The following is an 82130-nucleotide window of genomic DNA, read 5'->3' as shown; positions in this document are numbered from 1 at the left end:
GAATTTGGACCCCCTGGCGACGGGGCGTCGGTTTTCAGCCGTCGCCAACACCCGGGAGTAGATCTTCCCCGTGATCAAAGTCGCCGCTCGGCCATCCACACAGCCAGCACGCGACTTCGATCACCGCTGCAACAGCACAAGCGGCGGCGCAGACTCCGCAAAAACGGCAAAGCTGCACCCCGGACGTGCCGGCCAGGCGTTGCGGGCTATCCGACGCCACAGATCCACCCGTGCGGTGAACTCAGCACTGCCGCTGTCCGGAGAGACGCCCCTTGCGCGCTTGCCCCGCCCCAGGAGTCGATCCTCCCTGTGATCGAAGTCGCGTCCGGGCCATTCACGCAGCCAGCACGCGACTTCGATCACCGCCGCAGTAGCACAGGCCAAGGAACAGAACCGGCAAAGCCGGTAAAAGAACATCGCGTAGCGTCATGGTGAGACCGAGCGCCACAAGATCTCGATCTGCGCGCGACAACCACGTCTTCCTGGGGACCCCAGCCAGGTCGGACGCACCGGGCCAGGTGCCGCTGGCCGGCCCGACGCCACAGGCCCACCGGGGGCGGCGAACCTAGCGCTGCCGCCGTCCGGATAGGCGCCTTCGCGCGCTTACTCCGCCCTGGAGTCGATCTTCCCGGTGATCAACGCCGCGTCTGGGCCGTCCGCGCAGCCAGCGCGCGACTTCGATCACCGGCGAGGTGGCGCAGGCAGCAGGGCGGGCCCGACAAAGCAGACAAAACCGTGCTCCTACGCGCCCGCACCGGGCCGTGGGAACGCAAGCTCCTCGACGTCGTCGTCTCCTGGGGCGGGCTGGCCGGTTCGGATGCGCCGGGGTGCGATTTGGACCGCTCCGGCTCAACGTTGCCGCGGCGGTGATCCGCTTCTGGAGCTGGGCGCGCACGAGCGAACCGGCGACGCCAGGCCTGAGGGCGGCGCGGTCGTAGCAGGTGTCCGCCGGGGGATGAGATGGGGGGTGGGGACAAGCCGGGCGGATGTCCACAGCGAGATGTCCCCAGCTGTGGATAACGACGCCGAAACCTGTGGATGAGCGCGGAGACCCCTGTGGATAACCACGTGGAGTACGCCCGGGATCCACCTGCGTGTTGCCTGGTTGTCACGCAAACGGTGGGGACGGGGGTCGATCCGTGAGCGGATGGGGGTGGCGCTGCCCACAGGTGTTACCCACAGCCTGTGGATAACTGTTAGTCGGTGAAAAGGGTGGCGGCCAGGCGGGGGTCGATGTTGCCGCCGCTGACGACGGCGACGGTGCGGCCGGCGGGGAGTTCGTCGCGGTGGTGCAGGACTGCGGCGGTGGTGACGGCGCCGCTCGGCTCGGTGATGAGGCGGCCGCGGCGGGCGAGGACCTTCACCGCGTCGAGGATCTCGTCCTCGGCGACGGTGATGATCGCGTCGAGGTGGGCGCTGAGGTGCGCGAGGGTCAGCTCCGACAGCGGGGTCCGCAGACCGTCGGCGATGGTGCTGAGCATGCGCTGCTCGGGCCAGATGCGCACGACGCCGGCGGCGAGGCTCTCCGCGGCGTCGGCGGCGACGGCCGGTTCGACGCCGATCACGGCGACGTGCGGGGCGAGGGCCTTGATCGCGGTCGCCACGCCGGAGGAGAGGCCGCCGCCGCCGACGGGGACGACGACGACGTCGACGTTGGAGAGGTCCTCGAAGATCTCCAGGCCGACGGTGCCCTGGCCGGCGATGATGTCGGGGTGGTCGTAGGGCGGGATCAGGGTCATGCCCCGGTCGGTGACGAACTGCTTGGCCACCGTCTCGCGGGAGGCCTGCGGGACGAGGATGACCTCGGCGCCGTAGCCTCGGGTCGCCTCGATCTTCAGCGGGGTGGACACGTCGGGCATGACGACGGTGACGGGGATGCCGAGGGCGCGGCCGGCGTAGGCGAGGGCCTGGCCGTGGTTGCCCGAGGAGTGGGTGACCACGCCGGCGCGGCGGTGGTCGAGGTCGAGGCGGTGCAGGGCGTTCGTCGCGCCGCGGAGCTTGAACGCGCCGATCGGTTGGAGGCTCTCGGGCTTCAGCCACAGTTCGTCGGCCCAGGGGCACGGCAGCAGCGGGGTGCGGACCACGAGGCCGGAGATCCGCGCGGCGGCGTCGCGGATGTCGTCCAGACGAACGAGGTCTTGCTGAGTGGCGGTCACGGGGTCATCTTGACAGTCCACGGGCATGATCACCCTCCTCGCATCCGGCGAATGAGAGATCCATAACGTCAGGTCAGCCGGAGCTGTAGAACCTTGCGGCTCCGGGGTGCAGCGGCACCGGATCGGTGCCCGAAGCATCCGCTTTGTAGTAGTTGGCGCCTTCGGGGTGTACGCGGCTCAGCTCGACCTGGTAGTCGAACAGGACCTTCGTCAGGTCGTAGGCCAGCTGTTCGGGCATGTCCGGCGACACCAGCAGCAGGTTGCCGATCACGATCGTGTCGATGTCGGTGGCGGTCTGGTAGGCCGACTTGGGCAGCTTGCCGGCGGCGTAGACGGCGCCGTACCGGAACGTGAGCGGCTTGAGCAGCTCGTCGAGCGGCAGCAGGGAGTACTGCCCGGGGGCGCTCGCCAGCAGGTCGGCGATGCCCGGGGTGGGCAGGCCGCCGGTGAAGACGAGCGCGTCGAGGGTGCCGGCCTGCATGGCCTTGGTCGTCTCGGGCAGGGACAGCCGCTGCCGGACGATGTCGGTGTCGGGGTTGATCCCGCCGGCGAAGAGCAGCCGGCCGGCGAAGACGTCGGCGCCCGAGCCGGCGGACCCGGTGGAGATCCGCTTGCCGCGCAGGTCGGCGAACTTCGTGATGTGCGCGCTGTTGCGGATCACGACCTGGGCGTAGCTGCGGTACAGGCGGGCGAGGGCCACGACCTTCTGCGGCTTGTTCTCGAAGGCGCCCTTGCCGGCCACGGCGTCCGCCGCGGTGTCGGCGATGCTGAAGGCGACGTCCATGTCACCGGTCGCGACGCGCTGGATGTTCTCGCCGGAGGCGCCGGTCGCCTCGGCGTGCGCCTCGTAGCCGGACACGTGCTTGGTGACCAGGTCGGCGTACCCGCCGCCGAACTGGTAGTAGACGCCGGTGGTGTTGCCCGTGGCGATGTAGAGCCGGCCCCCGTGCCACAGGTCGGCGCCGGCCCGTGGCGTCGCGGTCGGAGCGCAGCCGCCGGTGGCCAGCAGGGCGAGCGCCACCAGTACACCCGCCAAACGCCTCACCGCAGCATCGCATCGCGAGGCAGCGGGTCGAGGGCGTCCGCGACCCGGTGGACGAGCATGGCCGTCTCGTAGCCGACCTGGCCGAGGTCGCAGCCGGGGGCGGCGAGGACGCCGAGCAGGGCGCGGTCACCCACCGACATGACGATCATGACGCCGCCGTCCATGTCGACGATGGTCTGGCGCACCTGGCCGGCCTGCATGACGCGGGCCGCGCCGAAGGTGAGGCTGGCCAGGCCGCTGATGACGGCGGAGAGGTGGTCGGCCTGGTCCACCGGCAGGTCGGCGGAGCAGGCAAGGCGCAGCCCGTCGCCGGAGACGGTGATCGCGTGCGCGACATCGGGCACCTGCCGGGCGAAGCTCGCCATGAGCCAGTCGAGCTGGCCGGCGCCGGTCGGGTTCTGAGCGTCTGGCATCGCCATCACTGGTCCTTCTGTCCGGAGGCTGTGCTGTTCGTGCGGCGCGCGGCGGCCGACACGCCCTCCGCGAACGCGGACAGTCGGGACCGGACGACGTCCGGGTCGACCGCGTTACTGCGGGTGGGCTGCGGCTGCGGTTCGGTGACTCCGGGTGCGAGCTGCGCTCCGGGGCGGCGGCGGGGTAGGTCGCCCTGCTCGTTCATCGAGCCACCTCCGACACTGGACAGGACCCCGGGCCGTGGCGGCCAGGCACCGGGGGCGGGCGGCGCCGACGGGACACGGGCGGGCGGCGTGGGTGGGACACGGACGGGCGGCGTGGGGGTGTCGCCACCGCTGCTGAGGTACGGGCGGAACCAGGGTGCCGGTGGCCCGGACGGAATTGGCTGCTGCGGCACGCGGGGCCGCCCCAGCGGCGCGCCGACGGTCGACGGCACGACCACCGGCGGCGGCCCGAACCCGGGCGAGGCGGACACGGGAACCGCGGAGATCGGCGCCGAGGACACGGGCATGGACGACACGGGCGACGAGGACACTGGCGCGGACGACACGGGCGCCGAAGCGAGCTGGGCGGCGGCGGGGGTCCCGACCGGCAGGGCGCTGACGCGTTCCAGGGCCCGGTGCGGCAGCGCCACGTACGCGACCGTGCCGCTGCCGGTGGCGTGCAGCGCGACCCGGATCCGGTGCCGGGCGGCGAGGTGGGAGACCACGTGCAGCCCCATCGTGCCGGCCGCGGCGCTGCTCAGCGTCGTCGGCGTGGCCAGCCGCGAGTTGATCTCCGCGAGCCGCCGGGGCGCGATGCCGATCCCGCTGTCGTGGACGCGGATGATGGCGCCGTCGACCGTGGGCCGGGCGTCGACGCGGACCTGTTGTGTCGGGGGCGAGAAGGTCGTCGCGTTCTCCAGGAGCTCGGCCAGCAGGTGCACGAGGTCACCCACGACCGGTCCGGTGATCGCCAGCTCGCCGGCCTGGACCTCGACCCGCTGGAAGTCCTCGATCTCCGACGCGGCGGCGGTGATGACCGCGCCGATGCCCACGGCCTGGGTCGCCGGCCGGCCCGGCTCGCCGCCGGAGAGGACCAGCAGGTTCTCCCCGTTGCGGCGCAGGCGGGCCGCGATGTGGTCGAGCGCGAACAGGCGGGCCAGCACGTCGGGGTCGGTCTCGTCGCGCTCGAACTCGTCCAGGAGCCGCAGCTGCCGGGTGATGAGGGTACGGATCCGCCGGGCGAGCACCTCGGCCATGCGCGACACGTCGACGCGCAGCTCGGCCTGCTCACCGGCGAGCCGCAGCGCGGTGCGGTGCACCGTGGCGAAGGCGTCGGCGACCTGGCCGATCTCATCGTTGGTCGCGGCGATGCTGCGGGTGGCCGCCGCGGCGGACGTGCCGGTCGGGATCGGCGCGCCGGTGGTCACGGAGTGGATGACATCGGGCAGTTCCTGCCGGGCGACGGTGAGGGCCGCGGCGCGCAGCCGGCGCAGCCGTCGGGCGGTGCGCACGGCGAGCGTGATCGCGATGGCGAGCGCGGCCAGACCGATCACGGCAGTGCCGATGAGGGTCGCCCAGGCGCGCCGCTGCGCGGTGACCGCGATCTGCTCGGCGCGGGCGTCGAGCCGGTCGGACAGTTCCAGGCTGACGATGTTGAGCCGGCGGATGAGGCCGGACTGGGCCACGAACCAGGTGTCGGCGTCGACCTTCAGGCCGGCCGGCTCCTTCTCCGCGTTGCGGGCTGCGGCGCTGAGCTTGTCGGCCTTGTCGACGTCGAGGCCGCGGATCTCGTCGCCGTACACGGTGCGCTCGGGGCCGGTCGCGGCCCGCTGGAACTCCGCGACCCGCTGGTCGCGGGCGCCCCGCAGCTCCGACATCGCGCCGAGGTCGCCGGGTTCGACGGCGCCCCGGGAGAAGACGGCGCGCAGCAGGTCGCGTTCCAGCGCGGCGAAGTGCTCGACCGCGGCGACGGCGGCGACCGCGCGGGCCGCGTTGGCGAGCTCGATGTCGGCGATCTGGGCCGGCACCGCGTCGGCGATGGCCAGCAGCGCCTCGGCGAGCGGTCGGTACACGGGGTCCGCCATCAGGGAGACCGTGGCGTTGTTGTCGGCGGCCTCGCGGGTCGCGCCGAGCCGGCTGTAGATGTCACTGACGGTCCGGACGGCCCGTTCGAGCGCCGGCACGGCCTCGACCGCGGCCCGGCTGTCCGCGAGGTACCGGCGGGCGGCCGCGTCGGTGCGCTCCCGCTGGGCCACCATGAGCGACACGCCGGACTTGCCACCACGTTGCCGCAGCGCGGCGGTCTCGGCGACCTCGCGCTCGAGCTCGTGGACGAAGCTGACCGCGCTCGTCGCGGTCGACGCGAGGGTCCGGGCCCGGACCGCGTCCTGCGCGGCGGACGTGGCGGTCGTGGCCTGCGCGGTGCTCAGCACGGCGAGGCCGACCATGGCGACGATGATCGGGGCGAGCAGCTGGGTGCGGACAGACCGCAGCCGGCTGGGCCGGGCGGCGCCGCCGCGCCGGTGACCGGCGACCGACGTGTCAGGCGCGCCCGACCGGCGCTGCCGACCGCCGCCGCCGATCGCACGGGGCGAGTCGGCACCGGTCGCTCGGGACGAGCTGCTGCCTGCCAACCGTCATCCCCTACCCGTCACAGAGGACACGCAATGTCCGCACGCACGTGCGGAGAGTGAAGACGAGAGTGCTCCATCGACCCGCTGTAGCGGGAAAGGTCGTTAAGGAGCACGAAAGGGCACGCTACTGGAAAGGCGCTTCTCCGATAAGACTTCATTCGCCGAACGGCGCCCGGCACAAGCCAAACGGCCCGCGAAATCCGACTATGCGTGACGACGGCGTCGCAGTACGAAGAAAGCGACCGCTCCGGCGACCGCGAGGACCACGCCGAGCCCGATCCACCCCGTCGACCGGCGGCTGGTCCCGGTCTTCGCGGCGGGGCTCGGGCTTGAGGTTGCGTTAACGCTCGGCTCGGCCGGCGCGGCGCTCGCCGACGGCGCGATCGACCGGCCGGACGGCTCCCGCACCGACGGCAGGTGGCTCAGTGGCGGCAGGGTCGACGGCGGCGCGCCGGGCTCGACGATGGCCGGCGGCCCCGGCAGCGGCGGCCCGGGCGGCGGCGACGGTTTGCCGGTCGCCCCGGCCAGCAGCGCGACCAGCAACACCCCGCCCGCAGTGAACGCCTTCACACCGGACAAAACGGCACCGAACCGGCGTTCCTGAGAACTTTCCGGAACACCGCTACGTAGCCGCAACGCCGCTACGCAGCCACAACACCGCTACGCAGCCACAACGCCGTTACGCAGCCGGAACACCGCTACGTAGGCTGCACGAACACCGATACGGTCCGGGCCGGGACGGTGAACGTGCCGCTCGCGCCGTCGAACGTCGCCTGCCGCGCCAGCGGGTCCGCCGACGCCGCCTGCACCGGATGGAGGGCGAACCTCGCGCCGGCGTAGCCGCTGACCGTCTGCGTGGCGGCGGTCGATCCGGCGTTGAAGACCACGACGACGGTGCGGTACCGCGGATCGAGGCCACGCGCGTCCAGCGTCATCGTGATCACCCCGGGCGTCGCCGACGGGCCCGACAGCGGGAACGCCATCCGCTGCTGGACCTGGGCGGCGGTGCCCAGGGCGAACACCGGCGAGCTCGCCCGGATCCGCAGCAGCTCCTGGAAGCGCGCCGCGGCCAGGTCGATCGCGGCGCAGTCGGGCACCAGGGCCGGGTCGGCCAGGAGCGGCTGCGCGTAGGACCACTTGTCCTGGTTGTCGGCGGCCGGTGGCAGGCCCGCGCCGAAGCCGTTGCCGCCGGCGCAGTTCCACCGGATCTGGTTGAACCAGTCACCGGAGTTGAACGAGTTGCGGTCCAGGGACTTCGAGCGCAGCCGGTCGGAGCCGGTGGTGACGAACCCGGTCCCCTGCCCGAACACCGTCGTGGACAGGGCGAGCACCTGCAGCCTCGCCCGCTGCTCGGCGGTCGTGCCGGCCGGCAGCTTGTAGGCGAGGGCGTCGTAGAGGATCTCGTTGTCGTGCGCGTCGACGTAGGTGACGCCCTCGGCGGGCAGCCTGGTGTATCCGGCGGGCGAGCCGTTGTAGTCGACCTGCGCGCCGGTGACCCGGTGGCCGGTGGAGTCGACGAACTCGTAGGCGGCGAGGTTGCCGGTGAGCCCGACCTGGATCAGGTCCTGGTAGTGCAGGAGCCTGGCCCGCTGCTCGGCGGTCGTGCCGTTGGCCGGGTCGCCGTTGGGCGCGGTGTACAGGCCCGAGGCGAACCCCTGGATGCGCGGGTCGCCGTCGAAGGGGCCGCCGCCGCGGACCGCGTCGCGGAGCCGGTCGTTGAAGGTGCCGATGCCGGTGCCGGCCATGTTGGTCTGGGTGGCCTGGACGAAGCGAGCGTCGTTGGCCACCTCGCCGAAGTTCCAGCCCTCGCCGTAGATCATGATCTTCTTGCCGTCGACGCCGTCCTTGCCGACCGTCAGCTGGTCCAGCGCGGCCCGCACGGCCAGGATGTTGGCCTTCGGGTGGTGGCCCATGAGGTCGAAGCGGAAGCCGTCGACCTTGTACTGCTTGGCCCACAGCACCACCGAGTCGACGACCAGCTTGCCCATCATCGCGTTCTCCGGCGCGGTGTTGGCGCAGCAGGTCGAGTTGGCCACGGTGCCGTCGTCGAGCAGCCGGTGGTAGTAGCCGGGCACGATCTGGTCGAGGACCGAGTGCGGGTCGGTGCCGGCGGCGGTCGTGTGGTTGTAGACCACGTCGACGACGACCCGCAGGCCGGCGCCGTTGAGCCCGGCGACCATCTGGCGGTACTGGTTGATCCGCGGAGTGCCCTGCGGGTCGGTGGCGTAGGAGCCTTCCGGGGTCGAGTAGTGGAACGGGTCGTAGCCCCAGTTGTAGCCGTCCTGCGCCGCGATCTGGGCGACGCAGTCCTGCTGCTGGCCGGAGTCGGGCGGCAGCGCGGCAAGGTCGCACGGCGGCTGCAGCTGGTCGGCGCGGCGCTCGGGGATCGTGGAGATGTCGAAGGTCGGCAGCAGGTGCACGTAGGACGTGCCGGCCTGGGCCAGTTCCCGCAGGTGCGTCATGCCCGCCGACTGCGCCTGGGTGAACGCGAGATACGTGCCGCGCTGCTCCGCGGGCACCGTCGTGTCGGCGATGGAGAAGTCACGGACGTGCAGCTCCTGGATCTGCGGCCGGGTGGGCACCGGCGGCTTCCTGAGCGCGGACCAGCCGGTGGGCTGCAGGGCGGCGTCGGCCAGGTCGACGATCTGGCTGTGGGTGGAGTTGGCCGCGAGGGACACCGAGTACGGGTCGGTCACCGACGCGGTCGTCACCCCCCGGACCGCGGGCTGCCAGGCGGTGACCCGGAACCGGTAGTACCGGCCTTTCCAGCTCCGGTCGCCGGTGACGCTCCATACCCCGGTGTGCTCGTCGCGCCGCATCGGTGTCAGCACCGGCTGCGCCGCCGGGTTGTCGAAGAGTTCCAGCACGACGTTCTGCGCGGTCGGCGCCCAGACGTTGAGCGTCACCCGGCCGCCGCTGAACTGCGGGCCGAACTTCACACCGACCGCCCCGACGTAGAGGTCGTCCAGCGCGCCGGCGATCTGCACGGCGCTGGCCTCGGTGACGGTGCCGGCGGCGTCGCGCTCGACCACGACGACCTGCCCGCGCAGCGCCGTGGCCAGCGCCGCCCGGTCGCCGGTGACGTGGAACGCCTGATACGCCCACAGGTGCGGGAACTTCGCCCGCTGCGGCTCGGTCAGGCCGCCGGTCGCCCGCACGGCGAGGGCCGTCGCGGTGCCGACCACCTGGCCGTCGACCACCGACAGCCCGCCGGCGGGCGCGGACAGCAGCTCGTAGGTGTGCCCGTCGGTCGGGCCGGCCCGCCAGGCGATGGTGTCGCGGTCGACCCAGACCGCCTTGGCCTTGGTCAGGTCCGTGTCGGGCGTGCCCTGCGGCGGGATCGGCAGCAGGTACCGCTCCCGGCCGGACAGGATCCAGACCTCGTGCCCGACCGTGACCAGGTCGAGGGCCTGATCGCTCGGCAGGTCCTTGGCGTCGCCGTTGTGCACGATGTAGTTGAGCGTGGTCGCGTTGTCGGCGAGGGGTACGCGGAATCTGGCGCCGAACGCGTCGAATCCCTCGGGTGCTAGCGGGCTGGCCCATTCCGTCGGCGTGGCGGCACCGGTCCAGACGTGCAGTCCCCATCCGGTGTAGTCGCCGGCCGGGCGGCGGTAGTGCAGCACCGCGGTGTGCTCGGCGGCGGCGCGGGTCGGATGGACCGTCGCCTCACCGGAGCGGATCCACGCCTCGGCCTGCTGGCTCGGCAGAACGGACTGGTCGGCGCCGGGGTCCTTCACGTCGCCCTTGTGGACGATGAAGTTGACCGGCTTGCCCGGGTCGGTCACCGGCACGTGCCAGAAGGCGCCGTACGCGTCCGTGCCGTCGGGCTGGCGCGGCGCGGTCCAGTCGGTGCCGGTGCCGGGCGCGAGCCCGTCGCCCCACAGGTGCAGACCCCATCCGGTGTAGTCGCCGTCGGGTCGCCCGTAGTGCACGGCGACGGTGCCGGTGGCCGCGGCCTGCGAGGTGTAGATGGTCGCGTCTCCTTGCTTGAGCCAGATCTCGGGGTGCTTCGTCGGGTCGAGCGAGCGGTCGACGGCGACGTCCTTCACCCCGCCGGAGTCGACCACGAGGAAGCCGACATTCGCCGCCCCCGGTTTCAGCTTGACCCATGCGAAGCGCCCGAACGAGTCCTCGCCGGCGAACGGGGCACCGACCGGCCACGTCATCGGCGTCTCGACGTCGCCCCACGCGTAGAGGCTCCACGGCTCATAACCGCCGGTCGGGCGCTGGTAGTGCACGATCGCGTAGTCGGGCGCGACGGCGCTCGGCGGCGTGCCGACCTTCGCCGTGATCCTCGTCTCGGCGACCCGGCCGGACCCGTCCCGCACCACCGCCTTGTACTCCAGCGACGTGCCGGCCGGCAGCCCGTCGAGGTCGTGGTAGACGCTGTACGGCGCGGCGTTGTCGGTGCCGAGCAGCTTCCACGGGCCGTTGCCGACCTTCGCGGCGAACGTGACCGCGGCGAGGGGGTCGCCGGTGACCTCGGCCCTGACCTCGGCCTTGAACCCGGCACCGCCCGGGACGGGCTGCCCGGCGGCGGGCGCGACAAGCTTGACGGTCGGTTTGGCGGCCGGCTTGGCGATCGCGCCGCGGGCCTTGAACACCACCGTGCTCAGCGGCGGCACGTGCAGCTCCAACCCGCCGTCGCCGGCGGACGCGGCGATCCCGCCGGTGGCCGGGTAGATCCGGTCGAACGTGGTGCTCGCCATGTACGTCGGCACGGTCACGGTCTGCGTCGTGGTGGCGTTGTTGGTCGCGACCAGGTACTCGACCCGCTGCTTCGGGTCGATCCGGGAGAACGCGAAGACGCCCGCGCCCTGCGCCGCGTAGCGGGTGACCTGGACGCCCTGCTTGAGCGCCGGGTGCGCCTGCCGCAGCCGGGCCAGGTCGGCGATGGTGCGGTAGATCGGGTGGTTCTGGTCGTAGTGCGCGGTGGCATGGGTCGTGTCGGTGCCGAGCAGGTCGTCGTCGAGGTAGTCGGGCGAGACGCTCGGGAACATGTCCTGCCTGGCGTCCTTGTCGCCGCCGGCGCCGGTGAAGCCCTGCTCGTCGCCGGAGTAGACGACCGGCTGCCCGCGGGTGAGGAACATCAGCTCGTGGCCGAGCTGGTCGCGGCGCAGGTGGCTGGCCGGGTCGGTGCCGCCGCCGGCGACGAACATGCCGATGCGGCCCATGTCGTGGTTGCCGAGGAAGGTCGGCAGCGTGCCCGCGGTCGTGCCGGCCGAGGTGTACAGGTCGTCCTTGGCGTACACACCGGCGAGCCCGGCGGCGGAGCCACCCCTCGCCACGTAGTCGGTCGCGGCCTGCTGGAACGGGAAGTCCAGGGTCGCCGGGAGCCGGCCCTTGCGCACGTAGATCGAGTCGACCTCGGGGTCGGCGTCGTACACCTCGCCGAACATGAAGAAGTCCGGCTTGGCGACCTTGTCGATGCCGTCGACGAACTGCGGCCAGAAGTCCAGGTTGACGTGTTTGGTGGTGTCGATGCGGTACCCGTCGATGCCGGTGTCCTTGACCCAGTCGGCGTAGATCTTCGTCATGCCGCGGACCACCTCGGGACGCTCGGTCCACAGGTCGTCGAGGCCGAAGAAGTCGCCGTATTCGCTGTTCTCGCCGCTGAACGTGGAGTCGCCGCGGTTGTGGTACATCAGCGGGTCGTTGAGCCAGGCCGGCTTCTTGGCCGTCTTGTCCGCCTCATTGGCGAACACCGGGGTGTAGGGGAAGGACTGCGTGTTCACGGGCGGGAACCCATGCCGCCCGTCGGCGAACGCGCGGTCGTCGAACTTGTTGCCGGACGCGTCTTTGTACGGGTAGTCGGTCTTGTTCCGGTACGAGTACTGGTCCTGCGCGTAGCGGATCACGTCGGCGGTGTGGTTGGTGATGACGTCGAGGTAGACCTTGATGCCCCGCCCGTGCGCGAGCCGGACCAGCCGCTGCAGGTCGTCCTTCGTGCCGAAGTGCGGGTCGATCTGGGTGAAGTCCGTGGTCCAGTAGCCGTGGTAGCCGGCCGAGATGTCGGCGCCGCTGCCCTGCACCGGCCGGTTCTTCAGCACCGGCGCGAGCCAGATCGCGGTCGTGCCGAGGTTCTCGATGTAGTCGAGCCGGTCGATGACGCCCTTGAGGTCGCCGCCGTGGTAGAAGCCCTTGTCGGCCGGGTCGTAGCCGGTGCTCAACCGGTCCCCGGGCAGCCCGCCGGTGTTGTTGGCCGGGTCGCCGTCGGCGAAGCGGTCCGGGAGCACGAAGTAGAACTGCTCGGCGTGCTGCTGGGTGTCGCCGGCGAGGAGGCTCGCGATCGACGGCTCGCCCTCCCACTGGGGCACGCCGTCGGCGTAGCCGCTGGGCGCCTTCGCCTGATCCGGAAGCGCCGGGACACTGCCCGGCACCGCGGCCAGCATGGCCACGGCGATGCCCGCGGCGGCGACGGTTTGCGTGAGTTTCAGACGCTTCATGGCGGGCCTCATCATCTCGCGGCAGGCCGTGAACGTATCGACACAGAATGATCGACACAAGGCTTGCCGGGACCCGCCGGGTTACTTGAGGGAGGTGGTGATGGCCTCGCAGATCTTGCGAAGTTGTTCGATCTGCTCGGGAGTGAGCGGGTCGAACAGGTGGGTCCGCACCGCCTCGACGTGCCCCGGCGCGGCGGCCTCCAACGCGGCGAACCCGACCTCGGTCAGGTCGGCGAACTGGCCGCGCTTGTCGTCGTCGCAGTCGCGCCGGCGCACCCAGCCGCGGGCCTCGAGCTTGGTGACGGCGTGGCTGAGCCGGCTGCGGGAGGAGCGGGTCAGCTCGGCGAGCTCACTCATCCGGCGGGTGCGTCCCGGCGACTCCGACAGCACGACGAGGATCTCGTAGTAGGCGTGCGGCATCCCCGCGTCGTGCTGCAGCTCGCGGTCGAGCCGATCGATGAGCTGCGTCGCGGCGGTGTAGAAAGCACGCCAGGCGAGTTGCTCGTCGGGGTCGAGCCAGCGCGTCGGTGGGCTCACGTCGCTCCCTCCAGGATTTGCCTGCCTGCGCGAAAAGTCTTACTGATCATGCTGGAGAGTGCCAGCTTTTCCGGACGGGGGCGCCATGAACACCTACGATGGCCAGGTCAACGACTATCTCCGCGCGGTCGAGCAGGCATTGGTCGGCGTGCCCGCCGGCCGTCGCGACGAGCTGCTCGCCGATCTCAGCGACCACATCGCCGCCAAGCTCGCCGAGACCCGGACCGAGCACGGTCCGGCCGCTCACGCGTCCGGGCCCGAGGCGCATTCCATCCTCGACCTGTTCGGCGATCCGGCCGAGCTGGCAGCCGAACTCTCCGCGGCCGAACGCTCGGCGGCCGCCGCCCCGATCGAGATCGAGATCGATCCCGGCCGTAAGGCGGGTGCGCTCCTCTGGGTGCTCATCACGATCGCCATGGTGTCGCTGCTGTGTGTCGGCGTCGTCCTGGCCGGCGTGTTCGTCTTCTTCACCGGCCGCTGACCTGCCGGCCCCCTGCTGCCGGTTCCCTTTTCGGAGCGACCTGCCGGTTTCCCGCGGAGCGCACGCCTCGGGACGTCGACACTCCGGGCGCCTTTGACCGAAGGATCGACAGACCCACGGATCACGGTTGCCGCGATGACGGACGGCCGCGGAGTCCGGCGAGACCCCGCGACCGTAGCTCGTCACCGACGCCGCCGGGCGGAACGCGCACTGCTGCGCATCCGCCCGGCGACCGCCCGTCCGCGTCGCCCCGTGGTCCCCCATTGACGCGGACGTGCCGCTGGCTTCGGCCGGAGCCGATCGATGCACGGCCATGCATCGTCGTCTCCGAACACCCCCCGTTGAAGCCGTCTGGCTGGCGGGTCCAGATCAGCGTATCTAGACGTCTAGGTTCGCGCAATTGTTGATTTGAGGAACGGTGGTCTAGATTTGCCGGGTGCGTGGCCGGCTCTTTCCAGTCGCCGATGGCTGGTATGAATGGCGCCAGGAGCCGCCCCTGGCGCAGACCGTCCAGGTGCGGGTCGGCGTCGCGCCCGGCGGCCGGCTGGTGCTCACCGGACTGCACATCGACGGCAGCCCCAGCGCGGACCTGCTGCGCTCCATTCCCGTCGGGCGCATCGAGGCCGCCGCCAACGCACAGCTCGCGGTCGTCCACGAGTCGATCGACACGCCACCGGTGCTCAACCCGCGCCGCCGGCCGGTCGCGCCGCCGGTCGCCGTCGACGCCGGCTGGGAGATGGTCGAGCCGACCCTGGCCGTGGCCCGCGCCGCCGGCACCGACGGCGGCAGGTCACGCGGGCGACCCGACGTCTTCTACCGCGAGGTCGCCGACGTCTACCTCGACTACGCCCAGGACTCGCCGCGTCCCGCCTGCGACCTCGCCGACCGGCACGGCGTGCCGGTCAGCACCGCGCACCGGTGGGTGAAGGAGGCCCGGCGGCGCGGGTTCCTGCCACCGGGCCGGCCCGGAAAGAGCGGCTGAGCGCCGATGCGTTCATTCGATAAGGTGTACAGAGTGTCGATCGACGCCGCCGTGCGCACCCGAGTGCACCGCCTGCTCACCGACTATCTCGGCGGGCAGCCGGTCCCTGCCGACCTGAGCGAGACCCCCGCCGCGATCCGCAGCGGCACCGCAGTGGTCTACCTGCGCCTGGTCGCCAACGACCCGCCGTTCGTGCGGGTCTTCTCGCCGCTGCTGCGCCGGCTGGAGTGCTCGCCGAGGCTGCTGACCGAGCTCAACGAGCTCAACAGCCGGCTCAACTTCGTCCGGCTGTTCTGGCGCGACGACTCCGTCATCGCCTCCTACGAGCTGATGGCCGAGACGCTCGACGCGACCGAGCTGGGCAACGCCTGCGACTGGATCGCCGACGCCGCCGACTACTACGACGTCCGGCTGCACGACCAGTTCGGCGGCGAGCTGGCGTTCGCACCACCACCCACGTCGCAGCACCCGGCGGACACGCCGCACGGCAAGATGGGGTAATGACCCGTTCCCTCGTCTCCACCGTCGGCGGCAGATCCGTCGACGCGCAGGGCGTAGCCCGTTTCGTCTCGACCGACCCGGCCCACCTCGACCAGGTCGTCGCCGAGGTCGCCCTGGCCGACGCCGACACGTTCGTCGCCGCCTGCCGGTCCGCCCGCCGCGCCCAGCGCGACTGGGCCGACGTGCCGGCACCGGTGCGCGGCCGGGTGATTGCCAACCTGGGCCGCCTGGTCGAGGCCAACTTCGAGGCCCTGGCGGCGCTGGTGACGCGGGAGGTCGGCAAGACGATCGCCGAGGCCCGCGGCGAGGTGCAGGAGATCGTCGACACCTGCGACTTCTTCCTCGGCGAGGGCCGCCGCCTCTACGGGCAGACCGTGCCGAGCGAGATGCCGGACAAGCAGCTCTTCACGTTCCGCGTGCCGGTCGGGGTCACCGCGATCATCACGGCCGGCAACTTCCCGGTGGCGGTGCCCAGCTGGTACCTGGTGCCGGCGCTGCTGTGCGGCAACGCCGTGGTGTGGAAGCCGGCCGAGTACTCCGCCGCCTGCGCCGACGCGTTCGCCCAGCTCATCAGGCGCGCCGGGGTGCCCGACGGGGTGTTCGACGTGGTGTTCGCCGACGGTGCGACCACGTTCGCCGGGCTGGAGCGGGCGCTGGACGCCGGCCTGGTCGACAAGGTCGGGTTCACCGGCTCCTCGGAGGTCGGCGCGCGCATCGGCGAGCTCGCCGGCCGGCACCTGCAGAGCGCCTGCCTGGAGCTCGGCGGGAAGAACCCGATGATCGTCACCGAGGACGCCGACCTGGACCTGGCCGTGCACGGCGCGCTGTTCGCCGGGTTCGGCACCGCCGGCCAGCGCTGCACCTCGCTCGGCACGCTGATCGTGCACCGGGACGTCCTCGCCGACTTCACGGCGCGCCTGGAGGATGCGGTGCGGAGCGCGCCGATCGGCGACCCCACCGACCCGTCGGTGCTCTACGGCCCGCTGATGACGGAGCGGTTCGCCGCCCGGTTCGACGAGTACCTCGGCTGGATCGAGGACCATCACCGGGTGCCGGGCCCGACCGGCAGGATCGGCGCCGCCAGCCCGCGGGAGGGTTTCGTCGGAGACCCCGGGTCCGGCCTGTTCTACCACCCGGTGCTGGTCCATGGGGTGCGCCCCGAGGACAAGATCTTCCAGCAGGAGACCTTCGGCCCGCTGGTCGGGGTGACCGGCTACGGCACCCTCGACGAGGCGATCGAGCTGGCCGACGCCCCGGGCTACGGGCTGTCCGCGGCGATCTACACGACCGACCCACGCAAGGCGTTCACGTTTCGGCGCCGCACCCGGGCCGGGATGGTCAGCGTCAACAACTCGACCTCCGGCGCGGAGGCGCACCTGCCGTTCGGCGGCAACGGCAAGTCGGGCAACGGCAGCCGCCAGTCGGGCGTGTGGGTGCTCGACCAGTTCACCCGCTGGCAGTCGATGAACTGGGACTACTCGGGCCGGCTACAGCGCGCGCAGATGGACACCCTGGAGATCAGTCCCGACCTGGATTATCGGCTCAGTCAATAACGAATCGGATATTTGACGTAAATTCCCCTATAGGGTCGTCCGCGCTGTCAATCGGGCGGCCCTCTACGGGGGGACCATGCAGCTCGGAAATCGCACCATCCGCTGGGTCGCGGTAGCGGCGATCGCCACCTTCGGCGCCGTCGCAACACCACAGACAGCCTTCGCCGCTGGGAAGCCGGAGAAGCCGGGGGCTTCCAGTCATGCGGCCGGCAAACACGCCAAGGACGGCAGCTCCGCCAAGGACGGCAGCTCCGCCAAGGACGCCAAGGACGCCAAGGACGCCAAGGACGCCCGGAAGCCCAAGGCCGCGAAGCCCGTGCCGACTGGAAAGGCCGGCAAACCCGGCAAGGCCCGCACGGCTGGAAAGGTCAAGCACAGCAAGAGCGGCAAGAGCGCCGACCGGGTCGACTTCGCCCGGCCGCTGACCGTCGCCGCGACACCGGGCGCAACGGACCGGCCGAGGATCGCCAGCTGCGTGGAGACCAGCAACATCACGGCCACCGGTGTGTGGTCGGTCAGCACCATCGAGGATCACGACGAGACCACCCTCGACGTGACGCTCACCAGGCCGGACGACTGCGGCGACGCGACCGGCCTCGGCTACGTGATCGAGCTGCCGACCGGCACCTACCGCGCGTACGGCAGCGTGCTGAACAACTGCACCGCCAACGTCAGCGGCGGCGGCGTCGGCTCGACCACCTTCACCGTCACCGGGGCGACGATCGCCGACACCTTCACCAGCTGCACGATCCAGTTTCCGGTCACCAGCGGCACGTCCGGGCAGTACATCTTCGACACGGCGCAGTTCACCAGCGTGACCGACGTGGTGCGGAGCCAGACGCCGCAGACGCTGACCGTCCTCACCGCGCCGCCGCGGGTGGGCGCCATTTTCAACCCGACCACCATCGAGGCGTTCACCACCTCGACCCTGACGGTCGGGCTGGCCCGGACCGACGAGAACTCCGCCGCCGTCACCAGCGGGCTCGGCTATCGCCTCGATCTGCCGTCCGGGCTCGTCGTCGCCGCCGGCGCCCCGACCAACGATTGCGGCGGCATCCTGACCGTGGTCAACGGCGCCACCTACGTGACCCTGAGCGGCGCGCAGATGACGGGGTTCCCGTCGCTCTGCGAGGCCAGCTTCAAGGTCACCGCCGCGGCGGCCGGTGCGTACTCACTCGAGAACTCCGCGATCAGCACCGCCGTCGGCGTGCGGGCCAACCTGGACAGCAACTGCGCCGAGAGCGGCCGCACCGAGGGTGGGTGCCAGCCCGAGCTGCGGGTGAACAAGGTGGGACAGTCGATCACGTTCCCTCAGCCGGCGAATGTGGCGGTCTCCCAGCACACCGTGCAACTGACCGCGGCGGCGTCGTCGGGCCTGGTGGTGTCGTTCACCAGCACCACCGGGGCCGTGTGCTCGGTCAGCGGCAGCACCGTCACCCTGCTGACGCCCGGCACCTGCACGATCACCGCCGACCAGGGTGGCAGCGGCGGGTATGGGCCCGCCGCGCAGTCGACGCGCTCGTTCACCGTCGGCCAGCCGACGCCCGCCCCCACTCCGACGCCCACGCCCGCTCCGGCCCCTGCGCCGGCCCCCGGTCAGGTGGTCGCGACGGCAGGGGTGGCGCAGCTCAGCGTCCAGTGGCAGGCACCGGCCGACACGTCGGCGGTCACGGGATACATCGCGACGGCATCCCCCGGCGAGGCGGTCTGCTCGACCGGTTCGGCGTCCGACACGTCCTGCGTGATGGGCGGGGTCGCGGGCGTCACGTACACGGTCACGGTCGTCGCGAAAGGCACGGGCGCCAACTCCGCGCCGGCCGGACCGTCCAACGCGGTGACCCCGACTGCACCGCCGATCAGCACGACGGTGCCGGACACGAGCCTGACGCTCACCACGGACAAGGGCATCATTACCACCGCCGTGCCGAGCCAGGACATCGTGGTCATCGGCACGGGCTTCATGCCGTACTCGACCGCGACGATCGTCATCTACTCGCAGCCGATCAACCTGGGCAGCGCGACCACTGACGGCGCCGGCAACTTCAGCAAGCCGGTCAGGGTGCCGGCGGATCTGGTGGTCGGCGGGCACTCGCTGGTCGCGGCGGGGGTCGACCCGGCCGGCCTGCCGCACAGCCTGAAGATGGCGATCCGGGTCGCGGCGAGCCCGGCCGGCACCGGACGGTCGGGCTCCGGCTCGCTCGCGGTGACCGGCGCCCCGATCGCGGCGATGCTGCAGCTCGGCCTGGCGCTGACGTTCGCGGGCGGCGGGCTGCTGCTCTCGGGCCGGACCCGCCGCCGCACCGGCTGACCATCACCGCGACACACCGGAGACGCCGGCCGATCCACGGCCGGCGTCTCCGTCCGTCCAGCCGGCTTCAGGCGGCCGCCACCGCGACCGGGGCCGGCACCACGATGCCCCGCCGGGTGCGGAAGAGCAGCAGCGACAGCGCCGCCGCCGAGACGGACAGGCCGCCCGCGATGTACCAGGCCAGGTCGTAGTTGCCGAGCCGGTCCCGCAGCAGGCCGGTCGTGGTCGCCGCGATCGCCGCGCCGAACTGGTGCGACGCGAACACCCAGCCGAACACCACCGGGCCGCTGGCGCCGAAGTACTCCCGGCACAGCGCGACGGTCGGCGGCACCGTCGCCACCCAGTCGAGGCCGTAGAACAGGATGAAGACCACCATGCTCGGGCGGACGGTCGCGGCGAACAGCACCGGCAGCACCAGCAGCGACGCGCCGCGCAGCGCGTAGTACCAACCGAGCAGGATCCGGCTGTCCATGCGGTCGGTGAGCCAGCCGGACGCGATCGTCCCGACGATGTCGAACAGGCCGATGAGCGCGAGCAGCGACGCCGCCACCGGCTCGGTCATGCCGTGGTCGTGCGCGGCGGGGATGAAGTGGGTGCCGATGAGCCCGTTGGTCGTCGCCCCGCAGATCGCGAACCCGCCGGCGAGCAGCCAGAACGCGGGCACCCGCGAGGCGCTGCGCAGCGCGCCGATCGCTCGCCGGGCCGCACCGCCGGACGGCACCGGCGGCGGCGAGGCGTCCTCCTCGCTCGCGCCGTAGGCGGTCACGCCCAGCTCGGACGGGTGGTCCCGGAGCCGCCACAGGACGAGCGGCACCACCAGCAGCGCCGCTCCGGCGACCGTCAGCGCGGCCGCACGCCAGCCGCGGGCGTCGACCAGCAGCGCCAGCAGCGGCAGGAACACCAGCTGCCCGGCCGCGCCACCGGCGGTCAGGACGCCGGTGATCAGGCCACGGCGCTTGACGAACCAGCGACCCGTGATGGTGGCGACGAACGCCAGCGCCATCGAGCCGGTGCCGAGACCTACCAGCACCCCCCACAGCGCGATGAGCTCCCAGCTGTGCCGCATGAACACGGTCAGCCCGCTGCCGGCGGAGACCAGGAGCAGCGCGTACGCCACCACCCGCCGGATCCCGAAGCGTTCCATGAGCGCGGCGGCGAAGGGCGCGGTGAGCCCGAACAGCAGCAGGTTGATCGACACGGCCAGGGAGATGGTCCCCAGCGACCAGCCGAACTCCTCGTGCAGCGGGTGCAGCATCACGCCGGGCGTCGCACGGAACCCGGCCGCGCCGACCAGCGCCACGAAGGCGACGACGGCAACGGTCCAAGCAGGGTGGATACGTTTCACAGAACAATAATCTTGGGTTTGGTACGGGTGGACGAGTGGCCCGACAGCCATAGTGCGCAAGAATCGGGCCATGGCTTCTCATCTCGTGGCCGTGATCGCGCTCGACGGTGTCGTCGCGTTCGACCTCGGTACGCCGTCGCAGATCTTCGGGGCCGCCCGCGGCGACGACGGGCACCGGCTGTACCGCATCCAGGTCTGCAGCCCGGGGGCACTGCCGGTGCGCAGTGCGGCCGGATTCCAGGTGCTGCCGGAGCACGGGTTGGAGATCACCGAGGTGGCCGACACGGTGATCGTGGCGGGCATCCACCGTGGCGGGCCCGTCGAGGACGCGACCGTCGATCCTTCGGTGGCCGGGGTGCTCCGCGATGCGCTGGCCCGCGGCGCCCGGGTCATGTCGATCTGCACCGGGGCGTTCGTGCTCGCCGCCGCCGGACTGCTCGACGACCGCCCGGCGACCACGCACTGGGGCTGGGCCGACCAGTTCCGCGCCCTGTACCCGCAGGTCAAGCTCGACCCGGACGTGCTGTTCATCGACGACGGCGACGTGCTCACCTCGGCCGGCGTCGGCGCCGGGATCGACCTGTGCCTGCACGTGGTGCGCACCGACTTCGGCAGCGAGGTCGCCAACCGGGCCGCCCGCCGCAGCGTCGTGCCGCCGTGGCGGGAGGGTGGCCAGGCGCAGTACATCGAGCGGCCCCTGCCCCGCGCCACCGACACGACCACCGCGCCGACCCGCGCGTGGGCGTTGCAGCGGCTGGGTGAGCCGTTGACGCTGCAGGACATGGCCGCGTACGCCACGATGAGTGTGCGCACGTTCACCCGCCGTTTCCGCGAGGAGACCGGGGTGAGTCCGGCCCGCTGGCTGCTGCAACAGCGGGTCGATCACGCCCGCGGCCTGCTGGAGAGCACGGACCTGGCGGTGGAGCAGATCGCCCGCCGGTCCGGGCTCGGCACCGCCGCGTCGCTGCGCCAGCACCTGCAGACCACGATCGGTGTCGCCCCGAGCGCGTACCGTCGCACGTTCCGGGTTGTGCCGGGCGCGCCGGGACGGTAGGCAAGAGGAGCGATCACCGTCGATCCTCCGGGAGGCACCGTGCGTAGGCTCGTCCCGCTTGTGCTTGTTCCTCTGCTCCTCGTGCCCTGGCTCGCTCCGGCTTCTGCGTCCGCCGCTGCTGCGTCCACTGCTTCCGGGTCGGCCGCTTCGGGGTCTGCCGCTTCCGGGCCTACGGCTTCCGGTTATGGCGGAGCCGTGAGCTCAGTCGATCCGACGGCCACCGCGGTCGGCCTGGAGGTGTTGCGCCGGGGCGGCAACGCGGTCGACGCCGCCGTCGCGGTCGCGGCGACCCTCGGCGTGACCGAGCCGTTCTCCGCGGGCATCGGCGGCGGCGGGTTCTTCGTCTACTACGACGCCCGCAGCGGCAAGGTGTCCACACTGGACGGCCGGGAGACCGCGCCGCGGTCGATGACCTCGACGGCGTTCGTGAACCCGGCGACCGGCCTGCCGTACGCGTTTCAGGAGGCCCGGGTCAGCGGCATCTCCGCCGGTGTGCCGGGCACCCTGGCGACCTGGGACACCGCGCTGCACCGGTGGGGCAAGCGGTCCCTCGCGACCAACCTGCGCCCGGCCGCCGACGTGGCCCGGCGCGGGTTCACCGTGGACCAGACGTTCGCGACCCAGGTCAGCGACAACGCGGCGGCGTTCTCCCAGTTCACACCCACGGCCGCGCTGTTCCTGCCCGGCGGTCAGCCACCGGCGGTCGGCAGCACGCTGCGCAACCCCGACCTCGCCGCGACCTACGACCTGGTGGCCCGCCGCGGCATCGACGCCTTCTACGGCGGCGAGGTGGGCCGCGACATCGTCCAGGCCGTCCAGCACCCGCCGGTCGCCGCGAGCCCGGCGCTGCCGTGGCAGTACGAGATCCGCCCCGGCGGCATGACCCTGGCCGACCTGCGCGCCTACGAGGTCCGCCGGCCCGCGCCGACCCACATGGTCTACCGCGGCTACGACGTCTACGGCATGGCCACCCCGTCCTCGGGCGGCTCAACGGTCGGCGAGGCGCTCAACATCCTCGAACACTCCAACCTGGGCACCCTCGACCGCACCCAGGCGCTGCACCGCTACCTGGAGGCCAGCGCCCTCGCGTTCGCCGACCGCAACCGCTACGTCGGCGACTACACGCCCCGGCCCCTGCTCGACGCACTGTTGACCGACGGGTTCGCGGCCGAGCGGGCCTGCCAGATCGACCCGCTGCACGCCGCCACGAAACCGGTCCTGCCAGGCGTGCCCGACGGCCGCTACGACGCCTGCGCCACCGCGACCGGCGGCGCGTCGACCGACTTCGGCAAGTCGACGACCAACCTGACCGTCGCCGACAAGTGGGGCAACGTCGTCGAGTACACGCTCACCATCGAGCAGATCGGCGGCAACGGCATCGTGGTGCCCGGCCGCGGCTTCCTGCTCAACAACGAGCTGACCGACTTCAACTTCACCAACACCCAGGGCACCGCCGACGACCCGAACCTGCCCGGCCCCGGCAAGCGGCCGCGCAGCTCGATGGCCCCGACGATCGTCCTGCAGGACGGGCGGCCGTTCCTCGCGCTCGGCTCCCCCGGCGGCTCGACGATCGTCACCACCGTGCTGCAGATCCTGGTCAACCGGATCGACCTCGGCATGACCCTGCCGGAGGCGCTCGCCGCGCCCCGGGCCACCCAGCGCAACACCGCGGCCGTGGTCGCGGAGCCGGCCTTCATCGCCGGGCCGGGCACGGCGCTGGGCGCGCTCGGGCACACGTTCACGCCGATGGCGGAGATCGGGGCGGCGACGGCGATCGAGTTCCTGCCGCGCGGGAAGCTGCTGGCCTGCGCTGAACCAGTCCGTCGCGGCACCGGATCCGCCGGGACGGTGCACGGAGGGTCCCGGTGACGGCGACCTGTTCCTTGTCAACCGTAGCAACGACCACCTAATCGATCTTAGAAGTCGTCACCCTCCAGTAACGGAACGTCGCCTCGGGCCGGAACGTCGAGGTCACGCCTTGTCGAGTTCGAGCTTTGGCGACCTGCAGAAGTTTACAGCGACCCATGGAGAGGCGCGCCGGCCCCACGCGGGGCCGGCGCGTTTCGGCTGACCCGGGCTCGTCCTCTCGGCTGGGCGGGCTCGTCCACTGTCCAGTTGGGGTGCTTTTGTCACGCCTCGCTGCACCGCGAACCCGTCGCGCTGCACCGCGAACTCGTCGCGCTGCACCATGAAACCGCTGTGCTGCACCGCGAGACCGCCGAGGTCCACCACGAGGCCGCCGCGCTGCACCGCGAGACCGTTGCGCCGCACCGCGAACCCGCCGTGCCGCACCGCGAGACCGCCGAGGTCCACCGCTGGGACTGTCGAGGTCGCACGCCGAGACCAGGTCGTTCCGGTGATCGAAGTCGCCGCGTGGTCACCCGCGCAGCCAGCCGCGACTTCGATCACCGGCGGCCCGCGTCGGCGCGTCGGCCCGCGCCCGGCGCGGTATGCCCGGTGACCAGGTACAAGCGCGGCGTGGGATCGTTGCATTTCGTGAGGGCCGAAGTCGAGAACGAGTTGCGCCGGCTCGCGCCGCAGGTGCTCGGGGTGCTGATTCGCCGGTACGGGCAGTTCGACGCCTGTGAGGACGCTGTTCAGGAGGCGTTGCTCGCGGCGGCGGTGCAGTGGCCGGCCGAGGGCGTGCCGGACAATCCACGCGGCTGGCTGATCACGGTCGCCGCGCGGCGCCTGATGGACCAGTTCCGCAGTGACGACGCCCGCCGGCGGCGGGAAATCGCGGTCCATGTTTCACATGAAACATCAGACATTGTGGACATTCCCGATAAAGACGACACGTTGCTGCTGCTGTTTCTGTGCTGTCATCCGTCCCTGTCGAGCGCGTCGCAGCTGGCGCTCACCCTGCGGGCCGTGGGTGGCCTGACCACCGCGCAGATCGCGCACGCGTTCCTGGTGCCGGAGAGCACTCTCGCGCAACGCGTCAGCCGGGCCAAACAGAAGATCAAGTCGGCGGGCGCGAGCTTCAGCCTGCCGCCGCCCGCGGAGCGTGCAGGCCGGTTGCAGGTCGTCCTGCAGGTGCTGTACCTGATCTTCAACGAGGGGTACACCGCGTCGTCCGGCGAGGAGCTGCACCGGCCCGAGCTGACCGTTGAGGCGACCCGCCTGGCCCGGGAGGTGCACCGGCTCGTCGACGACGGTGAGGTTGCCGGGTTGCTCGCGTTGATGCTGCTGACCGACGCCCGCCGGCCGGCCCGCACCAGGCCCGACGGCACGCTGGTCCCGCTCGCCGACCAGGATCGCACGCTGTGGAACCCGTCGATGATCGCCGAGGGCGTGGACCTGATCACCAGGACGCTGCCGACGGGCCCGCCGGGGTCGTACCAGTTGCAGGCCGCGATCGCGGCGATCCACTGCGAGGCGGCCTCGGCCGAGGACACCGACTGGCCGCAGATCCTGGCCCTGTATCAGCTGCTGGAGCGGGTCGCCCCGAATCCGATGGTGACGTTGAACCAGGCGGTGGCGGTGGCGATGGTGCAGGGTCCGGCGGCCGGCCTGCGGGTCCTCGAGGCGCTGGACGCCGACGAGCGGCTGGCCCGCCATCACCGGCTCGCCGCGGTCCGCGCCCATCTGCTGGAGATGTCGGGCGACGTCGCGGCGGCCCGGGCGGCCTACGAGCTCGCGGCCCGCCGCACGACCAGCATCCCCGAGCAGCGGTACCTGCTGTCGAAGGCGGCGTTACTGCACCGGTAGCGGCCGGGCCTGGTCGGTGGCCAGGCGGACCGCGATCAGGCCGAGCAGCGTGCCTGTCACGTACCGCTGGATCCGCAGCCAGGTCGGGCGTTTCGCGAGGAAGACCGCGATCGACCCGGCGGCCAGGACGATGCCGGTGTTGACCAGCATGCTGATCGCGATCTGCACCCCGCCGAGCAGGAAGCCCTGCGTCATCAGGTGCCCCGCGTGGGGGTCGATGAACTGCGGGATCAGCGACGCGTACATGATGGCGGCCTTCGGGTTGAGCAGGTTGGTCATCAGGCCCATCGTGAGCAGTCGCCGGGTGGAGTCCGCCGGCAGGTCCTGGTGGGTGAACACGGACGTGCCGCCGGGGCGGACCGCCTGCCAGGCGAGGTAGGCGAGGTAGGCCGCGCCGGCGAGTTTCACGGTGAGGTACAGCGCGGGCACGGTCGCGAAGACCACCGACAGTCCGGCCGAGGCGAGGGTCAGGTAGACGAGGAACCCGGCGGCGACCCCGCCGAGGGAGATCATGCCGGCCCGGCGTCCCTGGGAGATGCTGCGCGAGACGAGGTACATCATGTTCGGCCCGGGCGTGAGCACCATCCCCAACGCCACGAGCGCGACGCCTGCCGCCGCTCCCATTGTGATCATGATGTCGACGCTGCCAGTTCGTGGGCTGCGGGTCGAGGGCCAATCGGAGGTCAGAGGCTCTTGACCCAGCGCCGCCAGTCGTCCTGCGGGGTGTAGCCGGCGGCGGCCCAGGCGTGGTGGGCGAGGGTGTTGTCGGCCAGGACCATGGCGTCGGCGCGGCGGCCACCGAATGCGCGGAAGCGTTCCTCGGCGGCCTGCAGCAGTTGCGCGCCGATCCCCTGCCGCCGCCGGTCGGGGTGCACGGCGAAGCGGTACAGGTGGCATCGCCAGCCGTCGAATCCGGCGATGAGCGACCCGACGATCTCGCCGTCCAGCACCGCGAGTTGCAGTGCCGATGGGTCGCGGGTGATCAGTGCCTGGACAGCCGCGGAGTCATCGCCGCCGCGGTTGGTGTCCTCGGCGGCGATCTTCCAGAAGGCGAGGACGGCCGGGACGTCGTCCGGGGTGGCGGCGCGCAGGATCATGACGGTGACCGTACGACACCGGGAGTAGCCGGGTTTACCACGCTCGGCGGGCGACGCGGCCACGCTGATCCGGCAGGCTGGGCGCCATGAAGTTCACCCCGAAATGGCGCAAGGCGATCCTGACCCTGCACGTGATCACGGCGGTGGGCTGGCTCGGCGCCGACATGGTGCTGTTGACGCTCGGCGTCGCCGGGCTCACCGGTGGCGTCGGCAAGGACGTGGCATATCCGGCGATGAGCCTCGTCGGCGCGTTCCTGTTCGTGCCGCTGACGTACCTGGTGTGGGTGATCGGGGTGGTCAATGCGGTCGGTACCCCGTGGGGGCTGCTGCGCTGGTGGTGGGTCGCGGTGAAACTGGTGATCGTCACGGTGATGCTGTTCCTGGTGACGTTCCTGCTGTACCCGGGCCTGGTGCACGCCGGCGAGTTGAAGGACGCGTTGCCGCGCCGGGACCAGATCAACCTGGTGGTCGCGCCGAGTGTGTCGTCGACGCTGCTGGTCATCGCGACGGTGTTGTCGACGTACAAGCCGTGGGGGCGGCGAGTAAAGCCTGAGGATTCGCCTTCGCGGGCGGTGGTCGGCGCATAGGGTCGGATCGACGGGTCTCTTCCATCGATCGCGACTAGGGAGTTTGCGATGACCTCTCGGCTCAACCCGTACCTGAGCTTCCGTGGTAACGCCCGGCAGGCGATGGAGTTCTACCAGGGCGTGTTCGGGGGCACGCTGCGGCTCAACACGTTCGGCGAGTTCAACCCGGAGGCCGGCCCGATCGCCGACCAGATCATGCACGGCATGCTGGAGACGCCCAGCGGTTACACCATCATGGGCTCCGACACGCCGCCGGAGATGGCCCACAACCCTGGTGACAACATCACGGTCAGCCTGAGCGGCGACGACAGCACGGAGTTGCACGGGTACTGGGACAAGTTGTCGGCGGGTGGGAGGGTCAACGTCCCGTTGGAGAAGCAGATGTGGGGCGACGAGTTCGGCGCCTGCGTCGACCGGTTCGGCATCCCGTGGATGGTCAACATCGGTCAGACGGGCTGACGCGCACCGCTCCGCGAGCGGCGGGATCCGGCACTCGGATCCCGCCGCTTTTGCATGCCCGCCCCGCCGCAACGATGACGGCAGTTTTACGCAACAAACCGACAAGCCGACGACAATTCCGGTTCCAACGTTGCGTAAATATTTCGCAGGACCTTGTGGAGCACGGGACGAGGGTCCTAATGTCACCTCACCCTCATCCTCATGGCGCCGCCCCGCCGTAGAGCGTCTCGGGCGTCCGCCCCCCTCCCGAGAGAATCGAGTCATCGATGTCACGGAGCACAGGACCTTTAGCGCGGTGGTCCAGCGGGCCGCCGCGGTGGGCCGCGGCGGCGACGGCCGCAGCCGTCGGTCTCGGCGTCGTGGTCACCGGCGCCGGCCCGGCCACCGCGGCCGGAACCGCACCAGTGGTGACCCGCGCCGCGATCGACCCGGCGCTGACCGCCGGCCGTGGTGCCAGCGTCGCCTTCGTCGAGCAGGAAGCCGAGAAGGCCAAGACGAACGGCACCGTCATCGGTCCGGACCGCACGGCCTACACGCTGCCCGCCGAGGCCTCGGGCCGCAGCGCGGTGAAGCTGACCCCCGGGCAGTACGTGGAGTTCACGCTGCCGAAGTCGGCCAACGCGATCAACGTCCGTTACAGCATTCCCGACGCGCCCAACGGCGGTGGCATCACCTCGCCGCTGGATGTGTCGGTCAACGGCGGCAAGAAGTCCACGATGACGCTCACGTCGCAGTACTCGTGGCTCTACAACCAGTACCCGTTCTCGAACGACCCGAACGCGGGCCTGCTGCACCCCGACTGGTGGATCACCGAGTGCGCCTGCGTGCCGGCCGCCACCACGCCCACGCCGACGATCACCACCCCGTTCCGGCCCAACCACTTCTACGACGAGCAGCGCCTGCTGCTGGGCAAGACGTACAAGGCCGGCGACAAGGTGCGGCTGACCGCGCCGGGCAACAGCGCCGCGTGGACGGTCATCGACCTGCTCGACTCCGAGCTGGTCGGCGCCCCGAAGATCAGCATCATCGCGGCCAACGTGCTGCTGTTCGGCGCGGACCCGACGGGCCGGCGTGACTCGGCCGACGCGATCGACAAGGCCATCGCGTTCGCCAAGAAGACGCACCTGAAGGTGTACATCCCGCCGGGCACGTACCAGGTGAACCGCCACATCATCGTCGACAACGTCACGATCGAGGGTGCCGGCTCCTGGTACACGATCATCAAGGGCAAAGAGGTCGCCCTCAGCACGCCCGCCCCGGACAACTCGATCCACACCGGGGTCGGGTTCTACGGCAAGTACTCGCAGGACGGTGGCAGCAGCAACGTCCACCTGTCCGGCTTCTCGATCATCGGTGACGTGCGCGAGCGCATCGACACCGACCAGGTCAACGGCATCGGCGGCGCGCTGAGCAACTCGACCGTCGACGGCCTGTACATCCAGCACACCAAGGTCGGCCTGTGGTTCGACGGCCCGATGACCAACACCAAGATCACCAACAATGTCATCGTGGACCAGATCGCCGACGGCCTCAACTTCCACACCGGCGTGACGAACTCGAGCGTGTCCAACAACTTCGTCCGCAACTCGGGCGACGACGGCCTCGCGATGTGGGCTGAGAAGACCACCAACGCGGGCAACACGTTCGACCACAACACGGTGCAGACCCCGGTCCTCGCCAACGGCATCGCGATCTACGGCGGCAAGGACACCACGGTGTCCAACAACCTCGTCGCGGACCCGATCCGTGAGGGCAGCGCGATCCACATCGGCTCCCGCTTCGGCGCCGAGCCGTTCACCGGCTTCGTGAAGGTCACGGACAACACCACGGTCCGCGCCGGCACGTACGAGCTGAACTGGAACATCGGCCTCGGTGCCATCTGGTTCCTCGCGCTGGAGAAGAACATCGACGCGGACATCCAGGTGACCGGGGACCACTTCCTCGACAACACCTACAACGCGATCATGCTGGTCGCCGACTGGCCGGTGAAGGACCTGTACTCCATCACCAACGTCAAGTTCAAGGACATCCGGGTCGACGGCACGGGCACCTCGGTGCTCAGCGCCCGCGCCGCGGGCTCCGCCTCGTTCGAGAACGTGGACGCCCGCAACGTCGGCGCCGTCGGCATCAACAACTGCGGCACGTTCCACTTCACCCCGGCCGGCTCCGAGTTCTCGGTCGTCGACCTGGGCGGCAACGACGGCGGTGGCACCACGGGCCCGTGGCTCGCGCCGTGGGAGCTGCCGAACACCATCACCTGCGACGACCGCCCGCCGGTCGTCGTGCCGCCGGCGCCCGCGCCGTGGTGATGAAACCCGTCAGATGAAAACCCGTTAGCGGGAAGGGCGGGCGCCTCGGGGGCGCCCGCCCTTCCTTTTTGTCATTCGGTACGCCCATCTGTCATTCGGTACGCCCAGGGCAAGGCCTCAGTGCTGGCGCAGCGCCTGCGGGCGGAACCGGTCCGGCGGTGGCGGCAGGAACAGCAGGCGGTCGTTGAACGCGGCGGTGACGTCGGGGCCCACCGCGCACCGGACCGTCAGGTCCAGCATCGAGGTGAACGGGCCGCGCTGGGCCCGCTCGGCGATGATGCGGCGGGCCACGTCGCGGCGCATGCCGAGGACCTTGAAGATCACCTTCTCGGGCACGGCGTTGACGTCGATGAGCCCGCCGTCGTTGTGGGTCCGCACCAGATCGGGCCGGCCGATCGCGAGGGCGAACCTGGCGACCGGGTTGGTGACCAGGATCTGGCGGGCCTGCACGCGCCGCTCGATCGGGCCGTTGCGGCGGCGCCGCCACACGTGCCGCAGGTGCTCGTTGAGCAGCAGCACGTGCACCGGGACGCCGACCGAGACGATGACGACGATCGGGATCGTGATCGGGTCGGCCCAGGAGGAACCGTCGTCCTCGACCGTCGCGAGCATGAGCACCCAGAACAGCAGCGCCAGGCCGAAGTAGCCGAACGCGGCGGCGAAGAGCCACCCGCTGCGCCGGCGGGTCGCGTGGTACATGATCGGCACCCAGGCGAGCAGGCAGAGTGAGCACGCGCCGGCGATGACGCCGAGCACCGACTCGACCCAGGTGATCCACGGTTGCCGGTTGAACTCGGTGCCGAAGAACGGGTCGACGCCGAGGGCGTACGGCGGCCAGCGCTGCGCACCCGCCGGTGCCCGCATGAGCGCGTGGTCCTGCGGGAACGGCACCGGCGGCGACAGGGGCGGCAGCGGTGACAGCGGTGACAGCGATGGCTGCGGCGGCTTCGGCGGGGCGACGAGGAACGGCGCGGGGCTCACCGGTGCGGTGGCCCCCGACTCCATGGGCGCCGGGCTGACCGGGTTCCACGCCGCCGCGGACGAGACCGGCGCCGGCGCGGTCATCGCCGCCGGCGCGCCCGCCGCGATCGGCAGCGTCGACGGATACGCCAGCGCCGGGTCCGAGCGCAGGATCCGGCGCTGCAGGTCCTGCAGCTCCTCGCCCGGCTCGATGCCGTGCTCCTCGTCGAGGAGCGTCCGCAGCTCCCGAAACGTCTGCAGCGCGTCGGTGGGGCGCCCGCTGCGGTGCAGCGACAGCATCAGCAGCAGCCGGAGCCGCTCGTGCAGCGGAAACTCCTCGACCAGCGCGGCCAGGTCGGCGATGAGCTCGCGGTGGTCGCCGCGGCGCAGCCGGATCTCGGCGAGCGCCTCGGAGGCCGACACGCGCCGCTCCCCGAGCCGCACCCGCACCGCCTCGAACACCGGCCCGCCGAGCCCGGCGAACGGCTCGCCCTTCCACAGCCGCAGCCCGGCCCGGAACCCGTCGGCGGCCTCGTCGTCCCGCCCGGCGGCGTGCGCGGTCGTGGCCGCGTCGACGGCGGCCTCGAACTCGGTCACGTCGACGGCGAACGGGTCGATCGCCAGCCGGTACCCGGCCTCGCTGAGCGTCAGCAGCCGCGACGGGGTCCGCGGCGACCGGTCCGGCTCCAGCAGCCGCCGCAGCGCGGCGACGTACTTCTGCAGCACGTTGGTCGCGTTCTCGGGCAGGTCGTGCGGCCAGACCGCGTCGATGATCTGTGTGGTCGGCACCGGTCGCCCCGGCTGCAGGAGCAGCACCCCGAGGACGGCGCGCTGCTTCGCGGGCCCGAGGTCCAACGGTCGATCACCGGCCCAGGCGCGTTGCGGCCCGAGGATCTCGAAGCGGAAGCCCCCGTCCATCCCATTCCTCTAGCTGCGGTGCGGCGATAGGTGCTGGTCAGCCGCCTAGACGGTCGGACGGCAGCATATCGGCAGCGACACGGCAGTGGGAACCGGCAGCATTTCGCCAGTCAGAACGAGCCGGCGACTCAACGGGGGGTCGCCGTCCCGGTCGGACAGCCATTCAGCTCGCCGAGGCGCGGGCCAGACGGTCGTGGACGGCGAGCCAGTCGTCGCCGGCCGGCGGGGTCTGCGCGAGGATCGTCGCCACGCCGGCGTCATCGAGACGGTGCAGGGCTGCATACAGGTCGGCGGCGTATTCAAGCGGATCCGCGGACAGCAGCTCAACCTGCACCCCTCGGGGCGCCGTCGAGCGGTGGGTGAGGATGCCGATGGTGCCGGCCTCGGCATCCTCCGCCCACGCTGCCAGCTCCGCCGGGTCGTCCACGAGGTGCAGGCTGGCCCGGGGCGCGTAGTGGCGGTGGGCGAGACCAGGCGACCGGACGGGCGACTGGACGCCGTCCGACGGCACCGGTGACGCGTCGGGCAGCTGCAGCTCGCCGACGACCTCGCGGATCGCGCGGAGGCTCAACGCGCCGGGGCGCAGCAGCCGCGGCGGTGAGACGGTCACGTCGACGACCGTGGACTCGATGCCGAGGCGGCACGGGCCGCCGTCGAGGACCAGCGGCACGTCGGGCAGGCTGCGGATCACGTGCTCGGCGGTCGTCGGGGAGATGCTCTCGGACCGGTTCGCGCTCGGCGCCGCGAGGGGCAGCCCGCACTCCTCGAGCAGCGCGAGGGCGACGGGATGGGCCGGGACCCGGATCGCGACCGTCGGCGGGCCACCGTTGGCCGGCAGGTGGTGGGCCCGCTCGACGACGAGGCTGAGCGGGCCGGGCCAGAACCGGGCCGCCAGGAGCCGCGCCGCCTCCGGCCACTCGTGTGCGAGGGCCCGCGCGTCCCGCGTGGACGCGACGTGCACGATCAGCGGGTTCCAGGAGGGTCGCTGCTTCAGCCGGTACACCTCGGCGACGGCCTTGGCGGAGAAGGCGTGCGCGCCGAGCCCGTACACCGTCTCGGTCGGGAACGCGCAGACGGACTCCTGGCGCAGCAGCTCGGCGGCGCGGCGGAGTCCGGCCGCGTCGGCGGCGACCACCCCGTCAGTCATGAGCGCAAGACTAGAGGGTCGCGCAGGTCGACCCCGTTGAGCATCGCCGCGGGGCCGCCCCCGAACGACGTCAGTTTCCGCTGTAGGAAGCGGGGCAGCCGGGGCAGCAGGCGCATCGCCTGGGCCGTCGTCCAGACCTGCAGGTCGCTGCGCGGGATCAGGGTGGCCAGGACCGACGGTCCGATCGTCCGGCTGGCGGCGACCGCATCGGCCAGGGCACGTTCGTACGCCGGGAACGCCACCGAGACATCGTCGCCTGCGGCCGCCAGCTCGGAGGCGAGGACATAGGCGCCGACGATCGCGAGGCTGCTGCCGCCGCCGACCGCGGGCCCGGGCCCGTAGCCCGCGTCGCCGGCGAGGGTGATCCGGCCGCGGCGCTCAGCCGGCGATCCGCACCAGCCACTCATCGAGCAGGCCACGCTCCGCGGCGCTCAGGACCGTGACCTCCGGCAGCGACGCCCGCAGCAGCCCTGCGGCGCCCGCCAAGCCATCACCACCGCCAACACCACCACCAACGCCACCACCAACGCCATCGGCGCCATCGGCGGCAGCGCCCGGCCGGTGTGGCACGGTCACGGCGGCGATGACCGACTCGCGGGCCAGGACCGACAGCGCCGGGTCCCGCCCCGCGGGCGGCAGCGCGATGAGCGTGAGCGTCATGCCGCAGCCCGCGGCGTGGACCAATTGCGCGGCACGCTCCTCGCCGACCCGCAGCCGGCCGGCCGCCGCGATCCGCCGCACCTGCCCGGCCAGCACGTCGGCGGCGGCGCGGGCCGCGGGGGACTCGACGCCGGGGCGGGGCTCGCCGTAGATGAGGGTGTAGATGGCGGGGTGGGCCAGCCCGAACGCGACGTGCAGGTCCCATCCGCGCCGCAGGTCCTCGACCGGGTCGGCGGTGTGCTCCAGGGCCGTCTTGCCGGCGAGGTACGACCCGAACCCGTGGCTCGCGACCGCGTCCAGCAGGCCCTGCTTGTCGCCGAAGATCCGGTAGATGGTCGGCGCCTGCACCCCCGCGGCGGCGCTGACCGCCCGCGTCGAGATCGCCTCGCGGCCGCCCTCGTCCAGCAGGGTCGCGGCGGCTTCGACGATCTTCTGGCGGGTAGTGGTCACGGTAGCAACGCTAACACTTGCACGTTAGCGATCAGGTGATAGCGTGAATTTGTTAGCATCGTTAACACCGTAGGAGATGCTCATGAGCAGGGTTGCCGTTGTCACCGGTGGATCGCGCGGGATCGGCCGGGCCGTCGCGCTGCGGCTGGCGGCGGACGGGCAGGCGGTGGTCATCGCCTTCGGCCACTCGTCCGCCCCCGCCGACGCCGTGGTGGCCGAGATCGCCGGCAAGGGCGGGCAGGCCGCGGCCGTGCGCGCCGACGTCGCGGACGAGGCCGCCGTCGCCGGGCTCTTCGACGTCGCGGAGCAGCGCTTCGGCGGGGTCGACGTGGTCGTCAACGCGGCCGGCGTCATGCACCTTTCACCCGTCGCGGAGCTCGACCTCGACGAGCTGGACCGCATGCACCGCACCAACATCCGCGGCACGTTCGTCGTCGGCCGCGAGGCCGTCCGGCGGATCCGGCGCGGCGGCGCGATCGTCAACTTCTCCACCTCGATCACCCGGCTGTCGTTGCCGACCTACGCCGCGTACGCCGCGAGCAAGGCCGCCGTCGAGGCGATCAGCCCGATCCTCGCCAAGGAACTGCGCGGCCGCGACGTCACCGTCAACGCCGTCGCCCCCGGGCCGACCGCCACCGAGCTCTACTTCGACGGCAAGGACGACGCCACGATCGAGCGGGCGGCGAAGATGAACCCGATGGAGCGACTCGGCACCCCGGAGGACATCGCCGAGGTCGTCGCGTCCCTCGCCGGGCCCGCTCGCTGGGTGAACGGGCAGACGATCTACGTCAACGGCGGCGTCGCCTGAAGCGGGATGTGACCGGAAAGACAGTGTCTTCGGACGTTTGTCTCATCGCCGGCAGACGACACCTGCGGAGGGGATGTACCGTGTCGGGCACGAGGATGAATTCAAGTTGTCACGACGCCGGGCGCGGCACTGCCACCGCCCCTCGGCGCACGGGAAACGGGGAGCCGACATGGGACGTGGACGGGCCAAGGCCAAGCAGACGCGGATCGCCCGGGAGCTGAAGTACTTCACCCCGCCGACCGACCTCACCGCCCTCCAGCACGAGCTCGCCGGCGTGCACCTTCCCGAGCACGACGACGCGGACCCGACGGACCAGATCCCGGACCGCGACGACCGCACGCCTCGCTAGCACCGCTGCAGCGGCGGCGCCCAGAGCCAGGACGCCAAAGGCGCCGAGCGCCAGCGGCGCCGAGGCGCCGAGCGAGCACAAAGCCGAACACCAGCGAGCTGGCCGGAAGCGGTCAGCTCGCGGTGGTCTGCCGCAACGCCGCCAGCACGATCCGGGAGAACTCCTCGGGCGCGGAGAGCATCGGGAAGTGATCACCCTCGGCAATGACGCTGAGGGTGGCATCGGGCGCCTGCTCCGCGAGCCGCTGCGCCCACAGCCGGGTGCCCTCGAAGTCGTGGCCGCCCACGACGACGCTGATCGGCGTGGTGAGCTCCCGGAAGCGGGTCTTCACCGGCGGGTCGAGCTCATAGCCGAGCGACTCCTCCAGCAGCATCCAGTAGGAGTTGGCGACCTGCAGGCCGACCATCAGTCGCCGGTCGTCCGGGCCGAGCGCCGGGCCCCACCCGCCGATGTCGAGCGCCGCCGCCGCGTGCACGCCCTCGTCGGCCTTGACCTGCTCCAGCCGGGCGAAGTGGTCCAGCATCACCTGCCGCGCGGCGGACTCCTCCGGGCTCGGATCGGGGACCTCGCCGAACGCGCCGCACACCGCGACGACCCGGCGGACCCGCTGCGGGTGCCGGTGCGCGAACGCGAGCGCGCGCCGTGCCCCGTCGGACACCCCGACCAGCAGCGCGGCGTCGACGCCGGCGGCGTCCAGCACGGCCTCGATGTCGTCGAGCTCGCTGTAGGGCTCGGTCGCCCGCGACGACAGGCCCATGTCGCGGTAGTCGAAGGTGGTGACCCGCGCGACCTGGCCGAGCCACGCGACGGTCGACTCCCACATCCGCAGGTCCGAGGCGCCGGCGTTGAGCAGGACCACGTCGGGTCCCTGACCGTGGGTGCGGCTGTGCAGGTAACCGCCGGGCACGTCGATGAAGATCTCTTCCCCCATGCCGGGGATCGTGCTCGCCCGGCATGGGGGAAGTCAACCGCTATGCGAGGAGCTGCAGCTCAGCGAGCTGGGTCTCGGCGGCGCCGTGGTTGGCGGTGATCTGCAGCCGGTACCGGCTGTAGGCGGTGCTGCTCGAGACGGTGAACGCCCGCGTCTGTCGACGGTCGGCAAAGTCGACGTTGCTGCGGGCGTCCACCGTCGTCCAGGTGACCCCGTCGTTGGAGCCCTGCACCGTCCAGCTGCGAGGGTCGCGGCCGGGCAGGTCGTTGGCGGAGGTCAGGGTGTACTGCTTGACCGCCACGCCGGCGGACAGCTGGCAGGTGATGGTCGCGGTGTTGGCGACCGTCAGCCACTTCGTCTGCGACGTGTCGTCGACGAGCATGGCGCGGCCCTCGCCGGTGCCGTTCTCGCCGCTGACGGTGACGGTGCTGCCGGTCGCCTTGTCGACCAGCTGCTTCGGCACCGCGGTGCCGGCCGTGATCGAACCCGGGATGTCGGACGCGCCGGTGCCCCACGAGGACGGGTTCTGGCCCATCACGAAGCTCAGCGTGCCGCCGGCCAGCAGGTCGGCGTGGGTCAGGTAGTTCTTCGTGTAGGTGACGCCGTTGAGGGTGGCGCTCTGGATGTACCGATTGGTGTCGCTGACCCCGGGCGCGGTGACGACGAACGTCCGGCCGTTCTCCAGGGCCATCGTCGCCTTGGCGTGCAGCGGCGCGCCGATGGTGTAGTCGGTCGAGCCCATCCGCGCCGGGTAGAAGCCCATGGCACTGAAGATGTACCAGGCGGACATCTCCCCGTTGTCCTCGTCGCCGAGGTAGCCGTTGCCGGTGCCGACGCCGGAGCTGTAGTACCGGGTCAGCGTGGTCCGCACCGCGTTCTGCGTCTTCGCCGGGGTGCCGGCGTAGTTGTACATGTACAGCTGGTGGTGCGTCTGCTCGTTGGCGTGCGCGTACTGGCCCATGTCGGCGTCGTAGATCTCGCGCATCTCGTGGATCGTGCCGCCGTAGCACCCGGGCAGGTAGTCCCGGGGCGCGGCGAGCATGGCGTCGAGCTTCGCCGCGAGCTGGGCCCGGCCGCCGTAGAGGTTGGCCATGCCCTGCGGGTCCTGCGGCGCCGGGGTGGAGTAGTGCCAGGGCGCGCCCTCGACGAACTCGCAGCCCCACAGGTTGGGTTTGAAGTCGGCGTCGCTGGTACGCCACGTGCCGTTGCTCTGTTTTCCGCGGAAGAAGCCCACCGACTGGGAGAACAGGTTCACGTAGTCGAGGGCCCGGTTGCGGAAGTACGCCGCGTCGTCGGTGTAGCCGAGCGCCTGCGCCATCTGGGCGATGCCGAAGTCGCTGGTGGCGTCCTCGAGCGTCCATGACGCCGAGTCACCGCGGACGTCGGAGGGCAGGTACCCCTTGAACGTCGACACGTCCAGCCCCATGCGGCCGTTGATCGCCGGGGAGTACACCGTGGCGTTCTTGACCATGGAGGCGTAGGCGGCCTGGTAGTCGAAGTTGCGCACGCCCTTGATGTAGGCGTCGGCGAGCGCGAGGTCCTGGTTGGTGCCGGGCATCGCGGCCCGGTTCCACGGCCCCGACCAGCTCGGTGTCCAGCCGGACGTCTTGTACGCGTTGACGAAGCCGTCCAGCATCTCGCCGGTGCGCCCCGGTTCGAGCAGCGTCAGCAGCGGCCACTCGGCCCGGGCGGTGTCCCAGAAGCCGTTGTTCACGTACATCTGACCGTCGTGCAGCTGGCTGTCGTACGGGCTGAAGTACCTGCGCACGCCGCCGACCATCTCGCTGCGGTTGTTCGGGTACATGAAGGTGCGGTACAGGTTCGAGTAGAACGTGATCAGCTGGTCGCTGGACGCGCCCTCGATGCGGACCTTGCCCAGGGTCGCGTCCCACTGCGCCTGCGCCTCGTCCCGCACCGTGTCCAGGCTCTTGGTCCCGACCTCCTGGGTGCGGTTGGCCGCGGCCTGCGCGACGCTGATCCACGACGTGCCGACGCGCATCGTGACCTGCTGGTTCGCGGTGGTGGCGAACCGGACCCAGCCGGTGCCGCCCGCGCCGGACGCGGTGATCGCCGCGTCGACGGTGGCGGAGAAGTACAGCTTCCCGCCGCGGTGGTCGGCGTACCCGGAGATCGTCCGGCCGGCGGTGTCGACGGTGAACGAGCCGGTGGCGCTGTCCACGACGTCGAACAGGATCGTCGAGTCCGACGCGGCCGGGAACGTGAACCGCATGACGCCGGCGTGATCGGTCGGCGCGATCTCGGTGGTGATGCCGTACGTGTCGAGCCGGGTCTTGTAGTAGTGCGCCTTCGCGACCTCGTTGGCGTGGCTGAACGTCGACTTGCGCGCGTCGGGGGTCGTTTTCAGGGCGCCGGTCATCGGCATGAACTGCAGCTGCCCGTAGTCACCGATCCACGGGCTGGGCTGGTGACTGATCGCGAAGCCCTGCACGGTGGTGGCGTTGTACTGGTACAGCCACCCGTCCTGGTTGCCGTTGGTCACCGGGGTCCAGAAGTTGAACCCGTGCGGGACCGTGGCACCGGGGAACGTGTTGCCGCGCGAATAGCCCGAGTCGGAGTTCGAGCCGCGGCGGGTGTCGACGAGGTCGGAGAGCCGGCCGGCCGCGCCGGCGCTGATCTGGATGTCGTCGAAGTAGCCGCGGAACGTGCCGGTGCCCTCGGGCTTGTCGTAGCCGACCAGGACCCGGTCGATCGTCTTGCCGGCGACGGTGCTGCCGATGGTCGAGGTGACGTAGTTCCACGTGTCGAAGTTCAGGACCCAGCCGGTGCCCTGGTCGTGTGGGGTGAGCCGGACCCCGTGCTGGTCGACCGCGCCGGAGTTGCGCAGGTAGGTGCCGTCGGTGAACGCCAGGTCGACGGCCACGTCGAGGTTGCCGCCGGACTGCGGGAACACCCAGTACGACAGTGTGGTCGACGTGCCGACGGCGATGTCGACGTCGAAGACCCGGTTGTAGGCGTAGCTGGTGGTGGCGCTCGTGTCCGAGCCGGAATACATCAGCGCGGCGGTGCCGGTGTGCGCCGCCTCGGTGCGGGTGCCGCTCTCCATGCCGGTGAGGCCGCAGCAGTACCCGCCGACGCCGGCGCTGCTCTCCGCCGTGTTGCTCCAGGTGGGCTGCGGCTGCCCGGACTCGAATCCGGAGCTGAACTCGGTGACGGCGGCCCGGGCCGGGGCCGGGACGGCCACCGCGAGGCTGCTGGTGAGCAGGGCGACCGCCCAGATCTTGCGCTTCATGAGAACACCCGCAGCTCGTAGATCCGGGTGGCGACCTCGGTCGTCTGCGTCGGCGTGCCGACGTTGAGCCGCACGTATCGGCCGGAGACCCCGCTGACGGTGTGGGTGGTGGTCGCCGCGGTGTTGGCGGTGACGTTCACGGCCTGGGTCCAGGTCGTGCCGTCGTTGGACACCGAGATCGTGAACGCCTTCGTGTTCATGCTCGCGGCCTCACCGCCCGCCTGGGCGTGCGCCAGCTCGAACCGGCTGATGCTTCTGGTGCTGCCGAGGTCGACCTGCAGCCACGCGCCGGCGACCGACGAGCAGAACTTGTCGGAGTTGCCGCCGCTCACGCTGCCGTTGACGGCCTTCTCCGGCCCCTCCGACGCCGCGCAGGCCGCGCTGCCGGTCGCGGGCCGGCCCTGCGCCACGTTGACCCCGGCGCCGACCGGCGCCCCGACCACCACGTTGTCGAAGGTGGCGGCCGCGTTGAAGACCCGCACCCCGTCACTGCCGGCGGCGAAGGTGCCGTCCGTGACGCTGATCTTCGGGTTGGTCAGGTCGTCCACGTACACCTTGATCGACGATCCGATCGCGGTGACCCGCAGGTGGTAGCTGGTGCCGGCGGTGACGGTCAGGTTCGCGGTGCCCAGAGAAGCCCAGTTGTTCGCGGCGCGGCCCAGGACGACCCGGCCGGCCGGGCTGATCCCCGCGTAGTAGCCGTTGTAGCTGTCGGTGCCGCTGGCGGCGTTGCTGACGCGGAACGTGAGGCCCGCGTCGCCGCCGCCGCTCGTCACCGTGACGTCGGCGTCGTAGGAGAAGTCACCGAAGTTGGTGTCCAGCTGCGCCTTGCCGCCCAGCGAGTTGCCGGCCACGTACCTGCCACCCGAGGTGCTCCAGGCGCCGCCGTACGTCTTCCAGCCCAGCGCGTTGTTGTCGGCGAAGTTGTCCTTCACCCGCATCGTGATCCGCTGGATCGTGCCGTCGGCGTTGAACGTCATCCGGTCGTAGGCGAGCTGCCGGTGGTTGCCGTCCGTCTCCGCGAGGGGTCGCCGGTGGTAGAGGATGTACCAGGTGTCGGTGCCCGGCACGTTGATCACCGAGTTGTGCCCCGAGCCCTTGGCGACCGTCGGGTCCTGCGTGAGCACCTTGTCGAGCTTGGTGAACGGCCCGGTCGGCGAGTTCGACATCGCGTAGGACACCGAGTAGTCCGGGCCGGTCCAGCCTCCCTCGGACCACATCAGGTAGTACTTGCCGTTGCGCTTGAACATCTGCGGGCCTTCGACGTATCCCGACGGCGTGATCTCCTTGAACGTGCTGCCGTCGCTGAACGTCCCCAGGCTGGTCATGTCCGCGTTGAGCTTGGCCACGTTCGCGTGGCTCCAGCCGCCGTAGTAGATGTACGCCTGACCGTCGTCGTCGATGAAGACGTCCTGGTCGATCGGCTGCGCACCGTTGTAGAACTGCCCGATCAGCGGCCGGCCGATCGCGTCCCGGTAGGGTCCCGCCGGGTTGTCGGCGACGGCGACCCCGATCCCGCCGAGCGCGGAGTTGTTCTGGATGTCGTTGGCGGCGAAGTACAGGTAGTACCTGCCGTTGCGCTGGATCGGCGCCGGCGCCCACATCGCGGAGCTGGCCCAGGACACGTTCGCCTTGGTCAGCACGTTGGGATGCCTGGTCCAGTTGACCAGGTCCGTCGAGGAGAACGCGTCCAGGTAGGTCTGCTCCGAGTACCCCTTCGACGTCGTCGGGTAGACCCAGAACGTGTTGTTGTACACGGCCACGTCGGGGTCGGCGTACCACCCGTCGACGATCGGGTTGCCTGCCTCGGCGGTGGTGTAGTCCGGGATGGCGGCGGTTGCGGCACCGGGCGCGAGCACGCTGCCGAGGAGCGCGGCGGCGGCTACGGCGGCAAGGCGTCTGGCTGCAGTGGACATCGGTGGCGGCTCCGATGGTGACGCGCTGGCGGGCGCGATGACGGATCGTGCGCCGGCAGCAGGGGCGGCACCGGATCGCACATGTTCCGTAAATATTGAACAGAACGTGCGAGAGGCGTCAAGCTTCAAGCCCCATCGATGCCCGAAATGGCACAGAGATCCGCTCGCGTTGCCACAATTTCAAACTTTTTCTGTCAAGCCTTCGCAGAACACCCGGCCGCCGCGGGGCATTCACCAGCGCTTGTGCACGACCACGATGTCCCGGTCCGGGTACTCCGCCTTGAGCTGCGCGGCCGGCTCCTCCATCGACGTCGAGGTGGTGACCAGCCGGATCCTGCCGGTGGTCCCCCGGATCATGGCCTCGGCCTGAGCCTGGCTCGTGAAGTCGTGCCGCCCGTAGAGGCCGAAGGCGGTCTGTCCGGCGGTGCCGGCCAGGGTCGAGCCGAACACGGTCAGCAGGTAGCCGCGGTAGGGCTCCTCGTCCATGAAGTACGTGGGCACCGCACGGTCGGCCGGATCAGTCCCCACCCCGTGCAGGATGTCCTTGGCGACCTGGTCGCGGCGCCCGTCGCTGTGCACCCAGGCACGGATGTATGTGCTGTTGCCCCGCGTGACCACGGGCGAGTCCCCGGCGACCAGGCCGACCGCGGCCAGCACGGCAACGGCGGCGCCCGCGCCGGCGATGGTGCCCGGCAGGCCCTGCCGGAATGGCTGCCGTCGCCGACCGGCGGCCGGCCGGGCCAGGACGCGGGTCGCCACGCCGCAACCGACGATGAGCAGGACCACGAGCAGGTGCAGGGTCTTCGTCGCGTAGTACGCGCCCCCGCCCAGGTTGTCGTCCGGTTGGACCGCGTGGGTGGTGAACAGCCCGATGCTCAGCACGCCGACGGAGGCGACGCAGAGCGCGAACATCTGCCAGACCGGGCTGCGCCAGCCACGGGAGGCGATGAGCCCACCGGCCACGACGGCGAACAGGGCGATGCCGACGTCGATGCTCGGCATGACCCCACCGCCCAGTCCGAGCGCGGCGCCCTGCTTCGCCACGAGCAGGCCCAGGACGGTCGGCAGCGGGGCCAGCACCGCGGTGCACAGGCCGACGACAAGGAGCGTCATCGGCCGGCGGCGGATCCGGCGGCGGGCGCGCACCAGCCAGAACGCGGTGGCCAGGCCGGCTGCCGGCAGGAACAGGTAGTAGGTGAAGCCGAGCGCGACCAGCAGGCTGCCGACCAGGAGCAGTTGCTGTCCGGTGCGCTGGGTCGGCCGGGCCAGCACGGCGACGAGCAGCAGGATCAGGCAGAGCCCGGCGACCTCGCTGGTGTGCCCGGTGATGAAGGCTTCCATCAGGTCGGTCGTGGTGCTCATCGCGACGATGAACGCGGTGAGCGCGAGGCGGCGACCGAGCGTCAGGCTGGACGCGCCGATCCACTGGGCCGACCAACTGGCGATCAGCACGAAGAGGGCGTACCACCCGACGGTGAAGGCCCAGAAGTGGTTGATCGTGGCCATGCCGACGGTCGCCGTCGTGTCCGACCGCAGGAAGTTGTCGAGCAGCGCGTCCAGGAAGTGGCTGCCCTGCGGGTAGAGGATCATGCCTTCGTAGACCTGCTGGGCCGCGGCGTCCCAGCGCGTGAAGAGGTAGCCGCCGGTGATGTCGATGGCGTTGTACAGGTTCGCGTGCCGGGCGAAGTCCTCGCCCCAGGTCGCGGTGGCCAGCCGGCGCACCTCACCGTCGCGCACCAGCGGGTAGAACAGGACCGCGCCGACGGCGGCCCCGCCCAACAGCGGGACGAGGTCACTCAGGGCCGGCCGGGGCAGGTTCGGCCGGCGCCCGCTGACGGCCGCGGCGGCGATCAGGGCAGTCAGGCAGGTGCCGGCGACGGCGACCGGGTGCAGCCCGAACGGCCAGTACGACAGCACCAGGCCACCGGCGCAGGTCAGACCGAACAGCAGGCCCAGGGTGATCATCAGCCGGTCGAGCAGGGTGCGCCCGCCGCGCACCAGGCTCGCCGTGGCGAACAGGATGACCAGCGGCAGCAGGACGGCTACGTGGAGCAGGTAGGCGGCGACGGGCACCAGCCAGGCGCCGGCGGTCAGCGCCGCCAACCCGGCCCACGGCCGCCCGATGCGCTCGGCCGGCTCGGCCTCGCGGACCGTACGTAGTGATTGCATGGTCGACATCGACGACGTCCTCCTGCTGAGCCATCCGTCATCCCGAACTGGATCGGGTCGCAGGTGTGCGACTCGCCCGCTTTTGGGCGTGATGTGGTGATGGGAACGGCCACCGCTGGATCCTTCGGAACGACGAAGTAACGAAGGAGAGATCAAGCGATGGCCGCATCTCTGAGTGTGGACGGCGCTCTGTTCCCGCGTGGGCAACTCGGGTCCCCATCACCCGATCCGTTGGGTGCGAGGGTGAGGACATTCGCCGGAGCGCTCGTATCCGCGCAGGTCGAAGCGTTTCGCAACCGGCTGCCGGACGCGGGGCATGTACCCGTTCGGGTGAGTGCGTCTGTCATATGAACGTTTGTCATACAAACGCAGAAGCGCCCCGGGATACCCCGCGGCGCTTCTGCGTTTCCGGTCGGTGGGTCAGCGATCCGGTGGGACCGCGTACACGACCTCGACCTTGTCCGGGTACTTCTTCTTGAGGAACTCGGCGGCCTCGATGTTCGTCATCGCCCCGGCCTCACCGTAGGACGGGCCCCGCACGTCGGGTTGGATCCGCAGCTCAGGGTGCTCCTTGTGGATCACCAGGAAGGACGCGGCCGGGTCGAACACATACAGGCGAACCTTGACCGGGCTCTTCTTGACCATGTCCTCGAAGTCTTCGATGGTCCAGCCGTCGGTCTGCGGCACGCCGTGCCACAGGTACCAGTCGTGGCCATACCGGTAGTTGCGCTGCATCGTCGAGGCGTAGACGGTGGCATACCAGTTGCGGAACGGCGTGCTCATGAGGTCGACGTTGATCGCCCCGCCCGCGTCGGGATACATCCTGGTCATCAGGATCGCGTCCCGTGCGCCGTCCGGTGAGCCCTTGTACCACCCGAGTGCCAGCCGCAGCCCGGGGCTGTGGAACTTGATCGTGTGGTGCTTACCGCCGGCGACGCCGATGAACATGATCAGCGGCAGGATGACCGCGACGCCCGCCACGGCCTGACGCAGGAACGGGTGCTGGGGTTTGCCGCGGGGAAGCAGCCGCGCCAGCCCGCCGAGCGAGACCAACCCGACGATCAGCAGCAGGTGCAGCGTCTTCTCGAAGTAGTAGATGACGCCGCCGAGCGTGGCGATCTGATAGGTCCCGAGGACGACGACGATCCCCAGCGCGGTGCCGAGCGCGATCGCGTTCGCCCGGCGAGCGGGTGACCGCAGCCCCCGCCGGCCGGCGACGATCGCGATCACCGCCAACACGAAGATCACGAAGGCGGCCGGCCGGTCGTTCACCTCCGCGGTGCCGGGACGGGTCAGCTGATAACCGGTCGTGGCGTAGAGGTTCAGGAACGGCGTGACGGCGAGCGGGCCGGCCATGAGCGCGGCGGCCAGGTAGCCCAGCGGGTTGCGCCACAGCTTCACCCGCCAGGCCCAGAACGCGGCGATCGTCAAGGCGTAGGGCAGGTACAGGTGATAGTTGAACGAGATCCCGACCAGCAGGAGCGCGACGGCCACGATCTGCTCGACCCGATGGGTCAACGGGCGGGCGACGATACCGGTCAGGATCGCGCAGAGCGCGATGCCCATCAGCTGGTTCGGAAAGCCTCGCACGAAGATGGTGATCGGGTCACCGAAGTAGACCCACGCGCCGACCAGACCGAGGACGGGCAGCAGCTGCACCGGGCTCACGCCGGCCCCGGCGATCCGCCGCGCGGTCCACAGCATCGCGAGCCCGAAGAAGGCGAACATCGCGATGTGCAACCACACCAGCACGTTGATCATCGTCACGCCGTCCGCGTTGTGGTCCGCGGATCGGATGAACCGGTCGAGAACGGCGTAGATGAAGTGCGCGCCCTGCGGGTAGTTGCGGATGCCCACGTCGAGCTGGTCGGGCATGAAGCGAGCGGTGTCGTTCGGGAACATGAAGGCGTAGCCGCCGAGGGCGCCGATCATGTCGAAGATCAGGTAGTGGCGCGAGAAGTCCTCGCCCGGCATGAAGACACCGAGCCTGCCGCCGAGGTCACGGATGACGAACGGCTCATAGGTGAGCACCACCACCACGCCGAACACCAGCGCCAGCACGGAGTCGCGGCTGCGCCAGCGCCTCGGCAGCGTCGGTCGGCGGCCGGTGGCCGCGGCGATCGCGACGAGCAGGGTGAGCGCGAAGCCACCCATCGCGACCGGGTGCAGGTGCCAGGGCCAGACCGAGAACAACAGGCCGGCGACGCAGACCGCACCGATGAGCTGCGCGATGCTCATGACCAGCCGGTCGAAGAACCCAGATGCACCTCGCTGGAGGCTCATGACGCCGACGACGACGAGGACTGGGACCACGAAGGCGACGCCGATGAGGTACGAGACGAGGGGGATGACCCAGGCCAGGGCGAAGGCCCCAACCCAGGAGAGCACGGGCGGACGACGAGGTGCCGACCTCGAGGGGGGTACCTTCGCGTCCGTGTTGACAACGGTGGTCAAGTGGATCTCCACGGAAGAAAACCGACGCAGCCGCGTGGCAGACCGGTTCGACGTTCGAGCTCGGGTCTATTGGGATGCTACACAGGTCGGAATTTTCGGGCTGCCCTGGCGGATCAATCCACGCAGTTCAGGCACGGATCAGCGCAAGCAGTAGGACCATGCCGGCACGGGCGAGATAGATCGACGCCTTGACCGGCGAGTTGCTCGGAGTGCCTGCCATGCGTGGCCGCATGGCCACCGGAATCTGAGTGATCTTGTACTTCATCCGGGCCGTCCGCACCAGGACTTCGATGGTGTCCCCGAGGTACTCGGCCGGATACCAGTTGGCGAACAGCTCGATGAGCCGGCGGTTGCAGGCGCGGTGCCCCGACGTGGTGTCGGTGAGCCGGGTGCGGGCCAGCCGGGAAATCACCCGCGACAGCAGCTTCATCGCCCATTTCCGGGGGCCCTTGACCGCATACCCGCCCTCGCCGGCGAACCGGGCGCCGATGACGAGGTCGTGGTCGTCGAGCGCGTCCACGAGCTTCGGGATGTACCGCGGGTCGTGCTGGCCGTCGGCGTCCACCTGGATCGCCACGTCGAAACCGTGGTCACGGGCGTAGCGGTAGCCGGTGCGCATCGCGCCGCCGACGCCGAGGTTGTAGGGCAGCCGCGCGACGATCGCACCGGCGTCCGCGGCCCGCATCGAGGTGTCGTCGGTGGAGCCGTCGTCGACGACGATCACCGAGACGCCCGGCAGCTCGCCCCTGACCTCGGCGACAACATCCGCGATCGAGCCCGACTCGTTCCAGGCCGGGATGATGATGAGCACGCGCTTACCGTTGATCATTGCTGCGCTCCCGCTCGGCCCGAAGCAGCGCCATGTCTTCCGCGAGCGTCCTGGTCTCCTCCTCGAGACGGCTGACTTCCCAGCTCAGGTGCACGCACACGAGCAGCAGGAAGACGATGCCGAGGAAGAGCACCAGGCTGACGCCGGACGCGATACCGATGGACTTCACCACCGAGTCAGCGAGCGTCGGGAAGAACCCGAGCGGCAGCACCACGAAACTGACGCCGAGCCAGAGAATCGCGTACTTCTCCTGGAGCTGACGTCTTCGCAACAGTTCGATCATGAAGCCGAGTGCCGCGAGCGCGGTCAACCCGGTGACGATGGTCAGTTTCATGCCGGTCCCCTTCTAAGGCCGGAGTTGCCCCGATTCGGCAGCGCTGCGGTCAGCATCCCATGCCGTTCTCACACCGGGAAAATCCGGCCGAGGACCGCGCTGCACTCACTCCTGGCGGTAGATTGTCCGGATTGCCGGAATTGATCAGCTCGCCCACCGTAATGACACGCTGGCGCGTCTGGCACCGCCGGCGACAAGGGCTCCCACGAGGTGGGGAGTCTAGAGCACGTACCTGAGCTGACCCGCCCCCGCTCGACCACACTCCGGCATCACCCGCCCCGGCGGGACCGTCATCCGGGCAGCCGATACGCTCAGTAATCACCCGGTGGGTCTGCGCAGGTGGACCGAACCCTGCTCACGTACTACTCTTCCTGAGCGGAACGCCTCACCCTGCTTCATCCGGCGGGTGAATTCGCACACTTGCTACGGGTGAAGCAACGGCCTGACAGGGGGACGCGGTGAGTGAGTCCGTGAAGGCATCCGGAGGCACGACCGATGGCGTCGACTACACGGACCGCCTGCAGCGCCTGAGCGACGCGGGGTGGAAGCGGGCACTGAACGTGCAGGCCCCCTACCGGTGGAACATCCGCCGGCTCGACCTCGGTTTCACCCTCGACGTCGGCTGCGGCATCGGCCGCAACCTCGCGCACCTCGACGGCAACGGCGTGGGCGTGGACCACAACGCGACCTCGATCACCGCCTGCCGGGCGGCCGGGCTCACCGCGTTCACCATCGAGGACTTCTTCAAGTCCGAATACGCCACCCCTGGGCGCTTCGACGCGATCCTCGGCGCGCACCTGATCGAGCACGTCGAGGAAGAGCAGGCCAAGGAGATCATCTCCTCCTACCTGCCGTTCCTGCGCTCGGGTGGGCGGGCGGTCTTCATCACGCCGCAGGAGCGCGGCTACGCCAGCGACGCCACCCACGTCCGGTTCTCCGGCTTCGACGAGGTCGGCAAGATCTGCACCGATCTCGGGCTCACGCTGGACCGGCAGTTCTCGTTCCCGTTCCCGCGCCCGACCGGCAAGGTCTTCACCTACAACGAGTTTGTGACTGTGGCCCGCAAGCCGTGAAATTCCGTCAGCTGTCGATCGCCGGCGCCTGGGAGATCATCCCCGCACAGCACGGTGATCCCCGTGGGCTGTTCCAGGAGTTCTACCGGTTCGACCACCTCGCGGCCGAGGTCGGGCACCCGCTGCGGCTGGCCCAGGGCAACCTGTCGGTGTCCGCGCGGGGGGTCGTGCGGGGCATCCACTTCGCCGACGTGCCGCCGGGCCAGGCGAAGTACGTCACCTGCACCCGGGGCGCCGTGCTCGACGTGGTCGTCGACATCCGGGTCGGCTCGCCGACGTTCGGCCGCTGGGAGGGTGTGCAGCTCGACGACGTCGACCGGCGCGCGGTATACCTCAGCGAGGGCCTCGGCCACGGGTTCTGCGCGCTCACCGACGACGCCACGATCACGTACCTGTGCTCGGAGACCTACAACCCGACGGGTGAGCACGGCATCCACCCGCTCGACCCGGACCTCGGCATCGTGTGGCCCGCCGACGAGCCCCAGCTCTCCACCCGCGACGCCGCGGCGCCGTCCCTGGCACAGATGCGCGCCGAGGGGCGACTCCCGGACCTCGCCACCTGCGAGTCGTACACCCAGAGCCTGCGGCCTGCTACGTCAATCTCGTCGGTGGATCAGGGCTGAGGGCTATGCCGCACGGCCCGTCTTGGCCACCCAGGTCCCGCTGAGTGCGACCACGAACACGAGCGCGGCAAGCATCCAGGCGAGCCAGGATGGACCGTCAGGACGCACCACGGTCCATGCAGCGATCAAGGACCCGATCAGTACGACCGCCAGGGCCACCGGATAACCGACGCCGGCAGCGCCGGCCGGCAGCCGAGCTCCGTTCCCGGCGATCCGGCTGGTCACTGCCACAACCAGGGCTGCGACGACGAGCGAGATGCCCGCGATCTGTTGCGGCAGAAGAGCAGCTGCCACGACCGCAGCGCCAGCGATGCATCCGGTTGTCGCGTAATACCACCACGGAACGACAACGCGGCGGGCATCGTGCTGGTCCCGGCGACGCCTTCCACGGCGCACGATCCATAACACCCGGCGCTGTACTTTTCTGGCCCTGCTGTCTGGGCGGGCGAGCGGACCTGACACACCGCGTGACGGGTCGTACAATTTCTTGTACGTCGGCTCGGTTCAGTTCAGTTCGGGGGCGCCATGCGCACGGTCAGCTACTCAGAGGTCCGGCAGAACCTTGCCAAGATGCTTGACCACGTGGTGGATGACGCCGAGGAGGTCGTGATCACCCGCTCCGGCCACGAGTCCGCGGTCATCATCTCGCTCCGGGAGTACGAGTCGCTCAAGGAGACGGCGTACCTGATGGCGAGCCCAGTCAACGCCCGCCGGCTGAACGAGGCCATCGAGGAACTCCGTGCGGGCGGCGGCGAGGTGCACGATCTGCTCGACGCGGATGAGGCGCCCGCCGCGTGAAGGTCCAGTTCGCCAGCCGTGGCTGGGATGACTATCTGAGCTGGCAGCAGGACCGGCAGATGCTCAGGCGGGTGAACGCGTTAATCGAGGACATCCGCCGCAACGGTCACGAGGGCATCGGCAAGCCCGAGCAGCTGCGCGGCAACTGGTCTGGGTTCTGGTCGCGGCGCATCGACCAGGAGCACCGCCTGGTGTACCGGATCATTGACGACACTGTGCAGATCGCGCAGTGCCGCTACCACTACGAATGACGACGCGCCCCACAGACATGGTCCCTGAACGTGCGTCGTTGCGTTCGCGGTTGCCAATACCAGCGGCGCCTTCGCTTCAAGCCCGCCGGATACCCGTCATCCACCCGCCCGGGAGCAGGCCGGCGCCGGGGACCTCCGCGGTCATGTGCCGTTGGACCACCGTGTGGTGGTCATCAAGGTGGTCTTGTCGATGGCAGGTAGGCCGTCATCGAGGCCGCGAAGGCGCTGGTAGATGTCGCGCATCTTGGCCCGGTCGGGAATGTGGGTCGTGCCTGCCGCCTTCTCCAGGACGGTGAGCGTGCTGGCCAGGCTGATTGAACCCACAGTGCTGCCGTTGGCTCGCATCCGCTGCAGACGACGGATCTCGCCGCTTGCAGTCTGCGCACCGTGCCCGTCGTCGATCAGTACAACGACGTCGGCGCCGGCCTCCGCGACCACGACGGCGTGGGCGATCACCATGATTTCGCCCAAGTCCTTGGAGTGCTTCAGACGGTCCACCATGGGCTGTTGAGTAATCCGGTGCACAGCCCGGGCAAGTTCGGGTGTCACGTCGTCGGAGAGGATCTGAATCCAGTCCGGGGCGAGCTTCTTCCAGACCGTAGCGGCGGGACGGAAGCGCTGATCCTGGCCTGCCTTCCGAAGCACCTCGGCTCCACGGTTGCCGGTGCGCTGAGACGGCCAACCGTGGCAATAAGCAGCCGCTCTTGATTGATTGACAGGAAGTTCAAGCCTGGCCCAGCATCGATGATGGGTCGATGGATCATTCCGCATCCGGCTCCGATGCCGTCTCGAACGCGCCCTCTGCTGAACCGAGGACGCTGTCCAGGGCGTTGAGATCGACCTCCACGTCAGGCAGCTCGCTCGGATCAGCCCAGGTGACGAGTTGCCGCGCCGGAAAAATGCCGGCCTCACGTAACTCGGCCGCCGCCTGATCAGCCGTGATACCGCGCAAGGTAGCGATCGCCTGCGCGGAGACGACCCCTTCGGCGTAGCCGCGGATAGCGCGGGCCAGGAGCCGCTGCGGGGCGCGCCGCTGGTCGGTGTCCGATTGCAGCATCCGGTATTGGTCGCCCCAGCCGAAGCGGATGGCGAGCCAGCGGGTCGTCACTGACATCCATTCGCGTTTGGTGTTGGCGTCGATGTATCCCGCCTGCTCAAGAGCAATGGCAGCGATCGACGGCGACACTAGAAACCGTTGAACGACAGCGGACAGTGCGGCCAGGTTGATCGGGATAGTGCTGCCCAGAAACGCTTTCAGTCCATCGACTGGCACCAGCAGATGCCGGGCGAAGGCGTTGGCTCGGCTCTCCCTGGGTGACGACTCGCTCCAGTCGCAGGTGGTGTTGTTGTCCACCCAGTCACCGAACACGACGTGAGCCAGCTCGTGGGCCAGCGTGCTGCGTTGGCGCATCGGACGCTTGGTCCGGGCGACACCGATGAACACGGCGCCGCGCTGCGAATCCCGCATCGTCAAGCCGTGTTCATCGGGTCCTACGTCGAGAACGGCCACGTCGACACCTGCCGACTGCTCGATCAGTGCGACGAGGTCGCCCAGTGGCTGCCAGCCGAGCTGATGTTGCGCCCGGAACTGCTCAGCTGCTATGCGTCCTTCAACCTCGGCGTTCAGCGTCGTCACCGCCGTCAAATCGTGACCGGAATGGCCTGCTCGTCGAGGTAGTCGTCCAGCTCAAGGAAGTGCAGCAATGCGTCACGCATGCCCTCCATGCTCGAGCCGTTCGTGGCTCGAGCGGCGCACTGGGCCCGTTCGGCTACGGCGGCGATCCCAGTGAGCTGGGCAACGGTGAACCCCGTCGCCCACGAAATCGCCACGATCTCCGGCATCTTCGCCGCGCGATCGCCGGAAATGATGCGCGACAGCGTGGGCTGCGAGATGCCGGCAGCATCGGCAAGCGCCCGCTGGCTCAGACCTGCCGCCATCCTCGCCTTCTCGATCATCGTGCCAATGTTGACGCTCATCATGACCACCCGCCTGAATCATGATCGCTTACTGTGATTCAGTGTACGGCACCAGCGAGATCAACGCCATGCACAGACAGTCACCGCCACCCCAGACGTCAACCCGCGACCGGCAGCCATTCCCGGTCTCGCCAGCTGGGTTGGGGGCGACGGCTCCTGGCGATGTCCAGGTAGCGCTTGTCGGTCCGTGCCGTAGGAATCGCCCGGGTCGATCGCCTCGCCACGGCATGTCCGCAGCCACGCCACTACCGCGTCAGGGAGCGCCCGACCGAGCCGGGGCGGCAAGATCAGCGATCGCTGCCTCGTCCACCGCGCCCGGCGACGGTCGACCAGGCCACCGCCACGCCTGTCCTCACCATGCCCGGGTCGGCTTGAAGCAGATCAAGAGACGGAGCGACGACAACGGCGATCACGGCGCCTCCTCCAACCCACTCCCGGCCCGGCACGGTGTTGAGGGGTGTGAGTGGAGCGCGGCTCCCCCACTGGGGAGCGCGGCGAAGCGGTGCGCGGATAACAATGGGCCGCCAGGGACTCGAACCCTGAACCCACGGAGTCGCGACAGTGCGGTTCGGTGAAGCTGGAACCGTTGCTACACAACGGTTTCGCCTCGACCAGGTCCGGCTCGGTGCGGTCGGTTGCTGTACTTTGCTGCTGTTACTTCTCGCCAGGGGCGTGCGAGAGCGGTCGTACACTTCCGCGATGCTCGTGAAGTGCGTGAAGATCCTCGAACCGTTCGGTGGCGCACAGGTGGAGACCCATCCGGGCGTGACGATCGGCGTGGTTTACCCCGTGATTGAGATCGCGTACTTGCCGGACTACTGGTACCTCAGGATCTTGGATGACAACGGCGATGGTTCGAGCTCCCTGTGGGACCCGGAAATGTTCGAAACCGTCGACGGTTACATCCCGCGGTGCTGGTCATCTGCGGTGTCGAGCGACGGGTCGCTTCGACTAGCGCCGCAAAGCTGGATGCGGGAGGGGTTCTGGACCGACGTTCTGGCGGATGAGCCTTCGGCGCTTGCAGACTTCGACGAGGGCAAGGCAGCGGTTCTAGCGGATTTGGCTTCTCAGTAGGCCGCCTACCCGTTCCAGTGTGCTTCCCTCAAGCCCCGCCGTACGCGAGCGCTGCATCCGGCCTGGACGTGGTGTCCCGGCCGGGCGGGCTTCCGGCGCCGGCGGCCGGCGCGGTTGCGCACTCCGCCGATGTCGGCACATTCGCGGTCCTGACGCATGCGGAGCATCGATGTTGGCACCAACTTCGGCGTTCGCCAGCTGTTGATCAAGGCGACCTGCCGCGTGGCCGATGCGGTAGGGCAGGAACGCTGGCCTACTCGTCGTCGTCGGGCGACGGCGGCGAGTCGGCGAGCCGCCACAGGTGGAAGAGGTAGTCCTCCGGGTCGTCCCGCCGGGCGGCGAGATGGACGCGATACACAGCGGGCCCGCCGGGCAGATCATGGCCGATCCGGTCCTCGTCCTCGACGGCCACGTCGATGACGTACCGCCCGCTGGGGAAGTCGAGCTCGGCGGACCAGGCCGCCCCGGCGTCCTCGACGGCGCCGTCCCAGACCTCGACGGTCACCGGCACCTGCCCGATCTCCGCGACGGTGGTGACGGCAACCATGCCATACGCCCAGCCGACGGATTCCGCGATCGCCGCGACGATCGCCTCGTTGAAGTTGGTGCTGTCGTCGCACTCCGGGTCGTGCAACACGAAAATCCGGTAGGTCGGATGCACGAGCATTCTCCGCCGCGTGAGCAGCTCCGCCACCCGGGCAGCCTACCGGGACGGTGGTGGACCCACCGTCCCGGCGGGCCGGTTCAGAACACCACGCGGACGAAGTACTTGTCGCCGTCGAGGATCCGCAGCGGGCGGTAGAACTCGACCTCGAGCATCTGCCGACCGACATACTGATTGTCGGCCGCGTCGATCAGCCGGACCGAGAAGCGCTGCAGTCCGTTGTTGGCCCGGTGCCGTTCTTCGAGCCCTCATAGGTGGAGGCGAACGGGAACTCGTCGCAATTCACCAGGTCGCCGTCCCACTCGCCGAAGAGGTCTTGCAGATCTGCTGGGACCGGGCGCGGTTGGTGTCGTTCAACGCCGGGTTGTACATCTGGGTCAGGGGCTCGTCGTCGGCGCTCGGGATCCCGTCGTCCTTGCCGGGGACGGACTTCCGGCCCAGCTGGGGAAGGTGAGCACCGGGTGGTCGAAGGCCTGCCGGATGTGCTGTGCGCTTTCGTCCTGGTTCTCGAGGCGTTCGTCGACGACGGACACGAGCCGGTGGTCGAGGAACACGGTGCCCCGTAACTTGCCGACATACTTGGCCGAGTCGTAGCGGACGTTGGAGTACATCGCCTCGATCGGCGGCCCTGGCAAGAACGGCTGTCCGGGTGTCGCCAGGTCCAGGACGAGGGCGAAGCGCCGCTGGACCCGCTGGTCGCCCGGGTCCGCCGTCTCCGGTGACCTCAGGATGGTGGTGAAGTAGTTGACGGCGAGCCAGCCGGAGACGGTGTCGACGCGGCGGGGCGCGGCCGGCTCGGCGCACGGGGTCAGCGACACGCCGCAGGCGAACCACATGCCGATGCTCACCGTCCCGAGAACCAGGTCGGGCGCATTGACCTTGGTGATGCCGAGGACCCGGACCGAGTAGTCGACCTACCGGTCGCCGTCGACGGCGAACCCCATGATGATGAGGCTGACATGGACCTCACCGACCTTGACGTTGTCGGCGTCGAAGACGTCGTGGATGCCGGTGCCACGCCGGCACTGCGCGAACCGGTCGGGGAACCAGCCGGGGTCCACTGCTGCCGACGGCGTCGCCAGACACTGCGTTTCGAAGTCGTCCTCCTCAAGCCGGCTGAACTGGATGCGCCCCGACGAGCCGGCGCCGCCCGCCAACGCCGCCCGTCCCGACGAGCCGGCGCCGGCCGCCGGCGCGGCCACGTCCACCGGGGCCGCCGCAGCCGCGGGGCTGATCGCGACAACCAGCCCCATACCGAGCACGAGCGCCAAACCGAACACGCACACACGACCAAGTACGCGCCCGAAACCAAGCGTCCACGGACAACCGGAAACCCGGCCGAACGCTGACCGTCAGTGATGACAGCGAGCGGGTCGGAGACTTCGCTGCTCAAGCCGCCTCGATCATGCGAACGGCGAACGCGACAGAGCCCTGAGTGTTCGCGGTCGCGGAGCAACCTCCGGGCGATTCCGAGCAACCATATCGAACAACGTGAACGTCTAAGCCGTGTTTTCGCAGTTCAGATGGTGGGCCGCCAGGGACTCGAACCCTGAACCTACGGATTAAAAGTCCGCAGCTCTGCCATTGAGCTAGCAGCCCGCGATTACAGGGTACCGGTCGCCGTCCGACCAGGCATACCGACTTACCGCTGGGCGCGTTTCAGCAGCTCAGGAGCATTGCGGCAACGCATCTGCCGCCTCCGCTCAACCGTGGCTTGCGGCTGGCGTGGGCGAGTGTGACGTCGTGTCACGCTGGCCGCGGAAACGGTTGCCGGAGAACGGTAGTGGGAGGTGCTGGGCCGGGGACACCTCGTGCCGTGCGGGGGCCGGGCATCGGGGGGACGGTGATCCTACTGGTCCCGTTCATGGTCGAACCGGCGATCGTCCTGGCCGGACATCCGCTGCTGTTCGCGGCGTGCGTGCCAACCACCGCCACCTGGTCTGCTCACTCCGGGGGGACGAGCTGGACGTCGCCAGGGGTGCGGGGTTCGCGTTGCTCCAGGGGCAGGTGACGGTCGCGCAGGATGGCGCCTTCGGGGACGACGGCGCGGGAGACGCTGATGCCCTGACGGCAGTTGTCGCAAGAGAAGGTCCCCCAGCCGATCATCTGGTCGAGGTCGCCTGTGTACACCAGACGGAGTGCGTGGTGGCCGCAGTTCGGGCAGGCCAGACCACTCAGGTCGCCGGGTGTGTCGTAGGCCGCTTCGTACAGCCCGTCCCATTCGGCGTACGTTGCCATGGTTACCGTCCCCTCGGCTCGGGCCGGATCGGCTGCTTGTCCCACCACTGCCGCTCGTGGGCGGAGGCGCGATCTTCCTACAGGTCCAGCTCGGCATCGGTCCTCGGGAACGGCTTGCCGGCCTGGATGTCGTGCAGGTGGTAGAGCTCGTGCACGAGCGTGCGACACGACGTGCGCGACCATGCGACCCCCCGTGCGTCGATACCCACTCGACAATCTACCGGTCCCCATCGATGCGTACGGACCGCAGCATTCCCATGCTGATGGGAGGCGATGGTGCTGGCACGGATCATCGGCGTGATCTATCAGTTGCATCCCTGTCGATGATGATGCTGCGTGCGAATTCGGCGAGGAGTTGCCGCATCATGCGGCCGAAGCGGTTCGTGGCGGAGGCGAATCGCACGCCGCATTGTTCGAGTTGGTTGATTTCGGCAGCGGCATGCTGACCCTGAACCAACTCCCGGTCCGGCCGGCATGGAGTAGGAGCCCTGGCCGGGGGGCGAGGGTAAGGGCGGCGGTCACCCGTTCAGGACGTTGGGTAGAGGCGCTGGGCGATACCAATGCCGAGAATGTGACCCGCGTGTGAGCCTGGTCTTGAGGCGCTCCATCTTGTTGGCGCCGCGAGAGAATCCGTTCATGGAATACGAAAAGGCTCTTGGAGCCGGATGCATATGCCATTGGAATCGCTGCACCGCGCGCGTCGACTTGCTCGATGGCAGCTGCGTCGAGGAAACCTGGCACGAACTCGACCGACCAGACCCGAAATGCCCGCTACACCGTAGAACTGAGGGCTGATCTCTGCGTTGTCAGCTCGGGCCGCCCGCCTTCGCCCCGCCGAACAACCGCGACGGCGGGGCGTCGCGCATCGGCTCGGTCTGGCTCGGTGACCGCGACGTGCCGGTCGTCGCGCTCATCGCCGCCGTGCTGCGCACCAGGCCCCCTACACCGGCACCCGCCACCCTCATCCGCACCCCGTCCTCGCCGACCCCCTGAGGGTGCCACCGCGGGGACGGTCAGAGCGCTGCCCGGGCCTCCGCGATGTCGTGGAGCACGGCGTGGGCGTCGTGCTGCTGGGCGATCTCGTGCGCCTCGTCGAGCGCGGCGACCGCGTCCGCGCGGCGGTCCTGGGCCGCGGCCACGTAGGCCAGCCCGACCAGGTTCGCCGCCACCCCCGGCAGCTCTCCGGACGCCCGGCGCAGCCGGGACGACTCCTCCAGGTGCTCGCGAGCCTTGTCGAGGCGGCCGGCCGCGAACGCCGCGGTGCCCAGGTGCCGCAGCGCCTCGGAGCGGGTCGACGGGTCGCCGGTCAGGGCGGCCCGTTCGAGCAGGGGGACCGCGGTTTCGTTGTCGCGTCGGACGACCTGGTGCAGGCAACCGATCCAGAACACCGCCTCGGCCTCGCCACGCGCGTCGCCTGATGCCCGGAACAGCGCCAGCGCGCGCTCGAACAGTGGCAGCTCGGCCGGATCCTCGACCGGCGTCGCGTCCGGCCTGGCCCGTTCGTGCAGGAACCGCCGGTGCAGGACCTGTCCGCGGGCCAGCGCGGTGGCCGCCTCCAGCGCGTCGAGTTCGCACTCGGCCCTGGCGAGCGCCTCGGCGTCACCGGCGTACACCGCGCGCTCGTAGAGGACGTGAAACTGTTCGAGCCCCGGCATCGTCCCAGCCTCCCACGACCAGGAGGCCGGCGCAGGCCCGGTCCGGGCCGGGGGCCGTGTGAGGGGCGCGGGTGACGTACCGTGGCCTCGTGCTGCTCTCGCGATCGACCGAAGAGAGTCACCTGTATATGGATCTGCAGGCCTGCCCAGGCTGCGGGATCGACGGCTTCGAGTGGGACAGCCACTCGACGCAGGTGCGCGGGGAAGACCTGGTCTCGGTGTATCAGGGGAGCTGCCCTGATTGTGGGACCGCTCGGGAGTTCGAGTTCGTGCTCATCGGGCAGGAGCCGCCACCGCCGGCGCTCGGCGGGCCGGAGCCGTCCCGGCTCATCGACCCCGGGCAGTTCCTGAGTCTGGCGAGGGAGGCCGCCGCGCTGGTCCCTGCCAGCCCGGCGCTGTGCCCGCCCGATCAGGTCGCCGACGCGCGGGAGGCGATCGCCGTGGCGGTCGCCGCGATGGACGAGGTGGGCAAGTTCGTGCCGGCCGGCGCCGACGCGGTGCCCGCCGCGGCGTTCACCTCCGAAGCCGGCAGGGCGCTGTACGGCGCCGACCCCACGCAGTTCCGGCGGCGGCGGATCGATGCGGTCACCGCGTCGTACCGCGAGGTGCTCACCGCGTACCAGATCGCCTGAGGGAGGTTCCGTGAAGCCCATGGAGCTCCATCAAGCGGTGGTCGCCCCGTGGCCGGTCGCGACGCTGGCCTTGGAGCCGGCGGAGGTGCAGACCCGGCTCGGGCTGCGGTTCACGGAGGTCCCCGGCAACCTCGGCGATGAGCTCCTCGCATACGGCCAGTTGTCGGACGGCACCGTTCTGGGCTTTTCGCGGCTGATCGGTCACCGGCGCCCCGGCGTCGACGTGAGCCAGTACGCGCGCCGCGCCCCTCGGGACGTGCTGACCGAATTGCTCTTCGAAACCGGGCTGAGCCACGACGAGGTGTCCTGGCGGGCGCCTTCGGACGACGCGGATGACGGCCGGCTCTGGGCGAGGACCAACGCGGAGGCGTACGCCTATTTCCTGCTGCACAGGCAGCCCGGAGATCCACACCCGGATTTGACGCAGAACCTGACCATCGTCAGGGATCGCGAGGATCCGGATGTACGGTCGGTGCAGTTCCTGGATTTCATCATTCACCTCCGGGCGCGGCCGTTCCCCCTAACCTCGATCGGGACTGGGTCCTATTCGGAGCCGGACGATCCGCCGTCGGGCATCATCGACCCCGGGGGGTGGATGTTCCTTGCCACCCAATGGGAGGCCTCGGCCAACGAACTGCTCCAGGCCTACGGCCCCCGGATCATCAGCGTGGACGAGTACTGGGCGGTGTATTACCCGCTGCTGCAGCTGGAGAACACTGCCGACGAGGCATTGCGGTTCCTGCCGCCGGACGTGGACGAAATGCCGGTGCGCATGTTCTGGACCCCGATCGGCCTGTGGATGCGGCGGCGCAACCCGCACGCGTTCAACCGTGCCGTGCTGTCGGCGAAGTCAACGGAATACCGGACGGCGTTCCCGGAGTTTCTGCGGATCTACGGCCCGCCACCGAAGTGAAGCCCATGGCTGCCCGCCGGCAAGGTCCGGCCACGCGGCGTCCGAGATCTCCTGAGGAGGGGTCAACCAAGTGCAACCCATGGACTTCCACGCCGCGAGGGCGCAGCTGGCGCAAGGGGGCCACAGTGGGGCGGTGGCGAAGCTCGCCCTGGAGCCGCAGGAGTTGCAGGCGCGGACCGGGCTCGCGTTCGTGGAGGCCGAGAGCGCCCTCGGCCCCGTGTGGTTCGCGTTCGGGCAGCTGGCCGACGGCACGATCCTCGGCTTCAACCGGCTGATCAGCGACCCGAACCCCGGCACCGAGGTGAGCCAGTTCACGGATCGCCCCGCGCGGGACGTGCTGAGCGAGCTGCTCTTCGAGACGGACCTCAGCCACGACGAGGTGTCCTGGCGGGCATCGGCGGAGGACGACGACCGGATCTGGGCCCGGACGCACCCGGAGGCGTACGCCTACATCCTGCTGCACCGGGCGCCCGGCGACCGCACCCCGATCGCGCCGCGCGAGCTCGACATCGTCAGGGACGACCAGGACGTCTGGTCGGTGCGCCATCGCGACGTCGTGGTCCACATCCGGCCGCGGACCGGCCCTGCGGTGCCGGGCGGCGTCGGGGTCTACTCGCACCCGGACGACCCGCCGTCGGGCATCATCGACCCGGGCGGGTGGATGTACCTGGCCAGCGAGTGGGAGGCCGAGGCCGGCCGGCTGCTGCAGGGTTTCGGTCCCAGGACGATCGACGCGCGGGAGTACTGGTCGGTGTACGACCTGCTGCTGCAGCTGGTCGGGGCGCCCGGGGAGGCGCTGCGGTTCCTGCCGCCGGACCTGGACGAGCTGCCGGTGCGCGCGTTCTGGACCCCGCTCGGCCAGTGGATGCTGCGGCGCAACCCGCACGCGTTCAACCGCGCCGAGCTGACCGCGAAGGCAGCGGAGTACGAGACCACGATCGCGGAGTTCAAACGGATCTACGGCCCGCCGCCACCGCGTCCGCAGTGAGTCGCGGCGACGAGCGGGTCCGAGGTCTTTGAGGAGGAGGTCGACGAGTGCAGGCCATGGAGTTCCATGCCGTGGAGGGCGACAGCACGCCGTTGGCGAAGCTCACCCTGGAGCCGCCGGAGCTGCAGGAGCGGCTCGGGCTGAAGTTCCTGGAGGTCGACGGCGGCCTCGGGCCCGTGTGGTTCGCGTTCGGGCAGCTGGCCGACGGCACGGTCATCGGCTTCTCCCGGCTGATCGGGGACGAGCGGTATCCCGGCACCGAGCTGTACCAGTACGCGGGCCGCCGCCCGCTGGACGTGCTGACCGAGCTGCTCTTCGAGACCGGGCTGGGCCACGACGACGTGTCCTGGTTGACCGCCCCGCCGCTCGGCGAGGACGAGCTGCTGTGGGCGCGGTCCCGCGCCGAGGCGGACACCTATCTCCGCCTGCAGGCGGCGTTCCAGGGCCGGGCTGGCGACCCGGTGGAGGACGCGGTCGAGGCCGAGGTCGACGGCCACCAGGTGGTCCGGCACCACGACGTCGAGCTCCATCTGCTGCCCGCGTCGGACGGCGCGACCCAGCCGTCCAACATCATCGATCCCGGCGGCTGGCTGGCCATCGCCAACCAGCTGGCTGGATCGGGGCAGCACCGGCGGGCCGCCGAGGCGGTCAGGGAGGCGCTGCGGTTCCTGCCGCCAGGCACGGACCGGCTCCCGGTGCGGTTGTTCTGGACCCCTGTCGGCCTGAGGATGCTGCGGCGGCACCCGCACCTGTTCAACCGTGGCGCGCTGGAGGCGACGTTGGCGCAGTACGAGGCGGCCGCCGAGCGGTCCGGCCGGACCGACGGCTCACCGTCGTGAGGAGCGGCGACGCGCCGTGGTCCCGCTCGGACCGCGAGTCGTCCATCTACATGTACATCCACCCGTGCGGCTGCGGTTCGGTGGACTTCGATCCGGAGCGCGAGGTGCGCCAGGTCGACGGCGTCTGGATCAGCCAGTACACCGGCGAGTGCCGCAACTGCGGCACCCGCCGGCAGTTCGTGTTCCGGATCAGCGAGGAGATCCCGCGGCTGGCCCCCGGTGCCTGGTCGACCCGCACCGAGCCGTCGGAGCTGATCGACCCGGGCGAGTGGCTGTCCATCGCCGACGACCTCGGTGTCACCGCCGACGACGACGTCCTCGAGCTCGACGAGGAGCAGCAGTGCTACCGGCGGGTGGATCTGGGGCTGGCGGCCGGCGCCATCGAGGAGATCCTGCTGTCGCTGCCGGAGGGCGCCGACGCGCTGCCGGCCGGGGCCGTGCGCGCCGAGGTGGGCCGGCGGCTGTACGCGGCCGACCCGGCCCGGTTCCGGCGGGATCAACTGGAGCACGCCCGAGACGTCTACGCCAGCCTGGGCGGCGACGTCCAGCCGCACGACTGGGCCGGATGGCCGCTGCGGGCGCGCAGCGTCAACGAGGCGAGCCTCTTCGCCGAGCTGCACCGGTGCGGTTGCGGGCAGATCGAGTTCGACCGCAAGGCCCTGTGGGTGCCGGCGCCGCCCGGCGAGACCCGCGCCACGCTCACGTACAGCGGCGACTGCGACCGGTGCGACAGCCCCCGGTACTTCTCGTTCAGCGTCCCGGCGGACGCGGACTCCAGGCGCGCGCCCGACCCGCTGGAGGCCGGGTACGGCTACCCCGGCGACGGCCCGTCGGAGGTGCTCGACCCGGCCCAGTTCTGGCTGTACGCGAACCACTGCGCCGGCGCCGCCGACCAGCTGCTCGCCGAGGCCCCGGCCGATCTGTGGTCCGCCGACGAGAACTGGGACGGGATGACGGAACTGCTGGCCACGGCCGTCGCGGCGGTGCACGAGGCGCTCGCGTTCATCCCGCCCGGCGCCGACCGGGTGCCGGCCACGGCGTTCCGTTCCGCCACCGGCCGGGTCCTGCACCGCACCAACCCGGAGATCTTCGGCCGGGACCGGCTGGCAGCGGTGCACGCGGAGCGGGACCGGCGGTTGCAGAACTTCCTGGCGGACCACCCGCCACCGGACGGCGAGGAGTGACGATCGTGCCGACGCGTCCGCCGTTCTGCCGCTCCCAGGCCGAGGCCGAGGCCTATATCGAACTGCACCCGTGCGAGTGCGGCGAGACCGGCTTCCAGTGGTCCTACGCGGAAGGCCCCGGCGAGGACGGATACCAGGGCATCCACAGCGGCCCGTGCTTCGGCTGCGGCCGGGCCCGGACGTTTCGCTTCCTGGTGCCCGAGCAGGCCCTGGTGCTGCCCGGGTTCAGCTGGTCGGACGGCACCAGGCCGTCCGAACTGCTCGACGCCGGCGAGTGGATGGCGGTCGCGGACGCGCTGGTGGCGGAGGCGTCGGAAGACGAGGACCCGCGGCTTCGCGCCCACCATTTCGCCGGCGCCGCCGCCGCGATCGACGAGGTGCTGCTGCTGGGACCGGCCGACGCCACGCACGTGCCGACCGATGCGATCCGTTCGGAGCTGGGTCGCGAGATCGTCGCGCGGGAGCCGGACCGGTTCCGCCGGCTCCGCCTGATCGCGAGGCGCCGGGGGTACCGGGAGGAATCCGGCGAGCACGTCGCGGAGCCGGTCGGGCCGCCGCTGCGGGCGCGCAGCCTCGCCGAGGAGACCGCCTTCATGCAGGCGAGCCCGTGCGTGTGCGGCGCGCTGCTGTTCACGCCCGACGGGTACCAGATGCGCTTCCACGAGGAACGGGTCACGGTCGTGCACCAGGCCCCGTGTGACCAGTGCGGTCGCGGCCGGGCGTTCTGGTTCGAGGAGCCGCGGCACGCCGGGCGGTTCGAACCGGCGGGCCACGGCTACGCGCCGCCGGACAGCGGCCCCTCCCAGCTGCTCGACCCCGGCCAGTGGCTGCTGCTCGCGCAGGCGCACGGCGCGCTGGCCGGCGGGTCCGACCCGGCGCCGCCCCCCGGCGGCGATCCGGCGGCCGGGTACTGGGCCCGGCTCGGGGTGCTGGCCAGTGCCGTCGCGGCGATCGACGAGGTCCTCAAGTTCATCCCGCCGCACAGCGCGCGGGTGCCGGTCGGGGCGTTCTGGTCGCCGGTGGGTCTGTCGCAGTACCTCGACGACCCGTCCCGGTTCGAGCGCGAATGGCTGCTGACCGAGCTGGACCGGCACGCCCGCGGCCTCGCCGAGTTCCTTGCGAGCCACCCGGATCCACCTGAGGAACCGGGCTACGAGAACGACGAGAACGAGGACGGGGCGTGACCGTGGACGCCGTGACCTACTACGCCCGGCTGGCCCCGAACGACACCGTCGAGCGGCCGCGCAGCCTGATCCGCCGGCGGCACACGCCGGTGTATCCGACGGACGAGGCGCTGCGCGACGACGGCCGGTGGCACCCGACCGACCTGGTCGAGCGGGCCACCGTCGGCGATCTCGACGACGAACTGGTCGAGATCCCGGCCGAGCTCGCCGAGACGATCGCCGCGCGCTGGCAGGCCCTGGCCGAGGCGCAGCGCCGCGACCTGGCCGCCCAGGGCCGGGGTCAGCTCGGCATGCGCCTCGCCGCGGCCGTCCCCGCGCCGGGCAACGAACGGCTGGCGGGCGTCGAGCGGGACCTCGTCGCCCGCTACCTGCGCGAGGCGCCCCTGGTCGTGTCGGCGTTCGGGTTCGGACCGGACCGCTACGCGAACGACCGGCCGCAGGTGCCCCTGCACGTGCGCACCGACGGCCGGTGGGTCTGGTCGGAGGCGCTCGCGCACTATGCCGCCGTGTACGCGCTGGCCCCGGAGCCCGCCTTCCTCGCGCACATCCGGACCAGGCGATACCGGTTCCCGGCGGTGACCGACGAGGTCCTCGCGCACGCGGCCCGGCTCACGCGCGACACCCCCGAGACGACCAGTGACCACGGAGCAGACGCATGACGATCGGCCTGGCCCGCACCAACGCCGAGGCGCACCTGTACATGGAGCTGCACCCGTGCCCGCGGTGCGGCGAAGCGGTGTTCGACTCGACCAGCTCCGTCATCACCACACCGGCGGGCCTCGCCAGCCGCTACACCGGGGCGTGCCCCGGCTGCGGCACCGGGCGCGAGTTCGAGTTCGACCTGCCGGAGGTCGTCCTCTTCCCGCCGGCGCACGGGGTGCGGTTCGGCGGTGACCAGCCGTCGCGGATCGTCGACGCCGGCGAGTGGCTGTTCGTCGCCGACATGGTCCTCGAACACGTCGCCGCGGTGCCCGACCCGCGGGCGTCCGCGGCCGAGCTGGCCGGTGCCAAGCGGGACGTGGAGATGGCCGTGGCGGCCCTCGACGAGGTGCTCAAGTTCCTGCCCGCCGGCGCCGACACCGCGCCGCCGAGCGCCTTCTGGACCGACCGGGGACGGCAGGTCCAGGCGGCCGAGCCGGGCCGGTTCCGGCGGGTCAGGCTGCTCGCCGTGCGGGAGGCGTACCAGCGCATCGCCGCGGCCTACGCGGCGCTGTGACCCGGCGCCGGGTGCCAACCCAGCGGTCGACTCCCTACGATGGGCGTCACAAACAACGGTCGATACGGGGGTGGGTCGGTTGAGCACCGTGGTGGTCAAGCGGCAGCCGCGCCGTCCGGCACCGGCACTGCCCAGCGGCGACATCGTGCTCGACCCGCCGCCGGAGCTCCCGCCGCCCGGTGGCAAGGCATGGACCAATCTGCTGATGACGCTGCCGATGGTGGCCGGCTCGGCCGCCATGGCCATGATGTTCTCGTTCCAGAAGCCGGGCCCGCTGGGCTACCTGGTGGGTGCCATGTTCGGCGTGAGCATGCTCGGCATGCTGCTCGCCCAGGTGATGACCCAGGGCGGCCAGCCGAACAAGGCGGAGCTGGTGGCGGCGCGGCGCAAATACATGCACCACCTCGCGCAGCATCGCCGCCGGGTGTTGAAGGTCATCAACGAGCAGCGGCGGGCCATGTACTACCGCCACCCCGACCCCGACACGCTGTGGTCGACGGTGGCCAGCCACCGGCTGTGGGAGCGCCGGCCGACCGACGGCGACTTCGCCACGGTCCGCATCGGGCTCGGCCCGCTCGAGGTCGCCACGCCCGTCGTCCCCCCGCGCACCAGCCGGGTCGAGGACCTGGAGCCGGTCTGCGCGGTGGCCCTGCGCCGTTTCGTGAAGACCTACGCGGTGGTGCCCGATCTGCCCGTCGCGCTGTCGTTGACCGGGTTCAGCAGGGTGTACGTGCAGGGCCCGGCCGAGCGGTCCCGGGCGATGGTGCGGGCGATGCTGGTGCAGGCGGCGACCTTCCACGCGCCCGACGACATGCTGGTCGCGGTGTGCACCGGCCCCGCCAACGCCGGGCAGTGGGAGTGGGCGAAGTGGCTGCCGCACGCCCTGCACCCGACGAAGACCGACGCCCTGGGTCAGCTGCGGATGGTGGCTCCGGCGGTGACCACGCTCGAGGCGATCCTGGAGGACCTGCTGGTCGTCCGTGCCCGGTTCGACCCGGACGCGGAGATGACCGAGACCCCGCACATCATGGTGATCCTGGACGGCGGCGACCTGGCCGGCTCCGACCACCTGATGACCGAGGGCGGCATCGACGGCGTCACCATCGTCGACCTGACCAACCAGCCGCCACGCCTGCTCGATCTCGTGTCGCTGGTCCTCGAGATCGACGCCGACGGCGACCTGCACAGCATCAGCGCCGACGGCCGGACCCGGGTCGGCCACCACGACGGGTTGCACATCGAGCAGGCCCGCGGGCTGGCCGCCCAGCTGGCACCGCTGCGGCTGTCGGTGGCCTCACGCAGCGAGCGGCGGGCCACCGCCGAACTGGGCCTCGCCGAGCTGCTCGACCTGGGCGACCCGTACCAGTACGACCCGAACCGCGCGTGGGGGGTGCGGCCCAACCGCGACCGGCTGCGCGTGCCGATCGGGATCGCGCCGGACGGTTCCCCGATCGACCTGGACCTCAAGGAGTCCGCGCAGGAAGGCATGGGGCCGCACGGCCTGCTCGTCGGCGCCACCGGCTCCGGCAAGAGCGAGCTGCTGCGGACCCTGGTGCTGGCCCTCGCATCGACGCACTCCTCGGAGATCCTCAACTTCGTGCTCGTCGACTTCAAGGGCGGCGCGACGTTCGCCAAGCTCGACCGGCTGCCGCACACCAGCGCAGTGATCACCAACCTGCGGCACGAGCTGTCGCTGGTCGACCGGATGCGCGACGCCATCTCCGGCGAGCTGGTCCGCCGGCAGGAGCTGCTGCGCGACGCGGGCAAGTACGACTCCCAGCGCGACTACGAGCGGGCCCGCGCCGCCGGCGCCCCGCTCACGCCGCTGCCGAACCTGCTCATCATCTGCGACGAGTTCTCCGAGCTGCTGACCCACAAGCCCGACTTCATCGACATGTTCGTGCAGATCGGCCGGGTCGGCCGGTCGCTGGGCGTGCACCTGCTGCTCGCCTCGCAGCGCCTCGAGGAGGGCCGCCTCCGCGGGCTCGACACGCACCTGTCGTACCGGATCGGCCTGCGGACGTTCTCCAGCAGCGAGAGCCGGGCCGTGCTGAACTCGCCCGACGCCTACGAGCTGCCGCGCGCGCCCGGTCACGGCTACCTCAAGTCGGGCACCGAGCCGTTGATCCGGTTCCGGGCCGCATACGTCTCCGGCACCTATCAGGGCGTCGACAGCAGCGCTCCGGTGCAGCTCGCACCCGACGTCGACCCGGCGCTGCCGTATTCGACGCAGTACCTCGCGCCGCGGGTCACGCAGACCCCGGTAGGCGACGAGGACGCGCCGGCCGACGACGAGGTGATCGGCGAGACGGTGCTCGACATCCTTGTGGACCGGCTCGAGGGCCGCGGCGTCCCGGCGCACCAGGTGTGGCTGCCGCCGCTGGGCCTGGCACCGAGCCTCGACCAGCTGCTGCCGCCGATCACGGTCGATCCGGAGCGCGGTCTCAGCGTGACGAACCGCGAGCTGCGGGGGGCACTGCAGGCACCGATCTGCATCGTCGACCGCCCCTACGACCAGGCCCGCGACGTGCTCACCCTCGACCTGTCCGGTGCCTCCGGCCATGTCGTCGTGGTCGGCGGCCCGCAGAGCGGCAAGAGCACCGCGCTGCGGACGCTGGTGGCCAGCCTGGCGCTCACCCACACGCCTCGTGAGGTGCAGATCTACTGCCTCGACCTGGGCGGCGGCGGCATGGCGGCGCTGCGGGACCTGCCGCACGTCGGCGGGGTCGCGAGCCGGCTGGACGTGGACCGGCTACGGCGCACCATCGCCGAGGTGCGGGGCCTGCTCGACACCCGCGAGCGGCAGTTCGCCGACCTGGGCATCGAGGGTATGCCGATGTACCGGCAGCGCAGGCAGCGTGGCGAGTTCACCAACGACCCGTTCGGTGACGTGTTCCTGATCATCGATGGCCTGGGCGCGTTGCGGAAGGAGTTCGAGGAGCTGGAGCTCGAGGTCGCCGACATCACCAGCCGCGGGCTGTCCTTCGGGATCCACGTGGTGGCCTCGGCGACCCGGTGGATGGACGTGCGGCCCTCGCTGCGGGACCTGTTCGGCAGCAAGCTGGAGCTGCGGCTCGGCGACCCCACCGACTCGATGATGGACCGCCGGGCCGCGCTCAACGTGCCCGAGAACGCCGGCGGCCGCGGGATCACCGCGGAAGGCCTGCACTTCCTGGCCGCCATGCCGAGGGTCGACGGGTCCGCCGACCCGAAGACCATGTCGGAAGGCCTGGCCAAGCTCGTGCACGAGGTCGGTGCCGCCTGGGGCGGCACGCGGTCGCCGGAGGTGCGGCTGCTGCCCGAGCGGCTGGACTACGCGTTGCTGCCGGCGCCGGACCCGGCCGCGCGGGGCCGGATCCCGATCGGCATCGCCGAGTCCAACCTCGGCCCGGTCTTCCTCGACCTCGACAACGAGCCGCACTGCCTCGTGCTCGGGGACCTCGAGTGCGGCAAGAGCAACTTCCTGCGTGGGGTGGCCCGGGCGGTGACCGAGCGGTACACCCCCGCCCAGGCCCGGATCCTGCTCGTCGACTACCGGCGCAGCCTGCTGGGCACGGTGCCGCCGGAGCACCTGCTCGCCTACGGCACGTCGACGCAGGCCACGGCCGACATCGTCAAGGACGTGGTGATCGCGATGAAGGCCCGGCTGCCCGGGCCCGACGTGACCGCCGAGCAGCTGCGGGCCCGCAGCTGGTGGACCGGCCCGGAGCTGTTCGTGCTCATCGACGACTACGACCTGGTCGCGGGCGGGACCAACCCGCTGCTGCCGCTGCTCGACTACGCCGCGCAGGGGCGCGACATCGGCCTGCACATCCTGCTGACCCGCCGATCCGGTGGGGCCGGCCGGGCGATGTTCGACCCGCTCATCGGGCGGCTCCGCGAGCTGGCCTCGCCCGGCATCATGATGTCCGGCAACCGCGACGAGGGCGTCCTGCTGGGCAACCGGAAGCCGGAGCCGCTGCCGCCGGGCCGCGGTTACCTGGTCACCCGCCGTGGTGGCACGCAGCTGATCCAGCTCGCCTGGACCCCGCCGGCGGCCGGCTGAGCGGCCAGCGAAGCGGCTCGGGCCGCGAACCAGGAACGCAGCATTGGCTCGCGCTGACGCCGAAGGCGGCAGCGTGAGCAGCCAGCGAAGCGGCTCGGGCCGCGAACCAGCAACGCAGCATTGGCTCGCGCTGACGCCGAAGGCGGCAGCGTTGGCGGCCGCCGGGACCCTCAGGCTTGTCTCAAGTGTTGCCATCGTGATCGATCCCCGTTGCGGAAGTTGGGTAGGCTTGGGGGTAGACGAGTTCCGATGGAGGCGACGCTTAGCCGCCGAGCATCCACGCTGGACCGGACATGGGGGTGTCGGACATGGGCAACGAGAACAAGCCGATCGCGGACAAGCTGAACGTCGAGATCGACTCGATGAAGGCGCTGGGTGAGAACCTGAAGGGCGACGCGGAGGCCTACGACAGCCAGATGAACCGCTGGAAGGCCCTGGGCCGTGACGAGCACCCCGTCAACGCCCAGATCGGCCGCAGCGGCGAAAACTTCGTGGAAGGCGACGACGTCCGCAAGCGCAACCTGGATTCGTTCACCGCGGCGATGAAGATGATCTCCGAGGTCAAGCTGTCGCTCTTCGCGCTCCAGCAGGGCGTGGAGAACATCGCGGACCTGTACAAGGGCAAGGACGGCTTCGCGAACGTCAAGCTGAAGCAGATCCAGGAGATGTTCCCGGCGGAGCTGCCGAAGGGCGCCAAGACTCCGGAGCCGCGACTCAGCCTGCCCGACCCGTCGCAATGGGGCATGATCAGGAACGACCGGGGCGTCGTCATCGGCTATGACTTCGACAACGACGGCACCATGGATCAGGAGATTCCCGGCGCGGACGGTGACGCACCGCCGAAAGACCTCGCCAACTCCCAGTCGGAGAACAGCATCCCGAAGGACGTCGACGGCAAGACGGTCTCCGGCTATCAGACGCTGTTCGACACCACGCAGCTTCCTGAGGGCGACAATCGCCGCACCGACTACACGCTCTCCGAGCAGGGCCGTATCAACCTGGAGCAGGAGACGGGAAACACTCCGTGATGACGGGAAGCGCCCTGATGCCGGCACCGGACGGCGGCTACCGGGCCGCGTCGGCGAAGTAGGTCGCCATGGTGCTCCCTGCAGAAGCCGGCAAGGCCACATATACCTACTGGGGTAATAAGTCGTTCGAAGAGATGGACGCGATCCTCCGTCAGGAGAACGCGTCCCGGCAACAGGCCGCGGCGCGTGGCTGGATCGACCTGGCGGAGCAGTTCGAGGCGCTGAGCGCCAACATTGCCCAATATCACCGCACGCTGAAGCCCCATTGGGACTCTGCGGGCGGTGACGCGTTCCTCAATCAACTGACGCTGCTGGTCGGCACCCTCAACACGTCGGCGCACAACTACCGCGTCTATGCCGACATCCTGGCGGACACCGCCCTGGCGGTGAATGCCGCCAAGAAGGCGTGGGCCGACGTGAGCCTCCGGCGCGGCCAGTACATGACGAACATCGACGACTGGAACAACCACGGGGACGCCGACGGCCTGAAGAACAAGGCCATTGACGTCGTCAAAGACTTCAAGCACATGTGGTTCGACAGTGACGATCCTGCCAAGTTCGAGCAGGCGAGGCTGGACGCGTTCGACAACGAGGCCCGAGCGATCATGAAGAAGCTCGCGGCCGCCTACGTCGCGGCGGACTCGGGCGTCCGGCCGGCCATGCCGGCGTTCAAGGGGCCGCTGTACTACAAGCCGGTGATGCCGATCCCGCATGCGCCGGCGGCCCCCGCCATGCCGGTGATGCCCCACGTGCCGACGGCCGGACCGCCGCCGGCGATGCCGACCATGCCCACGGCGCTCGTGCCCAACGTCCCGGTGGTGCCGGTGCCGGTCGTGCCGGTGGTGAACAAGCCGAACCTGCCTCCACCGCCGAGCCTGCCACCGCCGCCGAAGCCGCCGGTCCTGCCGGCGATTCCGGTGGTGCCGGTGGTGCCGGTGATGCCGCCCGTCGGGATGCCGGTCCTGCCGACGCCGGGCGCCAAGGCGCTGCCTTCGCTGCCCCCCTCGCCGGGGCTCACGCCGGGCAAGGCCGGCCTGCCGCCCGGTGGGCTGCCGTCGAAGTCCGGAGTGATCGGCGAGCGACCCAGCGCCGGGCGGACGGGGCTGCCCCCTGCCGGAAAGGCCGGGCTGCCGCCCTCCGCGGGTCGCGGTGGCGGTCCCGGCAAGACCGGCCTGCCGCCCTCGGCGCAGCGCGGTGGCGGGCCGGGGAAGAGTGCCCTGCCCCCGTCCGCGCAACGCGGCGGCGGACCCGGGAAGAGCGCGCTGCCGCCCTCGGCGCAACGTGGTGGCGGACCGGGCAAGACCGGCCTCCCTCCGTCCGCGCAGCGCGGTGGCGGACCGGGCAAGAGTGCGCTGCCGCCCTCGGCGGGGCGCACCGGCGGCCCGCCCGGCAAGACGGGACTGCCGCCGGGCGCCGGCCGTGGCGGCTCGGGGAAGACGGCGCTGCCTCCGTCGGCGGGGCGCAGCGGCGTGATCGGTCAACGCCCAGGTCAGCTCGGTCAGCCGCCGTCGTCCGGCGGTGGTCGAGCCGGGCTGCCGCCGGGTGCGGGTGACCGGCGCGGCGTCATCGGCCGCCAGCCGGGTCAGACCGGCGAGCCGGGCCGTGGCGGCATGCCTCCCGGCCAGCGCGGCAGGGGCGTGGACCCGCGCCAGCCAGGCGGTGCGCGGGGCGTGCCGGAGTCCGCGGTGCCACGGTCCGCGGCGCGCGGCGTCGGGCCGACCACGATCGGCAACCGGGGCAGCGCCCCGTTGCGCCCGGTCGACCTCGACCATGACGTGATCGGCGGCCGTCCCGGCGGCGCCGCAGCCCGCGGGCGGGGTGTTCCCACGCCCGAGAGCGCACCCGGACGCCGTCCCGGCATCGCCGCGCGCAACGCGGCGGCCCCGCCGGTGGTGCGCAACACCGGCGAATCCGGGCAGCAACAACAGGACCAGCTCCGGCGGCAGCACCGCCGGACCCCGTTCACCGTTGACGACAGCGAGTTCGCCGTGACCGACCAGCTGGCACCGCCGCCCATCATCGACGCGCCCGAGCGGACCGAGCACACCACCGTCGAGCGCGGCCCGGCGATCGGACGGGCAGGTTGACCAACGGACGGCAGCGCTCCAGCCGGGCATTGTCGGCGGTGCTGTGCGGGCTCGCGCTCGCGATCAGCACCGCCGACCCGGCGGCCGCCGACAGCATCCGAAACCAGCAGTGGTCGCTGGAGTACCTGAAGGCGGCCGAGCTCGCCACGGTCAGCCAAGGCGAGGGGGTGACCGTCGCCGTCGTCGACACCGGCGTCGACGCCAACCATCCGGACCTCACCGGTAGCGTGCTCAAGGGCCTCGACGCGTCCCGGGAGCCGGACGGGCGCACCGACGACTTCACCGGCCACGGCACGGCCATGGCCTCGCTGATCGCCGGCCACGGCCACGGCCGCGGTAACGCCGACGGCGTGCTCGGCATCGCGCCGAAGGCGAAGATCCTGCCGGTGCGGGTCGGCCCGCGCACCGGCAACGGCCACCCCGACGAGCTGGCGAACGGGATCCTCGCCGCGGTGGAGGCCGGCGCCAAGGTCATCTGCGTTGCGGCGGCGGGTGGTGCCACCGACAACCTGCAGGCCGCGATGGCTTACGGGCTGTACAAGGGCGCGATCATCATCGCCGGCGTCGGTAACACCTCGGACGTTCCCGAGATCGCCTGGCCGGCGGCCTATCCGGGCGTCGTCGCGGTGGCGGGCGTGCAGCGGGACGGCACCATCTCCACGATCTCGGCCAAGGGCAACTACGGCGGCAAGATCACCCTCGCCGCGCCCAGCGACGACATCGTGTCCGCGAGGCTCAAGGGCGGCTACGACACCTCCACCGGCACCAGCAACGCGACCGCGCTGGTCGCCGGGGTCGCGGCGGTCATCAAGGCCAAGTATCCGCAGGAGACCCCGGCCGGCATCCTGCAGCGGCTGCGCGACTCGGCTGTCGACCGCGGCGACCCGGGCTACGACGAGCGATACGGCTACGGCGTCATCGACCCGCTGGCCGCCACCGCCGCCACCGTGCCCAAGCGTGCCGGCGCGAGCGCGTCGCCCAGCCCGGGCTCGTCGCGATCGCCCAGGGTCGCCGCGTCGCCGCGGGCGGAGCCGTCGGCGGAGGCGCCGAAGGCGGTCCAGATCGCGGCGCTGATGCTGGCGTTCCTGGCGATTCCGGTCGTTCTGGGCCTGCTCACCATGTGGTTCCGGCGCCGGATGCGCCGCAGGTCGCAACCGGCTGCCGCCGACCAGTGGCAGCCGACACGGCTCCCGGCGATCGGCGAACGACCCGATCCCAACCACGACCCCTACGCCTGAGGCCCGTGCCGCACCTCCTCCGTCGCACCGCTACATCGGCCGGAGCGTGGCCGGGGGTGACGGCGGGGTCGGGCGCAGGTTGGCCAGGAACGTCCCGATGCTGGATCCGACCGGGAAGAGGCGTTCGGCACACAGGTACTCGGCCGGACTGCCGTAGCCGCGGGCGAGGTACTGGTTGCCCAGCTGCAGCGCGTCCCCGGAACGCATGACGAAGATCTGATCGGCGACCTGGGGGCTGACGCCGACGGCGAAGTAGCCCTCGACCCCGATGGCGATCACGACATAGTCCTTGGTGAACCATCGCCCGACCTGGCGCTCACCGTTGCGGAGGTCGTAGATGGGGTTCTCGGGGTGCACACCGAGCACCGGCGTGAACGGGTCGAGTGACACGTGCGTCCCGGGAATCCAGATCTCCTCGACCGGGGCGGCGCCGTTGTTGTGGGCCAGCCACATCCGGAACGACCGCGGCAGCCGCCGCCCCAGATCCTGCTCGACCTGGCCGATCCCGGCCTCGTCGATCGTGCCGAAACTGCGGAACTCGACCATGACGTAGTCGCGCGGCTCAGCCGGCGGCCGGAACGGCGGCGAGCCCGGCGCGACGTAGCGAAGCGTCACGGTCCAGATGTCGGTGTTGGTGATGACGGCGTCGTCGAACCGCCACGTGTTCTCCCCCACCGGGAACGTGTCACCCAGGAACAGCTCGTGCGTCGACTCCTCGCCCGCCGGCGACACGACCGCAAGCACCAGACGCGGCGGCGACGTGTTGAAGGTGAGCACGCCGCACCGCGCGCGGTCGTCGAACCACGGAGACATGCCGCGTTCCAGCATCACCTCGGTGATCTCAGGCATCCACTCTCCCTTGTGTCGCGCCGTCAGACGATCTTGTGTCGCGCCGTCAGACGAGCGACTTGAACCATTCCTCGGGCGGCAGGACCTGCTGGAACACCTGCACCGAGACCGCCTCCGCGGTTGCCCGGTCGATCAGGATCGGCACCGCGCCGGGCACGTCGCCGGGCATCACCGCACCCGGTGCCTGGAACCAGCCGCTGTGCTGGACCTGCCAGACCGAGACCTCCACCGTACCGTCGCGTGCGACGTGCGCGAGCAGCCCCAGGTCCAGGCCGGTCCGCACCTCACGCAGGGCGTAGTAGGTCACCAGCACGTGCTGCGGCGTGTACCGGTGGGTCAGCCGGCCCTTCCGGTGGCTCGGCGCCGGATCGTCAGCCGTCGCCGGGTCCTCGGACGGGTCACGACGATCGACCACCGTGGCCCGGCCGATCGCCCGCTGCGTCGGCGCCGTGTCGGTCACCACCGGCGGCACGGGACCGGGCGGCGGCGGCTGCGGGGCGGGCGGTGCAGGTGGCGGCGGCGGCGCGGGTGGTGCGGGTGGCGGTTCCACATACGCGTAGAAGCTGTCCATGATCAGCAGGAGTTCACTGACGTCCATGGGGGCAGGGTCGGTGTGCCCCCATGGGTTGCGCAGGATGACCTGACCGTTGTTGTTCAGCCCCACGACCTCGTACGCGTGGCTGTGTGAGAGGCGGTGCGGCAGTCCCTGCTCCATGTTCCGCGCGATGTGGCGCGGATCCGTGTCGTAGCTGCTGGCCGACTGCGTGCCTACGAGGATCGGCACCCGGGCCGCAAGCAGCTGCGTGAGGTGCTGCGTGGTGATCGCTACCTGATTCGGCGAGGTGTCGAAGTTGGCCACCGTCGCCGGCCGGCCGATCAGCAGCGTCAGCAGTTCCGCGTGATCGGTGGCGTTGGTGCCGACGTTGCCCACCTCGTGGTAGCCGGTCGGCGCCGCCTCGAACTGACCGGGCGTCGGCGTGGTGCTGCCGAGCTCCTTGCTCTTCGCGTAATTGGCCTGATACCACTTCTGCTGCCACCGGGCCCGCCGGGTGGCGTCCCAGAGCTGGCCGACCGCGACGAGCGCCTTCTCCAGCACCAGGCCCCACGCGCCACCGTCGATCGCCGAATACTGCAGCTGGTTGTCGTGCATGCCCACCGGGAACTCGGGGGTGACGGTCACCTCGATCATGCGGCCGGTCGGCACGGTCCGGTTTCCCTGGATCTCCGTTTCGTGCAGCCGGACGGTATAGGTGCCGTCCGGGTTTTCGGTGATCGCCTGGGCGATGACGTGGGGCAGGATGCCGGCCACCGAGTTGATCGCGTTGAAGAAGCCACAGGCGCCGAGGTAGACCTGCGTGTACTGGGCCCTGGACGGCTGGTTGGCGCCCAGCGGCATGCGTTGGCCGTTCGGCAGGTCCAGCGGTGTGCCGTACCGCATCGCTGTATGGGCCAGATGGAACAGCGCCGGCCGGTGCGCGGTGATGCGGACCGGTCCCTGCGGGGAGCCACCCGGCAGGGCGCCGCCGTCGGGCACCCAGTTGGCCTGCGGCGCCGGCGGGGCGAGGGTCGCCACGGCCGCCAGGAGTTCCCGGTGGACCGGCACCATCGACCGGCCGTCCTCGATGTGGTGCATCTCGTGCTCCGCCAGCAACACGGGGAGCCCCGGCCAGGTCGAATGCTGGTAGGCGTAGACGGCACGGGCCCGGGACGAGTCCTGCCTGCGCTGCGCGGCGAGGCCGTCCGGATCGGTCAGGTCGAACTGACCCGCGAGCGGGCCGAGGTCGACGGTGCTCAGCCCGAACGAGCGGTACGGCGTCAGGTCGACGACGCCCCGGAGATCGACGTAGATGCCGTCCTGCTGCACGCGCTGCGCCAGGGCCGGATCGGCCTGCTGCAACCGGGCGAGCGTCGCCGGCGAAAGGTGCACGACCTGACCCGCGAGGTGTGGCAGGTGCGGCAAGCTGCTGTTGAAGAACTCGCCCTCGACCGCGAGTTCGTGCAGCCGGTCCCGCAGCGCCGCGTCGGTGAGCGGAGAAGTGCCGAAGGCGCTGTAGTAGTCGGTGTCGCGCTGGGTGCCGGGCGTGACCGCGGCGGGGTTGACCTGCAGGTTGGCGAGCACCTGCTGGACCATCGCCGGGGTGAGCTGCGGGATGGCCAGCCGGTCGAGGAAGGCCCGCACGTCCGGCGTCAGGTGGGCGTGCAACCGGTCCGCGCCGGGTTGACCCTGTTGCGCCTGGTAGCGGGCGACGGTGCCGGCGAGCTGCTGGCGGATGGCGAGCCGCCCCGCGTTGTCGGCGGTCCGGTACTGGCCGGCCAGGCCGCGCAGCTCGTCGACCGAGATCCGGCCCTCCGCCCGGTGCCCCGGTGGGAGCTCGGCGGTCAACTGGGCGTGCAGCGCCGGCTGGCGGCTGGCGAGCTGGTTCAGGTGCGTGGGGTCGATGTCGTCCATGAAGGCCGCGACGAGGTCGGCCCGTGCCTGCGGGTCGGTGGTGAGCGCGGCGATCTGCAGCACCGCCCGGGACCACGCGACGTAGAGGTCGACGGGGTCGCCGGTGGTGGGCGGGTAGGCGGCGAGCTCACGTGCCCGGCGGATGGTCTCCTGCAGCGCCGGGTCGACGGAAAGACCGGCGTTGTCGAGCTCACCGATGAGGTCCCATGCGGCGGGGGTGAGGGCGTTCTCGGCGCGGATCCGGTCGCGGCGCTGGTCCGCGCCCAGGTTGGCCTGGTCGATGCCGAGGTGCCGGATGAGCGCGGCCGCCTCGAACAGCGTGCGGACCCTGGTCCAGCCCTGATCGGGGAGGGTCTGCCGGTCGTGGCCGTGGACGTCGAGCTGGCCGAGGCCACCGTGGTCATGCCCGGACAGCGGGCCTCTGGCCGGCACGGCGGAACGGTTGGTCAGCCGGTCCTGTTGCCGCATCCGGTTGATGAGGCGCTGGACGAGGGGGCGTGACCGCAGCGCGACGACCTCGCGAAGCTCGTGGGCGAGGGCCTCCGCGACCGCGGTGACGTCGAGCCGGTTGGACAGCCGCACCTGATAGCCGTTGCGCCCGACGCGGACGGTGTTGGCGACGACGTCGTTGCTGCGGCTGGTGTGCACCGAGCTGAGATCCTCGGCGCTGATCGTGATCTCGAACGAGCGGCCGCGGACGGGCCGGATCCGGTACCGGCCGTTGCCGAGGTCGTCGATGCCGGCGATCCGGCTGGCGAGCGCCGCCGGCACGACGCCTGCCATGACCGCGGTCGCGGTGTCGACGACCGCGGCCGGGTCGGGCCTGGCCGCGAACCGGCCCGCGAACCGCGACGCGTCGACCCGGACCGCGGTGACGGGATCGACGCCGTCCTGATCGCTCTCCTGGTTGGGGTCTGGCGCGATGTCCTGGGTGATCGTGGTGATGGTGATGGTGATGATGCCGGTCTCGAGGTTGTTCTCGTCGCGGTGCTCGATCGGCTCCAGCACCTCGTTGATCTCAGCCGTGAGGAAGTGCTCCCGGAAGCTCTGCGACCAGCCGATCCGCCCCGGATGCGTGCGACGCCAGCTGTTGGGCAGGTGATCGGTGTAGAACTCGAAGCCACGCGTCCCTTCCGGCAGCGCACCCTCGTGCGCCTCGACGAGCGGACTCGGGTTCTGGTTGTACCGCTGCCCCCACAGCTCCCGCGAGTTCGCGATCTTCCGCATGACCACCGCGTCCTGGCCCTTGTACTCGGTGCGGTGGAACGGGCCGAACAGCGCGGGGGATCCTTCCGGCGCCAGCCAGTGGGTGATCCACTCGTAGCCGCGCTCCTGAGCCAGCTCCACGAACTGCTCGCGGGTGGTCAACCGGTCCGGTCGCGGTGGCGTCGTCAGCGCGGCCGGGTCCGGCATACCGTCGAGCATGTCCCGCACGTCGGCCGGGAGCAGATCAAGCGTCGCGTCGGTGGCGGTCCGCAGACCGAGATGGTCCAGCAACGCGTTGATCTCCGCGCCGATCGCCACCAGCGTGTCCCGGGACGGGTCGCGGAAGCGCCGCACCGCAGGGTCGTTGGCGAGCTCCTGGTACTGCCGCTGCAGCACCCGCAGCTCCGCCAGCCGGCCCTGATCCTCGGGGCTCAGCCGGTCGGTCTGGGCGGCGTCGGGGCGCAACGCGTCCGACGGCGTCTCCACCCGGCGGCTGAACATGCCCTGCCGCTGGCCGATGCCCCGCAGATGACGCTCGACCGTCTCCGCGATCTCGTGCGCCAACGCGCGAGCGACATGCTCGCTACCCAGCCGCAGTGGCAGGCGCAGCTCGACCGGCTGGCCCTTCAGGAACTCGGTCACCGCGACCTGGTCCGGACGCGGCAGGCTGGCAACGAGCTTCACCGGCAGGTCGATGCTCGGACCATCGACAAGCTTGACCCGGATCCGGCCGCCGGGCTCGAGGGTGATCCCTTGGACCACGCCAATGCCGAAGTCGGCCAGTTGCAACGTGGCCAGCGCCTCGGCGACCTCGTCCATCGACAGGTCGTCCTGATCGGCAGGGCGGCTGTCGGCGGCGAACTCGGACCCCTCCGGCGTCGTCGCGTTGATCAGCCCGTCGGCGATGTCCTGCTCGATCTGCGCCAGCCGGGCCGCCCGCTCCTCGGCCAGCTCGATCCGGTCCGTCAGGTGCTGGACCCGGTCCAGCACCAGCCTGACCTGCGCCTGGGACAGCTCGCCGTGGGTGCGGCGGGTCTGCCGTTCGCCCTCCTCCTTCGCATCGCGCCTGGCGAGGTTGCCGCCGACCTCCGAGTTGGCCGCGACCCAGGCGTTGGTGCTGGAGGTCGCGGCCGGCGCGGCGTTGGTCGCGAGGTTCTGCAACAGGCTCATGGCCTGGGCGGGATGGATGATCCCCGCGGCCGTCCCGGCGGCGACCACGCCGCCCTGGATGACGCTGTCGCCGACGGCCTGGCGGACACCGCGGTTACGCATGTCCGTCGACGGCTGGCCGTCCGGGTAGGCCGCCATGATGTCGATCGCGACGTTGATCTCGGCGATCAACCGGTCCGTCACGGCGTCCGGCGTCGCCTGGGGGTCGACCACGACGGTCACCTGGACGTCGGAACCGACGAAATGCGCCGTCACGGCGCTGCCGGGCTGCCCGGTGACAACGTCGAACGTGAGCGTCTGCTGGCCGCCCGACGGCAGGTCGAACTGGACGGAGAAGATGCCGGTGTCCAGGTCGACGGCGGTCAACCGCGCGTTGTTCAGCAGCTGCCCTTGTTCGGCGGTGAGGATTCCCTGCACCGCCGCGAAGACCGCTTCGAGCGTTTGCGGGGTCACGCCGAGGTCGTGGTCCAGCCGGCCGAGCGCGGCGGCAGCCTCCGGGTGCGCGGCGAGCAGGTCCGCCTGCCGTTGGGCCAGCGCCTGCTCGATCGTCTCGACCACGTCGTGCTCGCTGCGGGCCGCGGCCCTGACCCGCTCCGGCGGCGCCGTGCTCGGGTCGTTGGAGATCGCCCGGGCCGCGTCGACGAGTGCGGCGGTGCGGTCCTTGCGGAACTGCGTGTGCGCCCTGAGCGCCGCCGCGGTCACCGACGCGACGCCACCCAGGATGATGAGCGCCGGCTTGGCGAGGCCAAGGGCGCTGTAGACGGCGAGCGTGCCGGCGACCCCGGTCGCGGCCGCGATCGCCGGTCCGACCTGGGTGCGGTAGTAGCCGATATATGAGCGGATGCCGTGGGTGGTCCGGTTCGCGAACGCCTCCCCGGCGGCCGCCACCTGCGCGAGCACCTTCGCCTTGTGCTCTCTGACGACGTCAGGATCGTTCGACGGCGCCGGGCTGACGGTGATCCGCACGACCGGGCCCAGCAGCCCGCCGATGCGGACGTCGATCAGGGCATCGCCGGCGACCGGGCCGTCCACAACCTCGACCTTGACCCTGCGCTGCAGGAACCGGTCCCGCAGTCGCGAACCGCCGGGCTGAGCGTGCTGCCGGAACGTCAGCTCCGCGTTCTCGACCAGGTCATGGCTGCGTTCGACAGACTGCCGCTGCACGGCCGTCGGATCGGGCGCCTGGGTGCCGGGCGTGATCCGCTGGCGGACCTCGTTGGCGACCTCGGCGCCACGGTTGAACAGCTCGACGGCCTGCTCCGCGACCGAACGCACCTGTGAGCCACGGGCCGGCAGGTCCGTATCGCTCTCGAAGCCCTCCGGGTTGGTGGCGGTCGAGCCGGAGGTCGCCGGGCCCGAGATCGGCGTCGGGTTGCGGTCGAATGCCTTGCGTTGCGCCGCGAGGCTGCTCTCGGTGTCGTTCGTGGCCGCGGTGTTCGCCGTGTCGCCCGCCGCTCGCAGCAGGTTGGTGATCGCACCCACTTCCGCCGAATGCGACCCGCCGGTGAGCGCCAACGACGTGCCAGCTTGCCGCGTCTCGGAGAAGAAGGTGCGGCGTACCGAATCCCGAATGGACTCACGGGTGAGCCTGAGGTTGTGCTGGGCCGCGGCGATGTCCCTGATCTCCGCTTCCAGCTTCTCGGCCAGCGTGTCCGGGTTCGCGGCCAGTTCGGCCGGCACCGATATCACGATCGCGTCGTGGTACGGGTTCTGCTTGATCTTGTTGTCCGGAACGCCGGTGACCACCTCGATCCGGACGATGACGTTCGGACCCACGATCTTCAGGTCGTACTCGATCACCACGCCGTCGGTCACCTCGCCGGGCCGGATACGGCGCAGGTGCGGGATGTCGGCCCGCGCGACCCGTCGCATCGCCAGCTCGACGGCCTGCAGCGTGGCCGCGATGACGGTCGCCTCGGTCGACGGGGGTGGGGTCTCCGACGGATCGGCGGCCTGCCAGTTGTGCGCGGTGCTGCCGAGCCGATCCAGCCGCGCCCGCGCGTCGGCGACGGTGCGCGCCAGCGCCGGCAGAGACTGCGGCCGCTCGTCCATCCTCATCGCGTTAGTCCGGTCCTGCGCCCGGTCGGCCTGGTGCAGCGCCAACCGGTCCAGACGGCCCGCCGTCACGAAGTTCACCATGGACCCGACGAATCCGCGCGCCCCGACGGGCTGCGAATTGAGGCCGATGCCGGCTGCCAGCGAGCCGGAGCCGGCCACGACGGGGCCGACGGACCGGCCGAAGAGGTTCCGCCAGATGGTCCGCACCTGCACGGGTCGGTGCGCTTGGGCCGCGGTCGCGTCCGCGAGGACACCCGCGAGCCGGGCGTGCATCTCGGTCCGTTGCTGCGCCAGCGTCGCCGGGTCGGTCGAGACGGGCGCGCCGAGCAGGTCCGGGCTCAGGGTCAGCACGACGGTGTTGCCGTCGTACTGCCGCGTGATGCTCCCGCCCGTGCCGGGACGGCCGGCCTCGATCCGCACGGCGTAGCCCTGCCGGCCCCGCCAGCGGGACGGGAAGGCGCGGAACATGTCGTTGCGGTTGTCGCTGGTCGGCTCCACCCGAAGGTTGCGGAACTGATCGCTGGTCAGCACCGCCGAGGCCAGCGCCACCGTGGGGTTGACCGACAGTGCGATCGCCCGCTGCTGGTCGAACAGGGCCACCGCCGTCGCATCGGACAGGTGCGCCCGGACCGTGTCGGCGCGCAGGTCCGCGCCCGGCTGTCCTTCGCGCAAGCCATGTGTCTCGATGAAGTGCTGGAGGACGCCCCGGACCACCTCGCGGTCCGCGTCGTTGTTCGCGGCCTGGTGCAGATCGGCGAGCATCCGAAGCTCGCCGACGGTGCCCCGGTCGCCGTGGCCGAGCGGGATGCCCTCCGCACGGCGGAGCCGTCTGGCCCATCCGCGGCGTGCGCTGCGGTCGTTCTGCAGCGCCGGGTCTCCGCCCTGGCGCCCGCCCGGACCCGTGTTGCCCAGCAGTTGCCCGAAGGCCTGCGCCACGACGATGCGCATCTCAACGGTGGAACTGCCGTCCATGACCTCGGCGGAGATCGTCATCGTGAAGCGGCCGTCCGGCCCGACGCTGATCCGGAACAGGTCCCGGCCGGTGTGCCCGACCTCGACCTCGACCGCGTGCAAACCTTCCGCGGACCTGAAGTGCAGCCGGTTTCCGGTCGGTGCGCCCATCCACGTCTGGCTCGTGACCCGCACCATGTCGACCACGGCGGCAAGCTCCGCCTCGAGCCGACCCTGCCGGTCTGCCGCTATCGATCCGAAATGCACCGGTGTACCGCGGCGGTCGGCGGTCGGGTCCACGCCGGGTTCGGTGGCCACGACCGTCCCGTCCGGGTCGATGGTCACCCACTGGCCGGTGTCGACGTCCAGCGGTCCCGTGCCGGCCGGATTCGCGGGCGCGACGACCTGCGTGCCGTCCGGGTAGGCCCAGACCAGATCGGTCGCGGCGCGCACCTGGCGCCCGGTGGCCTGGGCGACGGCTGCCGCGGGCGGGTTGGTCCCAGCGCCGAACGCGCACATCGCGAGGTGCAGCGTCGTGTCGGTATCGCCGAGGTCCACGTGTCCCTGCTGCTGGAGCCGGGCCAGCTCGCGAGCGAACTGCTCGGGCGTCACCCGCACGTCGCCGAGCGCCACCGTCCCGTCCGGGAAGGTGTTCGCGGCGATCGTGACGGCACCGTCCTGCGGGCTGAGGCGCGCCGCGTGCTCCGCGGTGCCGAACGCGTAGCCGGACGGGGTCGGGCTCAGGCTCTCCGCCATCGCGGTGCGGGCCTGCTCGTCGGTCGCGAGCGGCGGAAGGTCGGCTGCTGAGTCGCTCCGGGTCCCGGTGGGCTCCCGCTTGTCGTCCAGGCCCGTGTCGTCGTCCAGTGCCGGGTTGTCTGGGTTGGCGTTGTCGTCTGGGTTGGCGTTGTCGTCTGGGTTGGCGTTGTCGTCTGGGTTGGCGTTGTCGTCCGGGTTGGCGTTGTC

At 70.7% G+C, this 82130-nt stretch carries 63 protein-coding genes, 1 tRNA gene and 2 pseudogenes; 31 read left to right on the top strand and 35 right to left on the bottom strand.

Features of this window, described 5'->3' with window-relative positions:
• Positions 1-1196: 1196 nt before the first annotated feature.
• The 7 genes from Dsi01nite_RS23980 to Dsi01nite_RS23950 all read right to left on the bottom strand — a co-directional run bounded on the left by Dsi01nite_RS23980 (position 1197) and on the right by Dsi01nite_RS23950 (position 13215).
• On the bottom strand, positions 1197-2156 hold the full coding sequence (locus tag Dsi01nite_RS23980) for a threonine ammonia-lyase (protein WP_239136126.1): 960 nt from the start codon (positions 2154-2156) through the stop codon (positions 1197-1199).
• Positions 2157-2229: 73 nt separating this feature from the next.
• Entirely contained in the window at positions 2230-3201 is a 972-nt protein-coding gene (locus Dsi01nite_RS23975; protein ID WP_239136125.1) for a TAXI family TRAP transporter solute-binding subunit, read from the bottom strand.
• The gene (locus tag Dsi01nite_RS23970) at positions 3198-3620 is read right to left on the bottom strand and encodes a roadblock/LC7 domain-containing protein (protein ID WP_239136124.1); all 423 of its coding nucleotides are present in this window, start codon (positions 3618-3620) and stop codon (positions 3198-3200) included. The genes Dsi01nite_RS23975 and Dsi01nite_RS23970 overlap by 4 nt, the downstream gene beginning before the upstream one ends.
• On the bottom strand, positions 3620-6232 hold the full coding sequence (locus Dsi01nite_RS23965) for a sensor histidine kinase (RefSeq protein WP_203848484.1): 2613 nt from the start codon (positions 6230-6232) through the stop codon (positions 3620-3622). The genes Dsi01nite_RS23970 and Dsi01nite_RS23965 overlap by 1 nt, the downstream gene beginning before the upstream one ends.
• 204 nt (positions 6233-6436) lie before the next feature.
• The gene (locus Dsi01nite_RS23960; protein ID WP_203848483.1) at positions 6437-6802 is read right to left on the bottom strand and encodes an LPXTG cell wall anchor domain-containing protein; all 366 of its coding nucleotides are present in this window, start codon (positions 6800-6802) and stop codon (positions 6437-6439) included.
• 128 nt (positions 6803-6930) lie between these two features.
• Positions 6931-12678, bottom strand: coding sequence for a pullulanase-type alpha-1,6-glucosidase (gene pulA / locus Dsi01nite_RS23955; RefSeq protein WP_239136123.1), 5748 nt, complete (start codon positions 12676-12678; stop codon positions 6931-6933).
• Positions 12679-12759: 81 nt separating this feature from the next.
• On the bottom strand, positions 12760-13215 hold the full coding sequence (locus tag Dsi01nite_RS23950) for a MarR family winged helix-turn-helix transcriptional regulator (RefSeq protein ID WP_203848482.1): 456 nt from the start codon (positions 13213-13215) through the stop codon (positions 12760-12762).
• A gap of 85 nt (positions 13216-13300) precedes the next feature.
• On the opposite strand from Dsi01nite_RS23950, the gene Dsi01nite_RS23945 reads away from it, so the two are divergent.
• From Dsi01nite_RS23945 to Dsi01nite_RS23925, 5 genes are all read left to right on the top strand, one after another.
• Positions 13301-13696 carry an HAAS signaling domain-containing protein gene (locus Dsi01nite_RS23945; RefSeq protein WP_203848481.1) on the top strand — a complete coding sequence of 132 codons (396 nt, stop codon included), beginning with the start codon at positions 13301-13303 and terminating at the stop codon, positions 13694-13696.
• 436 nt (positions 13697-14132) lie between these two features.
• Positions 14133-14678 (top strand): hypothetical protein, encoded by a 546-nt coding sequence (locus Dsi01nite_RS23940; RefSeq protein WP_203848480.1) that lies wholly within the window; start codon positions 14133-14135, stop codon positions 14676-14678.
• 33 nt (positions 14679-14711) lie between these two features.
• The gene (locus Dsi01nite_RS23935; protein ID WP_203848479.1) at positions 14712-15179 is read left to right on the top strand and encodes a T3SS (YopN, CesT) and YbjN peptide-binding chaperone 1; all 468 of its coding nucleotides are present in this window, start codon (positions 14712-14714) and stop codon (positions 15177-15179) included.
• On the top strand, positions 15179-16732 hold the full coding sequence (locus Dsi01nite_RS23930; protein ID WP_203848478.1) for an aldehyde dehydrogenase family protein: 1554 nt from the start codon (positions 15179-15181) through the stop codon (positions 16730-16732). The genes Dsi01nite_RS23935 and Dsi01nite_RS23930 overlap by 1 nt, the downstream gene beginning before the upstream one ends.
• A 76-nt stretch (positions 16733-16808) precedes the next feature.
• On the top strand, positions 16809-19040 hold the full coding sequence (locus Dsi01nite_RS23925; RefSeq protein WP_203848477.1) for a fibronectin type III domain-containing protein: 2232 nt from the start codon (positions 16809-16811) through the stop codon (positions 19038-19040).
• A 67-nt stretch (positions 19041-19107) separates the two neighbouring features.
• Here the strand turns inward: Dsi01nite_RS23925 and Dsi01nite_RS23920 are convergent, their stop codons facing one another.
• Complete coding sequence (locus Dsi01nite_RS23920; RefSeq protein WP_203848487.1) at positions 19108-20436, bottom strand: MFS transporter; 1329 nt, start codon at positions 20434-20436, stop codon at positions 19108-19110.
• A gap of 19 nt (positions 20437-20455) precedes the next feature.
• Between Dsi01nite_RS23920 and Dsi01nite_RS23915 the strand changes: the two genes are divergently transcribed.
• Both Dsi01nite_RS23915 and ggt read left to right on the top strand, forming a co-directional pair.
• Positions 20456-21439 carry a GlxA family transcriptional regulator gene (locus Dsi01nite_RS23915; RefSeq protein ID WP_203848476.1) on the top strand — a complete coding sequence of 328 codons (984 nt, stop codon included), beginning with the start codon at positions 20456-20458 and terminating at the stop codon, positions 21437-21439.
• Positions 21440-21499: 60 nt separating this feature from the next.
• A complete protein-coding gene (ggt, locus tag Dsi01nite_RS23910) occupies positions 21500-23308 on the top strand; it encodes a gamma-glutamyltransferase (RefSeq protein WP_203848475.1) in 1809 nt (602 codons plus the stop codon).
• Between the two features lie 102 nt (positions 23309-23410).
• Here ggt and Dsi01nite_RS23905 read toward each other — a convergent pair whose 3' ends face one another.
• Positions 23411-23752: a hypothetical protein gene (locus tag Dsi01nite_RS23905; protein WP_203848474.1), complete on the bottom strand. Its 342-nt coding sequence runs from the start codon at positions 23750-23752 to the stop codon at positions 23411-23413.
• A 183-nt stretch (positions 23753-23935) separates the two neighbouring features.
• Here Dsi01nite_RS23905 and Dsi01nite_RS23900 point away from each other — a divergent pair, with 183 nt between their 5' ends.
• The gene (locus Dsi01nite_RS23900) at positions 23936-25150 is read left to right on the top strand and encodes an RNA polymerase sigma factor (protein ID WP_203848473.1); all 1215 of its coding nucleotides are present in this window, start codon (positions 23936-23938) and stop codon (positions 25148-25150) included.
• On the opposite strand, the gene Dsi01nite_RS23895 is transcribed toward Dsi01nite_RS23900, so the two are convergent.
• Both Dsi01nite_RS23895 and Dsi01nite_RS23890 read right to left on the bottom strand, forming a co-directional pair.
• On the bottom strand, positions 25136-25783 hold the full coding sequence (locus Dsi01nite_RS23895; RefSeq protein WP_203848472.1) for a LysE family translocator: 648 nt from the start codon (positions 25781-25783) through the stop codon (positions 25136-25138). The genes Dsi01nite_RS23900 and Dsi01nite_RS23895 overlap by 15 nt on opposite strands.
• Positions 25784-25833: 50 nt before the next feature.
• Positions 25834-26247 (bottom strand): GNAT family N-acetyltransferase, encoded by a 414-nt coding sequence (locus Dsi01nite_RS23890; RefSeq protein ID WP_203848471.1) that lies wholly within the window; start codon positions 26245-26247, stop codon positions 25834-25836.
• An 86-nt stretch (positions 26248-26333) separates the two neighbouring features.
• Here Dsi01nite_RS23890 and Dsi01nite_RS23885 point away from each other — a divergent pair, with 86 nt between their 5' ends.
• The 3 genes from Dsi01nite_RS23885 (at position 26334) to Dsi01nite_RS23875 (ending at position 29602) form a co-directional block, all read left to right on the top strand.
• Positions 26334-26834: a hypothetical protein gene (locus Dsi01nite_RS23885; protein WP_203848470.1), complete on the top strand. Its 501-nt coding sequence runs from the start codon at positions 26334-26336 to the stop codon at positions 26832-26834.
• A 48-nt stretch (positions 26835-26882) separates the two neighbouring features.
• Entirely contained in the window at positions 26883-27293 is a 411-nt protein-coding gene (locus Dsi01nite_RS23880) for a VOC family protein (protein WP_203848469.1), read from the top strand.
• 266 nt (positions 27294-27559) lie between these two features.
• The gene (locus tag Dsi01nite_RS23875; RefSeq protein WP_203848468.1) at positions 27560-29602 is read left to right on the top strand and encodes a glycosyl hydrolase family 28-related protein; all 2043 of its coding nucleotides are present in this window, start codon (positions 27560-27562) and stop codon (positions 29600-29602) included.
• 117 nt (positions 29603-29719) lie between these two features.
• Here the strand turns inward: Dsi01nite_RS23875 and Dsi01nite_RS23870 are convergent, their stop codons facing one another.
• The 4 genes from Dsi01nite_RS23870 to Dsi01nite_RS23855 form a co-directional block, all read right to left on the bottom strand.
• The gene (locus Dsi01nite_RS23870; RefSeq protein ID WP_203848467.1) at positions 29720-31480 is read right to left on the bottom strand and encodes an AfsR/SARP family transcriptional regulator; all 1761 of its coding nucleotides are present in this window, start codon (positions 31478-31480) and stop codon (positions 29720-29722) included.
• A gap of 163 nt (positions 31481-31643) precedes the next feature.
• Positions 31644-32627 carry an L-threonylcarbamoyladenylate synthase gene (locus Dsi01nite_RS23865; protein ID WP_203848466.1) on the bottom strand — a complete coding sequence of 328 codons (984 nt, stop codon included), beginning with the start codon at positions 32625-32627 and terminating at the stop codon, positions 31644-31646.
• The gene (locus Dsi01nite_RS23860) at positions 32624-33034 is read right to left on the bottom strand and encodes a Rossmann-fold NAD(P)-binding domain-containing protein (RefSeq protein ID WP_203848465.1); all 411 of its coding nucleotides are present in this window, start codon (positions 33032-33034) and stop codon (positions 32624-32626) included. Before Dsi01nite_RS23860 ends, Dsi01nite_RS23865 begins: the two co-directional genes overlap by 4 nt.
• Positions 33006-33737 carry a TetR/AcrR family transcriptional regulator gene (locus Dsi01nite_RS23855; RefSeq protein WP_203848464.1) on the bottom strand — a complete coding sequence of 244 codons (732 nt, stop codon included), beginning with the start codon at positions 33735-33737 and terminating at the stop codon, positions 33006-33008. The genes Dsi01nite_RS23860 and Dsi01nite_RS23855 overlap by 29 nt, the downstream gene beginning before the upstream one ends.
• A 76-nt stretch (positions 33738-33813) precedes the next feature.
• On the opposite strand from Dsi01nite_RS23855, the gene Dsi01nite_RS23850 reads away from it, so the two are divergent.
• Both Dsi01nite_RS23850 and Dsi01nite_RS58400 read left to right on the top strand, forming a co-directional pair.
• Positions 33814-34545: an SDR family oxidoreductase gene (locus Dsi01nite_RS23850; RefSeq protein ID WP_373318819.1), complete on the top strand. Its 732-nt coding sequence runs from the start codon at positions 33814-33816 to the stop codon at positions 34543-34545.
• 169 nt (positions 34546-34714) lie between these two features.
• Entirely contained in the window at positions 34715-34894 is a 180-nt protein-coding gene (locus tag Dsi01nite_RS58400) for a DUF3073 domain-containing protein (RefSeq protein ID WP_203848462.1), read from the top strand.
• Between the two features lie 112 nt (positions 34895-35006).
• Here the strand turns inward: Dsi01nite_RS58400 and Dsi01nite_RS23840 are convergent, their stop codons facing one another.
• From Dsi01nite_RS23840 to Dsi01nite_RS23810, 7 genes and pseudogenes are all read right to left on the bottom strand, one after another.
• Positions 35007-35825 carry an alpha/beta fold hydrolase gene (locus tag Dsi01nite_RS23840; protein WP_203848461.1) on the bottom strand — a complete coding sequence of 273 codons (819 nt, stop codon included), beginning with the start codon at positions 35823-35825 and terminating at the stop codon, positions 35007-35009.
• A gap of 40 nt (positions 35826-35865) precedes the next feature.
• A complete protein-coding gene (locus tag Dsi01nite_RS23835; RefSeq protein WP_203848460.1) occupies positions 35866-39075 on the bottom strand; it encodes a GH92 family glycosyl hydrolase in 3210 nt (1069 codons plus the stop codon).
• A pseudogene (locus tag Dsi01nite_RS58730) lies at positions 39072-40865 on the bottom strand (family 43 glycosylhydrolase); the annotation flags it as partial. The pseudogene Dsi01nite_RS58730 and the gene Dsi01nite_RS23835, both read right to left, overlap by 4 nt.
• Before the next feature lie 357 nt (positions 40866-41222).
• Positions 41223-43169 carry a hypothetical protein gene (locus Dsi01nite_RS23825; RefSeq protein ID WP_203848459.1) on the bottom strand — a complete coding sequence of 649 codons (1947 nt, stop codon included), beginning with the start codon at positions 43167-43169 and terminating at the stop codon, positions 41223-41225.
• A 411-nt stretch (positions 43170-43580) separates the two neighbouring features.
• Complete coding sequence (locus Dsi01nite_RS23820) at positions 43581-45548, bottom strand: hypothetical protein (RefSeq protein WP_203848458.1); 1968 nt, start codon at positions 45546-45548, stop codon at positions 43581-43583.
• A gap of 193 nt (positions 45549-45741) precedes the next feature.
• Positions 45742-46443, bottom strand: a complete 702-nt coding sequence (locus Dsi01nite_RS23815; RefSeq protein WP_203848457.1) for a glycosyltransferase family 2 protein — start codon at positions 46441-46443, stop codon at positions 45742-45744.
• A complete protein-coding gene (locus tag Dsi01nite_RS23810) occupies positions 46430-46777 on the bottom strand; it encodes a DUF2304 domain-containing protein (protein ID WP_203848456.1) in 348 nt (115 codons plus the stop codon). The genes Dsi01nite_RS23815 and Dsi01nite_RS23810 overlap by 14 nt, the downstream gene beginning before the upstream one ends.
• 458 nt (positions 46778-47235) lie before the next feature.
• Here Dsi01nite_RS23810 and Dsi01nite_RS23805 point away from each other — a divergent pair, with 458 nt between their 5' ends.
• The gene (locus Dsi01nite_RS23805; protein ID WP_203848455.1) at positions 47236-47850 is read left to right on the top strand and encodes a class I SAM-dependent methyltransferase; all 615 of its coding nucleotides are present in this window, start codon (positions 47236-47238) and stop codon (positions 47848-47850) included.
• Positions 47847-48473 carry a dTDP-4-dehydrorhamnose 3,5-epimerase family protein gene (locus Dsi01nite_RS23800; protein ID WP_203848454.1) on the top strand — a complete coding sequence of 209 codons (627 nt, stop codon included), beginning with the start codon at positions 47847-47849 and terminating at the stop codon, positions 48471-48473. Before Dsi01nite_RS23805 ends, Dsi01nite_RS23800 begins: the two co-directional genes overlap by 4 nt.
• A gap of 3 nt (positions 48474-48476) precedes the next feature.
• On the opposite strand, the gene Dsi01nite_RS23795 is transcribed toward Dsi01nite_RS23800, so the two are convergent.
• Entirely contained in the window at positions 48477-48767 is a 291-nt protein-coding gene (locus Dsi01nite_RS23795; protein ID WP_203848453.1) for a hypothetical protein, read from the bottom strand.
• Positions 48768-48998: 231 nt separating this feature from the next.
• Here Dsi01nite_RS23795 and Dsi01nite_RS23790 point away from each other — a divergent pair, with 231 nt between their 5' ends.
• Positions 48999-49271, top strand: a complete 273-nt coding sequence (locus tag Dsi01nite_RS23790; protein ID WP_203848452.1) for a type II toxin-antitoxin system Phd/YefM family antitoxin — start codon at positions 48999-49001, stop codon at positions 49269-49271.
• On the top strand, positions 49268-49522 hold the full coding sequence (locus Dsi01nite_RS23785; RefSeq protein ID WP_203848451.1) for a Txe/YoeB family addiction module toxin: 255 nt from the start codon (positions 49268-49270) through the stop codon (positions 49520-49522). The genes Dsi01nite_RS23790 and Dsi01nite_RS23785 overlap by 4 nt, the downstream gene beginning before the upstream one ends.
• 141 nt (positions 49523-49663) lie before the next feature.
• On the opposite strand, the gene Dsi01nite_RS23780 is transcribed toward Dsi01nite_RS23785, so the two are convergent.
• The 3 genes from Dsi01nite_RS23780 to Dsi01nite_RS23770 all read right to left on the bottom strand — a co-directional run bounded on the left by Dsi01nite_RS23780 (position 49664) and on the right by Dsi01nite_RS23770 (position 51502).
• Positions 49664-50167: a PIN domain-containing protein gene (locus tag Dsi01nite_RS23780; protein ID WP_203848450.1), complete on the bottom strand. Its 504-nt coding sequence runs from the start codon at positions 50165-50167 to the stop codon at positions 49664-49666.
• Between the two features lie 115 nt (positions 50168-50282).
• A complete protein-coding gene (locus Dsi01nite_RS23775) occupies positions 50283-51158 on the bottom strand; it encodes an ImmA/IrrE family metallo-endopeptidase (RefSeq protein WP_239136121.1) in 876 nt (291 codons plus the stop codon).
• Positions 51159-51163: 5 nt separating this feature from the next.
• Complete coding sequence (locus Dsi01nite_RS23770) at positions 51164-51502, bottom strand: helix-turn-helix domain-containing protein (protein WP_239136127.1); 339 nt, start codon at positions 51500-51502, stop codon at positions 51164-51166.
• Between the two features lie 696 nt (positions 51503-52198).
• On the opposite strand from Dsi01nite_RS23770, the gene Dsi01nite_RS23765 reads away from it, so the two are divergent.
• On the top strand, positions 52199-52573 hold the full coding sequence (locus tag Dsi01nite_RS23765) for a hypothetical protein (protein ID WP_203848448.1): 375 nt from the start codon (positions 52199-52201) through the stop codon (positions 52571-52573).
• Positions 52574-52826: 253 nt separating this feature from the next.
• Here the strand turns inward: Dsi01nite_RS23765 and Dsi01nite_RS23760 are convergent, their stop codons facing one another.
• Positions 52827-53267, bottom strand: a complete 441-nt coding sequence (locus Dsi01nite_RS23760) for a hypothetical protein (protein WP_203848447.1) — start codon at positions 53265-53267, stop codon at positions 52827-52829.
• A 23-nt stretch (positions 53268-53290) separates the two neighbouring features.
• Here Dsi01nite_RS23760 and Dsi01nite_RS23755 point away from each other — a divergent pair, with 23 nt between their 5' ends.
• Positions 53291-53491, top strand: a complete 201-nt coding sequence (locus Dsi01nite_RS23755; RefSeq protein ID WP_203848446.1) for a hypothetical protein — start codon at positions 53291-53293, stop codon at positions 53489-53491.
• A 123-nt stretch (positions 53492-53614) separates the two neighbouring features.
• Here the strand turns inward: Dsi01nite_RS23755 and Dsi01nite_RS23750 are convergent, their stop codons facing one another.
• The 6 genes from Dsi01nite_RS23750 to Dsi01nite_RS23730 form a co-directional block, all read right to left on the bottom strand.
• Entirely contained in the window at positions 53615-54085 is a 471-nt protein-coding gene (locus Dsi01nite_RS23750) for a hypothetical protein (RefSeq protein ID WP_203848445.1), read from the bottom strand.
• Positions 54086-54151: 66 nt separating this feature from the next.
• Entirely contained in the window at positions 54152-54517 is a 366-nt protein-coding gene (locus Dsi01nite_RS23745; RefSeq protein WP_203848444.1) for a hypothetical protein, read from the bottom strand.
• 244 nt (positions 54518-54761) lie between these two features.
• Positions 54762-54836 (bottom strand) — tRNA-Lys (locus Dsi01nite_RS23740).
• A gap of 345 nt (positions 54837-55181) precedes the next feature.
• Positions 55182-55475: a hypothetical protein gene (locus Dsi01nite_RS23735; protein WP_203848443.1), complete on the bottom strand. Its 294-nt coding sequence runs from the start codon at positions 55473-55475 to the stop codon at positions 55182-55184.
• Positions 55476-55552: 77 nt separating this feature from the next.
• Positions 55553-55684, bottom strand: coding sequence for a hypothetical protein (locus Dsi01nite_RS58395; protein ID WP_275423412.1), 132 nt, complete (start codon positions 55682-55684; stop codon positions 55553-55555).
• Positions 55685-56488: 804 nt separating this feature from the next.
• A complete protein-coding gene (locus Dsi01nite_RS23730; RefSeq protein ID WP_203848442.1) occupies positions 56489-57130 on the bottom strand; it encodes a tetratricopeptide repeat protein in 642 nt (213 codons plus the stop codon).
• An 89-nt stretch (positions 57131-57219) separates the two neighbouring features.
• Between Dsi01nite_RS23730 and Dsi01nite_RS23725 the strand changes: the two genes are divergently transcribed.
• The 12 genes from Dsi01nite_RS23725 (at position 57220) to Dsi01nite_RS23670 (ending at position 72484) form a co-directional block, all read left to right on the top strand.
• Positions 57220-57762 carry a hypothetical protein gene (locus tag Dsi01nite_RS23725; protein ID WP_203848441.1) on the top strand — a complete coding sequence of 181 codons (543 nt, stop codon included), beginning with the start codon at positions 57220-57222 and terminating at the stop codon, positions 57760-57762.
• A 10-nt stretch (positions 57763-57772) separates the two neighbouring features.
• Positions 57773-58675 carry a hypothetical protein gene (locus tag Dsi01nite_RS23720; RefSeq protein WP_203848440.1) on the top strand — a complete coding sequence of 301 codons (903 nt, stop codon included), beginning with the start codon at positions 57773-57775 and terminating at the stop codon, positions 58673-58675.
• Positions 58676-58808: 133 nt separating this feature from the next.
• Complete coding sequence (locus Dsi01nite_RS23715; protein ID WP_203848439.1) at positions 58809-59663, top strand: hypothetical protein; 855 nt, start codon at positions 58809-58811, stop codon at positions 59661-59663.
• 56 nt (positions 59664-59719) lie between these two features.
• On the top strand, positions 59720-60502 hold the full coding sequence (locus tag Dsi01nite_RS23710; RefSeq protein WP_203848438.1) for a hypothetical protein: 783 nt from the start codon (positions 59720-59722) through the stop codon (positions 60500-60502).
• Positions 60499-61686 carry a hypothetical protein gene (locus Dsi01nite_RS23705; protein ID WP_203848437.1) on the top strand — a complete coding sequence of 396 codons (1188 nt, stop codon included), beginning with the start codon at positions 60499-60501 and terminating at the stop codon, positions 61684-61686. The genes Dsi01nite_RS23710 and Dsi01nite_RS23705 overlap by 4 nt, the downstream gene beginning before the upstream one ends.
• A 5-nt stretch (positions 61687-61691) precedes the next feature.
• Positions 61692-62870, top strand: a complete 1179-nt coding sequence (locus tag Dsi01nite_RS23700; protein ID WP_203848436.1) for a hypothetical protein — start codon at positions 61692-61694, stop codon at positions 62868-62870.
• Complete coding sequence (locus Dsi01nite_RS23695) at positions 62867-63529, top strand: hypothetical protein (protein WP_203848435.1); 663 nt, start codon at positions 62867-62869, stop codon at positions 63527-63529. The genes Dsi01nite_RS23700 and Dsi01nite_RS23695 overlap by 4 nt, the downstream gene beginning before the upstream one ends.
• Positions 63526-64086, top strand: a complete 561-nt coding sequence (locus Dsi01nite_RS23690; RefSeq protein WP_203848434.1) for a hypothetical protein — start codon at positions 63526-63528, stop codon at positions 64084-64086. The genes Dsi01nite_RS23695 and Dsi01nite_RS23690 overlap by 4 nt, the downstream gene beginning before the upstream one ends.
• Positions 64087-64165: 79 nt before the next feature.
• Entirely contained in the window at positions 64166-68131 is a 3966-nt protein-coding gene (gene eccCa, locus Dsi01nite_RS23685; protein WP_203848433.1) for a type VII secretion protein EccCa, read from the top strand.
• 308 nt (positions 68132-68439) lie between these two features.
• A complete protein-coding gene (locus Dsi01nite_RS23680; protein WP_203848432.1) occupies positions 68440-69159 on the top strand; it encodes a hypothetical protein in 720 nt (239 codons plus the stop codon).
• 68 nt (positions 69160-69227) lie between these two features.
• Positions 69228-71246 (top strand): hypothetical protein, encoded by a 2019-nt coding sequence (locus Dsi01nite_RS23675; RefSeq protein WP_203848431.1) that lies wholly within the window; start codon positions 69228-69230, stop codon positions 71244-71246.
• Positions 71243-72484, top strand: coding sequence for a S8 family serine peptidase (locus Dsi01nite_RS23670; RefSeq protein WP_203848430.1), 1242 nt, complete (start codon positions 71243-71245; stop codon positions 72482-72484). Before Dsi01nite_RS23675 ends, Dsi01nite_RS23670 begins: the two co-directional genes overlap by 4 nt.
• Before the next feature lie 30 nt (positions 72485-72514).
• Here the strand turns inward: Dsi01nite_RS23670 and Dsi01nite_RS23665 are convergent, their stop codons facing one another.
• Both Dsi01nite_RS23665 and Dsi01nite_RS23660 read right to left on the bottom strand, forming a co-directional pair.
• On the bottom strand, positions 72515-73333 hold the full coding sequence (locus Dsi01nite_RS23665; RefSeq protein ID WP_203848429.1) for a DUF6406 domain-containing protein: 819 nt from the start codon (positions 73331-73333) through the stop codon (positions 72515-72517).
• A gap of 46 nt (positions 73334-73379) precedes the next feature.
• Positions 73380-82130: pseudogene (locus Dsi01nite_RS23660) on the bottom strand (hypothetical protein); the annotation flags it as partial.

It is taken from the genome of Dactylosporangium siamense (assembly GCF_016862795.1).
GTDB lineage: Bacteria > Actinomycetota > Actinomycetes > Mycobacteriales > Micromonosporaceae > Dactylosporangium > Dactylosporangium siamense.
The sequence above is the reverse complement of the archived record's forward strand: the minus strand, read 5'-3'. Positions and strand labels throughout refer to the sequence as shown.

Coding starts and splice junctions, on each gene's coding strand:
- Dsi01nite_RS23920 (WP_203848487.1), bottom strand. CDS start 20,436: ATGGCTGTCGGGCCACTCGTCCACCCGTACCAAACCCAAGATTATTGT.
- Dsi01nite_RS23895 (WP_203848472.1), bottom strand. CDS start 25,783: ATGATCACAATGGGAGCGGCGGCAGGCGTCGCGCTCGTGGCGTTGGGG.
- Dsi01nite_RS23665 (WP_203848429.1), bottom strand. CDS start 73,333: ATGCCTGAGATCACCGAGGTGATGCTGGAACGCGGCATGTCTCCGTGG.
- Dsi01nite_RS23690 (WP_203848434.1), top strand. CDS start 63,526: ATGACGATCGGCCTGGCCCGCACCAACGCCGAGGCGCACCTGTACATG.
- Dsi01nite_RS23835 (WP_203848460.1), bottom strand. CDS start 39,075: ATGAAGCGCAAGATCTGGGCGGTCGCCCTGCTCACCAGCAGCCTCGCG.
- Dsi01nite_RS23890 (WP_203848471.1), bottom strand. CDS start 26,247: ATGATCCTGCGCGCCGCCACCCCGGACGACGTCCCGGCCGTCCTCGCC.
- Dsi01nite_RS23945 (WP_203848481.1), top strand. CDS start 13,301: ATGAACACCTACGATGGCCAGGTCAACGACTATCTCCGCGCGGTCGAG.
- Dsi01nite_RS23875 (WP_203848468.1), top strand. CDS start 27,560: ATGTCACGGAGCACAGGACCTTTAGCGCGGTGGTCCAGCGGGCCGCCG.
- Dsi01nite_RS23970 (WP_239136124.1), bottom strand. CDS start 3,620: ATGGCGATGCCAGACGCTCAGAACCCGACCGGCGCCGGCCAGCTCGAC.
- Dsi01nite_RS23930 (WP_203848478.1), top strand. CDS start 15,179: ATGACCCGTTCCCTCGTCTCCACCGTCGGCGGCAGATCCGTCGACGCG.
- Dsi01nite_RS23710 (WP_203848438.1), top strand. CDS start 59,720: ATGGAGTTCCATGCCGTGGAGGGCGACAGCACGCCGTTGGCGAAGCTC.
- Dsi01nite_RS23850 (WP_373318819.1), top strand. CDS start 33,814: ATGCTCATGAGCAGGGTTGCCGTTGTCACCGGTGGATCGCGCGGGATC.
- Dsi01nite_RS23870 (WP_203848467.1), bottom strand. CDS start 31,480: ATGGACGGGGGCTTCCGCTTCGAGATCCTCGGGCCGCAACGCGCCTGG.
- Dsi01nite_RS23860 (WP_203848465.1), bottom strand. CDS start 33,034: ATGAGTGGCTGGTGCGGATCGCCGGCTGAGCGCCGCGGCCGGATCACC.
- Dsi01nite_RS23885 (WP_203848470.1), top strand. CDS start 26,334: ATGAAGTTCACCCCGAAATGGCGCAAGGCGATCCTGACCCTGCACGTG.
- Dsi01nite_RS23730 (WP_203848442.1), bottom strand. CDS start 57,130: ATGCCGGGGCTCGAACAGTTTCACGTCCTCTACGAGCGCGCGGTGTAC.
- Dsi01nite_RS23925 (WP_203848477.1), top strand. CDS start 16,809: ATGCAGCTCGGAAATCGCACCATCCGCTGGGTCGCGGTAGCGGCGATC.
- Dsi01nite_RS23680 (WP_203848432.1), top strand. CDS start 68,440: ATGGGCAACGAGAACAAGCCGATCGCGGACAAGCTGAACGTCGAGATC.
- Dsi01nite_RS23865 (WP_203848466.1), bottom strand. CDS start 32,627: ATGACTGACGGGGTGGTCGCCGCCGACGCGGCCGGACTCCGCCGCGCC.
- Dsi01nite_RS23675 (WP_203848431.1), top strand. CDS start 69,228: ATGGTGCTCCCTGCAGAAGCCGGCAAGGCCACATATACCTACTGGGGT.
- Dsi01nite_RS23880 (WP_203848469.1), top strand. CDS start 26,883: ATGACCTCTCGGCTCAACCCGTACCTGAGCTTCCGTGGTAACGCCCGG.
- Dsi01nite_RS58400 (WP_203848462.1), top strand. CDS start 34,715: ATGGGACGTGGACGGGCCAAGGCCAAGCAGACGCGGATCGCCCGGGAG.
- Dsi01nite_RS23810 (WP_203848456.1), bottom strand. CDS start 46,777: ATGAAACTGACCATCGTCACCGGGTTGACCGCGCTCGCGGCACTCGGC.
- Dsi01nite_RS23915 (WP_203848476.1), top strand. CDS start 20,456: ATGGCTTCTCATCTCGTGGCCGTGATCGCGCTCGACGGTGTCGTCGCG.
- Dsi01nite_RS23790 (WP_203848452.1), top strand. CDS start 48,999: ATGCGCACGGTCAGCTACTCAGAGGTCCGGCAGAACCTTGCCAAGATG.
- pulA (WP_239136123.1), bottom strand. CDS start 12,678: ATGAAGCGTCTGAAACTCACGCAAACCGTCGCCGCCGCGGGCATCGCC.
- Dsi01nite_RS23770 (WP_239136127.1), bottom strand. CDS start 51,502: ATGATGAGCGTCAACATTGGCACGATGATCGAGAAGGCGAGGATGGCG.
- Dsi01nite_RS23735 (WP_203848443.1), bottom strand. CDS start 55,475: ATGGCAACGTACGCCGAATGGGACGGGCTGTACGAAGCGGCCTACGAC.
- Dsi01nite_RS23765 (WP_203848448.1), top strand. CDS start 52,199: ATGCTCGTGAAGTGCGTGAAGATCCTCGAACCGTTCGGTGGCGCACAG.
- Dsi01nite_RS23815 (WP_203848457.1), bottom strand. CDS start 46,443: ATGATCAACGGTAAGCGCGTGCTCATCATCATCCCGGCCTGGAACGAG.
- Dsi01nite_RS23825 (WP_203848459.1), bottom strand. CDS start 43,169: ATGTCGACCATGCAATCACTACGTACGGTCCGCGAGGCCGAGCCGGCC.
- Dsi01nite_RS23840 (WP_203848461.1), bottom strand. CDS start 35,825: ATGGGGGAAGAGATCTTCATCGACGTGCCCGGCGGTTACCTGCACAGC.